115 protein-coding genes, 4 tRNA genes, 1 pseudogene and 1 riboswitch (1 of these 121 only partly in view) are annotated in these 112,438 nt (G+C 70.1%); of the genes and pseudogenes, 85 read left to right on the forward strand and 35 right to left on the reverse strand.

All coding sequences use genetic code 11. The features are described from left to right. The first annotated feature begins 22 nt into the window (after positions 1–22). The 4 genes from ACF08M_RS20710 (at position 23) to ACF08M_RS20725 (ending at position 409) form a co-directional block, all read left to right on the forward strand. A tRNA-Glu gene (locus tag ACF08M_RS20710) sits at positions 23–95 on the forward strand. A 60-nt stretch (positions 96–155) separates the two neighbouring features. Beyond that, positions 156–228, forward strand: a tRNA-Glu gene (locus ACF08M_RS20715). Positions 229–240: 12 nt separating this feature from the next. Beyond that, positions 241–312 (forward strand) — tRNA-Gln (locus tag ACF08M_RS20720). Positions 313–336: 24 nt separating this feature from the next. Further along, positions 337–409, forward strand: a tRNA-Glu gene (locus tag ACF08M_RS20725). A gap of 440 nt (positions 410–849) precedes the next feature. On the opposite strand, the gene ndgR is transcribed toward ACF08M_RS20725, so the two are convergent. Continuing rightward, the gene (gene ndgR, locus ACF08M_RS20730) at positions 850–1,566 is read right to left on the reverse strand and encodes an IclR family transcriptional regulator NdgR (RefSeq protein WP_030928691.1); all 717 of its coding nucleotides are present in this window, start codon (positions 1,564–1,566) and stop codon (positions 850–852) included. A 173-nt stretch (positions 1,567–1,739) separates the two neighbouring features. Here ndgR and leuC point away from each other — a divergent pair, with 173 nt between their 5' ends. The 4 genes from leuC to ACF08M_RS20750 all read left to right on the forward strand — a co-directional run bounded on the left by leuC (position 1,740) and on the right by ACF08M_RS20750 (position 4,889). Then, positions 1,740–3,164, forward strand: coding sequence for a 3-isopropylmalate dehydratase large subunit (gene leuC / locus ACF08M_RS20735; RefSeq protein ID WP_392186715.1), 1,425 nt, complete (start codon positions 1,740–1,742; stop codon positions 3,162–3,164). A 5-nt stretch (positions 3,165–3,169) separates the two neighbouring features. Next, positions 3,170–3,763 (forward strand): 3-isopropylmalate dehydratase small subunit, encoded by a 594-nt coding sequence (leuD, locus tag ACF08M_RS20740; RefSeq protein ID WP_392186716.1) that lies wholly within the window; start codon positions 3,170–3,172, stop codon positions 3,761–3,763. A 104-nt stretch (positions 3,764–3,867) separates the two neighbouring features. Next, on the forward strand, positions 3,868–4,095 hold the full coding sequence (locus ACF08M_RS20745) for a hypothetical protein (protein WP_072487271.1): 228 nt from the start codon (positions 3,868–3,870) through the stop codon (positions 4,093–4,095). Positions 4,096–4,238: 143 nt separating this feature from the next. Then, entirely contained in the window at positions 4,239–4,889 is a 651-nt protein-coding gene (locus ACF08M_RS20750) for an HU family DNA-binding protein (protein ID WP_392186717.1), read from the forward strand. Positions 4,890–4,983: 94 nt separating this feature from the next. On the opposite strand, the gene ACF08M_RS20755 is transcribed toward ACF08M_RS20750, so the two are convergent. Together ACF08M_RS20755 and cofC are read right to left on the reverse strand one after the other, a co-directional pair. Next, positions 4,984–5,187, reverse strand: a complete 204-nt coding sequence (locus ACF08M_RS20755) for a hypothetical protein (RefSeq protein ID WP_392186718.1) — start codon at positions 5,185–5,187, stop codon at positions 4,984–4,986. 22 nt (positions 5,188–5,209) lie between these two features. Then, positions 5,210–5,884 (reverse strand): 2-phospho-L-lactate guanylyltransferase, encoded by a 675-nt coding sequence (gene cofC / locus ACF08M_RS20760; protein WP_392186862.1) that lies wholly within the window; start codon positions 5,882–5,884, stop codon positions 5,210–5,212. A 155-nt stretch (positions 5,885–6,039) separates the two neighbouring features. Between cofC and ACF08M_RS20765 the strand changes: the two genes are divergently transcribed. The 3 genes from ACF08M_RS20765 (at position 6,040) to ACF08M_RS20775 (ending at position 9,062) form a co-directional block, all read left to right on the forward strand. Then, a complete protein-coding gene (locus ACF08M_RS20765) occupies positions 6,040–6,792 on the forward strand; it encodes a lysophospholipid acyltransferase family protein (RefSeq protein WP_392186719.1) in 753 nt (250 codons plus the stop codon). Next, entirely contained in the window at positions 6,789–7,799 is a 1,011-nt protein-coding gene (locus ACF08M_RS20770) for an NAD(P)H-dependent glycerol-3-phosphate dehydrogenase (RefSeq protein WP_392186720.1), read from the forward strand. Before ACF08M_RS20765 ends, ACF08M_RS20770 begins: the two co-directional genes overlap by 4 nt. A gap of 105 nt (positions 7,800–7,904) precedes the next feature. After that, positions 7,905–9,062, forward strand: coding sequence for a D-alanine--D-alanine ligase family protein (locus tag ACF08M_RS20775; protein WP_392186721.1), 1,158 nt, complete (start codon positions 7,905–7,907; stop codon positions 9,060–9,062). 48 nt (positions 9,063–9,110) lie between these two features. On the opposite strand, the gene ACF08M_RS20780 is transcribed toward ACF08M_RS20775, so the two are convergent. Beyond that, entirely contained in the window at positions 9,111–9,599 is a 489-nt protein-coding gene (locus ACF08M_RS20780; protein WP_392186722.1) for a DUF3515 domain-containing protein, read from the reverse strand. Positions 9,600–9,619: 20 nt separating this feature from the next. After that, positions 9,620–9,853: an Lrp/AsnC family transcriptional regulator gene (locus tag ACF08M_RS20785; RefSeq protein ID WP_392186723.1), complete on the reverse strand. Its 234-nt coding sequence runs from the start codon at positions 9,851–9,853 to the stop codon at positions 9,620–9,622. Positions 9,854–10,181: 328 nt separating this feature from the next. Here ACF08M_RS20785 and ACF08M_RS20790 point away from each other — a divergent pair, with 328 nt between their 5' ends. Together ACF08M_RS20790 and thiD are read left to right on the forward strand one after the other, a co-directional pair. Continuing rightward, positions 10,182–11,153 (forward strand): thiamine-phosphate kinase, encoded by a 972-nt coding sequence (locus ACF08M_RS20790; RefSeq protein WP_392186724.1) that lies wholly within the window; start codon positions 10,182–10,184, stop codon positions 11,151–11,153. A 9-nt stretch (positions 11,154–11,162) separates the two neighbouring features. Continuing rightward, entirely contained in the window at positions 11,163–11,969 is an 807-nt protein-coding gene (gene thiD / locus ACF08M_RS20795) for a bifunctional hydroxymethylpyrimidine kinase/phosphomethylpyrimidine kinase (protein WP_392186725.1), read from the forward strand. An 86-nt stretch (positions 11,970–12,055) separates the two neighbouring features. Here thiD and rpmB read toward each other — a convergent pair whose 3' ends face one another. Continuing rightward, on the reverse strand, positions 12,056–12,241 hold the full coding sequence (gene rpmB, locus ACF08M_RS20800; RefSeq protein WP_030928661.1) for a 50S ribosomal protein L28: 186 nt from the start codon (positions 12,239–12,241) through the stop codon (positions 12,056–12,058). A gap of 259 nt (positions 12,242–12,500) precedes the next feature. On the opposite strand from rpmB, the gene ACF08M_RS20805 reads away from it, so the two are divergent. The 9 genes from ACF08M_RS20805 to mutM all read left to right on the forward strand — a co-directional run bounded on the left by ACF08M_RS20805 (position 12,501) and on the right by mutM (position 21,968). Further along, positions 12,501–14,198 carry a DAK2 domain-containing protein gene (locus ACF08M_RS20805; RefSeq protein WP_392186726.1) on the forward strand — a complete coding sequence of 566 codons (1,698 nt, stop codon included), beginning with the start codon at positions 12,501–12,503 and terminating at the stop codon, positions 14,196–14,198. A 312-nt stretch (positions 14,199–14,510) separates the two neighbouring features. Continuing rightward, positions 14,511–16,739 (forward strand): ATP-dependent DNA helicase RecG, encoded by a 2,229-nt coding sequence (gene recG, locus ACF08M_RS20810; RefSeq protein ID WP_392186727.1) that lies wholly within the window; start codon positions 14,511–14,513, stop codon positions 16,737–16,739. A 114-nt stretch (positions 16,740–16,853) separates the two neighbouring features. After that, the gene (gene rsmD, locus ACF08M_RS20815; RefSeq protein WP_392186728.1) at positions 16,854–17,438 is read left to right on the forward strand and encodes a 16S rRNA (guanine(966)-N(2))-methyltransferase RsmD; all 585 of its coding nucleotides are present in this window, start codon (positions 16,854–16,856) and stop codon (positions 17,436–17,438) included. Between the two features lie 26 nt (positions 17,439–17,464). Further along, positions 17,465–17,944, forward strand: coding sequence for a pantetheine-phosphate adenylyltransferase (coaD, locus tag ACF08M_RS20820; protein ID WP_392186863.1), 480 nt, complete (start codon positions 17,465–17,467; stop codon positions 17,942–17,944). Between the two features lie 98 nt (positions 17,945–18,042). Continuing rightward, a complete protein-coding gene (locus ACF08M_RS20825; protein WP_392186729.1) occupies positions 18,043–19,143 on the forward strand; it encodes a cell division initiation protein in 1,101 nt (366 codons plus the stop codon). A 181-nt stretch (positions 19,144–19,324) separates the two neighbouring features. Then, positions 19,325–19,996: a YceD family protein gene (locus tag ACF08M_RS20830; protein WP_392186730.1), complete on the forward strand. Its 672-nt coding sequence runs from the start codon at positions 19,325–19,327 to the stop codon at positions 19,994–19,996. A gap of 2 nt (positions 19,997–19,998) precedes the next feature. Further along, the gene (rpmF, locus tag ACF08M_RS20835) at positions 19,999–20,172 is read left to right on the forward strand and encodes a 50S ribosomal protein L32 (protein ID WP_003965982.1); all 174 of its coding nucleotides are present in this window, start codon (positions 19,999–20,001) and stop codon (positions 20,170–20,172) included. A gap of 19 nt (positions 20,173–20,191) precedes the next feature. Next, complete coding sequence (gene rnc / locus ACF08M_RS20840) at positions 20,192–21,016, forward strand: ribonuclease III (protein ID WP_392186731.1); 825 nt, start codon at positions 20,192–20,194, stop codon at positions 21,014–21,016. An 82-nt stretch (positions 21,017–21,098) separates the two neighbouring features. Continuing rightward, complete coding sequence (gene mutM, locus ACF08M_RS20845; RefSeq protein ID WP_392186732.1) at positions 21,099–21,968, forward strand: bifunctional DNA-formamidopyrimidine glycosylase/DNA-(apurinic or apyrimidinic site) lyase; 870 nt, start codon at positions 21,099–21,101, stop codon at positions 21,966–21,968. A gap of 58 nt (positions 21,969–22,026) precedes the next feature. On the opposite strand, the gene ACF08M_RS20850 is transcribed toward mutM, so the two are convergent. Beyond that, entirely contained in the window at positions 22,027–22,455 is a 429-nt protein-coding gene (locus ACF08M_RS20850) for a winged helix-turn-helix transcriptional regulator (RefSeq protein WP_392186864.1), read from the reverse strand. Positions 22,456–22,840: 385 nt separating this feature from the next. Between ACF08M_RS20850 and ACF08M_RS20855 the strand changes: the two genes are divergently transcribed. Further along, a complete protein-coding gene (locus ACF08M_RS20855; protein WP_392186733.1) occupies positions 22,841–23,329 on the forward strand; it encodes a hypothetical protein in 489 nt (162 codons plus the stop codon). A 1,074-nt stretch (positions 23,330–24,403) separates the two neighbouring features. Here the strand turns inward: ACF08M_RS20855 and ACF08M_RS20860 are convergent. Beyond that, positions 24,404–25,051, reverse strand: coding sequence for an HAD family hydrolase (locus tag ACF08M_RS20860; protein ID WP_392186734.1), 648 nt, complete (start codon positions 25,049–25,051; stop codon positions 24,404–24,406). A gap of 34 nt (positions 25,052–25,085) precedes the next feature. Continuing rightward, entirely contained in the window at positions 25,086–25,949 is an 864-nt protein-coding gene (locus ACF08M_RS20865) for a GntR family transcriptional regulator (RefSeq protein ID WP_392186735.1), read from the reverse strand. A 152-nt stretch (positions 25,950–26,101) separates the two neighbouring features. Here ACF08M_RS20865 and ACF08M_RS20870 point away from each other — a divergent pair, with 152 nt between their 5' ends. The 14 genes from ACF08M_RS20870 to ACF08M_RS20935 all read left to right on the forward strand — a co-directional run bounded on the left by ACF08M_RS20870 (position 26,102) and on the right by ACF08M_RS20935 (position 33,363). Next, the gene (locus ACF08M_RS20870; RefSeq protein WP_392186736.1) at positions 26,102–26,431 is read left to right on the forward strand and encodes a hypothetical protein; all 330 of its coding nucleotides are present in this window, start codon (positions 26,102–26,104) and stop codon (positions 26,429–26,431) included. Positions 26,432–26,433: 2 nt separating this feature from the next. Continuing rightward, the gene (locus ACF08M_RS20875) at positions 26,434–27,792 is read left to right on the forward strand and encodes an FtsK/SpoIIIE domain-containing protein (RefSeq protein ID WP_392186737.1); all 1,359 of its coding nucleotides are present in this window, start codon (positions 26,434–26,436) and stop codon (positions 27,790–27,792) included. 85 nt (positions 27,793–27,877) lie between these two features. Further along, the gene (locus ACF08M_RS20880) at positions 27,878–28,069 is read left to right on the forward strand and encodes a hypothetical protein (protein WP_392186141.1); all 192 of its coding nucleotides are present in this window, start codon (positions 27,878–27,880) and stop codon (positions 28,067–28,069) included. A 79-nt stretch (positions 28,070–28,148) separates the two neighbouring features. Then, on the forward strand, positions 28,149–28,868 hold the full coding sequence (locus ACF08M_RS20885; RefSeq protein WP_392186738.1) for a DUF2637 domain-containing protein: 720 nt from the start codon (positions 28,149–28,151) through the stop codon (positions 28,866–28,868). A gap of 12 nt (positions 28,869–28,880) precedes the next feature. Further along, positions 28,881–29,060: a hypothetical protein gene (locus ACF08M_RS20890; RefSeq protein ID WP_392186739.1), complete on the forward strand. Its 180-nt coding sequence runs from the start codon at positions 28,881–28,883 to the stop codon at positions 29,058–29,060. Positions 29,061–29,065: 5 nt separating this feature from the next. Further along, positions 29,066–29,254: a mobile element transfer protein gene (locus ACF08M_RS20895; protein ID WP_392186740.1), complete on the forward strand. Its 189-nt coding sequence runs from the start codon at positions 29,066–29,068 to the stop codon at positions 29,252–29,254. Positions 29,255–29,265: 11 nt separating this feature from the next. Then, positions 29,266–29,601 carry a SpdD protein gene (locus ACF08M_RS20900; protein ID WP_392186741.1) on the forward strand — a complete coding sequence of 112 codons (336 nt, stop codon included), beginning with the start codon at positions 29,266–29,268 and terminating at the stop codon, positions 29,599–29,601. A 2-nt stretch (positions 29,602–29,603) separates the two neighbouring features. Next, on the forward strand, positions 29,604–29,771 hold the full coding sequence (locus ACF08M_RS20905) for a pRL2-8 (protein ID WP_392186742.1): 168 nt from the start codon (positions 29,604–29,606) through the stop codon (positions 29,769–29,771). A 38-nt stretch (positions 29,772–29,809) separates the two neighbouring features. Further along, positions 29,810–30,046 carry a hypothetical protein gene (locus ACF08M_RS20910; RefSeq protein WP_392186743.1) on the forward strand — a complete coding sequence of 79 codons (237 nt, stop codon included), beginning with the start codon at positions 29,810–29,812 and terminating at the stop codon, positions 30,044–30,046. A gap of 93 nt (positions 30,047–30,139) precedes the next feature. Next, positions 30,140–30,322, forward strand: a complete 183-nt coding sequence (locus tag ACF08M_RS20915) for a hypothetical protein (RefSeq protein WP_392186744.1) — start codon at positions 30,140–30,142, stop codon at positions 30,320–30,322. Between the two features lie 5 nt (positions 30,323–30,327). Beyond that, entirely contained in the window at positions 30,328–30,528 is a 201-nt protein-coding gene (locus ACF08M_RS20920; RefSeq protein ID WP_392186745.1) for a hypothetical protein, read from the forward strand. Then, positions 30,525–31,934, forward strand: a complete 1,410-nt coding sequence (gene repSA, locus ACF08M_RS20925) for a replication initiator protein RepSA (RefSeq protein ID WP_392186746.1) — start codon at positions 30,525–30,527, stop codon at positions 31,932–31,934. The genes ACF08M_RS20920 and repSA overlap by 4 nt, the downstream gene beginning before the upstream one ends. Beyond that, entirely contained in the window at positions 31,931–32,128 is a 198-nt protein-coding gene (locus ACF08M_RS20930; RefSeq protein ID WP_392186747.1) for a helix-turn-helix domain-containing protein, read from the forward strand. Before repSA ends, ACF08M_RS20930 begins: the two co-directional genes overlap by 4 nt. Further along, the gene (locus ACF08M_RS20935) at positions 32,128–33,363 is read left to right on the forward strand and encodes a tyrosine-type recombinase/integrase (protein WP_392186748.1); all 1,236 of its coding nucleotides are present in this window, start codon (positions 32,128–32,130) and stop codon (positions 33,361–33,363) included. Before ACF08M_RS20930 ends, ACF08M_RS20935 begins: the two co-directional genes overlap by 1 nt. A 20-nt stretch (positions 33,364–33,383) precedes the next feature. Here ACF08M_RS20935 and ACF08M_RS20940 read toward each other — a convergent pair whose 3' ends face one another. Beyond that, positions 33,384–34,310: a CAP domain-containing protein gene (locus tag ACF08M_RS20940; protein WP_392186749.1), complete on the reverse strand. Its 927-nt coding sequence runs from the start codon at positions 34,308–34,310 to the stop codon at positions 33,384–33,386. A 145-nt stretch (positions 34,311–34,455) separates the two neighbouring features. Between ACF08M_RS20940 and ACF08M_RS20945 the strand changes: the two genes are divergently transcribed. The 4 genes from ACF08M_RS20945 (at position 34,456) to ACF08M_RS20960 (ending at position 41,104) form a co-directional block, all read left to right on the forward strand. Next, entirely contained in the window at positions 34,456–34,737 is a 282-nt protein-coding gene (locus ACF08M_RS20945; protein ID WP_392186750.1) for an acylphosphatase, read from the forward strand. A 441-nt stretch (positions 34,738–35,178) separates the two neighbouring features. Further along, a complete protein-coding gene (locus ACF08M_RS20950) occupies positions 35,179–35,391 on the forward strand; it encodes a hypothetical protein (protein WP_018551753.1) in 213 nt (70 codons plus the stop codon). A gap of 359 nt (positions 35,392–35,750) precedes the next feature. Then, positions 35,751–39,458, forward strand: coding sequence for an AAA family ATPase (locus tag ACF08M_RS20955; protein WP_392186751.1), 3,708 nt, complete (start codon positions 35,751–35,753; stop codon positions 39,456–39,458). A gap of 227 nt (positions 39,459–39,685) precedes the next feature. Continuing rightward, positions 39,686–41,104, forward strand: coding sequence for a sugar porter family MFS transporter (locus ACF08M_RS20960; RefSeq protein WP_392186752.1), 1,419 nt, complete (start codon positions 39,686–39,688; stop codon positions 41,102–41,104). Between the two features lie 70 nt (positions 41,105–41,174). Here the strand turns inward: ACF08M_RS20960 and ACF08M_RS20965 are convergent, their stop codons facing one another. Together ACF08M_RS20965 and ACF08M_RS20970 are read right to left on the reverse strand one after the other, a co-directional pair. Further along, positions 41,175–42,140, reverse strand: coding sequence for an LLM class flavin-dependent oxidoreductase (locus ACF08M_RS20965; protein ID WP_392186753.1), 966 nt, complete (start codon positions 42,138–42,140; stop codon positions 41,175–41,177). Positions 42,141–42,198: 58 nt separating this feature from the next. Further along, entirely contained in the window at positions 42,199–42,831 is a 633-nt protein-coding gene (locus tag ACF08M_RS20970; protein ID WP_392186754.1) for a cytosine permease, read from the reverse strand. Between the two features lie 108 nt (positions 42,832–42,939). Between ACF08M_RS20970 and ftsY the strand changes: the two genes are divergently transcribed. Continuing rightward, a complete protein-coding gene (ftsY, locus tag ACF08M_RS20975; RefSeq protein ID WP_392186755.1) occupies positions 42,940–44,151 on the forward strand; it encodes a signal recognition particle-docking protein FtsY in 1,212 nt (403 codons plus the stop codon). Between the two features lie 92 nt (positions 44,152–44,243). On the opposite strand, the gene ACF08M_RS20980 is transcribed toward ftsY, so the two are convergent. Continuing rightward, the gene (locus ACF08M_RS20980; RefSeq protein ID WP_392186756.1) at positions 44,244–44,903 is read right to left on the reverse strand and encodes a bifunctional DNA primase/polymerase; all 660 of its coding nucleotides are present in this window, start codon (positions 44,901–44,903) and stop codon (positions 44,244–44,246) included. Positions 44,904–45,329: 426 nt separating this feature from the next. Here ACF08M_RS20980 and ACF08M_RS20985 point away from each other — a divergent pair, with 426 nt between their 5' ends. From ACF08M_RS20985 to ffh, 5 genes are all read left to right on the forward strand, one after another. Continuing rightward, positions 45,330–46,805 (forward strand): hypothetical protein, encoded by a 1,476-nt coding sequence (locus ACF08M_RS20985; protein WP_392186757.1) that lies wholly within the window; start codon positions 45,330–45,332, stop codon positions 46,803–46,805. A gap of 369 nt (positions 46,806–47,174) precedes the next feature. Continuing rightward, positions 47,175–48,533: an ammonium transporter gene (locus ACF08M_RS20990; RefSeq protein WP_392186865.1), complete on the forward strand. Its 1,359-nt coding sequence runs from the start codon at positions 47,175–47,177 to the stop codon at positions 48,531–48,533. Continuing rightward, positions 48,530–48,868, forward strand: a complete 339-nt coding sequence (locus ACF08M_RS20995; protein ID WP_392186758.1) for a P-II family nitrogen regulator — start codon at positions 48,530–48,532, stop codon at positions 48,866–48,868. Before ACF08M_RS20990 ends, ACF08M_RS20995 begins: the two co-directional genes overlap by 4 nt. 123 nt (positions 48,869–48,991) lie before the next feature. Then, positions 48,992–51,448 (forward strand): [protein-PII] uridylyltransferase, encoded by a 2,457-nt coding sequence (locus tag ACF08M_RS21000; protein ID WP_392186759.1) that lies wholly within the window; start codon positions 48,992–48,994, stop codon positions 51,446–51,448. A gap of 132 nt (positions 51,449–51,580) precedes the next feature. Beyond that, positions 51,581–53,131 carry a signal recognition particle protein gene (gene ffh, locus ACF08M_RS21005; protein ID WP_392186760.1) on the forward strand — a complete coding sequence of 517 codons (1,551 nt, stop codon included), beginning with the start codon at positions 51,581–51,583 and terminating at the stop codon, positions 53,129–53,131. Between the two features lie 59 nt (positions 53,132–53,190). Here the strand turns inward: ffh and ACF08M_RS21010 are convergent, their stop codons facing one another. The 8 genes from ACF08M_RS21010 to yhfZ form a co-directional block, all read right to left on the reverse strand. Continuing rightward, positions 53,191–54,432, reverse strand: a complete 1,242-nt coding sequence (locus ACF08M_RS21010) for a phosphopentomutase (RefSeq protein WP_392186761.1) — start codon at positions 54,430–54,432, stop codon at positions 53,191–53,193. A gap of 26 nt (positions 54,433–54,458) precedes the next feature. Further along, entirely contained in the window at positions 54,459–55,622 is a 1,164-nt protein-coding gene (locus ACF08M_RS21015; RefSeq protein ID WP_392186762.1) for an alanine racemase, read from the reverse strand. A gap of 2 nt (positions 55,623–55,624) precedes the next feature. Further along, positions 55,625–56,740, reverse strand: coding sequence for an aminotransferase class V-fold PLP-dependent enzyme (locus ACF08M_RS21020; RefSeq protein ID WP_392186763.1), 1,116 nt, complete (start codon positions 56,738–56,740; stop codon positions 55,625–55,627). A gap of 12 nt (positions 56,741–56,752) precedes the next feature. Beyond that, the gene (locus tag ACF08M_RS21025; protein ID WP_392186764.1) at positions 56,753–57,700 is read right to left on the reverse strand and encodes a phosphotriesterase; all 948 of its coding nucleotides are present in this window, start codon (positions 57,698–57,700) and stop codon (positions 56,753–56,755) included. Positions 57,701–57,735: 35 nt separating this feature from the next. Further along, a complete protein-coding gene (locus ACF08M_RS21030) occupies positions 57,736–59,070 on the reverse strand; it encodes a YhfT family protein (RefSeq protein ID WP_392186765.1) in 1,335 nt (444 codons plus the stop codon). 41 nt (positions 59,071–59,111) lie between these two features. After that, complete coding sequence (locus ACF08M_RS21035) at positions 59,112–59,468, reverse strand: DUF2620 domain-containing protein (protein WP_392186766.1); 357 nt, start codon at positions 59,466–59,468, stop codon at positions 59,112–59,114. 67 nt (positions 59,469–59,535) lie between these two features. Then, entirely contained in the window at positions 59,536–59,922 is a 387-nt protein-coding gene (locus ACF08M_RS21040; protein ID WP_093899101.1) for a PRD domain-containing protein, read from the reverse strand. An 85-nt stretch (positions 59,923–60,007) separates the two neighbouring features. Then, positions 60,008–60,946, reverse strand: a complete 939-nt coding sequence (gene yhfZ, locus ACF08M_RS21045; RefSeq protein ID WP_392186767.1) for a GntR family transcriptional regulator YhfZ — start codon at positions 60,944–60,946, stop codon at positions 60,008–60,010. Positions 60,947–61,110: 164 nt separating this feature from the next. Here yhfZ and ftsH point away from each other — a divergent pair, with 164 nt between their 5' ends. After that, on the forward strand, positions 61,111–63,024 hold the full coding sequence (gene ftsH / locus ACF08M_RS21050) for an ATP-dependent zinc metalloprotease FtsH (protein WP_392186768.1): 1,914 nt from the start codon (positions 61,111–61,113) through the stop codon (positions 63,022–63,024). 30 nt (positions 63,025–63,054) lie between these two features. On the opposite strand, the gene ACF08M_RS21055 is transcribed toward ftsH, so the two are convergent. After that, positions 63,055–63,909 carry a class I SAM-dependent methyltransferase gene (locus ACF08M_RS21055; protein ID WP_392186769.1) on the reverse strand — a complete coding sequence of 285 codons (855 nt, stop codon included), beginning with the start codon at positions 63,907–63,909 and terminating at the stop codon, positions 63,055–63,057. Positions 63,910–64,147: 238 nt separating this feature from the next. On the opposite strand from ACF08M_RS21055, the gene proS reads away from it, so the two are divergent. From proS to ACF08M_RS21155, 20 genes are all read left to right on the forward strand, one after another. Next, a complete protein-coding gene (gene proS, locus ACF08M_RS21060) occupies positions 64,148–65,563 on the forward strand; it encodes a proline--tRNA ligase (RefSeq protein WP_392186770.1) in 1,416 nt (471 codons plus the stop codon). 237 nt (positions 65,564–65,800) lie between these two features. Continuing rightward, positions 65,801–66,394: a hypothetical protein gene (locus ACF08M_RS21065; protein ID WP_072487235.1), complete on the forward strand. Its 594-nt coding sequence runs from the start codon at positions 65,801–65,803 to the stop codon at positions 66,392–66,394. Positions 66,395–66,551: 157 nt separating this feature from the next. Then, positions 66,552–66,995, forward strand: coding sequence for a 30S ribosomal protein S16 (rpsP, locus tag ACF08M_RS21070; RefSeq protein ID WP_392186771.1), 444 nt, complete (start codon positions 66,552–66,554; stop codon positions 66,993–66,995). 2 nt (positions 66,996–66,997) lie between these two features. Continuing rightward, positions 66,998–67,237 (forward strand): RNA-binding protein, encoded by a 240-nt coding sequence (locus ACF08M_RS21075; RefSeq protein WP_005311361.1) that lies wholly within the window; start codon positions 66,998–67,000, stop codon positions 67,235–67,237. A gap of 79 nt (positions 67,238–67,316) precedes the next feature. Then, positions 67,317–67,901, forward strand: a complete 585-nt coding sequence (gene rimM / locus ACF08M_RS21080) for a ribosome maturation factor RimM (RefSeq protein ID WP_392186772.1) — start codon at positions 67,317–67,319, stop codon at positions 67,899–67,901. Next, positions 67,901–68,722 (forward strand): tRNA (guanosine(37)-N1)-methyltransferase TrmD, encoded by an 822-nt coding sequence (trmD, locus tag ACF08M_RS21085; RefSeq protein WP_392186773.1) that lies wholly within the window; start codon positions 67,901–67,903, stop codon positions 68,720–68,722. The genes rimM and trmD overlap by 1 nt, the downstream gene beginning before the upstream one ends. 167 nt (positions 68,723–68,889) lie before the next feature. After that, positions 68,890–69,240, forward strand: coding sequence for a 50S ribosomal protein L19 (rplS, locus tag ACF08M_RS21090; protein ID WP_392186774.1), 351 nt, complete (start codon positions 68,890–68,892; stop codon positions 69,238–69,240). A 45-nt stretch (positions 69,241–69,285) separates the two neighbouring features. Further along, positions 69,286–70,056, forward strand: coding sequence for a signal peptidase I (gene lepB, locus ACF08M_RS21095; protein ID WP_392186775.1), 771 nt, complete (start codon positions 69,286–69,288; stop codon positions 70,054–70,056). Further along, on the forward strand, positions 70,049–71,128 hold the full coding sequence (gene lepB, locus ACF08M_RS21100; RefSeq protein WP_392186776.1) for a signal peptidase I: 1,080 nt from the start codon (positions 70,049–70,051) through the stop codon (positions 71,126–71,128). Before lepB (ACF08M_RS21095) ends, lepB (ACF08M_RS21100) begins: the two co-directional genes overlap by 8 nt. Continuing rightward, on the forward strand, positions 71,028–71,924 hold the full coding sequence (lepB, locus tag ACF08M_RS21105) for a signal peptidase I (protein WP_392186866.1): 897 nt from the start codon (positions 71,028–71,030) through the stop codon (positions 71,922–71,924). Before lepB (ACF08M_RS21100) ends, lepB (ACF08M_RS21105) begins: the two co-directional genes overlap by 101 nt. Positions 71,925–72,087: 163 nt before the next feature. Beyond that, positions 72,088–72,495, forward strand: coding sequence for a hypothetical protein (locus ACF08M_RS21110; RefSeq protein WP_392186777.1), 408 nt, complete (start codon positions 72,088–72,090; stop codon positions 72,493–72,495). A 310-nt stretch (positions 72,496–72,805) separates the two neighbouring features. Next, entirely contained in the window at positions 72,806–73,726 is a 921-nt protein-coding gene (gene lepB / locus ACF08M_RS21115) for a signal peptidase I (protein WP_392186867.1), read from the forward strand. 50 nt (positions 73,727–73,776) lie between these two features. Next, positions 73,777–74,523, forward strand: coding sequence for a signal peptidase I (gene lepB / locus ACF08M_RS21120; RefSeq protein ID WP_392186778.1), 747 nt, complete (start codon positions 73,777–73,779; stop codon positions 74,521–74,523). After that, entirely contained in the window at positions 74,513–75,001 is a 489-nt protein-coding gene (locus tag ACF08M_RS21125) for an NUDIX hydrolase (RefSeq protein WP_392186779.1), read from the forward strand. Before lepB (ACF08M_RS21120) ends, ACF08M_RS21125 begins: the two co-directional genes overlap by 11 nt. A gap of 64 nt (positions 75,002–75,065) precedes the next feature. Further along, a complete protein-coding gene (locus ACF08M_RS21130; protein ID WP_005311352.1) occupies positions 75,066–75,374 on the forward strand; it encodes a DUF2469 domain-containing protein in 309 nt (102 codons plus the stop codon). A gap of 177 nt (positions 75,375–75,551) precedes the next feature. Then, on the forward strand, positions 75,552–75,911 hold the full coding sequence (locus tag ACF08M_RS21135) for a YraN family protein (protein WP_392186780.1): 360 nt from the start codon (positions 75,552–75,554) through the stop codon (positions 75,909–75,911). Continuing rightward, positions 75,911–77,536: a YifB family Mg chelatase-like AAA ATPase gene (locus ACF08M_RS21140; RefSeq protein ID WP_392186781.1), complete on the forward strand. Its 1,626-nt coding sequence runs from the start codon at positions 75,911–75,913 to the stop codon at positions 77,534–77,536. Before ACF08M_RS21135 ends, ACF08M_RS21140 begins: the two co-directional genes overlap by 1 nt. Continuing rightward, entirely contained in the window at positions 77,533–78,825 is a 1,293-nt protein-coding gene (gene dprA / locus ACF08M_RS21145) for a DNA-processing protein DprA (RefSeq protein WP_392186782.1), read from the forward strand. The genes ACF08M_RS21140 and dprA overlap by 4 nt, the downstream gene beginning before the upstream one ends. A 242-nt stretch (positions 78,826–79,067) precedes the next feature. Beyond that, complete coding sequence (gene whiG / locus ACF08M_RS21150; RefSeq protein WP_362209127.1) at positions 79,068–79,904, forward strand: RNA polymerase sigma factor WhiG; 837 nt, start codon at positions 79,068–79,070, stop codon at positions 79,902–79,904. A gap of 118 nt (positions 79,905–80,022) precedes the next feature. After that, positions 80,023–80,589: a TetR/AcrR family transcriptional regulator gene (locus tag ACF08M_RS21155; RefSeq protein WP_392186868.1), complete on the forward strand. Its 567-nt coding sequence runs from the start codon at positions 80,023–80,025 to the stop codon at positions 80,587–80,589. A gap of 215 nt (positions 80,590–80,804) precedes the next feature. Here the strand turns inward: ACF08M_RS21155 and ACF08M_RS21160 are convergent. Next, positions 80,805–81,254 (reverse strand): annotated as a pseudogene (locus ACF08M_RS21160) (peptidoglycan DD-metalloendopeptidase family protein); the annotation flags it as partial. A 277-nt stretch (positions 81,255–81,531) separates the two neighbouring features. Between ACF08M_RS21160 and rpsB the strand changes: the two are divergent. The 10 genes from rpsB (at position 81,532) to ACF08M_RS21210 (ending at position 92,307) form a co-directional block, all read left to right on the forward strand. Beyond that, positions 81,532–82,428: a 30S ribosomal protein S2 gene (gene rpsB, locus ACF08M_RS21165; RefSeq protein ID WP_392186783.1), complete on the forward strand. Its 897-nt coding sequence runs from the start codon at positions 81,532–81,534 to the stop codon at positions 82,426–82,428. Positions 82,429–82,527: 99 nt separating this feature from the next. After that, the gene (tsf, locus tag ACF08M_RS21170; protein ID WP_392186784.1) at positions 82,528–83,382 is read left to right on the forward strand and encodes a translation elongation factor Ts; all 855 of its coding nucleotides are present in this window, start codon (positions 82,528–82,530) and stop codon (positions 83,380–83,382) included. A gap of 160 nt (positions 83,383–83,542) precedes the next feature. Further along, positions 83,543–84,319 carry a UMP kinase gene (gene pyrH, locus ACF08M_RS21175; protein ID WP_392186785.1) on the forward strand — a complete coding sequence of 259 codons (777 nt, stop codon included), beginning with the start codon at positions 83,543–83,545 and terminating at the stop codon, positions 84,317–84,319. A 346-nt stretch (positions 84,320–84,665) separates the two neighbouring features. Next, entirely contained in the window at positions 84,666–85,223 is a 558-nt protein-coding gene (gene frr, locus ACF08M_RS21180; protein ID WP_392186786.1) for a ribosome recycling factor, read from the forward strand. Beyond that, the gene (locus ACF08M_RS21185; RefSeq protein ID WP_392186787.1) at positions 85,223–86,308 is read left to right on the forward strand and encodes a phosphatidate cytidylyltransferase; all 1,086 of its coding nucleotides are present in this window, start codon (positions 85,223–85,225) and stop codon (positions 86,306–86,308) included. Before frr ends, ACF08M_RS21185 begins: the two co-directional genes overlap by 1 nt. Before the next feature lie 104 nt (positions 86,309–86,412). Beyond that, entirely contained in the window at positions 86,413–87,519 is a 1,107-nt protein-coding gene (gene rlmN, locus ACF08M_RS21190; RefSeq protein ID WP_392186788.1) for a 23S rRNA (adenine(2503)-C(2))-methyltransferase RlmN, read from the forward strand. A gap of 41 nt (positions 87,520–87,560) precedes the next feature. After that, a riboswitch (TPP riboswitch) is annotated at positions 87,561–87,677 on the forward strand. Between the two features lie 73 nt (positions 87,678–87,750). Beyond that, the gene (locus tag ACF08M_RS21195) at positions 87,751–88,863 is read left to right on the forward strand and encodes a thiamine ABC transporter substrate binding subunit (protein WP_392186789.1); all 1,113 of its coding nucleotides are present in this window, start codon (positions 87,751–87,753) and stop codon (positions 88,861–88,863) included. 146 nt (positions 88,864–89,009) lie between these two features. Then, on the forward strand, positions 89,010–90,623 hold the full coding sequence (locus ACF08M_RS21200) for an ABC transporter permease (RefSeq protein ID WP_392186869.1): 1,614 nt from the start codon (positions 89,010–89,012) through the stop codon (positions 90,621–90,623). Between the two features lie 2 nt (positions 90,624–90,625). Then, positions 90,626–91,651 (forward strand): ABC transporter ATP-binding protein, encoded by a 1,026-nt coding sequence (locus ACF08M_RS21205; RefSeq protein ID WP_392186790.1) that lies wholly within the window; start codon positions 90,626–90,628, stop codon positions 91,649–91,651. Between the two features lie 203 nt (positions 91,652–91,854). Further along, positions 91,855–92,307 (forward strand): SRPBCC family protein, encoded by a 453-nt coding sequence (locus ACF08M_RS21210; RefSeq protein ID WP_392186791.1) that lies wholly within the window; start codon positions 91,855–91,857, stop codon positions 92,305–92,307. Positions 92,308–92,349: 42 nt separating this feature from the next. Here ACF08M_RS21210 and ACF08M_RS21215 read toward each other — a convergent pair whose 3' ends face one another. From ACF08M_RS21215 to ACF08M_RS21235, 5 genes are all read right to left on the reverse strand, one after another. After that, positions 92,350–93,495 (reverse strand): LOG family protein, encoded by a 1,146-nt coding sequence (locus ACF08M_RS21215; protein ID WP_392186870.1) that lies wholly within the window; start codon positions 93,493–93,495, stop codon positions 92,350–92,352. A 61-nt stretch (positions 93,496–93,556) separates the two neighbouring features. Then, the gene (locus ACF08M_RS21220; RefSeq protein ID WP_392186792.1) at positions 93,557–94,756 is read right to left on the reverse strand and encodes a hypothetical protein; all 1,200 of its coding nucleotides are present in this window, start codon (positions 94,754–94,756) and stop codon (positions 93,557–93,559) included. Next, positions 94,738–95,475 carry an ABC transporter ATP-binding protein gene (locus ACF08M_RS21225; protein ID WP_392186793.1) on the reverse strand — a complete coding sequence of 246 codons (738 nt, stop codon included), beginning with the start codon at positions 95,473–95,475 and terminating at the stop codon, positions 94,738–94,740. Before ACF08M_RS21225 ends, ACF08M_RS21220 begins: the two co-directional genes overlap by 19 nt. Before the next feature lie 278 nt (positions 95,476–95,753). Beyond that, a complete protein-coding gene (locus ACF08M_RS21230; RefSeq protein ID WP_392186794.1) occupies positions 95,754–97,133 on the reverse strand; it encodes an aspartate aminotransferase family protein in 1,380 nt (459 codons plus the stop codon). Further along, complete coding sequence (locus ACF08M_RS21235; protein WP_030928325.1) at positions 97,118–97,609, reverse strand: Lrp/AsnC family transcriptional regulator; 492 nt, start codon at positions 97,607–97,609, stop codon at positions 97,118–97,120. The genes ACF08M_RS21230 and ACF08M_RS21235 overlap by 16 nt, the downstream gene beginning before the upstream one ends. 178 nt (positions 97,610–97,787) lie before the next feature. Here ACF08M_RS21235 and ACF08M_RS21240 point away from each other — a divergent pair, with 178 nt between their 5' ends. Together ACF08M_RS21240 and ACF08M_RS21245 are read left to right on the forward strand one after the other, a co-directional pair. Next, positions 97,788–99,227, forward strand: a complete 1,440-nt coding sequence (locus ACF08M_RS21240) for a gamma-aminobutyraldehyde dehydrogenase (protein WP_392186795.1) — start codon at positions 97,788–97,790, stop codon at positions 99,225–99,227. A 179-nt stretch (positions 99,228–99,406) separates the two neighbouring features. Beyond that, complete coding sequence (locus ACF08M_RS21245) at positions 99,407–100,570, forward strand: extracellular solute-binding protein (RefSeq protein WP_392186871.1); 1,164 nt, start codon at positions 99,407–99,409, stop codon at positions 100,568–100,570. A gap of 146 nt (positions 100,571–100,716) precedes the next feature. Here the strand turns inward: ACF08M_RS21245 and ACF08M_RS21250 are convergent, their stop codons facing one another. The 6 genes from ACF08M_RS21250 to ACF08M_RS21275 all read right to left on the reverse strand — a co-directional run bounded on the left by ACF08M_RS21250 (position 100,717) and on the right by ACF08M_RS21275 (position 106,670). After that, positions 100,717–101,913 carry a serine hydrolase domain-containing protein gene (locus tag ACF08M_RS21250; protein WP_392186796.1) on the reverse strand — a complete coding sequence of 399 codons (1,197 nt, stop codon included), beginning with the start codon at positions 101,911–101,913 and terminating at the stop codon, positions 100,717–100,719. Positions 101,914–101,969: 56 nt separating this feature from the next. Then, the gene (locus ACF08M_RS21255) at positions 101,970–102,716 is read right to left on the reverse strand and encodes a response regulator (RefSeq protein ID WP_392186797.1); all 747 of its coding nucleotides are present in this window, start codon (positions 102,714–102,716) and stop codon (positions 101,970–101,972) included. Beyond that, on the reverse strand, positions 102,713–103,918 hold the full coding sequence (locus ACF08M_RS21260) for a sensor histidine kinase (RefSeq protein WP_392186798.1): 1,206 nt from the start codon (positions 103,916–103,918) through the stop codon (positions 102,713–102,715). Before ACF08M_RS21260 ends, ACF08M_RS21255 begins: the two co-directional genes overlap by 4 nt. Before the next feature lie 13 nt (positions 103,919–103,931). Then, entirely contained in the window at positions 103,932–104,732 is an 801-nt protein-coding gene (locus ACF08M_RS21265; RefSeq protein WP_392186799.1) for an SAM-dependent methyltransferase, read from the reverse strand. A 68-nt stretch (positions 104,733–104,800) separates the two neighbouring features. Then, the gene (locus ACF08M_RS21270) at positions 104,801–105,505 is read right to left on the reverse strand and encodes a glycerophosphodiester phosphodiesterase (RefSeq protein ID WP_392186800.1); all 705 of its coding nucleotides are present in this window, start codon (positions 105,503–105,505) and stop codon (positions 104,801–104,803) included. Between the two features lie 22 nt (positions 105,506–105,527). Next, positions 105,528–106,670 (reverse strand): adenosine deaminase, encoded by a 1,143-nt coding sequence (locus ACF08M_RS21275; protein WP_392186801.1) that lies wholly within the window; start codon positions 106,668–106,670, stop codon positions 105,528–105,530. A 25-nt stretch (positions 106,671–106,695) separates the two neighbouring features. On the opposite strand from ACF08M_RS21275, the gene ACF08M_RS21280 reads away from it, so the two are divergent. Next, positions 106,696–107,406: a DUF4190 domain-containing protein gene (locus ACF08M_RS21280; RefSeq protein ID WP_392186802.1), complete on the forward strand. Its 711-nt coding sequence runs from the start codon at positions 106,696–106,698 to the stop codon at positions 107,404–107,406. 107 nt (positions 107,407–107,513) lie between these two features. Here ACF08M_RS21280 and ACF08M_RS21285 read toward each other — a convergent pair whose 3' ends face one another. After that, entirely contained in the window at positions 107,514–108,053 is a 540-nt protein-coding gene (locus tag ACF08M_RS21285; RefSeq protein WP_392186872.1) for an NADAR family protein, read from the reverse strand. Positions 108,054–108,269: 216 nt separating this feature from the next. Between ACF08M_RS21285 and ACF08M_RS21290 the strand changes: the two genes are divergently transcribed. The 4 genes in view from ACF08M_RS21290 to ACF08M_RS21305 are tightly spaced (at most 55 nt apart) and all read left to right on the forward strand, a layout consistent with a single transcriptional unit that may run on beyond the window. Then, on the forward strand, positions 108,270–109,784 hold the full coding sequence (locus ACF08M_RS21290) for a gamma-aminobutyraldehyde dehydrogenase (protein ID WP_392186803.1): 1,515 nt from the start codon (positions 108,270–108,272) through the stop codon (positions 109,782–109,784). Positions 109,785–109,825: 41 nt separating this feature from the next. After that, a complete protein-coding gene (locus tag ACF08M_RS21295) occupies positions 109,826–111,076 on the forward strand; it encodes a spermidine/putrescine ABC transporter substrate-binding protein (protein ID WP_392186804.1) in 1,251 nt (416 codons plus the stop codon). Positions 111,077–111,131: 55 nt separating this feature from the next. Further along, positions 111,132–112,298 (forward strand): ABC transporter ATP-binding protein, encoded by a 1,167-nt coding sequence (locus ACF08M_RS21300; RefSeq protein ID WP_392186805.1) that lies wholly within the window; start codon positions 111,132–111,134, stop codon positions 112,296–112,298. Continuing rightward, positions 112,295–112,438: the 5' portion of an ABC transporter permease gene (locus ACF08M_RS21305; RefSeq protein WP_392186806.1), read on the forward strand. The gene runs 786 nt beyond the window's last position; only the first 144 of its 930 coding nucleotides appear in the window; the start codon lies at positions 112,295–112,297; its stop codon lies beyond the right edge, outside the window. The genes ACF08M_RS21300 and ACF08M_RS21305 overlap by 4 nt, the downstream gene beginning before the upstream one ends.

Here is a 112,438-nt window from a genome sequence, read left to right on the forward strand (position 1 = left end):
CAGAAATGCACTGTAGTAGCAAGCCCCCGTTGTGTAGCGGCCTAGCACGCTGCCCTCTCACGGCAGTAGCGCCGGTTCGAATCCGGTCGGGGGTACAGATCCTTCCCGCGAGATCATCTGGGTCGCACCCACGCTCTCGATGCAGGATCGCTAGGGCCCCCGTTGTGTAGCGGCCTAGCACGCTGCCCTCTCACGGCAGTAGCGCCGGTTCGAATCCGGTCGGGGGTACTTGCAACACCATGGGCTATGGTGTAATTGGCAACACTACGGTTTCTGGTACCGTCATTCTAGGTTCGAGTCCTGGTAGCCCAGCGCAGAAATGCACTGTAGTAGCAAGCCCCCGTTGTGTAGCGGCCTAGCACGCTGCCCTCTCACGGCAGTAGCGCCGGTTCGAATCCGGTCGGGGGTACAACAGCACGGCAGACAAGGGCCCTTCGCCTCGGTGAAGGGCCCTTGTCGTTGGTACTCGGAGCCCGTGCCGCCAGGTCGACTCCTCCTCCTGGGCCATTCTGCGCAGCGACATCAGCAGCGGCTCGTAGAGCACGGCCGCCGCGACCACCGTCTCCACCTGCTCCGCCTGCGTGGGGTACCTCTCCATCATGTCCAGGTCCTGGACGGCGACTTGGCGCATGAGGCGGGCCTGCCCGGTCGGGTACTTCACGTCGCAGGGGCAGCCGAGGCGGAGGCGGGGGAGCGGAGAGGCCCGCCGGGTCGCGGACCGTCTCGCGCACTGCTCGTCCGCGATGTGAGGTTCTGAGGTGTGACGTTCCGGAGAGTGCGGTTCTGAGAGTGCGGTTCCGGCAGGGGCCGCCACGACGCTGGGGCGGCCAGGAGAGGTGTACGGGGACGTCAGCCGTTGCGCCGCAGGGCCTCGCTCAGCCGCGCCGCCGAGTCGATGACCGCCTGGGCGTGCATCCGGCCCGGGTGCCGGGTCAGCCGCTCGATCGGTCCGGAGACCGAGACGGCGGCGACCACCCGGTTCGAGGGGCCGCGTACCGGTGCCGAGACCGAGGCCACGCCCGGCTCGCGCTCGCCGATCGACTGGGCCCAGCCCCTGCGTCGTACGCCGGAGAGGGCTGTCGCCGTGAAGCGGGCGCCCTGGAGGCCGCGGTGCAGCCGCTCCGGCTCCTCCCAGGCCATCAGGATCTGCGCCGACGAACCGGCCTTCATGGTGAGCGTGGAGCCGACCGGCACGGTGTCCCGCAGGCCGGACAGCCGCTCCGCCGCCGCCACGCAGATCCGCATGTCGCCCTGGCGCCGGTAGAGCTGCGCGCTCTCGCCGGTGATGTCGCGAAGATGCGTGAGCACCGGTCCCGCCGTGGCCAGCAGGCGGTCCTCGCCGGCCGCCGCCGCGAGTTCGGCGAGCCGGGGGCCGAGGATGAAGCGGCCCTGCATGTCCCTCGCCACCATCCGGTGGTGTTCCAGTGCCACGGCCAGTCGATGGGCCGTGGGTCGTGCGAGCCCGGTCGCCGCGACCAGCCCGGCGAGGGTGGCCGGACCGGACTCCAGGGCGCTCAATACCAGAGCCGCCTTGTCGAGAACGCCGACGCCGCTAGAGTTGTCCATACGACGATACTCCCGTCTCACTCTGTGAAACGCAAGTTCAATTTTCGGCGGAAGTTGCGAACCTGTACGGGCGGCCACACAACGGCCCGTAGCCACCGCCCCGCACGGGGGTCCGGGCGGCGGCGCACCAATCTCTAGTTGGGCCGGCGAAGACGCCGGCCGGAGGGAAAGCGATGGGTAGGACACTCGCGGAGAAGGTCTGGGACGACCATGTCGTCCGGCGCGCCGAAGGTGAGCCCGACCTCCTCTTCATCGATCTGCACCTGCTGCACGAGGTGACCAGCCCCCAGGCCTTCGACGGCCTCCGGCAGGCCGGACGCCGGGTGCGGCGCCTCGACCTCACCATCGCCACCGAGGATCACAACACCCCGACCCTCGACATCGACAAGCCGATCGCCGACCCGGTCTCCCGTGCCCAGTTGGAGACCCTGCGCAAGAACTGCGCGGAGTTCGGCGTACGGCTGCACCCGCTGGGCGACGTCGAGCAGGGCGTCGTGCACGTGGTCGGCCCGCAGCTGGGGCTGACCCAGCCCGGCACCACGGTCGTCTGCGGCGACTCCCACACGTCCACGCACGGCGCCTTCGGTGCCCTCGCGTTCGGTATCGGCACCAGCCAGGTCGAGCACGTCCTGGCCACCCAGACCCTGCCGATGGCGCGCCCGAAGACCATGGCGATCACCATCGACGGCGAACTGCCCGACGGCGTCACGGCCAAGGACCTGATCCTGGCGATCATCGCCCGGATCGGTACCGGCGGCGGCCAGGGCTACATCCTCGAATACCGCGGCCCGGCCATCGAGAAGCTCTCGATGGAAGCCCGGATGACCATCTGCAACATGTCGATCGAGGCCGGCGCGCGGGCGGGCATGATCGCCCCGGACGAGACCACCTTCGACTATCTGAAGGGCCGCGACCACGCCCCGCAGGGCGAGGACTGGGACGCCGCCGTCGCGTACTGGAAGACGCTGCGCACCGACGACGACGCGGTCTTCGACGCCGAGGTCGTCATCGACGCCGCCGAGCTGGCGCCGTTCGTCACCTGGGGCACCAACCCCGGCCAGGGCGCGCCCCTGTCGGCCAGCGTCCCCGACCCGGCTTCGTACGAGGACGCCTCGGAGCGCAACGCCGCCGAAAAGGCCCTGGAATACATGGGGTTGACCGCCGGCCAGCCGCTGCGCGACATCAACGTGGACACCGTCTTCGTAGGCTCGTGCACCAACGGCCGGATCGAGGACCTGCGGAACGCGGCCGCGATCCTGGACGGCCGCAAAGTCGCGAGTGGCGTACGGATGCTGGTCGTTCCGGGCTCCGTACGGGTCGCCCTGCAGGCCGTCGAGGAGGGCCTGGACAAGGTCTTCACCGCGGCCGGGGCCGAATGGCGGCACGCGGGCTGCTCGATGTGTCTCGGCATGAACCCCGACCAGCTGGCCCCCGGCGAGCGCTCCGCCTCCACCTCGAACCGCAACTTCGAGGGCCGGCAGGGCAAGGGTGGCCGCACGCACCTGGTCTCCCCGCAGGTCGCCGCCGCCACCGCCGTGCTGGGTCACCTGGCCTCGCCGGCCGACCTGTCCGACGTCCGTACGCCCGCCGGAGTCTGAGAATCATGGAAGCTTTCACCACGCACACCGGCCGGGCCGTCCCGCTGCGCCGCAGCAACGTCGACACCGACCAGATCATTCCCGCGCACTGGCTGAAGAAGGTCACTCGCGACGGCTTCGAGGACGGCCTCTTCGAGGCCTGGCGCAAGGACGAGAGCTTCGTCCTCAACCGCCCCGAGCGCAGCGGCGCCACGGTGCTGGTCGCCGGTCCCGACTTCGGCACCGGATCGTCCCGCGAACACGCCGTGTGGGCGCTGCAGAACTACGGCTTCCAGGCCGTCGTCTCCTCCCGGTTCGCCGACATCTTCCGCGGCAACTCGCTGAAGAACGGGCTGTTGACCGTCGTGCTCGACCAGAAGGTCGTCGACGCGCTCTGGGAGCTGACCGAGGCCGACCCGACGGCCGAGATCACCGTCGACCTGGAGGCCCGCCAGGTCCGTGCGGAGGGCATCACGGCCGACTTCGAGCTCGACGAGAACGCCCGCTGGCGACTGCTGAACGGGCTGGACGACATCAGCCTCACCCTTCAGAACGAAGCGGACATCGCGACTTACGAGGCTGCGAGGCCGGGCTTCAAACCGCGTACAATTAACGCCTGAGCAGCGCGTTTCCAGGACTGCGCCCCCTACCTTCTGGTAGGGGGCGCAGTCGCTTGTTGAGACCCCGTCGGGCGACAACTCGCCCCAGATGGCACAATCGGTGCATGGAACGCGACAGCCAACTCAAGCTTTACGGCCAAGTCGCCGACCGTTTGAAGGAAGCGCACACAAGAGTGCGCGCACTGCAAGTCCCGGAGGGCGTACGGATGGCGCTGTCCCGGAAGCTGCTGGTCATCACGGCCGCGGCTAAGCACGATCTTCCGGATGCGGCAAGGCGTCTGGACCGGTTGATGAAGGACCTCGATGAGGGCCGATTCCCCGAAGGTGACTGACTCTGCGGAACTGTGCAGCGGTCGACTTCGTTGCGGCACTAGGGTGATTAGCCCGTTTCGTGTTTGATTTGCGGTATATATCTGCCTAACGTGCGAAAACGCTTGAACACTTTCGTTCTGGCAATGTCTCCGAAGGGGAAGACGTGAACAAGGCGCAGCTCGTAGAAGCGATTGCCGACAAGGTCGGCGGCCGTCAGCAGGCCGCGGACGCCGTTGACGCGGTGCTCGACGCGATCGTCCGTGCGGTTGTCGCGGGGGACCGTGTCTCGGTCACCGGCTTCGGCTCGTTCGAGAAGGTCGACCGTCCCGCCCGCTACGCCCGCAACCCGCAGACGGGTGAGCGGGTGCGGGTCAAGAAGACCTCGGTTCCCCGATTCCGTGCGGGCCAGGGCTTCAAGGACCTGGTGAGCGGCTCGAAGAAGCTCCCCAAGGGCGAGGTGGCCGTGAAGAAGGCGCCCAAGGGCAGCCTCTCGGGCGGTGTTTCCATCCGCACGACGACCAAGGCGGCCGCCAAGAAGGCCGCCGCGAAGAAGGCCGTGGCGAAGAAGGTCACCGCCAGGAAGGCCACGACCGCGGCGAAGACCGCCGTGGCCAAGAAGACCACCGCGAAGAAGGCCGCCCCCGCCGCCAAGAAGACCACCGCGGCGGCGAAGAAGACGACCGCGGCGGCGAAGAAGGCGACGGCCGCCAAGAAGACCGCGCCCGCCAAGAAGGTCACGGCGAAGAAGGCGCCCGCGAAGAAGACCACGGCGCGCAAGACCACGGCGAAGAAGGCCACTGCACGGAAGAAGTGAGGCCGAGCGGCGCAGGCTGCTCACACGCGCCGGGCCGGGCCCCCCTCGGGGGGCCCGGCCCGCGGGCTGTTGCGGGCCGGGCGTGCGCGGCCGTTCAGAACGTCTGCAGGGTCACCAGGGTGATCCGCAGGTCCGCACCCTCGCCGACGCCCTCGATCCGCACCCGCTGCCCCGGACGCAGCAGCCGCAGCCCGCCCGCCTCGAAGGCCCTGGCGTCGAATTCCACCGGGGTCCCGTCATCGAGGAGCACACTGCCGGTGCGGGTCTCGGGGTCGTACGTGTACGAGGTCGCCTGCATGTACGGCAGCCTATCGGTCCGGTCAGGGGCACACCGGGGCGTCCGCCGCCCAGTGCTCCGACGTGTGCGGGCCGGTGCCCAGGGCCAGCGCCGCTCGCAGATCGTCGCCGGTGTCCACGTCCTGGCGGACCGAATCGATGCCGGTCAGCGTGATTTCTACGGCGCCGGAGTCCAGATGGCGGGCCCGGGAAGGGCCACCGAAAGCCGGGCACAATTCCACTCCCGGTGCAGCCGACAGAAAAGTCGTTCCGAATCCTGCCGCATCGGTGACGAATGTCCGGGGAAATTCGGCGGCGAAATCGAGCACCCGGGCCAATTCCGCGGGGCGCAGCGCGGGCAGATCCGCGTTGAGTGCGGCGAGGGCCGCCCCGGGCCGTTCTGCCCTTACTGTCCGCCCGCCGTGCGCCAGGGCGGCGTTGAGCCCGCAATCCGGTTCGTCGGGCACGATCCGCGCTCCGAGGGCGGTGAGAACCGCCCCGGCCTCCGTGTCGTCCGTGACGACGACCACATCCCCGACCGCCCGGCAGGACAGGGCGGCGGCCACGGTGTCCCGGGCGAACGCGAGGGCGAGCCGCGGGCGCAGTGCGTCGCCCGTCGCGGGCGTGAGCCTGCTCTTGGCCCGCGCCAAGGGCTTCAACGGGACGACCAGGGTCCAAGGACCGGTCGGGTCGGTGTTCGTGGCGATCTCCCCCTCGATGCGCGTCGCCGCTTATTCTCGCCTGCCGGCGCGAGAACCCGGGGGTACGGTCCCGAAAGCGGGGCGTACGGTGTTCTCGACAGAGCAGGGGCCTGGGGCGAGACTTGACCGTCGGTAGCCAGGCAGAGTTCAGGTCCTTAGAGGAAGGTGTCCGAGTGTCCCGCCGCAGAATCGGCTTCTGGTACCGCCTGGCGGCGGTGATCGCAAAACCGCCGCTGGTGGTTCTGTTCAAGCGTGACTGGCGGGGAATGGAAAACATTCCGGACGACGGCGGATTCATCACTGCGGTCAATCACAACTCGTATCTGGACCCGCTTTCCTACGGCCACTTCCAGTACAACACCGGACGTGTGCCGCGGCTTCTCGCGAAAGCCGGCCTCTTCAAGACCCCCTTTATCGGAATGATGCTGCGCGGCACCGGACAGATCCCCGTGTACCGCGAGACGACCAACGCGCTGGACGCCTTCCGGGCCGCCGTCGCCGCCATCGAGCGCGGTGAATGCGTCGCCTTCTACCCGGAGGGCACCCTCACCCGCGACCCCGACATGTGGCCGATGGCCGGCAAGACCGGTGCCGCCCGCGTCGCGTTGATGACGAAGGCGCCGGTCATCCCGGTCGCCCAGTGGGGCGCCAACCTCGCGGTGCCGCCGTACGCCAAGGAGAACAAGCTCCGGCTCTTCCCCCGCAAGACCCTTCAGGTGCAGGCCGGACCGCCCGTCGACCTCTCCCGGTTCTACGACAGGGAGCCGACGCCCGACATCCTGCGCGAGGCGACCGAGGTCATCATGGCCGCGGTGACCGCGCAACTGGAGATCATCCGGGGCGAGAATGCCCCCTCGGAGCCGTACGACCACAGCAAGGCCCGTGCAGAACAGCGGCGCAAGGCCGAAGGAAAGGGACCCAAGTGACGCACCCCGTAAAGGCAGCCGTCTTCGGAACCGGCTCATGGGGTACGGCCTTCGGCGTGGTTCTCGCCGACGCCGGCTGCGAGGTCACCCTCTGGGGCCGCCGCGCCAAAGTCGCCGAGGCCATCAACACGACCCGTACCAACCCGGACTATCTGCCGGGAATTGAACTCCCCGCGTCGGTCCGGGCCACCACCGACGCCGCCGAGGCACTGCACGGCGCCGACTACGCCGTACTCGTGGTGCCCTCGCAGACGCTGCGCGCCAATCTCGCCGACTGGGCGCCGCACCTCGGCTCCGACACCGTCCTCGTCTCGATGATGAAGGGGGTCGAACTCGGCACCGCGAAGCGGATGAGCGAGGTCATCGAGGACGTGACCAAGGTCTCCCCGGACCGCGTCGCCGTCATCACCGGCCCCAACCTGGCCAAGGAGATCGCCGAACGCCGCCCCGCCGCGGCCGTGGTCGCCTGCCAGGACGAGTCCGTGGCCCAGCGCCTCCAGACCGCCTGCCACACCTCGTACTTCCGCCCGTACACCAACACCGACGTCGTCGGCTGCGAACTCGGCGGCGCGGTCAAGAACGTCATCGGCCTCGCCGTCGGCATCGCCGACGGCATGGGCCTCGGCGACAACGCGAAGGGCTCGCTCATCACCCGGGGCCTCGCCGAGACGACCCGGCTCGGCCTCGCCATGGGCGCCGACCCGCTGACCTTCTCCGGACTCGCGGGCCTCGGCGACCTGGTGGCCACCTGCTCCTCGCCGCTCTCGCGCAACCACACCTTCGGCACCAACCTCGGCCGCGGCATGACGCTCCAGGAGACGATCGCGGTCACCAAGCAGACCGCCGAGGGCGTCAAGTCCTGTGAATCGGTGCTCGATCTGGCACGCAGGCACGGCGTCGACATGCCGATCACCGAGACGGTCGTCGGCATCGTCCACGAGGGCAAGCCGCCGATGGTCGCGCTGGGCGAGCTGATGTCGCGCAGCGCGAAGCCCGAGCGGCGCTGACGACAGGCCCGGGGAGCAGGCAGAGCGGTGAACGTTCGCGGTCACCGCTCCAGCGGCCCCGGCCACGCTGACGCGAGGGGTACCAGCAGGTACGCTCAACGCGATATGAGCAGCGAGAACCTCTCCCAGAGCCCGGAGCAGCAGCTCCGCAAGCCGCGTGTGGCCGTCGTGTTCGGCGGCCGCAGCTCCGAACACGGCATCTCGGTCGTCACGGCGGGCGCCGTCCTGAACGCCATCGACCGGACGAAGTACGACGTCCTGCCGATCGGCATCACGACGGAGGGCCGCTGGGCGCTCACCGCCGACGAACCCGAACGCATGGCCATCACGGACCGGACGATGCCGGATGTGGACCGGCTGGCCGAGTCCACCGAGGGCGGCGTGGTGCTCTCCGTCGATCCCGGCAGCCGTGAAGTGGTGTACAGCGAGCCCGGCTCGGTCCCCAAGGCGCTGGGCGAGGTCGATGTCGTCTTCCCCGTGCTGCACGGTCCGTACGGCGAGGACGGCACCCTGCAGGGGCTCCTGGAACTCTCCGGTGTGCCGTACGTCGGCGCGGGGGTGCTCGCCTCGGCGGTCGGCCAGGACAAGGAGTACATGAAGCGGGTCTTCACCTCGTTCGGGCTGCCGGTCGGCCCGTATGTCGTGGTGCGCCCCCGCGAATGGGAGGCGGACCCCTCCGCCGTCCGCAAGCGCATCGTGGACTTCGCCGGCGACCATGGCTGGCCGCTCTTCGTCAAGCCCGCCCGGGCCGGCTCGTCCTTCGGCATCACCAAGGTCGACGACCTCTCCGGTCTCGACGAAGCGATCGAGGAGGCCCGCCGCCACGACCCCAAGTTCCTGGTGGAGTCGCTGCTGCGGGGCCGCGAGATCGAGTGCGGGGTGCTGGAGTTCGAGGACGGTCCGCGCGCCAGCGTGCCCGCCGAGATCCCCCCGGTGACCTCGCACGACTTCTACGACTTCGAGGCCAAGTACATCGACTCGGCCTCCGGGATCGTGCCCGCCCCGCTCACCGAGGAGCAGACGGCCGAGGTCCAGCGGCTGGCGGTCGACGCCTTCGAGGCGGTGTCCTGCGAGGGCCTGGTGCGCGCCGACTTCTTCCTCACCGAGGACGGCGGCTTCGTGATCAACGAGATCAACACCCTGCCGGGCTTCACCCCGATCTCCATGTACCCGCGGATGTGGCAGGAGAGCGGTGTCAGCTACCAGGAGCTGGTGGACCGGCTGATCCAGGCCGCGTTGAACCGGCCGGCCGGCCTGCGCTGAGACGAGTCCCGCGCGTAGGGCGTGCCCTCCGGTCGCGGAGTGCACGCCCTACGGGCTGCTGGGCACCGTCTTCGTGATCGCCGGACCGAACGCGGCCAACGGGCTCGCGTCGTGCGCGTACGCCGTCGAGAGACTCACCTCGATGTACGCCTTGCGATAGGTCGTCGTGAAGCGCGGACCGGCGCCTTCCGGCTGCTCCACCAGCCAGTTGACGCCATCCATTTCGGCCCCCTTCGCCATGGGGTCGTCCATCTTGGCGGGCCGGGGGACACCGCAGCGCAGTACGATCGCTCCGTCCCCCCACTGGGCGGTCAGCTCGGACTTCGGCCCGGTGTCGCCGCGGTCGAGTCCGGCAACGGTCTTCGGCAGCTCCTTGTGCAGTGCGCGGCAGTAGGGTGCGGCTTCCCCGGACGGCGTGGGAACCGTGACCGGCACCGCGGCGTCCGTCGAGGAGCAGCCCGCCGCGGCCAGGAGCAGCGCGGCGACGGACGGACCGAGAAACAGGGGGCGGCGGAACCGGCGGCGCGATGATGTCACCGGCCCAGCGTAGACGGGGACTACAGATGAACGACCGGGCAGGTCAGGGTTCGGGTGATGCCCTCCACTTGCTGGACCTTGGCGACCACCATGCGGCCGAGTTCATCCACCGTGTCGGCCTGGGCGCGCACGATCACGTCGTAGGGGCCGGTGACGTCCTCTGCCTGGATCACTCCCGGAACTGCGGCGATGGTCTCGGCGACGGTCGACGCCTTGCCCACCTCGGTCTGAATAAGGATGTACGCCTGTACCACGGAACCTCCAGGGCGGCCACGAGGATCATGTGGGGGATGGAAAAGGGACGCCACGGTATCGCGTCGCCGCGGGCCGCGGGGAGACCTACGGGGCGGTTGCCGTCCACAGCGTGGCGCGCACACAGCACAGGTTGACGTATCTCTTGACAGTACCGACAGCGGAGACGGCCCGCGACCGCGAGCGCGGCGGAGCGAAAGGGGGACGCACATGGCGAGGGGAACCGGTGCAGACTGCTCCCTGCGGCGGCGGCCGGTCCACGATCCGGACCCCCGGCCGCTGAAGCAGCCCGGACGAATGTCCGGCGCGATAGATGAGAGGTGAGACTCGGTGAAGGGAACCGTGGGCGAGTTGGGGGAGTTCGGGCTCATCAGGGAGCTGACTTCCCGGCTCACCACCACTCCGGCAGTACGGCTCGGCCCCGGCGACGACGCCGCGGTCGTGTCCGCTCCCGACCGCAGGGTCGTGGCCAGTACGGACATCCTGCTGGAGGGACGGCACTTCCGCCGCGACTGGTCGACCGCGTACGACGTCGGCCGCAAGGCCGCCGCCCAGAACCTCGCCGACATCGCCGCCATGGGGGCCGTGCCCACCGCGCTGCTGCTCGGCCTGGTCGTCCCCGGCGAACTCCCGGTCACCTGGGCCGGCGAGCTGATGGACGGCCTCCGCGACGAGTGCCAGGTCGCCGGAGCGGCCGTGGTCGGCGGCGATGTCGTGCGCGGCGAGACGATCACCGTCTCGATCACCGCGCTCGGGGACCTGCGCAACCACGAACCGGTCACCCGGTCCGGCGCCCAGCCCGGCGACGTCGTCGCCGTCACCGGCTGGCTCGGGTGGTCCGCCGCCGGTTATGCCGTGCTCTCCCGCGGCTTCCGCTCGCCCCGCGCCTTTGTGGAGGCCCATCGGCGCCCCGAACCTCCGTACCACGCGGGCCCCGCCGCCGCCGGACTCGGCGCCACCGCGATGACGGACGTGAGCGACGGACTCGTCGCCGACCTCGGGCACATCGCCGAAGCCAGCAAGGTACGGATCGATCTGCGCTCCGGACTCATCGACATCCCCTCGCAGATGTCCGACATCGGTCAGGCCGTCGGCGTCGACCCGCTGCAGTGGGTGCTGACCGGCGGAGAGGACCATGCGATCGTCGCCACCTTCCCGCCGGACGTGAAGCTGCCCGCCCGCTGGAGGGTGATCGGCGAAGTCCTCAACCCCTCGGTGCTGCCGCAGGTGACGGTCGACGGGGCGCCCTGGACCAGCAAGAGCGGCTGGGACCACTTCGGGGACATCGAGGACGCCCAGTAGATTTCGGGTATGCCCCTCTCTGCTGCCGTACCCGCCCGTGTGCTCACCGTCGCCGGATCCGATTCCGGCGGCGGTGCGGGCATCCAGGCCGACCTCAAGACGATGCTGGCGCTCGGCGTGCACGGAATGAGCGTGCTGACCGCCGTCACCGCCCAGAACTCGCTGGGCGTGCAGGGCGCCTGGGAGCTGCCCGTCGAGGCCGTACGCGCCCAGTACCGCAGTGTGGTGGACGACATCGGTGTGCAGGCGGTCAAGACCGGCATGCTGGTGTCGGCCGGCCTCGTGGAGACCGTGGCCGAACTCCTCGCCGGCACTGCCGCCCCGGTCGTCGTGGACCCGGTCGGGATCTCCAAGCACGGCGATCCGCTGCTGGCCGCCGAGGCCCTCGATTCCGTACGGACGAAACTCCTCCCGGTCGCCACGGTCGCCACCCCGAACCTGGACGAGGTGACGCAGCTCACCGGTGTGAGCGTCACGGACGAGACCGGAATGCTCCACGCCGCCACCGAGGTACTGGCCTTCGGGCCGCGCTGGGTCGTCATCAAGGGCGGGCACCTGCCGGGCGAGCCCGTCGATCTGCTGACGGACGGCACCGAGGAGCACTGGCTGCGCGCCCCGAGACACGGCAACCGGCACACCCACGGCACCGGCTGCACGCTCGCCTCGGCGATCGCCTGCGGACTGGCCCTGGGCCAGGACGTACCCACGGCGGTACGAGGTGCGAAGGCCTTCGTCACCGGGGCGATCACAGCGGGCTTCCCGCTGGGCGCCGGGATCGGCCCCGTCGACCACGGCTGGCGGACGCGCACCGGATGAGGGAGCCCCGGAGCGCAGCAAAAAGCCGGTCCATCGCGATGGACCGGCTTTTTGGGCAACCGGAAGGCTGCGCTACGACGGGAACGTCAGCGCGCGACCTTGCCGGCCTTGATGCACGAGGTGCAGACGTTGAGCCGCTTCGGCGTCCGACCGACCACGGCACGCACGCGCTGGATGTTGGGATTCCAGCGACGGGACGTACGGCGGTGCGAGTGCGAAATGTTGTTGCCGAAGCCCGGCCCCTTGCCGCAGACGTCGCAGTTGGCAGCCACGGGTCACTCCAAAGACTTCAGGTGCACTTACAGTGAATTCCGGCGCGCCGGAATCATTTGACTGAAGTGGCGGCACCGGAGAAATGGCCCGATTCTCATCGGGCAACCGAAGCAGCATACAACGGCTGCGTCGGTGGAACGAAACTACCATGGGTTCCGCCGCCCCCCGTCCCGTCCCGGTCCCCGCCGGACCCGGCGCGCGGGGACTACTCTGCGGTGCAGCCGGCCGGCCACGGCCGATTTCGAGGAGGACCGACAGGTGCCGCAGACCGCCGACGAGATGGACGCCGTCGCGGTGCGTACCTGGTGCTCACTGGCCCTGGAGGCACTGGGCCGGGAACGCGAGGCGATCGACGCGATCAACGTGTACCCCGTCGCCGACGGGGACACCGGTACGAACCTCTACCTGACCGTCGAGTCCGCGGCCCAGGCGGTCGAAGCGGTCTTCGCCGCCCACGAGACCGGTACGACCGTGCCCGTCGCCGCCGACGCGGTACGGGCCATGGCGCACGGAGCGCTGATCGGTGCCCGCGGGAACTCCGGCACGATCCTGGCCCAGTTGCTGCGCGGCATGGCCGGGGTGCTGGCCGACGGGCACGACGCGGACCACCTGCGCCGGGCGCTCGCCGTGGCCGCCGCGGCCGCCCGGCAGGCCGTCGCCCACCCCGTCGAGGGCACCGTGCTCACCGTGGCCGCCGCGGCCGCCGAGGCCGCCGGGCGCACAGCGGACGACGCCGGAAGCGCGGCGGTCGCACGGGCGGCGTACGAGGGGGCGCGGACGGCCCTGGAAGCGACTCCCGGGCAACTCGCCGTCCTCGGGCGTGCGGGGGTCGTGGACGCCGGGGGACAGGGCCTGGTCGCGGTGCTCGGGGCGCTGGTCGAAGCGGTCTCCGGGCGGGCCCCCGAGCGTGTGTACGTAGCCGGGGCCGGGTTGTCCGTGTCGTCGCCGTTGTCTGTGTCGTCGTCGGCGGCGGCTGTGTCTTCTGTGTCTTCTGTGCCTTTCGCGGGTTTCGCGGGTTTCGTCCCCGTGCCGGAGGACTGCGCGGCGGGCGGACCGGCCTTCGAGGTCATCTACCTGCTGGAGGCCACGGACGAGGCCGTGGACCGGCTGCGGACCCGGCTCGACGGGCTCGGCGACTCCCTGGTGGTGGTGGGCGGCGACGGGCTGTGGAACGTCCACGTGCATGTCGACGACGCGGGTGCGGCGGTGGAGGCCGGCGTCGAGGCGGGACGGCCGTACCGCATCCGGATCACCCACTTCGGCGCCGACCGGGTGCACCCCCACACCGAGCCCGTGCAGCGGGCGGTCGTCGTGGTGGTTCCCGGCGACGGGCTCCGCGGCCTGTGCAAGGAGGCCGGGGCGACAACGGTGCTGGCGCGCCCGGGGGAGCCGCCCGCCAGCGGCGAACTGGTCGACGCGATCCGCCGGGCGCACGCCCGCGAGGTGGTACTGCTGCCCAACGACGCCGAGTTGCGTCACACCGCGGCCGCCGCCGCCGAACAGGCCCGCGCGGAGGGGGTCAGGGTCGCACTGATCCCGACCCGGGCCGCCGTCCAGGGCATCGCGGCCCTCGCCGTCCACGAACCCGGCCGCAGCTTCGACGAGGACGTGGTGGCGATGACCGCCGCGGCCGGCGCCACCCGCTACGCCGAACTGGCCGTCGCCGAGCGGCAGTCCTGGACCATGGCGGGCATCTGCCAGGCCGGCGACATCCTCGGCCTGATCGACGGCGACGTCGCGGTCATCGGCGAGGACGTGCCGGGAACGGCCCGCAACGTGCTGGACCGCATGCTGGCGGCGGGCGGCGAACTGGTCACCCTGGTCCTCGGCGAGGACGTTCCCGACAGCCTCGCGGACGCGCTGGAGGGGTACGTGCGCGAGGGTTATCTGGCGGTCGACACGGTGGTGTACCGGGGCGGCCACCAGTGTGCTCCGTTGCTGATCGGGGTGGAGTAGGGCGGCACGGCCGCACCCGCCGGGCAGTCCTCGACCGCCGGACGGGCCCGGTTCCGCGTGTGTGTGCCCCGGTCATGAACTCGCTGAAAGCGCCCGGCTGTTCGTCCCGTATGCGCAGCAGCCGCGCGAAGGGCACGAACATCTGGAAGGTGTGCGGCGACCGATCGGCGAGGGACTCGGAGTATCCCGGGGGACGCGACCGCGAGCCGGCCGCGTGGGTCTCGGTCCCAGGCGCGTGGCGACGGCTCCGACCAGGGGATTCTGGTGTTCCGGGTGGTGCCCGCCGGACATCTGTCAGTGGTGTGGTGTGCAATGGATCCCGTGTCTGCGTTCGACGAACCCCTCAAGAAGCTGCTCGGCGGAGCCACCGCGAAGGTGATGGCCGACCACCTCGACCTGCACACGGTCGGTGATCTGCTCCACCACTACCCGCGGCGGTACGAGGAGCGCGGCCGGCTCACGGCGCTGACCGACCTCCCGCTGGACGAGCACGTGACGGTGGTCGCCCAGGTCGCCGACGCCCGCATCATGATGTTCAACAACGGCCGCGGCAAGCGTCTCGAAGTGACGCTCACCGACGGCAGCGGCCGGCTCCAGCTCGTCTTCTTCGGCCATGGCGTGCACAAGCCGCACAAGGAGCTGCTGCCGGGCCGGCGGGCGATGTTCGCGGGCAAGGTCTCCGTCTTCAACCGGAAGATGCAGCTGGCCCACCCCACGTACCAGCTGCTGGACGCCGATTCCATCGACGGGGCCGAGGCCACGGAAGCGGTGGATGCCTTCGCCGGACGGCTGCTGCCGATCTACCCGGCCTGCAAGCAGCTGGACTCGTGGCGGATCGCCAAGGCCGTCGACACCGTGCTGCCCAGCGCCCGGGAGGCCGTCGACCCGCTGCCGCCGAGTCTGCGCGAGGGCCGCGGGTTCACCCCGCTCCCGGAGGCGCTGCTGAAGGTCCACCGCCCGCAGACCAAGGCGGACATCGCCCAGGCCAGGGACCGGCTGAAGTGGGACGAGGCCTTCGTCCTCCAGGTCGCCCTGGCCCGCCGCAGGTACGCGGACACCCAGCTCCCGGCGGTGGCCCGCCGCCCCGGCCCCGGCGGGCTGCTCGACGCCTTCGACGCCAAGCTGCCGTTCACCCTCACCGAAGGACAACGGAAGGTCTCCAAGGAGATCTTCGACGACCTGGCGACCGAGCACCCCATGCACCGGCTCCTCCAGGGCGAGGTCGGTTCCGGGAAGACCATGGTCGCGTTGCGCGCCATGCTCGGCGTCGTCGACGCGGGCGGGCAGGCCGCCATGCTCGCGCCCACCGAAGTGCTCGCCCAGCAGCACCACCGCTCGATCACGGAAATGATGGGGGAACTGGCCGAGGGCGGCATGCTGGGAGGGGCCGAGCAGGGCACGAAGGTGGTGCTGCTCACCGGCTCCATGGGCGTCGCGGCCCGCCGGCAGGCACTGCTCGACCTCGTCACCGGCGAGGCCGGAATCGTGATCGGCACGCACGCGCTGATCGAGGACAAGGTGCAGTTCCACGACCTCGGCCTGGTCGTCGTCGACGAACAGCACCGCTTCGGTGTGGAACAGCGCGACGCCCTGCGGTCCAAGGAGAACTCCCAGGGGGAAAAGAGGCCGCCGCACCTGCTGGTCATGACCGCGACGCCCATTCCCCGTACGGTCGCCATGACCGTCTTCGGCGACCTGGAGACCTCCGTACTGGACCAGCTCCCGGCCGGCCGCTCGCCGATCGCCAGCCATGTCGTACCCGCCAAGGACAAACCGCACTTCCTCAGCCGTGCCTGGGAACGGGTCCGGGAAGAAGTGGAGAGCGGGCACCAGGCGTACGTGGTCTGCCCCCGTATCGGCGACGACGCCGAGGACGAGGCGGCGGGCCGGAAGGCGAAGAAGGCGCCCGAGGACGACGGCGAGAAGCGCCCGCCGCTCGCCGTCCTGGAGATCGCCGAACAGCTCACCAAGGGCCCGCTCTCCGGCCTGCGCATCGAGGTGCTGCACGGCAGGATGAATCCCGACGACAAGGACGACGTGATGCGCCGTTTCGCCGCGGGCCAGGTCGACGTCCTCGTCGCCACCACCGTCATCGAGGTCGGGGTCAACGTCCCCAACGCCACCGCCATGGTGATCATGGACGCCGACCGGTTCGGCGTCTCCCAGCTGCACCAGCTGCGCGGCCGGGTCGGCCGCGGCTCCGCCCCCGGACTCTGTCTGCTGGTCAGCGAGGCCCACGAGGCGAGTCCGGCCCGTGCCCGGCTGTCCGCCGTCGCCGCCACCCTCGACGGCTTCGAGCTGTCCCGGATCGACCTCGAACAGCGCCGCGAGGGCGACGTCCTCGGCCAGGCCCAGTCCGGGGTCCGCTCCTCGCTGCGGATGCTCACCGTCATCGACGACGAGGAGGTCATCGCCGCCGCCCGCGAGGAGGCCGTGGCGGTCGTCGCGGCCGACCCGGAGCTGGAGCACCTGCCCGAGCTGCGGATCGCTTTGGACGCGCTGCTCGACAAGGAGCGCGAACAGTACCTGGACAAGGGCTGACAGGTCCGGCAGGGGTGACGGGCGCACGGGCCCGATCCGCCGCGACGCCATATCGTGGATGCCACGGCCCTGCAGCGCCCTGCGGGCCACCCACGAACCGAGGACCAGACACCCATGACCCGCGTGATCGCCGGCTCGGCCGGCGGACGCCGCCTGGCAGTCCCGCCCGGCACCGGCACCCGCCCCACCTCCGACCGTGCGCGCGAGGGCCTCTTCTCCACCTGGGAAGCCCTCCTGGGCAGCCTCCACGGCACCCGTGTCGCGGACCTGTACGCGGGGTCCGGCGCCGTCGGCCTGGAGGCGCTCTCGCGCGGTGCCGTCCACGCCCTGCTCGTCGAGACCGACCCCAAGGCCGTCCGCACCCTCCGGGACAACGTCCGCACGCTCGGCCTGCCCGGAGCCGAAGTCCGTACCGGCAGAGCCGAACAGGTCGTGACGGGACCGGCGCCCGCGGAGCCGTACGACGTGGTGTTCCTCGACCCGCCGTACGCCGTGACCGACGGCGATCTCGGCGAGATGCTGCTCACACTCCGTGCCCAGGGCTGGCTCACAGGCGATGCACTCGTCACCGTGGAACGCAGCACCAGAGGCGGAGAATTCAACTGGCCCAAGGGATTCGAGCCACTGCGGGCCCGTCGCTACGGCGAGGGAACGCTTTGGTACGGTCGCGCCGCCTCTACGTGCGAAGACGCACGATGACCGGACCGGAGAGCGAGGGAATCAAGTTGCGCCGCGCCGTCTGTCCGGGGTCGTTCGACCCCATCACCAATGGACACCTCGACATCATTGGCCGCGCCTCGAAGCTGTACGACGTCGTACATGTCGCGGTCATGATCAACCAGTCCAAGAAGGGCCTCTTCACGGTCGACGAGCGCATCGACCTGATCCGTCAGGTCACCGCGGACTTCGGCAACGTCCAGGTCGAGGCCTTCCACGGCCTCCTGGTCGAATTCTGCAAGCAGCGCGACATTCCGGCGATCGTGAAGGGCCTGCGGGCCGTCAGCGACTTCGACTACGAGCTCCAGATGGCCCAGATGAACAACGGCCTCTCCGGCGTCGAGACGCTCTTCGTGCCGACCAACCCCACCTACAGCTTCCTGTCGTCCTCCTTGGTCAAGGAGGTCGCCACCTGGGGCGGCGACGTCTCCCACCTGCTGCCCCCGGTGGTCCACCGGGCCCTCATCGAGCGTCTCGCCGAGCGCTGAATCCCTGACGGCCCGTCACCGGGTGTCGGGCGGGCGCCGACTGCCCGTACAGTCGTCCCGTCCGTCTCCAATCGGCTGTAGAGAGTGGCGAGCACACGGTGGACGTGCAGAAGAAGCTCGACGAGATCGTCGAGGTGGTCGGCAGCGCCCGGTCCATGCCCATGTCGGCTTCGTGCGTGGTCAACCGCGCCGAACTGCTCGCGATGCTCGAAGAGGTGCGCGAGGCCCTGCCCGGCTCGCTCGCCCACGCCCAGGAGCTCATCGGCGGCCAGGAGCAGCTGGCCGAGCAGGCCCGCCAGGAGGCCGGGCGGATCATCGAGGCCGCGCACGCCGAGCGCACCTCGCTGATCTCCGGGACCGAGGTCGCCAGACAGTCCCAGGCCGAGGCCGACCGCATCCTCGACGAGGCACGCCGGGAGGCCCAGGAGGTCCGCACCGAGGCCGACGAATACGTCGACAGCAAGCTCGCCAACTTCGAGGTCGTCCTCACCAAGACCATCGGCTCCGTCGACCGGGGCCGCGAGAAGCTCCTCGGCCGCGGCCAGGCCTTCGACGAGCGGGGATACGAGGACCCGGACTTCGCCGAGGCCCCCGAGCGCAGCACCGACCCGGCCACGCTCCAGCGCCGGGCCGACGAATACGTGGACACCAAGCTCGGCGCCTTCGAGGCCGTGCTCGCCAAGACCCTGGAGGCGGTCGGCCGCGGCCGGCAGAAGCTGCACGGCCGGGTCGCCACCGACGAGCTCGGCGCGCACATGGCCGCCCAGGACGCGGCGGGCAACCCGGTGCGCATGAGCGACGAGGACCACTGGGCCGGCCTCGCCGGGCTCGCCACCCCGGAACCGCAGCCGGTGCACCAGCAGGCCCAGCCGCACTTCTCCGCCCAGGACGGGCCGGGCTACGCGGAGACGTACGCGTACCAGGAGCAGCCGCAGCAGGACGCCTACGGATACCAGCAGCAGCCCGACCCGTACGCCGCCTATCAGCAGCAGGGCTACGACCAGAGCCTGGCCCAGGTCCCGGCCCAGGGACAGGCCCAGGTCCCGGCCCAGGGGTACGACGGCTGGCAGCAGCAGAGCGTGCAGCAGCCCCAGCAGGCGCTCCAGCCGCAGGGGGAGGGCGCCCTCGACGAGACCAGTCTGTTCGACACCAGCATGATCGACCTGGACCAGCTCCGCCGGTACGAGCAGGAGCGCTGACGGCCGGGACGGCGGCCGCGGCCCCTCCGGCGGACCGGAGCCGAGCGGGGTCCGTTGGCCCGGATTGGGAGCTGGGCGGCGCGTCCAGTATCCTGGCTCCTCGGTCGCGCGTATGTCCGCGATCCCGGCTGCCCGTTTCGAATCCGAATCCGGGCGGCCCTCCCCGCGATGTGTGATGCACATGATTTTGAAAGCAGGAAAAGCCCTGAACGGCCACCTCGACCACCGAAACCCTCTCGTGTTCGACACGCACGAGCTGGGTCGGCGTCCGGGTGCTCTCCAGCGGCTGACCCGCTCCGTGGACGCACCCGGTTCACCGGCCCTCGGTATCGACGGGGTCATCGGTGTGCCGGAAGGCGCACCCGTGGAGCTGGAGCTCCGTCTCGAATCGGTCATGGAAGGGGTGCTTGTCACAGGCACCGCCCGTGCGTCGGCCGAGGGGGAGTGCGTAAGGTGTCTGGAGCCGCTGCACCAAGAGGTCGCGGCGGACTTCCAGGAGATGTTCTCGTACCCTGACGCCGATGACCGGGGCCGCAGCAGCAAGGCGGAACCGGCCGACGACGCCGAGGACGACGAGGACAGACTCTTCATCGAGGACGGCCTGTTCGACCTCGAACCAGTGCTGCGTGATGCGGTGGTGCTCGCACTGCCGATGCAGCCGGTGTGCCGGGAGTCCTGCGCCGGTCTGTGTTCCGAATGCGGAATCAGGCTGGACGAGAACCCCGGTCACCACCACGATGCCGTCGACATCCGTTGGGCGGCACTGCAAGGACTCGCCGACACCGTTCAGGACGGCGAGAAGGACAACATGGGCGGCGCCGAAGCGGGCGTCGACGAGAAGCAGGAGAAGTAGCCGTGGCTGTTCCGAAGCGGAAGATGTCGCGCAGCAACACGCGCCACCGCCGGTCGCAGTGGAAGGCTGCGGTCCCCACCCTGGTTTCGTGCGAGCGTTGCCAGGAGCCGAAGCTGCAGCACATCGCGTGCCCCAGCTGCGGCACGTACAACAAGCGCCAGGTCCTCGAGGTCTGAGCGGCTGGTGAGAGGCCCGATGTCTGAGTTGTCCAACGCCAAGAAGCAGTCAGACAACGTCAACACAGCCTCGTCCCACACGCTTCTGGAAGGGCGGCTCGGGTATCACCTCGAGTCCGCCCTTCTGGTGCGTGCGCTGACCCATCGTTCGTACGCGTACGAGAACGGCGGTCTGCCGACCAACGAGCGGCTCGAATTCCTCGGGGATTCCGTGCTCGGCCTGGTGGTCACGGACACGCTGTACCGCACCCACCCCGATCTGCCCGAAGGCCAGCTGGCCAAATTGCGGGCCGCGGTGGTCAACTCGCGTGCGCTTGCGGAAGTGGGCCGCGGCCTTGAACTCGGCTCCTTCATCCGGCTCGGCCGCGGTGAAGAGGGCACGGGCGGCAGGGACAAGGCGTCCATCCTCGCCGACACCCTTGAAGCGGTGATCGGCGCGGTCTATCTCGACCAGGGCCTCAGCGCGGCCTCGGAGCTGATCCACCGGCTCTTCGACCCGCTGATCGACAGGTCCTCCAACCTCGGTGCCGGCCTGGACTGGAAGACCAGCCTCCAGGAGCTCACCGCGAGCGAGAGCCTCGGCGTTCCCGAGTACCTCGTCACGGAGACCGGCCCGGACCACGAGAAGACCTTTACTGCTGCTGCTCGCGTCGGTGGTGTCTCGTACGGCACCGGCACCGGCCGTAGCAAAAAGGAAGCGGAGCAGCAGGCGGCGGAGTCCGCCTGGCGCGAGATCAGCGCCGCCGCGGAAGCGCGGGCGGCCGCGGCGAAGGCCGCTGCCGACGGAGGGGCCGCCGACACCCCTGCCGACCCGGCGCCGTCCACGGACGTCGCTCCGGCCTGACCCGGAAATCCCCTCGGTGCCCCGCGCACCGGGGGGATTTCTCTGCCCGGATACCCTGGAAACGTTCCTGAGGAGCCACACCGTGCCCGAGCTGCCCGAGGTCGAAGTCGTACGGCGGGGTCTTGAGCGCTGGGTCACCGGCCGGACCGTCGCAGACGTCGAGGTGCTGCACCCGCGTGCGGTCCGCCGCCATCCCGCGGGCGGTGTGGACTTCGCGGCCCGGCTCGGCGGTGCCCGCTTCGGCCCGGCCATGCGCCGCGGCAAGTACCTCTGGGTGCCGCTGGACGACGCGTCCAGCTCGCTGCTGGGCCATCTCGGCATGAGCGGCCAGCTGCTCGTACAGCCGCAGGACGCCCCCGACGAGAAGCATCTGCGTATCCGGATCCGCTTCGAGGACGCCCTCGGGACCGAGCTGCGCTTCGTCGACCAGCGGACCTTCGGCGGGCTCTCGCTCCACGAGTGCGCCGCCGACAGCACGGACGGGCTGCCCGACACCATCGCGCACATCGCCCGCGATCCCCTGGACCCGGCCTTCGACGACGCGGCGTTCCACGCGGCCCTGCGACTGCGCCGTACGACGGTCAAGCGCGCCCTGCTCGACCAGTCGCTGATCAGCGGGGTCGGCAACATCTACGCGGACGAGGCGCTCTGGCGCGCCAAGCTGCACTACGACCGCCCGACCGCGACCCTGACCCGCCCCAAGTCGGCCGAGCTGCTGGGCCACGTCCGGGACGTGATGACCGCGGCCCTCGACCAGGGCGGCACCAGCTTCGACAGCCTCTACGTCAATGTGAACGGCGAGTCCGGCTACTTCGACCGCTCCCTCGACGCGTACGGGCGAGAGGGAGAGCCCTGCCACCGCTGCGGTACGCCGATGCGCCGCCGGGCGTGGATGAACCGGTCCAGCTATTTCTGCCCGCGCTGCCAGCGACCGCCGCGCACGGTTTCCTAGGCCTTTCGTCCGGGCCGGTCAGGCCGGGCTTGCGGGGCCGGCCCGACCCGGACGAAAGTCACTGGGCCCGGACTCCCGGTCCCGGGTGGGCTCCGTCGTACCGTTCACGGGCCCGGAGCACCTCCGGCATCCGGCCCTCGACGAGCCCGATCAGCGCGAGCAGCCGCTCGGCGACCTGTCGGCCCAGGGGCGTCGGCTCGTAGTCGACGCGGGGCGGATTGGTCGGCTGGGCCTCCCGGTGGACCAGGCCGTCCCGCTCCAGGGCGTGGAGCGTCTGCGAGAGCATCTTCTCGCTCACCCCGTCGACCCGGCGACGGAGCTCGTTGAAGCGGAAGCTGCCGTCGTACAGGGCCCCCAGGGTCAGGCTGCCCCAGCGCCCGGTGACGTGCTCCAGGGTTCCGCGTGAGGGGCACTGTCTGGAGAACACATCGAAGGCGAGCGCGTCCGGACGGTTCTTCTCGTCCGTGGCGACAGCGTACGCCCGCACAGCGCTCACCGCCGGGGTGCGCTTTCCCCGGGTGAGCGGTCGGTCGGCCACTGCTCAGAAGCCGAAGAAGTGACTCGCCGGGTCTTCGAACTGCGGTCATGTGAACGATCAACGCTGTGACCTGCGATTGAGTCGTCATTGGTTGTCAGCGTTGGTCAACCTTGAGCGCCCTTTCACGGCCCGGTGACGGCCCAGGGGCGGCGCTTCGATCGATCGGGCCCCGTCCCGCCCCTGGACGGGGCGGGCTACAGGGCATCCCTCATGTTGGCACCGGGCGACAACGGGTAATTGGGCTAGCAGGACTGGCCGCTCGTGGGGCGACTACGACCGGCGATGCAGTGGTAGATCACGTTCAGTATCGGGGCGTTGCATGGGGGGCAGACAGGTGGACTCGGACACGGTCATTGCTACGGCCGCAACAACCATCGCGCTGGGTTCTCTCTGGGTCAGCTATACGCAGACCAGGGCTACGCGGTTACATAACCGCCAGACCGTAAGACCCTTGCTTGTGATGCGACGCGTTAAGGAGCACGAAGGGCACGAGGCCGGCCTTCTGGTCATCAATGCCGGACTTGGGCCAGCCGTCGTAACAAACTCTGTGGTGCACTTGGACGGAGACCATATCGGCCAATGGCACTATCACACGCAAGAACGTGTCCTAGCGCCGTTGCCTGTGCGGCCCAAGGCTCACTCCCTCCGTCCGGGTGCCGCGGTCCTTGCTGGACAGTCCGCCTTCTTGTTGCATCTCGACGAGTTCAGTGAAAACCAACACGGCTGGTTCTGGGATCTCATCACTCGGCGTCTGGTGATCGAGATTCGATACGAGTCGCTCTACGGTGGTGAGGATTTCAGGGCGACACCTCCACTGTTCTGACGTGGTCGAGGCCGGGAGCCTTCCGCCCGTCGCTACTGTCGCCAACACGCACTTGGAGCGGTTCGAGCTGCCTTTCCCCGTGGCTCCCCGCCCGGTCGGGCACGGAATGGGCACGCGCCGCCTTCATCGCCCACCCCAACCCACCACTCTCCCCAGCTCCCATCCCGTCCGCCTTCGACCCACACACCGTGGAGCGGTCGTGGTTCAGGGCGTCAAGGTGGAGCGCGCCACTGTACGAACGACCTTGACGCCCTGGGCCGCGACTGCTCGGCTTTGCCTGGGTCGAAGGTGGTCGGGATGGGAGCCCACGACGCTCGCCACGCTCCGGCCGGCACTCGCGAACGGCGCCCCGTCCATCCCGGAGTCTGAGCGCCCCCGCCGGAGGCATGTCCTGACCGTTCCCTGCTCTCCCACCTCATCCCACCCGCCCTTTCCGTCTGCTCGATTTCCGGGTTCCGGGCTGGGCGGCGGTGTCGGGTTCGTCCTGGGTGGTGTGGCGGTGCCGTTGCTGTCCGTGAGGGGTGCGGTGTTCCGGTGGGGCCGTGGCGCTGGGGTGGTTTCGGTGGCGGGGTGGTCGTCCTCGGTCCGGCGAGACGGAGGGTGGTGCAAAGCGTGTAGCGGGTAACCCCGTGGCAACTTACTGGTGGCGCGGGGCCGGGGGCCGGGCGGAGCGGGCCGCAGGCAGGAGCGTCGCCCGAGTCCCCGAGCCCGCGCCGGCCCGCGTGGCGGGCCGGTGGGGTGTTATCCGTAGCGGCGGCTGAATGCCGATTGCCCCGCCCGCGCCGGATGTACGAAAGGGCAAGAGCTACCAAGCCTGAGGAAAGGGCCCCGGAGCCCTCGGAGGCCGGGCCGGTGCGCACAGGGTTCCCCGCGGGGCGGTGCTGCTGGCTGTCGCGAACTCCCACTGACAAGGGCTCGTGTCTTTCGCCGTGGGTGCCCTCAAGCCCGATGGTTCCGGATGCAGCGGTCTGCCGCACAGCAAGGAGGAACCCCCCTGCTCTTCCCCCCTCCCCGCCCGAAGGGTGGGGCTTGATGAGGTAGAGAAACCTGTAACAACGCCCTGCCGATCCTCGGCTACGTCATGGTGAGTGCGTCGGCAATGGCCTGCATATCGTTGGTGATGGCGTCGGCTTTCGCCTCGGCGAACAACTCGGCCTTGTGGGGTTTATTGGCGTAACCGATCACTGTTGCTCCGGCTGCGTGAGCGGCCTGGATGTCGGTAAGCGAGTCACCGATCAGTGTGCAGTTCGCAACATCCGCTTGCATTCGTTCGGCCGCAGAGATGAGCGGAAACGGGTTGGGCTTCATCAGGTGAGGCTTCCCAGACGGTCGGCCAACGATCCTGGTGACGTACTTCTCCAACCCGTGAATCTCCAGAAAATGCTGGACGCACTCAGCAGAGTTATTGCTCACCACCGCGACAACCTTCTCTGAGGAATTCGCGGCCTGGAGCGCTTCGACCGCTCCCGGCGTTGGCGGCCCGGCCAATGGAACGGCTTCCACCTCGGCAACCGTAAGGGCCTGCTCGACCTCCTGGCCTAGCTCGGTGTCGGCCTCATAGGCGATACGCAGGACCTCGATCGGGTCGTCGGTTTCGGTGGCCTTTGCGCCCGCGTCTGCGTCCTGGCCTGCGAGCAGCGCGGTGAGCTGCTTGGCGACTTCGGGAGCGGGGAGCCCGGCGAAGACGTCGCACATAGGGCCATCGAAGTCGAAGAAGATCACGCGGGCGTTGGCCAGGACCCCCGGGAGTCGATCATCATGCGTCAAGGTCGAAGTCCCTTCCGATGGTCTCCCAGACGCTGTCGAACCACATACGGGCCTGCTGGACCTGTTGACCTCCGCTGGAGGACTCGCCGTCGTTGATCGAGTGGTGGAAGAGCGTGGTGTCCTTGCCCACGAGGTCATAGATCTCGATCGTCTCGCCCTTGGCGACGACCTTGTTGGGGCGGATCGGGTAGTACCCGAAGAACGCATCCTCGTTGTTGATCACGTACAGCTTGAAGAACTGCGTGCCGCTGTGGACACGGACGTTGATCTGGGTCTCGGCGACGAGCCCGAGGTGTTCCAGTTCGGTGATCGCATCCCGGATGCTGCGGGCGTAGCCGACCATGATGTCGTGCATGCGGTCCCGAAGCCGCTTGTCGTCTGCCCCGTCCGCCATACGCACCGGTGCGGCCTGGGGCACTGACATGTCCGGGACGAGCATCCGCATGGTGATGCTCGACGGCGTCAGCCTGCCGATGCGAATCTTGTCGAGCGGTTCCTGAAGCGCGCCGTGCAGCGTCTCGCTGGAAAAGCCCGCGAAATCGATCGTGACGTGATCCTTCGCGAAAGCCTGCTCAACGTACGGTCGAAGCCCCGCTGGCCGCTCCGTCCGGTTGCGGACGTAGACACCGCTGCCCTTGCGGGAGACCACGAGTCCTTCGTCTTCGAGGTCCCGGAGCGCTCTTTGGATCGTCGCCCGAGCAAACCCATAAAGCTCCGTCAGCTCCTTGTGGGATGGGAGCTTTTCGCCGGGCGCCAGCCGCCTGGTCCGGATCGCCGCTCCGAGGCTGCTGGCTACCTGTTCGTACGGGGCTCGGTCGTCGTCGGGGTCGAGGGGCTCGGGGACAAAGGTCATGAAGTTGATGGTAGGCGAGTTGCCTAGGCAAGGACAGTCAGGGCAGTCATGTTGTTGACATGGCTAGCCACGTCCTCTAACTTCGAGATGTGGCCAACCGGGTTAGCCAAGTTGGTCATCTAGTCGCTTCATGCCATCTCGAAGGAGAGACCATGCCGTCTTTCAAGATCGATGTTTCGACCGCCGTCGTGTTCGTCGCGACGCCTCCGACTCCGAAGCTTGTGAGCAAGCAGACCGGTGAGATTGCGGTGGACCGGGAGACCGGTGCCCAGCTCGCGACGGTGGGTCTGCTGATCTCGGACGAGGGTGAGGGGAACCTCTACCAGGTGACGGTGCCGAGCACGGGTGTCCCGGAGGACCTGACCCCGGGCACGCTGGTGACGGTGATCGGGCTGAAGGCCCGGGACTGGGAGAACACGTTCAACGGCCAGACTCGGCACGGGATCAGCTTCCGCGCGGTGGCCATTACGGCGGGTGCCTGACCATGTCGGATATCACCACGGTGATCGAGGTGGCGGGGGCCTTATCGGCTGCGGGTGGGCTCGGCTATGCGAAGGTTCGCGCGCCTCGCGTGTTCTGGTCGCTGGCAGGGCTGCCGGTCGCCCGGGTCCGCTTCGCGGCCACGTACCACTCGACGATGGATGTGTGTGGGCTGACGGTTCAACCGTCCCGCCTGCGGGCGTTCATGGTCCGCAACGTGGCCCGCCGCCAGGATGTCCAGCCGGTCCCGCCGAAGGTCCGCAAGGTCCGGGGTTCGTCGACCGGGATGCGTGCCACGCTCCGGCTCCCCGCTGGTCTGGAACCCGCGGACGTGGCCGCCGCTTCGGAGCGGCTCCGGCACGCCTGGGGCGTCCACTCCGTCCACGTCGTAGAGACCAAGCCGGGTTTCGTCGAACTGCGCATGACCGGCTACGACGTGCTGCGGCATGTGAAGATGCCGCGCCGACTGCCCCGCAAGCTGGCCTCCGGGCCGTTGGTGGTGCCGGTGGCGTTGCGGGAGGACGGGAGCGCGTTCGTCCGCGACTACACCAAGATCCCGCACGGCCTGACCCTGGGGGCGAATCAGTCGGGCAAGTCGATGTACCAGCGCAACCTGATCGCCGGTCTAGCGAAGCTCCCGGTGGGGCTGGTCGGGATCGACTGCAAGCGCGGTGTCGAACAGCGCGGGTACGCGCCCCGGCTCTCGGCTCTGGCGGTCACCCCGGATGAGGCATCGTCCTTGCTGGAAGCGCTCGTGGGGGAGATGGAAGATCGCTTCGACGTCCTGAGCGATCACAGTGTTTCCGACCTGTGGGACCTCCCCGCAAAGGTGCGGCCGGTGCCGCTGGTGGTCCTGGTGGACGAGGTGGCGGAACTGTTCCTCACCGCCGCGAAGAAGGACGAGGAACGCCGCGACCGGATGGTGATGCACATGATCCGTCTGGCGCAGATGGCCCGTGCAGTCGGCATCTATCTGGAGGTCTGCGGGCAGCGGTTCGGCTCCGAGCTCGGCAAGGGCGCCACCATGCTCCGTGCCCAGCTCACCGGCCGTGTCGTCCACCGGGTCAACGACAAGCAGACCGCCGACATGGGCTTGGGCGACATCGCCCCCGAAGCGGTCTTCGCCGTCACGACGATCCCGCCGGACCGCCCCGGCGTGGCCGTGGCCGGTGACGCCTCCGGCGGCTGGTCCCGCATCCGCACCCCCGAACTGACCGCGGCCGACGCGGTGGCCATCTGCCACGAGCACGCGCACCTCACCCCGGCCGTTCCGGCCCTGGCCCCGTTCCGCCCGGCCGTTCCCGTCACCACGGCCCCGGCCAGTCCTTCGCCGCTGGTCAAACCAAGGCCGGTCACCGAGTAACACCCCACGCTCCCCCGGTCGGCGTGACCGTCTCACGCCAGGTCCCTACCCCGCCCATGCCCGGAACCCGAGAGGAAGCACCGCCATGGCCACCAAGAGGACCACCACCAAGCCCCCGAAGGCTCCCGTACCGGCACAACCGGCCGAGTGCCAGCCCTGCGGCGGGACCGGAAACGTCGCCGTCACGGTGCGCGTCGGCCGCAAGCGCCGCCCGGTCGGCCAGCAAGACGGCCTCTGCCTGAACTGCCTCGGCACTGGTACCGACTCCGAGTCCTGACCTCTCGCCCCGGCGCTGGGCGGTCGACCGAAGCATCCCGCCCGGCCCCGGCTCAACCTCCCCGAAAGGAGGTGACCCCGTGTTCCGCACCATCCGCCTCGACGCTGTGCTCGTCCAGGCTGTCATCGCCGGTGCCTTGTCCTTCTCCCACCTGCACGATCTGGCCCTGGCGGCCGGACAAGACGGCTGGAAGGCATGGGCCTACCCGATCAGCGTGGATCTGCTGCTCGTCGCCGCCTGGCGCCGCATGCGCACCCACGCCGGTAACCGACCCGCCTGGGTCTGGTTCGTGATCGCACTGGCCGCGTCCCTGGGCGCGAACATCGCCACCGCCGGACTCCTCGACCTGGACCACGTTCCGGCCTGGCTCCGCATCCTCGTCGCTGGCTGGCCCGCCCTGGCCTTCCTCGGCGGCACCCTCCTCGCCCACACACCCGCCCCGGCCGATCAGCCGGTCGAACCCGAACCGGCCTCCGAGCAGCCGCCGCTGGCCGCTCTGGAACCGGAACCGGAGCCAGCGCCGGACGTCACGGTGGAACGGGCGCCCGAGCCCGAACCGGCCCCACAACTCCCGCCCGCACCCGAGCCCGCACCCCGCCCGGCGGTAGCCCCGGGCCCCGCCCCCGCTTCCGCTCCGGCTCCGGTCATGGCTGTTCCCCCGGCCCTGCTCGACCACGCCCGGAAGATCGCGGACACCCATCACGCCACGACCGGCAACCCGATCGACTCGGCCGCCCTTCGTGCCCGCCTCAACGTCCCGGCCCCGCTCGCGGACGCCATCACCGCCCAACTCACCTGACAGGAGAACCGCATGCGAACGTCCATCCGCGCCGCGCTCGAACGCTCCGCCGAACTCACCCGTAACAACCGCCTCGTTGACGGCATGAAGCTGGGAGAGGACGCGATCAGCCAGGCCACTGACGACGAGCACCCCGAGATCAACCAGTGGCTCACCGACCACGCCGACGACTTCGTCGGCCGGAACGACTGACGCCCATGCCGCGCCCGAACCGCTTCACCAACGTGATCCGCATAGGCCCCGTACAGGTCGGCACCCACTACGACGGCCGTGGCCGCACCAAGCACACCGCCGCCTGCACCGCCCCCGGCTGCAACTTCTCCGCCGACTACCGCAACCGCTCTGCCGCCGAACTCGCCGCCCGTACCCACCGCTGCAACCCCTGACAGGAGGAGCCGTGTTCACGCCGAAGATCCCGCCCTCGGACACCGCACCCACCCCCGCAACGTCCCTGGTCCAGCCCCTCGCCGGTATCACGCACACTCCGGCCTGCACTTGCCAGCACGCTTCTGTCGCCTCGGCCCCGGTACACCTTCCCGCGGCTTCATCTGCCCCGGCCGCCCGTTTCACTCCGGGCTCGCTGGTCCTCATGGCGGGTGGCGGAACCGCCGTGGTCCTGGTCGTCGGTGCGGTCCTGGTCTCGATGCTCCTGGCCACGGCCATCACCGCCGCCTCGGTCGCCCTGTGCGCGGTGGTCCTCCGCTCCCTCGTCAACGACCAGAAAGGCCGTTGACCTTGCCCAGCCGCGAAGCCCTGAACCCGCCCCGAGGGGAGTGCCGTCAGTGCTGGCAGCACGCCTACGACAGCCGCGCCCAGCACCGGCACTTGGCACCTCGTGAGGACTGCCCGGCCTGCGTTGACCACCGCGACAACGGCCACCCCGCCCACCTGATCGTGCGCTGATCGCTGTAGCGAACTCAACCAGGAAAGGAACCCCAGACATGGGCCTCTTCAGCCGCAAGAGCAACGACACCCCGAGCAACCCCGCTATGACCGAGCTGGGCCGAGAGTTCGCCATCGCCCGCCGCCACGGCGACCGCAAGACCATGCGCCGCATCGGCCGCGAGTACGACGCCACCGCCACCGGCGAGAGGGACGCCGCCTCGTTCCAGGCCGGTCAGGAAGCCTACGACACCCTGCCCCCGATCAAGACCCCGCGCCGCAACCGCCGACGCTAACCGGCCCCCGGGGCGGCTCTCTCGCCAAAGAACCGCCGCCCCGGAAGCCCAACCCCCATCCAGATCCAACAGACCCGAAAGGGAGATCCCATCATGCCCCAGAACACCCTGCCCCGGCCGATCTGCGCCCACTGCGACGGCTTCCCCACCGTCGCCGTCACCACCGGCCAGACCACCCCGGACGGCGACCGCCACACCATCACCGCCGACTGCCCCGCCTGCCGCGGCACCGGCCACACCACCCCCGCCCGCGCCTACACCCGCGTGGGGCGGTGACCGGCATGACCGACCTGACACCCACCCCGGGCCGCCCCGGCCTCCACGTCAGCAAGCCGTCCCCGAACACGCCCGCCACGGGCTCCGCCGTCTGCCACTGCGGCGCCTCGGCCACGGCCACCGGCGATGCCCAGGTCAAGGCCCTGGTTGACGGCTGGACCTCGAACCACGGCCGCGCCCACCACAACGGGGACACACCGCGATGAACACCACCGCCACCGCGGCGGGCCTGGACCCGACCACCCTCGCCGACGTGCTGAGGGTGGCCGGGTCCACCGGCTACGACCGCTGGGAAGAACAGATCCGCCGCACCGGAGGATGCGCCGAGCCCATCCACCTCACCGGCGCCACCAAGACCATCGACCGCGCCACCGGCACCCTCCTGCACCACTACACCACCGACACCGAGCCCGGCGGACGCCTCCGCGTCGCCTGCGGCAACCGCCGCGCCTCCCGCTGCCCCGCCTGCGCCTGGACCTACGCCGGAGACACCTACCACCTCATCCGCGCCGGACTCACCGGCGACCCCGCCAAAGGCACCCCCCACACCATCCGCGAACACCCCCGCGTCTTCGCCACCCTCACCGCCCCCTCCTTCGGCCCCGTCCACAACCGCCCCGGAAACCGGCCCTGCCGCTGCGGCACCCACCACCCCGACAACGCCCCCGAACTCGGCACCGCCCTCGACCCGACCACCTACGACTACGCGGGCGCCGTGCTCTGGAACAACCACGCCTCCGACCTCTGGCGCTACTTCACGATCTACCTCCGCCGCGAGATCGCCCGCCGCGCCGGACTCACCCAGAAAGCCGCCCGCGAACAGTCCCGCCTCTCCTTCGGGAAGGTCGCCGAGTACCAGAAACGCGGGGCGGTCCATTTCCACGCCGTGATCCGCTTCGACGGACCCGACGGACCCGAATCACCACCCCCCGGCTGGGCCACCCTCGACCTACTCACCGACGCCATCCATGCGGCTGCCGCCCGGGTCGAAGTCACCGTGCCGGCCAATCCGCAAGCCGGGTTCGACAGTGACTGGGCCCTGCGCTGGGGCACACAGCTCGACGTCCAGCCCATCGGCGCCTTCGGCAACGGCGAAGATCTCACCGAACAAGCCGTCGCGTCCTACGTCGCCAAATACGCCACCAAAGCCGCCGAGACCACCGGCACCGTCGACCACCGCATCGGCAACAAGGAAGCCCTGATCCTCCTCGACGTCCCCGACCACCCGCGGCGGCTGATCGAAGCGTGCCTGGACCTCCACCACGCGTACCCCGACCGCAAACTTCGCGACTGGGCCCACATGCTCGGCTTCCGCGGCCACTTCTCCACCAAATCCCGCGCCTACTCCACCACCCTCGGCGCCCTCCGACAGGTCCGCGCCGACTACCGCGCCGCCCAGCAACGCGCCGCCCTCGGCCTGCCCGACCCCGACGACCACCCCGAGGCAACCACCCTCACCCTCGCCCACTGGGCCTACGCAGGCCACGGCCACACCCCCGGCGAATCCTGGCTCGCCGCCAATATCCACCGCGACATCCAGCACAACCGCGACGCGGCCCGCGAACACCGCGCCGAACTCGAAGCACTCGACGGAACGGAGGTACTGGCATGAGGCGATCCCTTCCCGAGCGCTACCTGACGCCGGTCGATCTGGCCGATCTCCTCGGCATCCCGGTCGAGACGGTCTACCAGTGGCGTCGCAAAGACACGGGTCCCCGCGGTTTCCGGGTCGGCCGACACCTCCGCTTCGACCCCGAAGACGTACACACCTGGGTCACCTCCCTCATGGACAAGGAAGCCGCCTGATGGCCGGACACATCCAAGACCGCTGGTACAAGACCGAACCTGGACCCGACGGCAAGCCCGTACGCATCAAGACTGACCGCCACGGCATTGGCCTGCGATACCGCGCCCGCTACATCGGCCCCGACGGCACCGAGAAGTCCAAGAGCTTCCCGGATAAGCAGAAGCGCAAGGCTGAGACATGGCTGTCCAACATCGAGGCTGACATGTCCCGTGGCGACTACATCGCGCCCGAGGCAGGCAAGGTCACCTTTGAGCAGTACGCAACGAAGTGGATGACGACGCAGACGACGGACCCCGCGACTCGTGAGTCTGTCGAGATGCGGCTACGACTGCACGTCCTCCCGCACATCGGGAAGCGGCTCATCGGCTCGTTCAACCCGACGCACCTCCGCCTCTGGATGCGGACCCTGGAAGACGCGGGCCTGTCTGCCGCCTATCGGCGCGGGATTTTCGCGCATGTCTCGACGGTATTCACGGCCGCAGTCGAAGACCGTGTTATCCGCGTGAACCCATGCAGCGCACGGTCGGTTAAGGCTCCCCGCCTCGATCCGCGCAAGATCAAGCCGTGGACCGCTGATCGTGTCAAGGCTGTGCGGGCTGAACTGCCTGAGCGGTACCGCGCCCTGGTAGACCCTGCGGCCGGATGCGGCCTTCGTCAGGGTGAGGTGTTCGGTCTCGCCGTCGAGGACGTGGATTTCCTCGGTGGCGTCGTGCATGTGGTCCGGCAAGTGAAGTTGCTCCGCAACCGGCCTGTGTTCGCTCCGCCCAAGGGCGGCAAGGAGCGGGACGTCCCACTGCCTGAGTCCATCGCCTTTGCGTTGGCTGGCCATCTGACACGCTTGCCCGGTGCGGATGTGACCTTGCCCTGGAAGACGTTGGACGGTCCGCCCGTTACCGCGGCACTGATCTTCCGGAGCCCTGAGGGCCTCTCCTTGAACCGCAACCGCTTCAACGATCGCCAGTGGCGTCCTGCCCTACGCGCTGCGGGTGTGACCACGGGGCGGGGCAACGGGATGCACGCGTTGCGGCACTTCTACGCCTCTGTGCTCCTGGACGCGGGGGAGAGCATTAAAGCTCTCAGCGAATATCTGGGCCACCATGACCCTGGCTTCACGTTGCGGACCTACACGCACCTGATGCCGTCGAGCGAGACCCGTACGCGGGCCGCCGTTGATGCCGTCTGGGCCGCCCCGGCTACCAATGACGGCCCTGAGACGGCCCAAGAGGGCTCATAGGTCGCTGACCTGCGGAAATCTCAGAAGCCGAAGTCCTGGGTCCACCAGGGGCCGCCCGCGCCGAAGTGCACGCCGACGCCGAGCGTCTTGTAGTCGCAGTTGAGTATGTTCGCCCGATGGCCCTTGCTGTTCATCCACGAGTCCATCACGGCCTGCGCGTCGGCCTGGCCGCGGGCTATGTTCTCGCCGCCGAGCCCCCGCACACCGGCCTTGGCGGCGCGGTCCCACGGGGTTCGGCCCTCGGGGTCGGTGTGGTCGAAGAAGCCCCGGGCCGCCATGTCGTCGCTGAAGTCCTGAGCGAGCGAGGCCAGTGAGGCGCTGGCCGTCACCGGGCTGCAGCCGGCCTTCGAGCGCTCCTGGTTGACCAGGGCGAGCACGGCCGCCTGGGCGGAGGAGGCCGGGGCCGACGCGGCGGACCTGCGGCCGGCCGGGGCGGAGGAGGGGGCCCTTGGGGTGGCCGGCGACTTCCCGGCCGTGGCCGGGGCGGTGCTCTTCCCGGCTTCCGCCGCGGCGGCCTTCGGCGGCGTCGGCGACGAGGACGGCTCCGCCCGCCCGGCCGGCTCGGACGTCTTCGACGGGGAAGCGGACGACGGGGAACCGGCGGGAGTTCTCGCCCCCGTCGGGCCGCCGGCTCGCTCCGGCGCGTCCGCGCCCGCCGACCGCTCCGGGGCGGATGTGCCGCCCCGGCCCAGCAGGTTCGGAGCCCCCTCGGTGCGCACCTGGTCGGCGGCCGGGCCACCGCCGGTCGAGTGGGTGCCACCGCCGGGCAGCAGCCCCGAGGCAACCGCGACGGCCCCCACGGCCAGGGCGGCGGAGACGCCGATCAGTCCCGTACGGACAGGGGCCCCGGATTGCTTCCCGTGCCGCGTACCCCGGTGCCGGTCCAGGTCCTCCGCCGCGCGGTCCTGAACGGCAGGAGCTTCGGCGGAGCGTCGATGACGTCCCATCTGCTGAGCCCTTCCGACGGCCTGGACGCCGCTCTCGGCGTCTGCATGACTCACCCGATGGGGTGAGGTTATTGCGACGGGACTGTACGCCATGGTCTTCCGGCAGGAAGTGCTCCGAGAGCAATCGGCCGGTTAGCGTTCGGGCATGAACGAAGAAGTACGGCTCACCGCCTGGGTGCGCGGTCGAGTACAGCAAGTAGGTTTCCGCTGGTTCACCAGGGCGAACGCTCTGGAGATCGGCGGCCTCACCGGCTTCGCCGTCAATCTCGACGACGGCAGGGTGCAGGTCGTCGCCGAGGGGCGACGTGAGAATTGCCACCGTCTGCTGGAGTGGCTGCGCTCGGACGACACACCCGGGCGCGTGGACGGAGTCACTGAGATCTGGGACACCCCGCGCGGCGGTTACGACGGCTTCGCGATCCGCTGATCCAGGCCCGGTCCCGGGCCGCCCCGGGGGCTGTGTTCGGACTGTGTTCGATGGGCGGCGCGCGGTGAACGCGACGGGGTGGTCATCCGCGTACACATGAAATGACCTGCGGAATGGCCGGGTGGTTGCCAAGATTCGGTTGGCATGCCAGGCTGCGGCAATAGGGATGATCTCCGCGCCGCCCGAGGGCCTCGCAGGAGAGCCGCGCCGCATGATCGTCGGGCCGCGCACCCCAGGGCTGCCCGCCTCTACAGGGCGTGATCGTGTTGACCGTCAAACTTTTTGGTGAGACGCTGAAATCCCCGCGCACCGCAGCTGTTCGGCAGAGCTGTTTGGCAGCAGAACAGCAGTGAATACAGAGCACTGCCGAGCACCGCGGGTGCGATTCCCTCACGACCCACACCGCATCGGTCGGTCACTCAGTGTGGAGGACCATCCATCATGGCAAAGGCGCTTCTCGGTTACGTCGGCGGTTCCGACCCGCGACTCCTCGCCGAGATGCGACGGCTCCAGCAGCGTGTCCAGGACCTCGAATCCGAGCTCGTACGGATTCAGGACGAGAACGACGCGCTCAATGCCGCCGCCCAGCACCAAGAGTCGCTGCTCGACAGCATCGACATCGACGTACCTCAGGCGGAGCCGGCGCTGACCTGACCGATGGCCCTCGGGGCCGGTCGGACCGTACGCGTCAGTCGTCCGAGATCATCACCTGGATCGTCGGCGGATCATTGAAGGTCACTGCTCTTGATCTGTCACCGTTGTGACATGTCCTTGATCCGTCATGCGCAGCTGCACCAGCAATACCGCACGTAACACCGCACACGATTTACAAGGGGCGCTTCGGCGTCCCTTCTTTCTTTTGCGTCTCTCTCCCGTGCCCGGAATCTTTCGGTCGCACTTCTCCGCTCGGACCCGTGCGTGACCCGCCCCGGACGTACACCTCTTCCCCTACCGTCTGATGTGCCCTGCACCTTCATCAGTGAAACCGAGAGCGAAAGGTAGAGTCCGGCGGCGTGCATCTCAAGGCCCTGACCCTGCGTGGTTTCAAATCGTTCGCCTCCGCCACGACGCTGCGGTTCGAACCCGGTATCACGTGCGTCGTCGGTCCCAACGGGTCCGGCAAATCCAATGTGGTGGATGCGCTCTCCTGGGTCATGGGGGAGCAGGGCGCCAAATCCCTGCGCGGCGGCAAGATGGAAGACGTGATCTTCGCAGGTACCACCGGGCGGCCGCCGCTCGGCCGGGCCGAAGTTTCGCTGACCATCGACAATTCCGACGGCGCACTGCCCATCGAGTACGCCGAAGTGACGATCACTCGGATCATGTTCCGCAATGGCGGCAGCGAATACCAGATCAATGGCGACACCTGCCGGCTCCTGGACATCCAGGAACTGCTCTCGGACTCCGGTATCGGCCGGGAGATGCATGTCATCGTCGGCCAGGGCCAGCTGGACTCGGTACTCCATGCCGATCCGATGGGGCGGCGCGCATTCATCGAGGAAGCCGCGGGCGTGCTCAAGCACCGCAAGCGGAAGGAGAAGGCGCTGCGGAAACTGGACGCGATGGGAGCCAACCTGGCCCGCGTCCAGGACCTGACCGACGAGCTGCGCCGACAGCTCAAACCGCTGGGCCGGCAGGCGGCCGTGGCGCGCCGGGCCGCCGTCATCCAGGCCGATCTGCGCGACGCGAGGCTGCGGCTGCTCGCCGACGATCTGGTGCAGCTGCGCACCGCGCTGCGCAGCGAGATCGCCGACGAAGCGGCGCTCAAGCAGCGTCGGGAGGCGGCCGAGGCGGAGCTCAAGGCGGCGCTGACGCGCGAGGCGGAGCTGGAGGACGAGGTACGGCGGCTGGCGCCGCGGCTCCAGCGGGCTCAGCAGACCTGGTACGAGCTGTCGCAGCTCGCCGAGCGGGTGCGCGGCACGATCTCGCTGGCCGATGCCCGGGTGAAGAGCGCTTCCGCCGTCCCCGACGAGGAGCGGCGCGGTCGTGACCCGGAGGACATGGAACGGGAGGCCGCCCGCATCCGCGAGCAGGAGGCGGAGCTGGCGGCCGCGCTGGCGGCGGCGGAACACGCGTTGGAGGACACCGCCGCCCACCGTGCCGAGCTGGAACGGGAGTTGGCGGCGGAGGAGCGCAGGCTCAAAGACGCCGCCCGCGCCATCGCGGACCGTCGCGAGGGACTCGCCCGGCTGAACGGACAGGTCAACGCGGCCCGCAGTCGGGCCGGTTCGGCACAGGCAGAGATCGACCGGCTGGCCGCTTCCCGGGACGAGGCGCAGGAGCGGGCGGTCGCCGCCCAGGAGGAGTACGAGCAGCTCGAGGCGGAGGTCGAGGGTCTGGACGCCGGCGACGCGGAACTGGGCGCGCGGCACGACGCCGCCAAGCGGGAACTCGCGGAGGCGGAGGAGGCGCTCACCGCGGCCCGGGAGGCCGCCACCGGCGCCGAACGGCAGCGGGCGGCGGTCGCCGCCCGCCATGAAGCGCTGGCCCTCGGCCTGCGTCGGAAGGACGGCACGGGCGCCCTGCTCGGTGCGCGGGACCGCCTTTCGGGCCTGCTCGGTCCGGCCGCCGAACTCCTGACGGTGGAGCCGGGGTACGAGGTGGCGGTGGCGGCGGCCCTGGGCGCGGCGGCGGACGCGGTCGCGGTGACGGACCCGGCCACGGCGGCGGAAGCGATCCGGCTGCTGCGCAAGCAGGACGCGGGGCGGGCGGCGCTGCTGCTGGGCGGGGTGCCCGATGCCGGTGGGGCTGATGAGGCCGATGGTGCTTCGGGAGTTTCCGGAGTTTCAGGTGCTTCAGGTGCCGTGGGTGCCTCGGGTGCCTCGGGTGCCTCGGGTGCCTCAGGCGCCTTTGCCGCCTCTGATGTCTCAGGTGCCCTTGATGCCGGTGGGGACATTGTGGCCGCCGTGCCCGTGGAAGGTCCGCCCGCCGTCGCCGGCTTCGTCCGCGGGCCGGCCGAACTCGTGCACGCCGTACGGAGGCTGGTACAGGACATGGTGGTCGTCGGCACTCTGGAGGACGCCGAGGATCTTGTCTCGGTACGCCCGGAGCTGACAGCCGTCACGGCCGAGGGGGACATCCTCTCGGCCCACTTCGCGCACGGTGGTTCCGGAGGTGCGCCGAGCCTCCTCGAAGTGCAGGCGTCGGTCGACGAGGCCGCCGTCCAGCTGGCGGAACTGGCCGTGCGGTGTGCGGAGCTGACCGAGGGCCAGCGGCTCGCCGGGGAGCGGCGCGGTGTATGTGCCGGGCTGGTCGAGCAGCTGGGGGAGCGGCGCCGGGCCGCCGAGCGGGAGAAGTCCGGGGTGGCCCAGCAATTGGGCCGGCTCGCCGGGCAGGCCCGCGGCGCCGCGGGCGAGGCCGAGCGGATGGCCGCGTCCGCCGCCCGTGCCCAGGAGGCGCTGGAGCGGGCGACGGAGGAGGCCGAGGAGCTGGCCGAGCGGCTGCTCGTCGCCGAGGAGATGCCGGTCGAGGGGGAGCCGGACACCTCCGTGCGCGACCGGCTCGCCGCCGACGGCGCCAACGCCCGCCAGACCGAGATGGAGGCCCGGCTCCAGGTACGTACCCATGAGGAACGGGTCAAGGGGCTCGCGGGCCGGGCCGACTCCCTCGACCGGGGCGCCCGCGCCGAACGCGAGGCCCGCGCCCGTGCCGAGCGGCGCCGCGCCCGGTTGCGGCACGAGGCGGCGGTGGCCTCGGCCGTGGCCTCCGGCGCCCGTCAGCTGCTGGCCCATGTAGAGGTGTCCGTCGTACGGGCCGGGCAGGAACGGGTGGTGGCCGAGGCGGCGAAGGCGGAGCGGGAGCGGGAGCTTGCGGCCGAGCGCAACCAGGGCCGCGAGCTCAAGAGCGAGCTGGACAAGCTCACCGACTCCGTCCACCGGGGCGAGGTCCTCGGTGCCGAGAAGCGGCTGCGGATGGAGCAGCTGGAGGCGAAGGCGCTGGAGGAACTGGGCGTCGAGCCGGCCGGTCTGGCCGCCGAGTACGGCCCCGACCAGCTCGTACCGCCGTCACCGGCCGCCGAGGGCGAGGAACTGCCGGAGGATCCGGAGCACCCGCGCAACCAGCCGAAGCCGTTCGTCAGGGCCGAACAGGAGAAGCGGCTGAAGTCGGCCGAACGGGCGTATCAGCAACTCGGAAAGGTGAATCCGCTCGCGCTGGAGGAGTTCTCGGCGCTGGAGGAGCGGCACAAGTTCCTGTCCGAGCAGCTCGAAGACCTGAAGAAGACCCGGGCCGACCTGATACAGGTCGTCAAGGAGGTCGACGAGCGGGTCGAGCAGGTGTTCACCGAGGCGTACCGGGACACCGCCCGTGAGTTCGAGGGCGTCTTCTCGCGGCTCTTCCCCGGTGGCGAGGGGCGGCTCGTCCTGACCGACCCGGACAACATGCTCGCCACCGGTGTGGACGTCGAGGCCCGGCCGCCCGGCAAGAAGGTCAAGCGGCTCTCACTGCTGTCCGGCGGGGAACGCTCACTCACGGCCGTGGCATTGCTGGTATCGATCTTCAAGGCCCGGCCGAGCCCGTTCTATGTGATGGACGAGGTCGAGGCGGCGCTCGACGACACCAATCTGCAGCGGTTGATCCGGATCATGGAAGAGCTCCAGGAGAGCTCACAGCTGATCGTGATCACGCACCAGAAGCGGACGATGGAGGTCGCGGACGCACTGTACGGCGTATCGATGCAGGGCGACGGGGTCTCCAAGGTCATCAGCCAGCGGCTGCGCTGAGGCTTTGCTCAATCTTCAACACTTCGACGTGCGGTTTTGCGCTTTTCGGTGCATAGCATGCAACATCCGATTATTGACTTCGAAAGGCGAACGCATAGTCTCTGCGGCGTCGTCTTTATCTTCAAATGGTGGCAGTCGTGAACGCATGCGCCACTTGGAGGAGCTCACCCCCCTCAACCGGAGCTCATCCCCACACCTGACGACGCGGCCAGGCATCAGGAGTTCAATTGACCAGCACAGCGCAGGGACCGGCGTCCGGAGCCCGAGGGGCCCACCCGGATCACCTCGGCCATGTCATCTTCATCACGGCGGCCGCGGCGATGGGCGGCTTCCTGTTCGGCTACGACAGCTCCGTCATCAACGGCGCCGTCGAGGCGATCCGCAGCCGGTACGACATCGGTCCGGGAACACTCGCCCAGGTCATCGCCATCGCGCTGATCGGCTGCGCGATCGGCGCGGCCACGGCGGGGCGGATCGCCGACCGTATCGGCCGCATCCGCTGCATGCAGATCGCTTCCGTACTCTTCACCATCAGCGCCGTCGGCTCCGCGCTCCCGTTCGCGCTCTGGGACCTCGCGATGTGGCGCATCATCGGCGGCTTCGCGATCGGCATGGCCTCCGTGATCGGCCCGGCGTACATCGCCGAGGTCTCGCCGCCCGCCTACCGCGGCCGGCTGGGCTCCTTCCAGCAGGCCGCGATCGTCATCGGCATCGCCATCTCCCAGCTGGTCAACTACGGCATTCTGCAACTCGCCGGCGGAGACCAGCGCGGCAGGATCGGCGGGATCGAGGCATGGCAGTGGATGCTCGGTGTGATGGTCGTCCCCGCCGCTCTGTACGGGCTCCTCTCGTTCGCGATCCCCGAGTCGCCGCGGTTCCTGATCTCGGTCGGCAGGAAGGACCGGGCCCGGCGGATCCTGGAGGAGGTCGAGGGCAGGCACGTCGACCTCGATGCCCGGGTGGCCGAGATCGAGACCGCCATGCACCGTGAGCACAAGTCCACGTTCAAGGACCTGCTCGGCGGCCGCCTCGGCTTCCTGCCGATCGTCTGGATCGGTATCGGCCTGTCCGTCTTCCAGCAACTCGTCGGCATCAACGTGGCGTTCTACTACTCGGCGACGCTCTGGCAGTCCGTCGGCATCAACCCGTCCGACTCGTTCCTGTACTCGTTCACCACGTCGATCATCAACATCATCGGTACCGTCATCGCGATGGTGCTGGTGGACCGGGTGGGCCGCAAGCCGCTCGCGCTGGTCGGCTCCACCGGCATGGCCATCGCTCTGGCCTTCGAGGCGTGGGCCTTCTCGGCCCCTCTGGTCGATGGCAAACTGCCCCACACCCAGGGCATCGTGGCGCTCGTCGCGGCCCATGTGTTCGTACTCTTCTTCGCCCTGTCGTGGGGTGTCGTGGTGTGGGTCTTCCTCGGCGAGATGTTCCCGAACCGGATCCGCGCCGCCGCGCTCGGTGTCGCCGCCTCCGCGCAGTGGATCGCCAACTGGGCGATCACCGCGAGCTTCCCGAGCCTGTCCGGCTGGAACCTGTCGGGCACGTACATCATCTACGCGTGCTTCGCCACGCTCTCGATCCCCTTCGTGCTCAAGTTCGTGAAGGAGACCAAGGGCAAGGCGTTGGAGGAGATGGGCTGATCCCCACCGCCCCGGCCGCTCGGCCGCACGACACCCCGGCCCGCGAGCCGGGGCGTCGCGGTGGCCGGGGTCAGCGGGCGACCGCCTCGCAGAACAGCCGCAGACTGCGCCACCCCTCCTCGACGGGCAGCCCGCCGCACAGCGGATGCAGGACCAGGCTGTCCAGTTCCCCGGCGGCCCGGACGCACTCCTGCGGCGTGACGACCCGGTAGACGCCTTCGTTCCGCAACTCCGCCACCGTCGCAGCCGCCGAACGCACGGCCGAGCGGATGTCCTTGGACTGCCAGGAGGCGTACGTACGCGCCTCGTGCAGGAAGTGCTCGCCGTACTCCGCCCACGTCCGGTCGGGGTCCTCGGACACATGCAGCAAGGGCGTCGTGGCGGACGGCATCATGCAGAAGCCGTCCGTCCCGAACTCCGCCCGCCGCTCGTGGTAGTACGTCTCCAGCTCCGGCAGATGCGCGCTCGGGAAGAACGGCAGCCCGAACCGGGCCGCACGCCGCGCCGCCGCCCGCGAACTGCCGCCCACCAGCAGCAGCGGATGCGGCTGGGTGTACGGGCGTGGCGTCACCCGGACCGTACGGCCCCGGTACGAGAACGGCTCCCCGGTCCACGCCCGCAGCAGCGTCTCCAGGAGCTCGTCCTGGAGTCTGCCGCGCCTGCCCCATTCGACGCCCGCCCGTTCGTACTCCTCGGGCCGGTAGCCGATCCCCGCCACCGTGACCAGCCGGCCCGCGCTCAGCAGATCCAGGACCGCGATGTCCTCGGCCAGCCGCAGTGGGTCGTGCAGCGGGCCGATGATCGCCGAGACGGTGACCGCGATCCGGCGGGTGGCGCCGAAGACCGCGCCCGCGAAGACGAGGGGGGAGGGCAGCCAGGAGTTGGCGGCGCCGTGGTGCTCCTCGGTCTGTACGGTGTCGATGCCGTGTTCGTCGGCGTACGCGGCCATCTCCAGCGCGGCGCGGTGGCGGGCCGAGAGCGACTCGGGAGTGGCATCGGGATCGACCAGATTGAACCGGACCACTGTGAAGGCCATGGCACTTGTCCCCTTCGTCGGGCGGACTCGGCGAGGCCGGACAGTAGCTGACGCAGCGTCAGAAGTGTAGGGGTTCGTCGCCCCGGAACCTGCCGCCGCTGCCCCGCCCGCGGGCCGCGGCAGGAGCGCGGACGCGGACGAGGCGTCGACCGTGGCCGCCCGGCCCCGTTCGTGGCGCCCGGCTCGGGTGGCGGCGAACGGGCCGGAGAGCCATTTCGCACGGGTGAAGAGCAGGCCCGCCACCAGGACCCTGCTTCCCGCGAAGGCGGGCAGGGGCGCCATGATCAGGGTGTCGCTGCGCGCGATGCCGAAGCGCGGATCCGGCACGGCGAGCGTGGCGTAGGTGCCGGTGACGGCATTCACCGCCTTCCGGCCCCGGCGGGCGATCCGGATCGGCGCGCCGGGCAGCAGGTTGCCGCGCCGGCCGAGCGGCCCGGGAGGGCGTCATGCCGGGTGCCCCGCTCTGCCTGCCCGTGATCGAGACCACGTCGGCCAGTCCGAAACTGATGACGGGGCCGACGATCGCGACGGCCAGTACCTGTCGGAAGTTCAGCCCGTCGAGGGTGATCGGCCCCGCGCCCATGGTGAGCGGCAGCACGGCCGGATTGGCGTCGGCCCAGGTGGGGAAGAGGGGCCGGATCCGGCCGGTGCGCTCGTTGTCGGGGACGAGGCCCGAGCCGTGGGTCTCCATGGGCAGGGTCGTACCTTTACCTCCAAAGGGTGCATATCGCCCGAGTGGTACGGGGGTGATCCCTCGGGACGGCCCGCGCGGGCGGCCGTGACTGATACTGGGAGCGTTATGGAATTCGTCATCCTTGCTGTAGTCATCGCCCTGGTCGCGGTCGGCGTGATCAGCGGGCTCGTGGTCAGCAGCCGCAAGAAGAAGCAGCTGCCCCCGGCGCCGTCGAGCACGCCGACCATCACTCCTCCCGCCGAGCCCCATGTCGGCGAGGAAGCCGAAGTGCCGCGCGAGGAACCGCGCCGCACCATCGAAGAGGTCGGCGCTCCTTCGGCCGAGGCTCCCGCCGAGGAAGCCCCCGAGGCCGTCGGGCCCCAGGCGCCCGCCGCCCCCGCCGTCGAAGTGCCCGAGCCCACCGCCGGCCGGCTGGTACGGCTGCGCGCCCGGCTCGCCCGCTCGCAGAACTCCCTCGGCAAGGGGCTGCTCACGCTCCTGTCCCGCGACAACCTCGACGAGGACACCTGGGAGGAGATCGAGGACACCCTCCTCACCGCCGATGTCGGCGTCGCGCCCACCCAGGAACTGGTGGAGCGGCTGCGTGAACGCGTCCGTGTCCTCGGCACCCGTACCCCCGAAGGGCTTCGGGCGCTGCTGCGCGAGGAGCTCCTCACCCTGCTCGGCACCGACTTCGACCGCGCGGTCAAGACGGAGAGCGGTGTCGACACCCCCGGTGTCGTGATGGTCGTCGGCGTCAATGGAACCGGCAAGACCACCACCACCGGCAAGCTGGCCCGCGTGCTCGTCGCCGACGGCCGCAGCGTCGTGCTCGGCGCGGCCGACACCTTCCGGGCCGCCGCCGCCGACCAGCTCCAGACCTGGGGCGAGCGGGTCGGCGCCCGGACCGTGCGCGGCCCCGAGGGCGGCGACCCCGCGTCGATCGCCTTCGACGCGGTGAAGGAGGGCATCGCCGAGGGCGCCGATGTCGTCCTCATCGACACCGCGGGACGGCTGCACACCAAGACCGGGCTCATGGACGAGCTCGGCAAGGTCAAGCGGGTCGTCGAGAAGCACGGGCCGCTCGACGAGATCCTGCTCGTCCTCGACGCCACGACCGGACAGAACGGCCTGGTGCAGGCCCGGGTGTTCGCCGAGGTCGTCGACATCACCGGCATCGTGCTCACCAAGCTGGACGGCACCGCCAAGGGCGGCATCGTCGTCGCCGTCCAGCGCGAACTGGGCGTACCGGTGAAGCTGATCGGCCTCGGCGAGGGACCCGACGACCTGGCCCCGTTCGAGTCCGAGGCGTTCGTGGACGCCCTGATCGGAGACTGAACCACCTCACGCGCACGCAGAAGAGCCCGACCGCAGGATGCCCTGCGGTCGGGCTCTTTTCCCGGCTCTCCCTGCCGCGGGCCGACAGGCTCTCAGCCGCGCAGGGGCGTGCGATGGCAGCTGTACGCCAGTGTGCCCAGCAGCAGCCGTGCCTGCGGAGGGGTGGCCGCGGTGTCCAGCACCGGCGGGCGCAGCCACCGGACGGGGCCGAGACCGCCTTCGTCGGACGGCGGAGCGGTGATGTGGCAGCCGGCCCCCAGCGCCCGCAGATCCAGGCCCGCGTCGTCCCAGCCCATCCGGTACAGCAGCTGTGGGAGCTCGGCGGCCGCCCCGGGGGCGACGAAGAACTGCGCCCGCCCGGCCGGTGTCACCGCGACCGGGCCGAGCGGCAGCCCCATCCGTTCCAGGCGGACCAGGGCCCGGCGCCCGGCCGCCTCGGCGACGTCGAGGATGTCGAAGGCGCGGCCCACCGGCAGCAGCATCGAGGCGCCCGGCACCCGGGCCCAGGCGTCCGCCGCCGTGTCGAGTGTGGCGCCCGCGGGGACCTCGGGGGCGAAGTCCAGCGGATGGGCACCGGGGGAGGGGCACCGTGCCTCCCCGCACGAACAGCGGCCGCCCGCTGTTCTCGCTCCTGGCGCGACGGCCCAGCCCCACAGTCCCGTGTACTCGGCCACTGCGGTGCACTCGGCCGCACGGCCGCGACGCCGTGAGCCGGTGCGCATCTCACGGATGCCGCCGATCGTGAAGCCCATGCCTCCTCCAACGGGTCCGACTCACTGGTGGTTACGACGAGGGGCGGAATCGTAGCGCTCCGTAGTCGTCGGAGATCCGTGGTGCGCCCGGCGCGCTCGGGGGCGTGCGACGTGGTCCACGCGCCTTGTCATGCATCGCTGCGCCAACTGTTGATCGCCGAGTGTCAAGTGAATCGCGCCCCGTGGCGCCGGTGTTCATCCGAAGGGGTGGCGAATGGTGGCGTTTCTGCAAGCGCCCTCGCTGGGCGGGTGATCGTAGGATTACCGTCGGTACGCGAACCATGGAAGTATGTGCGCCCATGGGTATGCCCGGGGCAACCCGATTTCCTGTTTCGATCGTGCGCAGCCCCCGTATGGGCAGCATCGGATCGGGGCATTCTGATTTTTGGTTCGCGCGACAGCTTTCAGCGGGATGGGGGCCTTCCAGTGAGTGGCAGCGGCGCAGGCGATTCGAATGCCGGTAAGCGCCCCAACGGGCAATTGAGCTCGTGGTTCGTGCGCAGCGGCTGGTCGAAGGGTGAGCTGGCACGGCAGGTGAACCGCCGGGCACGCCAGATGGGCGCCCACCACATCAGTACCGACACCTCCCGGGTGCGGCGCTGGCTCGACGGCGAGCAGCCGCGTGAGCCGATCCCGCGCATCCTCTCCGAGCTCTTCTCGGAGCGTTTCGGCTCCGTCGTCGCCGTCGAGGACCTCGGACTGCGTTCCGCGCACCAGTCACCGTCCGTGGCCGGCGTCGATCTGCCCTGGGCGGGTCCGCAGACCGTCGCCCTGCTGAGCGAGTTCTCCCGCAGCGACCTCATGCTCGCCCGCCGCGGGTTCCTCGGTTCCTCGCTCGCCCTGGCCGCGGGCCCCGCCCTCATCGAGCCCATGCAGCGCTGGCTGGTGCCCGTCGCCGCCGGCGAAACCACGGAACCGGAATCGGCTGCCGCGGCCCGCCGTCCCTCGCGGCTCTCCGGCCCCGAACTCGACCTGCTGGAGTCCACCACCGCGATGTTCCGCCAGTGGGACGCGCAGTGCGGCGGCGGACTGCGCCGCAAGGCCGTCGTCGGACAACTCCACGAGGTCACCGACCTGCTTCAGGAGCCGCAGCCGGCGGCCACCGCCAAGCGGCTCTTCCGCTGCGCGGCCGAACTGGCGGAGCTGGCCGGCTGGATGAGCTACGACGTCGGCCTCCAGCCCACCGCCCAGAAGTACTTCGTCCTGGCGCTCCACGCGTCGAAAGAGGCCGGCGACAAACCGCTCGGTTCGTATGTTCTGTCCAGCATGAGCCGCCAGATGATCCACCTCGGACGGCCCGACGACGCCCTCGAACTCATCCATCTCGCGCAGTACGGCAGCCGGGACTGCGCCACCCCGCGCACCCAGGCCATGCTGTATGCGCTGGAGGCCCGCGCGTACGCCAACATGGGCCAGCCCAGCAAGTGCAAACGAGCCGTCCGGATGGCCGAGGACACCTTCGACGACATCGGGATCGACGGCGAGCCCGAGCCCGACTGGATCCGGTTCTTCTCGGAGGCGGAGCTCAACGGCGAGAACTCCCACTCCTTCCGCGACCTCGCCTATGTCGCGGGCCGCAGTCCCACGTATGCGACGCTCGCCGAACCTCTGATGGCGAAAGCGGTCCAGCTCTTCGGCGAGGACGACGAGCACCAGCGGTCCTACGCGCTCAACCTGATCGGACTCGCCACCGTCCACCTCCTCCAGCGCGAGCCCGAACAGTCCACGGTGCCGGCCGAGAAGGCGCTGCGCGTCGCCAAGAAGATCCGCTCCGAGCGCGTCAACACCCGGCTCCGCAAGACCGTCGACACCGCGGCCCGCGACTTCGGGGACATTCCCGAAGTCGCCAGGCTCACGGGTCTTCTCACCGAGCAGCTGCCCGAAACCGCCGAAGCGGTCTGAACCGCACCCCCGGCCCCGGCCACGACGACCACCCCGAACAGACCGACTTCGGCTCCCCCATCGCCGGGTCAGCGGGTGGTCGGCGTGGCCGGTTCGCGTTGCCGCTTCCGTACGGGAGAGTCGTCACCGCACCGTATGCGGCCGTGGCCGCAGAGCAGACCCGGCCCCGGGCGCGCCCTCGCAGGTTCATGGCGTCGTAACACACCGGACCTCTTCGTCACCGCCGCGAAACACCGTGCGGCACCGGCGGAAACCGTGCTGGGCGAATCTCGTGGCGCATGACCGGCCCACACCTTTTCCCCAGTGGTCCCGCACGTGGTGCCGCTCATCCCGCCCGTACGCGGCCGCACCGACGACGAGGAGACGCCGATGCCCCCAGGCATCACGACGCTTGCCGCAGACACCCCGACGCTGTCTGCCGCCAACACCGGGTTCATGCTCATCTGCTCCGCCCTGGTGATGCTCATGACCCCGGCCCTGGCCTTCTTCTACGGGGGCATGGTCCGCGTCAAGAGCACCCTCAACATGCTGATGATGAGCTTCATCAGCCTCGGGATCGTCACGCTCCTGTGGGTGCTCTACGGATTCAGCCTCGCCTTCGGCACCGACATCGGATCCGTCCTCGGCTGGAGCTCGGACTACCTCGGCCTCAGCGGAATCGGCCTCACCCAGCTCTGGGACGGCCACACGATCCCCGTCTACGTCTTCGCCGTCTTCCAGCTGATGTTCGCCGTCATCACCCCCGCCCTGATCAGCGGCGCCCTCGCCGACCGGGTGAAGTTCACCTCCTGGGCCCTGTTCATCACGCTCTGGGTAACCGTCGTCTACTTCCCCGTCGCCCACTGGGTCTGGGGCGCGGGCGGCTGGCTGTACGAGCTCGGCGTGATCGATTTCGCCGGTGGTACGGCCGTCCACATCAACGCGGGAGCCGCGGCGCTCGGCGTGATCCTCGTCATCGGCAAGCGCGTCGGCTTCCAGAAGGACCCGATGCGACCGCACAGCCTGCCGCTCGTGATGCTCGGCGCCGGACTGCTCTGGTTCGGCTGGTTCGGCTTCAACGCCGGCTCGTGGCTCGGCAACGACGACGGCGTCGGCGCGGTCATGTTCGTCAACACCCAGGTCGCCACCGCCGCCGCGATGCTCGCCTGGCTCGGGTACGAGAAGCTCCGGCACGGCTCCTTCACCACCCTCGGCGCGGCCTCCGGCGCGGTCGCGGGCCTCGTGGCCATCACACCGTCGGGCGGCGCGGTCAGCCCGCTCGGCGCCATCGCGGTCGGCGCCGTCGCCGGAGTCCTCTGCGCCATGGCCGTCGGACTGAAGTACAGGTTCGGCTACGACGACTCCCTGGACGTCGTCGGCGTCCACCTCGTCGGCGGGGTCGCCGGGTCCCTCCTCGTCGGCCTCTTCGCCACCGGTGGCGTCCAGTCCGACGCCAAGGGCCTCTTCTACGGCGGTGGCTTCGACCAGCTCGGCAAGCAGGCCGTCGGAGTCTTCGCGGTCCTCGCCTACTCTCTCGTCGTCTCCGCGATCCTCGCCCTCCTCCTCGACCGGACGATCGGGATGCGGGTCGACGAGGACGACGAGATCTCCGGCATCGACCGGGTCGAACACGCGGAGACCGCCTACGACTTCAGCGGCGCGGGCGGCGGCGCGGCCCCGCGCACCACGGCCTCCGCGACGGCACCGGGTACGACGGCAGCACCGAAGACCAAGAAGGTGGACGTATGAAGCTCATCACCGCAGTCGTGAAGCCTCACCGGCTCGACGAGATCAAGGAGGCCCTCCAGACCTTCGGCATCCAGGGCCTCACGGTCACGGAAGCCAGCGGATACGGGCGTCAGCGCGGCCACACCGAGGTCTACCGGGGTGCCGAGTACACCGTCGACCTCGTCCCCAAGATCCGCATCGAGATCCTGGTCGAGGACGAGGACTCCGAACAGCTCATCGACGTCGTCGTGAAGGCCGCCCGGACCGGCAAGATCGGTGACGGAAAGGTCTGGAGCGTGCCGGTCGACACGGCGGTGCGCGTACGGACGGGCGAACGCGGCCCGGACGCCCTCTGACCTGCGGTCCCGAAGGCCACCGGCCGAAGACCGACAGTTCCGAAGACCGACAGGTCCGAAGACCGGCAGGTCCGAAGACTGACGGTCCCGAAGACCGGAGGTCCCGAAACGAAAGGCAGCCGGGTGACGAGCACCGAAGTGACCACCGAATCCGACGGCCCGGAGCCCAGCGGCTACGCGGCGGCCCGGCTGCGCCTCCTCCGGGAGAAGGCGCGGTCCGGGCCGCCGCGCCGCGCGGCCCTCGCGGCGCTCACCGACGACTGGCTCACCGCGCTGTTCACCACCGCCGCCGGGCAGACCGGCGTCCGCGGCGCCGCGCTCGTCGCCGTCGGCGGCTACGGACGGGGCGAACTCTCCCCCCGCAGCGACCTCGACCTGCTGCTCCTGCACGACGGCAAGGCCGACGCCGCTGCCGTCGCCTCCCTCGCCGACCGCATCTGGTACCCCGTCTGGGACCTCGGCCTCGCCCTCGACCACTCCGTACGCACCGCCGCCGAAGCCCGCACAACGGCCGGCGAGGACCTCAAGGTCCATCTCGGACTGCTCGACGCCCGCCCCGTCGCCGGAGACCTCGGCCTCGTCGCCGCCCTGCGCACCGCGATCCTCGCCGACTGGCGCAACCAGGCCCCCCAACGCCTCCCCGCCCTCCAAGGACTCTGCCGCGAACGCGCCGAACGCCAGGGCGAGCTCCAGTTCCTCCTCGAACCCGACCTCAAGGAGGCCCGCGGCGGGCTGCGCGACGCCACCGCCCTGCGTGCGGTCGCCGCCTCCTGGGTCGCCGACGCCCCCCGCGAGGGACTCGTCGAAGCCCGCCGCACGCTCCTCGACGCCCGCGACGCCCTCCACCTCACCACCGGCCGGGCCACCGACCGCCTCGGCCTCCAGGAACAGGACCAGGTCGCCGCCGCCCTCGGCCTCCTCGACGCGGACGCCCTGCTCCGCCAGGTGTACGAAGCGGCCCGCACCGTCTCGTACGCCACCGACGTCACCTGGCGCGAAGTCGACCGTGTGCTCCGCGCCCGGTCCGTGCGGCCCCGGCTGCGCGCCATGCTGGGCGGCGGCAGGGCAACCGCCCCGGAACGCACCCCGCTCGCCGACGGCGTCGTCGAGGCCGAGGGCGAAGCCGTCCTCGCCCGCACCGCCCGACCCGAACGCGATCCCGTCCTCGTCCTGCGCGCCGCCGCCGCGGCCGCCCAGTCCGCACTCCCGCTCTCCCGACACGTCGTACGCCACCTCGCCGCGACCGCACGCCCGCTGCCGGTGCCCTGGCCCGCCGAGGCCCGTGAGGAACTCGTCACCCTCCTCGGCGCGGGCGAGGCGACCGTCCCCGTCTGGGAAGCCCTCGAAGCCGAAGGGCTGATCACCCGGCTGCTCCCCGACTGGGAACGCGTCCACTGCCGCCCCCAGCGCAACCCCGTCCACACCTGGACCGTCGACCGCCACCTCGTCGAGACGGCCGTACACGCCTCCTCCCTCACCCGTCGGGTCGGCCGGCCCGACCTCCTCCTCGTCGCCGCGCTCCTGCACGACATCGGCAAGGGCTGGCCCGGCGACCACTGTGCCGCCGGTGAGGTCATCGCCCGCGACATGGCCGCCCGGATCGGCTTCGACCAGCACGACGTGGGTGTCATCGCCACCCTCGTACGCCACCACCTGCTGCTCATCGAGACCGCCACCCGCCGCGACCTCGACGACCCGGCGACCGTCCGCTCCGTCGCCGCCGCCGTCTCCACCCCCGCCACGCTGGAGCTGCTGCACGCCCTCACCGAGGCCGACGCGCTCGCCACCGGGCCCGCGGCATGGTCCACCTGGCGCGCCTCCCTCGTCTGTGACCTCGTCGAACGGGTCGCCGCCGTGCTCGCCGGGCAGGCCCCGGAAGAGCCGGAACCCGCCGCGGCCGACGCCGAACAGGAACGCCTCGTCATCGAGGCCCTGCGGACCGGCGGCCCCGTCCTGGCGCTGCACGCCCAGGCCGGGACCCCGAACGAGCGCGGCGAACCGGAGCCCGTCGGAGTCGAGCTGCTCATCGCCCTGCCCGACCGCCCCGGCGTGCTGCCCGCCGCGGCCGGCGTCCTCGCCCTGCACCGTCTCACCGTGCGCGCGGCCGAACTGCGCGCCGTGAAACTGCCCACCGAACCCGGCACGGGCGAATCCGCCGGTCTGCTGCTCAGCTGGCGGGTCGCGGCCGCGTACGGCTCCCTGCCGCAGGCCACCCGGCTCCGCGCCGATCTCGTACGCGCCCTGGACGGCTCCCTCGACATCCGTGCCCGCCTCGCCGAACGCGAGGCCGCCTACCCGAGACGGCGCGGGGTGAAGGCCCCGCCGCCGAGGGTGACGGTCGCGGCGGCCGCCTCACGGCTGGCAACGGTGATCGAGGTACGGGCCCAGGACGCCCCGGGCCTGCTGCACCGGATCGGCCGGGCGCTGGAACAGAGCGAGGTACGGGTGCGCAGCGCGCATGTGTCGACGCTGGGGGCGAACGCGGTGGACGCGTTCTACGTCACGGATGCGGGCGGTGGGCCGCTGCCCGTGGTTCGGGCCGCGGAGGTGGCCCGCGAGGTCGAGGAGGCGCTGGGCTGAGCCCCGCTGCCGCGCCCACCGGCCCCCGTGCGCCCATGAGAACCGGACGAGGGCTTGGTGTTTTCCGGGGTCCGGATACCCTTGGGGACGAATGACCTGCCCCGCCCCCGACCCTGAGGACCGACGAGCGCCGTGTTCGATACTCTCTCCGACCGCCTTGCCGCGACTTTCAAGAATCTTCGGGGCAAGGGCCGCTTGTCCGAGGCGGACATCGATGCCACGGCCCGCGAGATCCGTATCGCCCTGCTCGAAGCGGATGTCGCGCTGCCCGTCGTCCGCGCCTTCATCGGCAACGTCAAGGAGCGGGCGCGCGGCGTCGAGGTCTCCCAGGCGCTGAATCCCGCCCAGCAGGTCGTCAAGATCGTCAACGAGGAGCTCGTGGGCATCCTCGGCGGCGAGACCCGGCGGCTGCGGTTCGCCAAGAACCCGCCCAGCGTGATCATGCTCGCCGGTCTCCAGGGTGCCGGTAAGACCACCCTCGCCGGAAAGCTCGGCCTCTGGCTCAAGGGCCAGGGCCACTCCCCGCTGCTCGTCGCCTGTGACCTCCAGCGCCCCAACGCCGTGAACCAGCTCAGCGTCGTGGCCGACCGTGCCGGTGTCGCGGTGTACGCGCCGGAGCCGGGCAACGGCGTCGGCGACCCGGTCCAGGTCGCCAAGGACTCGATCGAGCACGCCCGCTCCAAGCAGTACGACGTCGTGATCGTCGACACCGCCGGCCGCCTCGGCATCGACCAGGAGCTGATGCAGCAGGCCGCGGACATCCGCGACGCCGTCAGCCCCGACGAGATCCTCTTCGTCGTCGACGCGATGATCGGCCAGGACGCGGTCAACACCGCCGAGGCCTTCCGCGACGGCGTCGGCTTCGACGGGGTGGTGCTCTCCAAGCTCGACGGTGACGCCCGCGGTGGTGCGGCCCTGTCGATCGCCCATGTCACGGGCAAGCAGATCATGTTCGCGTCGAACGGTGAGAAGCTGGCGGACTTCGACGCCTTCCACCCCGACCGCATGGCGTCCCGCATTCTCGACATGGGTGACCTGCTCACCCTGATCGAGCAGGCGGAGAAGACCTTCAGCCAGGAAGAGGCCGCCAAAATGGCCTCCAAGCTGGCGTCCAGCAAGGGCAAGGACTTCACGCTCGACGACTTCCTGGCCCAGATGGAGCAGGTCCGGAAGATGGGCTCCATCTCCAAGCTGCTCGGGATGCTGCCCGGCATGGGGCAGATCAAGGACCAGATCAACAACATCGACGAGCGCGACGTGGACCGTACCGCCGCGATCATCAAGTCCATGACCCCGAAGGAGCGCGCCGAGCCGACGATCATCAACGGCTCGCGCCGCGCCCGTATCGCCAAGGGCTCCGGCGTCGAGGTCAGCGCCGTGAAGAACCTGGTGGAGCGGTTCTTCGACGCGCGCAAGATGATGTCGAAGATGGCGCAGGGCGGCGGCATGCCGGGGATGCCCGGGATGCCGGGCATGGGCGGCGGTCCCGGTCGGCAGAAGAAGCAGGTCAAGCAGGCCAAGGGCAAGCGCAAGAGCGGCAACCCGATGAAGCGCAAGGCCGAGGAGCAGGCCGCGGCGGCCCGTCGCGAGCAGGCGGCGGCGCAGGGCGGCGCGTTCGGTCTGCCCGCTCAGGACGACAAGAACTTCGAGCTGCCGGACGAGTTCAAGAAGTTCATGGGCTGACCGCCCGACGACATGCGCAGGGGGCGCCCACCAGCGGTGGGCGCCCCCTGCGCATGTTCCTATGCGGCGTGCGGTCCCGGCCGCAGCGCCGTGCCGTTGGCCAGCTCCGCCGGGTCCAGGGACAGCGCAGCGGCCGCGGTGGCGCCCACATCCGCGAGGCTGTCCGCGTCCGGCAGCAGTTCCACGCCGTCCGTGCCGGGCCGGTGGATCAGCACCGGCACGTACTCGCGGGTGTGGTAGGCGTGCCCGATCGTGGGGTCGTTCCCGTGGTCGCCGGTGACGATCAGCCGGTCGCCGGGGCTGTCGAGCAGCGCCACGAGCCCGGCGAGCCCGGAGTCCACCTGCTCCAGGAGGTGTCCGTAGCGCTCGGTGTCCTGCTGGTGCCCCGACAGGTCGGTCTCCTGGACGTTGGCGACGACGAGCGCGTCGCCGGGGGCGCGTACCGCTTCGAGGGTGTGGCAGAGCACGTCGGCGGTCTTCACCGCCGGGTGTCGCCGCGCCGCCTCGCAGGCCAGGATGTCGGCGGCCTTCCCCACCAGGGTGACCGGGATGCCGGCGCGGGCGGCCAGACCGGGGAGCTGGCGTGTGTGGTCGAGCTCGGCGCCCAGGTGCTGGACTTCCAGGCCGCCATTGCGGTAGAAGCCGGTGGCGGGGGTGTCGAGTCCGACGGTTCCCGCATCGCCGGGGCGCACGAACTGCCTCAGCGGGCCGTCCGCGTGGCCGCCGACCGCGATGACCCGGGCGACGGGCGCGACCGCGCGGACGGTACGGGCGACGGCGAGGATTCCGCCGGGGCCGTCGAAGGACAGGTCCTCCAGGCGGCCGGAGGCGTTCCAGTTGATCCCGGGGTCGGCCTCCAGGTTGTCGTGGACGAGGACCGCGCCGTCGACGACGAGGAGCGGCTTGCCGTCCAGCGCTTCGACGCGGTGGCCGGCCGCTTCGAGGGCGGCGGCCACCTCGGCCAGATGGCCGGCGAGCCGGGCCACGGTGACCCGGCTGAAGTCGGCGCCCATCATCGTCTGGTGGCCCGCGAAGGTGTCGGCGCCGGGATAGCCGAGCGCGGCGCGGCCCGCGGCGACGGGCAGACGGGTACGGCGGGCGAGGTCCTGGTGCGGGTGGACCAGGCCGAGACCCAGCGCGCCGAGTACCGGCAGGCGCAGCGGCCGGCCGAGGGCCGTGCGGCAGTGGTCGAGGACGTGTCCGCAGGTGTCGGCGGTGAGATCGCCGGGGCGCAAGGTGCCCGCGTCGGGCATGGCGCCGATGCCGAATCCGTCGATGACGACGATGACGGTCTTGGCCATGGGTGCCTCCTGTTCAGGGGTCGGCTTTACAGGGCCCGTCCCTGGGCGTCGTACAGACCGCGCAGCCCGGGTGTGCCGGAGGCGAGCCCGGAGACGACGGCGACGGTCGAGCGGGTGACGAAGATCTGGGTACGGAAGGCGAGCAGTGCGGTGTCGCCGAGCCGGGCGTCCTGGCTGTCGGCGGGAGCGTCGAGCAGCCGGTAGTAGTCGATGTTCTCGGCGGGTGCGTCCTGTACGCCGAGGCGTGCGCCGGTGCGCGGCAGCAGGGCGCTGCGGATGTGGGACCGGGCGTAGAAGCCGCCGCCGCGGATCGCCGGGCGGCCGTCGTCGAGGGTGTGGGCGATCTCGCTGACGTACACGTACGCGGGCTTCTCGGGCTGCTGCGGGTCGAGAGCGTGCAGCGGGGTGGTGCCGGTGAGGGCGTGGCCGGGTTCGCCGTGGGTGGCGCCGAGTTCGGCGAGCAGCGGGAGGGACGCCATCGAGGTCGCGCTGGGGGCGCTCAGCTTCAGGCACTCGTGTCCCCGGGCGGCCAGAACTTCGCGGGCCTTGAGGGCGAGCGCGAAGTTGGGGGTGGCACGGGGGATGCCGGTCGCAGGGTCGCACAGGACGCAGGGGAAGGCGGTGACGCCCGCGATCCGGATGCCGGGCAGCTGCTCGGCCGCTTCGGCGAACGAGTCGAGGCGGCCGAGCGGAACGCCGCCCTCCTGGCCGGGGTAGACGGTGCCCTCGGCGCCTTCGAGCCGTACGAGAACGTCCTGGACGAAGCCGAGCCGCTGGGCGGTCTCGGACACGGCCCGGGCGTTGGCGAGGTCGAACACGGTGACGGTCCCGGGGCGCCAGGCCAGCATTTCGGGCAGTGCGCGGCGGGGGATCTGGACCAGGTGGCCGAGGTTGCCGGCCCGTGCGCCCGCGGCGTGCAGGGTGCGGGCCTCGGCCGGGTCGATGGCGGCGAACTCGGGGATGTGCCGGGCGACGGCCCTGATCAGCTCGGGGTTGCGGCCCAGCTGTTTGACGACGAACCAGAGGCCGATGCCGACCTGTTCGGCCTCGGCCGCCAGCAGCGCGGCGTTCGTCTCGACGGCGTCGAGGTCCATCACGTAGGTGTCGGGCGGGATCTCGCCACGCCGGTGAAGGGTGGCCGCGGCGTCGACGAGCTCGGGGTTGCGGGTGAGCACGGTGTCGAGAAACACGGTCAGTCGTCCTTCGGGTCGTTCAGCACGGCGAGCGAGCGGCGCAGGACATCGATGACGAGATCCGCGCCCGCCCGCATCGGGTTGATGCGTACGGTCCAGTCGGCCAGCTCGGGGGAGTCGTCCAGGGCGGAGCTGGACATCCGGTAGAAGAGCGGCGCGATCTCATAGCGCGAATTGGAGCCGACGGGATAGGAGGCGGCTCCGAAGCGGGCGGCGACGGCGGGCAGTTCCTTCGCGACCGGGCGGTCGAGGCGGACGAGCAGGCAGCGGTCCTGGGCGTTGGCGATCCGTACCTCGGCGACGCCGTCCACTTCGCCCGCGGCCAGCCGTTCGGCGACCTCGGCGCCGACCCGGGACTGCACGGACCACATGACCGGTACGTGGGTGAGGGCGCGCAGGGCGTCGAGCGCCTGATGGCCCTGGACCTGTCCGCCGCCGGAGTAGTTGTCGCGGCGGATGTGCCCGACCAGATCGCGGGCGCCGACCACGATGCCGACGCCTTCGGGGCCGTGCAGTTTGAACAGGGAGAAGCAGGAGGCGTCGGCGCCGAGCTCCACTCCCGAGGCGGGGGTGCGCATGACGGCGTAGTTGTCGTCGACGAGGGTGCGGACTTCGGCGGCCCGGCAGGCGGAGAGGACCTCCGCGGGGTCGTACGAGTCGGCCAGCCGCTGCCGGGTGTGCTGGACGTAGGCCCATCGGAACCGGCCGGACTCCAGGGCCTCGTGCAGCGCCCGCGCGTCGTTGAAGTCGACCTCGACGGTCCGTACACCGATGCCGCGCAGTGTGACCTCGGTGGTGCGGTAGACGGGGGCCCGGTGGATGAGCAGCGGGTCGCCCGCCCGCACGGCGGCGCCCAGGGCGGCGCGGATCGCGCCGGTGCCCGCGCCCTGGACGAAGGCGGCGTCCTCGGCGCCGAAGAAGTCCGCGAGTACGGCTTCGACGCGGGCGGTGGTGCGGGGGCGGCCGAGACCGGGGACTACGCCGGCGTCCGCGTCGAAGAGCTGGGGGCCCTCGAAGTGCGCGGCGGTGGCCTCCAGGAGCCGGAACTGTCTGGCGATCGCGTCATCCAGTCCCACCGTCGCGAGCGGGAAGGTCTGCGGAAGTACAGGGCTCATGGTCAGAACTCCTCACGCGTGTGCGCCGGTCAGAAAGCGGAGCGGATTACGGCGGGTCATCAGGTCGATCACGTCGTCGTCGACACCGGCCGCACGGACCTCGGGCAGGAAGCTCCGGAAGAGATGCCCGTATCCCCGGCCGCCCTCGTCGAGGAGATAGCCGTGGCGGGAGATGTCGCAGCTGAGCAGCACCCGGTGGGCGTGCCCGGCCTCGACGAGGGCGAGCAGCAGCCGCAGCCGGGTTTCGTCACTCTGGTAGCCGTCCTTGCCGACGGTGTCGAACGCGACGTACGCCCCGCTCGCCGCGAGCTCCTGGTGGACGGCGGGGTCGTCGAGCAGATCCTGGTGGCCGATGCTGATGCGATGGGCCGGCAGGCCCTCTTTGGCCAGCAGCTCCAGCTGGGCGATTCCGCCGCGGCCGAGCTGGGCGTGGGTGGCGACGGAGAGGCCGGTGGCGAGGGCGGCCCGCGCACTGGCGCGCAGCACCTTGGCCTCGGGCGCGGTCGGGGTGTCGCCGTGGCTGCCGATCTCGCCGAGAACACCGGGGCGGATGCCGGTGGCGCCGATACCGCCGTCGATCTCCCGGACGAGCGCGCCGGTGAGCTGCTCGACGCTGCTGCCGTCGATCTCGGGGGTGTGGAAGGGCTCGTAGTACCAGCCGGTCGCGGCTACGACGGCGATCCGCGCGTCCCGGGCGATGCGGGCCAGGGCGCGGACATCGCGGCCCATGCCGCGGCAGGTCAGTTCGACGACGAGGGAGAGACCGAACTCGGCGCGCAGGGCGGCGAGTTCGGCCGTGACCGCCGCGGAGTGGCGGCCCGGGTCGAGGACGGCCGCGCCGTCGCCCCTGTGGTCCAGATCGAGGACGAGGTGCTCATGGGCGAGGGCGGGGCCGGCCACGGAATCGGCTGCGATATCGCCGACGACGGTGCGCAGGACGGGCGGTGCGGGGTGGTTCATCGTGGGGGGTTCCTTCTTCGTGTATGTACCCGGCCTCAGCCCTTGATCGGGGTGAACAGGTCGAGCCAGTACAGGACGTTGAGGAGGATGCCGCCGACGATGACCGCGGCCGGAGCGGCGGCCATCTTCACGACCGGCCGGCCCATCGCCTCGTTCAACAGGTAGAGCCCGCCGACGACGAGGATGCCGAGTCCGCCGCCCATGGCGTTGGCGGCCATCAGCGAGCCGAAGAGGATCGCGAGTTGCAGGGTGTCCCCGATCGAACTGCGCAGGTACTCCGAGGAGTCACGGACGCTGGGGAGCTTGCCGAGGACCTTGCCGATGTACGAGAGGGCCAGGACCTCAGCGGCGAAGACGACGGCGCCGACGACCGCTGCCAGGAACGGGTTCGGCATCAGGTAGCCGATCGGGTACACCAGCGTGAATCCCGCGATGCCGTACGCGCCGGAGGCCAGCGCGGTCGTCGCGATCAGCGGGATGAAGCCGAAGACCCGGTAGAAGTCGACCTGGGCGGCCTCGGAGTACTGCCCCTTGGCGATCAGGAAGCTGGTCGCTTCACCGCCGCCGAATATGTGCATCTGGGCCAGCACACAGACGCCGGCACCGAGCACCATGAACAGCGGGAGGTACCTGCGCAGGCGGGCCGCGCTGGCGCTGAAGAGCGAGGCCATCGGGTCGTCCGCCAGGACGACCTCGGTGACACCCGCGGCCCGGTCGGCCCTGCGCTGCTTCATGTCCTTGGCGACGGCCAGGGCGATCAGCATCAGCACGCCGACGGCCATGGCCAGCGACCCGGCGAACATCTTCGGCCAGACCTTCATGGTCATGACCACCAGAGCGAGTTCCAGGACTCCCGCGATGGAACCCCACTTGCGGCCGAACTGCTTGGTGATGGCGAGCACCGGGAACAGCGCGAAGAGGAAGAGGATCGGCGTCGACATCTGCTGCATGGCGGTGATGAAGTCGACGGGCAGGTCGTGCGCGACGTTGTTGGCGCCGTTCAGTCCGAAGACGACGACCGCGCCCCAGGCGCCGCCGAGGATCGGCGCGAGCCACTTCTTCGGCGCCAGCATGCCGAGGATGTCGGTGGGCAGGAAGACGAGCCACGGGTTGAGCACGCCGGTGGAGAGTGCCATTGGGGCGCCGAGTCCGAAGATGAACCCGGCGGAGAGGCCGAAGGAGACCGCCGTCGTCGCGCTGCGGGTGGTGCGCCCCTGGATGAAGTCCAGCAGGAACGGACGTACGCCGTCGTTGAAGACGGCCAGAGCCATGTGCGAGATGTACGCCGTCAGCGCACAGAGGGCTATCACGGTCAGTTGCTGGGCCAGCGTGAAATCAAGGCTGGTACCGGCGGCGAGTGTGGTGCTCACGGATCACTCCTTCGTGCCCGGGACAGGGAGATGCGGACGGATCAGCCGCGGGCGGCGATGGCGCGCGCCATGAGTGGGGCGATGGCGTCGATCTGGTCCATCGAGAAGCCGAAGACCTTCTTGCCGTCGGCGATCAGGGCGCTGATCGCCTCCTCGGTGGGCACGCTGCGGCCGAAGGTGTGGCACGCGGCGCTGCCCATGAGGCCGACGAGGACGCCGAGGGAGGCACCGGCACCGGTGTGGCACGTACCGAGGTAGTAGTCGGCCTGTCCGGCACGGAGCTTCATCGCGGCGTCCATGTCGCTGGAGGTGGCGACGTCGAGGGAGTCGAGCCCGAGCTTGCCGATGGCCTGGGCGACCTCGACCTTGCCGACTCCACCGGTGAGGATCTTCGTCATGGCTGTCTCTTTTCTCTGTGTCTGTTTCCGCGTGCCGGGACGTGTCCGTTCCGCGCGCCGGGGCCGGTCAGGAAGTGGGGGTGGCCGGTGACTGCTGGGCCAGGACGGCGAGGTGCATGCCGAGGAAGTTGACCTCGGAGTCGGGGAGCGCGGCGCCGAGCTCCCGCTCGGCCCGCGCGGATACGGCGCGGGCGCGTTCGACGGCGTCGGGGTGTCCGGCCAGTTCGGCGGCGACCTGGTCGTCGGTGAGGAACTGTTCGATCGGTTCGCCGTCGAGGAGCCGGGTGAGCGCCATCATCAGATGGCTGGTCAGCATGCCGGCGGTCGCTTCGGTGACAGTGCGGCCGTCGGCTTCGAGGGCGGTCAGCTCGGCGGTGACGAAGTCGGCCACCTCGGGCCGGACCTGACCGCCTTCGCGGAAGAGCTGGATCCGCAGTGCGAGCTGGTCGTCCATGGTGATCCTCCTAAAATCAACAGTAACCAGGATTCTGTATTTTGATCACAGCGTCCCGCGAGATCTACGTCACCCGACCCGTCGGTCAGTACGAGGGCACGCGCTCGCCCCGCAGCACTTCGCTCTGCAGCCGGGTCACCAGGGACAGATCGAGTGAGTCCCGGACCGCGGCGAGGGCCTTCGCCCCGTCGGTCCGGCCGATGACGGCGGCGCGGGAGTTGCGCAGCGACAGCTCCCGGGTGACCTCGTCGCCGAGCGGGAGCACGTCGACGCCGAGCCCGAGCCGGTCCTGCACCTCATCCAGGTTCCAGACGGTGGCGTCGACCTCGTTGCGGGCGAAGAGATCGCGCAGCTGCATGTACGAGACCTCCAGCCACTCGATGTCCTTCCGGTCGGCGAAGACCCGCTCCACGAGCATCCGCAGATCCTCGGATGTGTGGTCGACGGCCACCCGCAGCCCGGGGGAGTCCGGGTCGACGCCGCGCCGCAGCAGCATGCCGTGTGCGCCGACGTAGGTGGCGGGGCCCAGGTCGGCCACCAGCTCCACCGGATGCTCGGCGATCAGCTGGTCGGCCGCGAAGCGGGACAGGACGACGAGGTCGACCTTGCCCTCCAGCAGCGCGGTCGTGCGGGCTCCGGCACCCCGCATGAACGTGATCGCGAACGGGGCGCCCGCTTCCTCGAAGGCGCTGCGCAACCCGGTCGCCAGGCCTTCGTACCTGCGTGAGTACGGGAGCGGCATCGCGGCGAGCAGCGTGCCGAGTCCGGACAGCCGCCAGAGGACGGAGCGGTCCGAGTGGACGAGGAAGGTGCCGAGATGGCCGCGGGCGGTCGTCTCGATCGCCCCGGAATCCTCCAGCAGCTGCAGGGCTGCCTGAACGGTCCCGTTTCCGCAGCCCAGCTCCTCGGCGAAGTCGCGCACGCGGGGCAGGCGGGTGTCCGGCTCATGGTTGAGCAGCAGGACGGCGAGTTGCCGGGCGGCGAGGCCGTTCCGGGTGAGGAAGCGGTCATCGAGGTCGTTCACGAGCCAAACAGTAAACAGGATTCTGGATATTGACAAGGTCCGCGAAAGGTTTCATCCACCGGGCGCCGCTTCCCTCTGCGGGACCACTGGAAGAGCCCACAGGGAGCCATGCGGTGATTTTTCATCTAATGTCGCATTCACTTGCTGTCGGCAGAGGAGCGCGCGTGACCACCCCCGTACCTCCCCGCGACCGACCCGATCAGCCGTGGCGCTCCGAGGGCGCGCCGCCGCCCCCGCCGCAGGGCCGGAAGATGCCGGGAGGCTGGGGCGGACTGCTGCTGACCGCGCTCGCCGTCTACCTGATCGCCAATCTGATGCTGTCCTTCTTCAACGGGGAGGAACAGCGCACGGTCGCGTACACGGAGTTCAGCAAGCAGGTCACCTCGGGCAATGTCTCCAAGATCTACTCCAAGGGCGACGCCATCCAGGGACAGCTCAAGAAGGAGGCGAAGGTCCCGGGGACCGACAAGAAGTACACCAAGTTCGTCACCCAGCGGCCCGCCTTCGCGAACGACAACCTCTGGGCCGAACTGGTCAAGGGCGACGTCGTGGTCACCGCCGAGCCCGTCGTCCAGCAGCGCAGCTTCCTCGCCAACCTGCTGATCTCGCTGGCCCCGATGCTGCTCCTCGTCCTGCTCTGGGTGTTCATCGCCCGGCGGATGGCCAAGGGCATGGGCAGCGGGATGGGCGGCTTCGGGCGCAAGGCCCCGCCCAAGCCCGTCGAGCTGGAGGCCGGCAGGCGCACCACCTTCGAGGACGTGGCCGGGATCGACGAGGTCGAGGGCGAGCTCAACGATGTCGTGGACTTCCTGAAGAACCCGCAGGCGTACCGGAGCATGGGCGCCCGGATGCCCGGGGGAGTGCTCCTCGCGGGACCGCCCGGCACCGGCAAGACACTGCTCGCACGGGCCGTCGCGGGCGAGGCCGGAGTGCCGTTCTTCTCGGCATCGGCCTCCGAGTTCATCGAGATGATCGTCGGCGTCGGCGCGAGCCGGGTGCGGGAACTCTTCGCGGAGGCGCGCAAGGTCGCCCCCGCCATCGTCTTCATCGACGAGATCGACACCATCGGCCGGGCCCGCGGCGGTGGCTCCGGCATGGGCGGGCACGACGAGCGCGAGCAGACGCTCAACCAGATCCTCACCGAGATGGACGGCTTCTCCGGCTCGGAGGGCGTCGTCGTCCTCGCCGCCACCAACCGCGCCGACATCCTCGACCCCGCCCTCACCCGGCCCGGCCGCTTCGACCGGATCGTCCAGGTCAGCCCGCCGGACCGGACCGGCCGGGAGGCGATCCTGGAGATCCACACCCGGCAGATCCCGCTCGCCGACGATGTGAACCTGGCCCAGGTGGCCGGTACGACCCCGGGAATGACCGGTGCCGATCTCGCGAACCTCGCCAATGAGGCCGCGCTGCTCGCGGTCAAGCGCCGGCAGCCCGAGGTCAGCCAGTCCGATCTCTCGGACGCCCTGGAGAAGGTCCAGCTGGGGGCGGAACGCTCGCTGGTCATGTCGGACGAGGAACGCCACCGGACCGCCTACCACGAGAGCGGGCACGCCCTGCTCGGCATGGTCCAGCCGGGTGCCGACCCGGTCCGCAAGGTCACCATCGTGCCGCGCGGCCGGGCCCTGGGCGTCACCCTCTCGACGCCGGATGCCGACAAGTACTCCTACACCGAGGAGTACCTGCGCGGCCGCATCATCGGCGCGCTCGGCGGGATGGCCGCCGAACAGGTGGTCTTCGGCATGGTCACCACCGGCGCCGAGAGCGACCTGGAGCAGGTCACCAACCTGGCCCGCGGCATGGTCGGCCGCTGGGGCATGAGCCAGAAGGTGGGCAGGCTGACGGCGATCCCGGGCGATGCCCAGCAGGCGTACGGGCTCTCCGCGGCCCCCGCGACGCTCGACACGGTGGACGGCGAGATGCGCCGCATTGTCGACGAGTGCTACGAGTCCGCGTGCCGGCTCCTGCGCGAGAACCGGGAGAGGCTGGACTCGCTGGCCGCGGCACTGCTGGAGAACGAGACGCTGGACGAGGCCGCGGCCTACCGTGCGGCGGGTATCCCCCGCCTGGCCAAGTAGCCGACGCGGCCCGCACGGCGCCCGCGGGGTTCAGGTGGTGCACACGAGATAGCGGAAGACGTTCGGCATCCAGATCGTGCCGTCCCGGCGAAGGTGCGGACGGAGGGCCTCCGCGACCTCCCTGGCCACCTGGTCCCGGCCCGTCGCCCGTACCGCGGCGTCGAAGAGCCGCGTCGACAGCAGCCCCCGTACCGCGCTGTCCATGTCCGCGTACTCGAACGGGCACGCCACCCGGCCGGAGCCGTCCGGGTTCAGACCCGACCGGAACGCCACTTCCTCCAGATCGTCCCGCTCCCAGGGCCGCCAGCCGCCGGCGCGCGGCGCCCGGGACTCGTCGGAGCGCCGGCCCGCCACTCGCAGCACCGGCGCCACCGCGCACCGTTCCGGTGGCCCCCACCCGGTCAGGACGACCGTGCTGCCCCGGGCGGCCAGCGGCACGGCGGCCCGCAGCGTGTCCACGAGCCGTTCGCCGTCACCGGACGAGCAGCCGATCGGGGTGAACGCCGTGATCAGGTCGTACGGGGCTTCGTCGGCCGCCGCGGACGGATCTCCGTCGAGGAGCCGGGCGGGTCCGGCCGGGAGTCCGGCATCGGCCCCCGGATCGGGCAGCAACCGGGCCCGCGCGAGTGCCAGCCGTTCGGAATCGCTGTCGACGCCCGTGACGCGCGCCCCGCGCGCGGCCGCGATCAGCAGCGCCAGACCGGAGCCGCAGCCGAGGGAGAGCAGCCGGGTGCCGGTACCCACTTCGAGCCGCTCGTACACCGCTTCGTACAGCGGCGCGAGCATCCGCTCCTGGACCTCGGCCCAGTCCCGGGCACGGGTCCCCGGGTCCCCGGGGGTGGCCGTGTCCGCGTGGCTGTGGTGCCGGACGAGCGTTGGTGTCATGGAAGCGCCCCAATCCGCCGAGAGGTCGGCCGTGTCCGATCGGTCGTGCCCGAGTGGATGCTCCCCCCTGCGCGTCTGCGCCCGTTCCCCCGTATGTCGGAGAACCGCGCATCCGCGCCCGCGCCCAGGGGTCTGATGGCAATGGTCGTGTGGTCCGGTGATGCGCCCGCGGGTACGGCCCGTGGAGGAGGGGCCCGTCGCCCCGTGCGGTGGGTGGTGTCGCCGTACGATGCGCGCCATGGCAAAGGCACCCGTTCTCACGCCCCAGGCCGAGGACTTTCCCCGCTGGTACCAGGATCTGATCAACAAGGCCGAACTCGCGGACAACGGTCCGGTGCGCGGCACCATGGTCATCCGGCCGTACGGATACGGTCTGTGGGAGCGGATGCAGCAGGATATGGATGCCCGGATCAAACAGGCGGGCGCCCGGAACGCCTACTTCCCGCTCTTCATCCCCCAGTCTTACCTGACACGCGAGGCCGAGCACGTCGAGGGCTTCGCGCCGGAGCTCGCGATCGTGACCCGCGCCGGCGGAAAAGAGCTCGAAGAGCCCGTGGTGGTGCGGCCGACGTCCGAAACGATCATCAACGAGTACTTTTCGAAATGGATCCGGAGCCACCGGGATCTGCCGCTGATGATCAACCAGTGGGCCAACGTCGTGCGCTGGGAGATGCGCCCGCGGGTCTTTCTCCGCACGACGGAATTCCTCTGGCAGGAGGGCCACACCGCCCACGCCACGTACGAGGAGGCCCGGGAGTACGCCGCGCACATCCACCGGGAGGTCTACGCGGACTTCATGGTCAACGTCCTGGGCATCGATGTGGTCCTGGGCCGCAAGACCCCGGCCGAGCGCTTCGCGGGGGCCGTCAACACCCTGACGCTCGAAGGAATGATGCGGGACGGCAAGGCCCTGCAACTGGGTACGAGCCACGAGCTCGGCACCAATTTCGCCAGGGCCTTCCACACCGGCTACCTGTCCAGGGAGGGCAGGCGGGAACTCGTCTGGCAGACCTCCTGGGGCGCGTCGACCCGCATGGTCGGCGGTCTGATCATGGCGCACGGCGACGATCACGGCCTCCGGGTGCCGCCGCGCCTCGCCCCCGTCCAGGCCGTCGTCCTCGCGGTCAAGGAGGCAGACGCGGTGCAGGCCGCGGTCCGGTCGATCGGGGAGCGGCTGCGCGCCGGCGGGATCAGGGCCGAGGTCGACGACCGCACCGACGTCCCGTTCGGCCGCCGGGCGGTCGACTGGGAGCTGAAGGGCGTGCCGGTACGGATCGAGGTCGGCCCGCGCGACCTGGAGAACGGCACCGTGATGCTGGCCCGGCGCGTCCCCGGCGGGAAGGAGCCGGTGGCGATCGAGGCCCTGGCCACGCTGCTTCCGGCCGTTCTGGAGGAGGACCAGGCGGCCCTGCTGCGGGAGTCCCGGAGCAGACGCGAGTCGGCCACCACCGAGGTCGCGTCCGTCGAGGAGGCCGTGGAGGCGGCGGCCGCGGGCGGTTGGGCACGCATCGCCTGGTCGGCCCTCGGCCCGGCGGGGGAGGCCCGGCTCGCGGAGCACGGGGTGTCCGTACGGTGCCTGGTCGCCGAGGACGGGTCGGTGCCGGACTCGGACGACGCCCCCGGTACTGTCGCTCTGGTGGCCCGGGCCTACTGACGCCTCACCCGCCTCACCCGCCTCCCCGGCCGACGGACGGCCCGGCGTACAGTTGCCTTCTGCACGTACGGACGTACGGGCTGCTACGTACCACCTTGGTGCGAGCTGTGAGACTTCTCCGCAGATCTGCGCACCCGCCCTCGTCAGGACGCATCAACGGCAACTGACTGGTACGTGCAAATTATTTGGGATGGCCCGGAATCGGAACACCGGGGCACCCGCGCTCGTTGTCACGACGTGAGCACGACACCACCTGTACTTGCCGCAGAGCTGGCACAGGCGTGGGCCGACATTCAGCGGTACCACCCCGAGCTGCCCGATCTAGCCGCGCCCGAGTCCCTGATCGGAGAGTCCTCGTCCGCCTGTGGCGCCGAGCTCTCCTTCGAGCGACTGCTCCACGAGGCAGTCCATGGCATCGCCGCCGCGAGAGGTGTCCGCGACACCTCGCGGGCCGGCCGCTACCACAACCGACGATTCCTCGCGATTGCCGAGGAGTTGGGCCTCGACCACGCCGAGGAGCCCCACCCCAGCAGCGGTTTCTCGCTGGTCGCGCTCAACCCCGAGGCCAAGCGCAGGTACCGCCCGACGATCGAGCGGCTGCAGCGCGCCCTCAAGGCGCACACGGTCGCCACCGCCGCCGACACCAAGCGTTCCTTCCGCGGGCCGGCCGCCCGGCACGGTTCCTCCGGCGGAGGCGTCCGCGTCAAGGCCGTCTGCGACTGCGGACGCAATGTGCGGGTCGTCCCGTCGGTGCTGGCGCAGGCGCCGATCGTCTGCGGTGGCTGCGGAAAGCCGTTCCGCATCCCTGAAGCCGCGGTCGCGGTGGGGTGACCCGGTGCGGTGTGGCACAATGGCAAGCTGTACTCGACAGTCGCACAGGACCCCTCTCTCCTCCGGCTGACGCGTCCATCGGGCACCCGAGTACCGCAACCCCACGTGGCATCTTCGTTGTGCCCAACCACGTCATAGACCAGGAGACACCACTTCCGTGGCAGTCAAGATCAAGCTGAAGCGTCTGGGCAAGATCCGTTCGCCTCACTACCGCATCGTCGTCGCCGACTCCCGTACCCGCCGTGACGGCCGGGCCATCGAGGAGATCGGCCTGTACCACCCGGTGCAGAACCCCTCGCGCATCGAGGTCAACTCGGAGCGTGCGCAGTACTGGCTGTCCGTCGGCGCCCAGCCGACCGAGCCGGTTCTCGCGATCCTGAAGCTCACCGGTGACTGGCAGGCCCACAAGGGTCTTCCGGCCCCCGCGCCGCTGCTGCAGCCGGAGCCCAAGGCTGACAAGCGCGCCCTGTTCGAGGCCCTGGCCAAGGACACCGGCGAGGAGTCCAAGGGCGAGGCCATCACGCAGAAGGCGAAGAAGTCCGACAAGAAGGCGGACGAGGCTGCCGGCGCGGCTGCGTCCGCCGAGTCGACCGAGGCCTGAGCATGCTCGAGGAGGCTCTCGAGCACCTCGTGAAGGGCATCGTCGACAACCCTGACGATGTGCAGGTCGCTTCGCGCAACCTGCGCCGTGGTCGCGTGCTGGAGGTCCGGGTCCACCCCGACGACCTCGGCAAGGTGATCGGCCGCAACGGCCGCACCGCACGCGCGCTGCGCACCGTCGTGGGCGCCATCGGCGGCCGTGGCATCCGCGTCGACCTCGTCGATGTGGATCAGGTTCGCTGACAGAGTTGAACACCGGCACGGGCCGGGGAGGGCCAAGCGCCCGCCCCGGCCCGTCGTCGTATGACAGGAGAGACACAAGGTGCAGTTGGTAGTCGCGCGGATCGGCCGTGCCCATGGGGTCAAGGGCGAGGTCACCGTCGAGGTGCGTACGGACGAGCCGGAGCTGCGGCTCGCGCCCGGGGCCGTACTCGCCACCGAACCGGCCGGCGCCGGACCGCTGACGATCGAGACCGGCCGGGTGCACAGCGGACGGCTGCTGCTGCGCTTCGAGGGCGTACGCGACCGTACGGCTGCCGAGGCCCTGCGCAACACGCTCCTGATCGCCGAGGTCGACCCGGCGGAACTCCCCGAGGACCCCGAGGAGTTCTACGACCACCAGCTCATGGACCTCGATGTGGTCCTCGCCGACGGCACCGAGGTCGGCCGCATCACCGAGATCACACATCTGCCGTCCCAGGACCTCTTCATCGTCGAGCGGCCGGACGGCAGCGAGGTGATGATCCCGTTCGTCGAGGAGATCGTCACCGAGATCGATCTCGACGAGCAGCGCGCGGTGATCACCCCGCCGCCCGGTCTGATCGACGAGAGCCAAGCCGTGATCGACTCCTCGCGCGACGAGGAGAGCGACGGGGGCGAGACGCCCGGGACCGGGAAGGACGTCTGATGCGCCTCGACGTCGTCACGATCTTCCCGGAGTACCTGGAGCCGCTGAACGTCTCCCTCGTCGGCAAGGCCCGCGCGCGCGGGCGCCTCGATGTGCACGTGCACGACCTGCGTGACTGGACGCACGACCGGCACAACACGGTCGACGACACCCCGTACGGCGGTGGCCCCGGCATGGTCATGAAGACCGAGCCGTGGGGCGAGGCCCTGGACGACGCGCTCGCGTCCGGGTACGAGGCAGGGGCGCACTCCCCGGTGCTCGTGGTGCCCACGCCCAGCGGCCGTCCGTTCACCCAGGAGCTCGCCGTCGAGCTCTCCGAGCGGCCGTGGCTGATCTTCACTCCGGCCCGCTACGAGGGCATCGACCGACGGGTGATGGACGAGTACGCGACCCGCGTGCCGGTCGTCGAGGTGTCCATCGGCGACTACGTGCTGGCCGGCGGGGAAGCCGCGGTACTGGTGATCACGGAGGCGGTGGCCCGGCTGCTGCCCGGCGTGCTCGGCAATGCCGAATCTCACCAGGACGACTCGTTCGCCCCCGGCGCGATGGCCAACCTGCTGGAGGGGCCCGTCTACACCAAGCCGCCCGAGTGGCGCGGCAGAGGCGTCCCGGACGTCCTGCTCAGCGGGCACCACGGGAAGATCGCACGCTGGCGGCGGGACGAGGCGTTCCGTCGCACCGCGCTGCACCGGCCCGATCTCATCGAGCGCTGCGAGGCGAGCGCCTTCGACAAGAAGGACCGCGAGATCCTCTCCATCCTCGGCTGGTCACCCGAGCCCGGGGGCCGATTTTGGCGCAGGCCCGAGGCCGTGGAAGAATAGGCCGCTGCTGTACGTCCGACGTGCGCCCCTGCCACAGGGGGAAAGCGACCATTGCGACTCCCATACCCATGGGAGCGGTCACGACGCCCGTCCGGCGCGATCAGCACTTCCATCTCCTCACGAATTCCCGTCGATGACCTGTGGCATCGGCGAAGAAAGCAGACAACATGGCTTCCCTGCTCGATGACGTCAACGCCGCATCGCTGCGCACGGACGTCCCGGCGTTCCGCCCCGGTGACACCGTCAACGTCCACGTGCGAGTGATCGAGGGCAACCGCTCCCGTATCCAGCAGTTCAAGGGCGTGGTCATCCGCCGCCAGGGCGCGGGCGTCAGCGAGACCTTCACGGTCCGCAAGGTCTCCTTCAGCGTCGGCGTCGAGCGCACCTTCCCGGTGCACAGCCCGATCTTCGAGAAGATCGAGCTCATCACCCGCGGTGACGTCCGCCGCGCCAAGCTGTACTACCTCCGTGAGCTGCGCGGCAAGGCCGCGAAGATCAAGGAGAAGCGCGACAACTGAGCTGACTCCCAGGTCCACAGGACAGCCGGTTAAGCTCTGGCCCCGATGGACACGGAAGCCAAGCCCTCGGAGCGCGACCGCTCCTCCGTACCCGCAGCAGGGACGGAGGAGGGGCCGCGCTCCTCGCGTATCCCCGAGCGGCTGACCGCCTCGGTGCCGTGGCGGCGGGCCGCCGTGCTCGGAGCCGTCTGCTCGGTCTTCGCGCTGCTCGTCAGCGCCTTCGTGGTGCAGCCCTTCCTGATCCCCAGCGGCTCGATGGAGTCCACCCTGCGGGTGGGGGACCGGGTGCTGGTGAACAAGCTGGCGTATCGTTTCGGCTCCGAACCGCACCGCGGCGATGTGGTGGTCTTCGACGGCACCGGTTCCTTCGTGCAGGAGCCGCCCCGGGGCAATCCCGTCACTGAACTGCTGCACGGCGTGGCCGCGCACCTGGGCCTGGCGGAGCCCGCCGGGACCGACTATGTGAAGCGGGTGGTGGGCGTGGGGGGCGACCGGGTGGTCTGCTGCGACAAGCGGGGAAGGGTCGAGGTGAACGGCCACCCGGTCGACGAGGACTATCTGTACCCGGGTGATGTGCCGTCCCAGGTGCGCTTCGACATCGTGGTCCCCGACGGCACGCTGTGGATGATGGGCGACCACCGCAGTAATTCCCGTGACTCGCGCGACCACCTGGGAGAGCCGGGCGGTGGCATGGTCCCGGTCGACATGGTGATCGGCAGGGTGGACTGGATCGGCTGGCCGCTGGGCCGGCTGGGCTCGCTGCCGGACAGCGCGGCCTTCTCCGGCGTACGGGTGCCGGGCGGGGCCCATGGGTAACCGGAGCCGGGGGCAGGACGGGGCCGCCGACCCGGAGACACCGCCGTCGGACGGCCCCCGGCCGAGGGCGGGGCGCTCGCTGCCGACCAGGGCGGAGCGGCGCAGACTGGCCCGCAAGGTCAAGCGGCGGCGGCGCCGGTCGGCAGTCCGGGAGATCCCCCTTCTCATCACCGTGGCGCTGCTGATCGCGCTCGTGCTCAAGACCTTCCTGGTGCAGGCCTTCGTGATCCCGTCGGGATCGATGGAGCAGACCATCCGGATCGGTGACCGGGTGCTCGTCGACAAACTGACACCCTGGTTCGGGTCCCGGCCCCAGCGCGGTGACGTGGTCGTCTTCAAGGACCCGGACCACTGGCTGAAGCAGGAGAACGCCGACAAGAAGAACCCGCCCGTCGTCGTCAAGCAGGTGAAGGAGGCGCTGACCTTCATCGGGCTGCTGCCGTCGGACGACGAGCAGGACCTGATCAAGCGGGTGGTCGCGGTCGGCGGCGACACCGTGAAGTGCTGCGACAAGGACGGCCGGATCACCGTCAACGGCGTACCGCTCGACGAGCCCTATCTGAACCCCGGTAATCCGCCCTCCCTCATCAAATTCGAGGTAAAGGTTCCGGCCGGCCGGATCTTCGTGATGGGCGACCACCGGTCGGATTCGGCCGATTCGCGCTACCACCTGGACGAGCCGGGCCACGGCACGGTTTCCGAGGACGAGGTCGTGGGACGTGCTGTGGTCATCGCCTGGCCCTTCGGGCACTGGCGAAAACTGGAGGAACCGGCGACATTCGACTCGGTCCCTGACGCGCGCGCCGGGACGGCCGCTGTTTCGGGCGCGTCGAATAGTGTGTTGTCCAAGGATCCGAACGGAGTGATCCCTCTCCCGACCCCTGCGGAACTCCCGCTCGTTATGGGAGTGGTGGGCCTGCACCGGCTAGGGCGCGGGCGGTGGCACGGAGTAAGGAGTGGATGTGGGGGATTTGGCGGTCGGCGCACGATCCGGACACGAGGAACCCGAGGACCGGCCGGGCAATCCGGAGAATGTCGAGTCGGCCGGGGCGGCGGACCGTGCGGGGAGTGACGGAAACTCTTCGGACGGTGGTGGTGCAGCCCTGAAGAAGCCACGCTCCTTCTGGAAGGAGCTGCCCCTGCTCATCGGCATCGCGCTGGTTCTCGCGCTGCTGATCAAGACGTTTCTGGTGCAGGCGTTCTCGATCCCCTCGGACTCGATGCAGAACACGCTCCAGCGGGGCGACCGGGTGCTGGTTGACAAGCTGACCCCGTGGTTCGGTGCGGAGCCCAAGCGGGGCGAGGTCGTGGTCTTCCACGACCCGGGCGGCTGGCTGGAGACCACCCAGGCGGCCAATCCGAATGTGGTGCAGAAGTTCCTCAGCTTCATCGGACTGATGCCGTCCGCCGAGGAGAAGGACCTGATCAAGCGGGTCATCGCGGTCGGCGGAGACACGGTGGAGTGCAAGGAGGACGGCCCCGTCGTCGTCAATGGCAAGGCCCTGGACGACAAGTCGTACATCTTCCCGGGGAACACGCCCTGCAACGACGAGCCGTTCGGCCCCATCAAGGTGCCCGAGGGCCGGATCTGGGTGATGGGCGACCACCGCCAGAACTCCCGCGACTCCCGTTACCACCAGGAGCTGCCGGGCGGCGGCACGGTTTCCAACGACGAGGTCGTCGGCCGGGCCATCGTCGTGGCATGGCCGATCAACCGCTGGGCGACCCTGCCGGTCCCGGACACCTTCGACCAGCCGGGTTTGAGTGCCGTGGCGGCCGTGGCGCCCGGAGCGATCGGCCTCGCCGGCGCTGTGCCGATCGTGATTTGGCGCAGGCGGGCCGGCCTGGGTTCCGGTCGGCAGAATTGACTGACGGGCTGTCGTGATCTGTTGAGTCGTGTTGATTTGGCAGGATGTCGCCGTGAAGTCGTGATCAAGTAACAGCAAAATTAGGTAGATGTGGAGTTGCTCGCCGGACTGTTGCTTATAGCATCTTGACGACTGTTCAGTACAACTGGTCAAGGGGGAAGATGTGGCACGTATTTCTCGGGTGAAGGTCATGGGCGCTGTTGCCGCGGCCGTCGTAGGCGTGGCAGTTGCGAGCTCTCCGGCTACCGCCGACACGGGGCACTCCTACGGTTACGGCTCCTGCACCCACACGTCCGACGGCTGGTTCATCAGCAATGGGGACACGCTGTACCTCAAGGACACGTGTGCGGACAACTTCTCCGCCGCTCTCAAGGTCGATGTGGCGCCCATCAAGACGGGCGAGGGCTACGACTTCATGGTGTGGAACAGCAACGGCAACGGCACCACGAAGAAAGAAGACAGTCACAATTTCCCGGAGGGCGTGAAGATCTGCATCAAGGCCGGCCTCGGCCACCCGTCCACCGGTGAGATCGGCGGGTTCGCCTCCAGCTGGGTGTGTGGCACGACCTGAGCCCGGTCCCCCGTCTCCGCTGGTCGGAGATGGGCCGGACAGCCCAGGCCGTCCGGTACGCGATAATGGATGCTGGTGCCCGTGACGCGGGTACCAGATGGCACGATGAACCGCCCTCCGGTTGCTCGACGAGCACGCTGAGCAACCGGAGGGCGGTTGCCGGTGGTGGGTGGGCCGGGACGCCAGGCAGTCCGCAGACGACGAGGTGGTCCGACAAGCAGTAGCCCTGGGGAACTCCCGCTCGTTGTTCGGGGCAGTGGGTCTGTGAATGGACAGGGCCCAGAGGGCAGGTGTGGACGCAGAGTGAGGACTGGATGTGAGCGACGTGGCTGCCGGTGCACGACCTGGACATGGAGAGCCCACGAAGAGGCCCGAGCAGCCCGCTGAGTCTGCCTTCGATCCTGCAGGAGAGGCACAGGATCCAGACGCGCTCGCGAATGCCCACACTGCGGACGGGGCTGGCAAGGGAGTAGGGAAGCAGCGTTCCTTCTGGAAGGAGCTGCCCCTGCTCATCGGTATTGCGCTGGTTCTCGCGCTGCTGATCAAGACGTTTCTGGTGCAGGCGTTCTCGATTCCGTCGGACTCGATGCAGGACACGCTGCAGCGTGGCGACCGGGTGCTGGTGGACAAGCTGACACCGTGGTTCGGCGGGGAGCCCGAACGTGGTGAGGTGGTCGTGTTCCATGATCCGGGCAACTGGCTGGACGGGCAGCCGACTCCTGAGCCGAACGTGGTGCAGGAATTCCTCAGTTTCATCGGTCTGATGCCGTCCGCCGAGGAGAAGGACCTGATCAAGCGGACGATTGCGGTCGGCGGCGACACGGTGGAGTGTGCGAAGGGTGGTCCGGTCAAGGTCAACGGGAAGGCGCTCAACGAGCCGTACATCTTCCCAGGTGACACGGCGTGCGACGACATGCCCTTCGGGCCGCTCAAGGTGCCCGAAGGCAAGATCTGGGTGATGGGCGACCACCGGCAGAACTCCTGGGATTCGCGCTATCACACCGAGGATGCGACCAAGGGCTTTGTACCCGTCAAGGACGTCGTGGGGCGGGCCGTAGTGGTGGCGTGGCCGATCAACCGCTGGGCGACGCTGCCGGTCCCGGACACCTTCGACCAGCCGGGTTTGAGTGCCGTGGCGGCCGTGGCGCCCGGTGCGATCGGTATCGCCGGCGCTGTGCCGATTGTGATCCGGCGCAGGCGGAGGCTGATCAGCGGGCGTACCGCCGGGTAGTGTGCCGACTCGGATCAGCGGTTGTCGATCTCCGAGGTGGGGGCGCTGGGATGAGTGCAACAGGACGTACGGGTGACGGCCGCGGTCGGCTCGGCAGCATGCTGTCGGGGCTGGCCGTGGCCGTCGGCTGTGTGCTCTTCCTCGGCGGTTTCGCCTGGGGGGCCGTGGTGTACAGGCCGTACTCCGTGCCGACCGAGTCGATGACACCGACGGTGCACGCCGGCGACCGGGTGCTCGCTCAGCGGATCGACGGCAGCGAGGTGCACCGCGGCGATGTGGTGGTCTTCACGGATCCGGCGTGGGGCGCCATGCCGATGGTGAAGCGGGTCGTCGGGATCGGCGGCGACAAGATCGCCTGCTGCGACAAGGGCCGTCTCACCGTCAACGGCATATCCATTGAAGAACCGTATCTGCACACCAAGGGCCCCGCCTCGGTGAACAACTTCACGGCGGACGTGCCCAAGGGACAGCTCTTCCTGCTCGGTGACGAGCGCGCCTCCTCGCTGGATTCCCGGGTCCATCTGGACGACCCGGGACAGGGCTCCGTGCCGCGAGGCGCGGTGCAGGCCCGGGTGGACGCCATCGCCTGGCCGATGGACGGCATGATCGGGCGGCCGCAGGCCTTCGCAGCCCTCCCGGGCGGGGTGTCGTCGCCCGGGCCGCTGCGGTGGCAGCTCGGTGCGGTGGTGGCCGGCGTGGTGCTCATCCTCGCCGGCGCCGCGTACGGTCCGATCGCGGCCCGGTCCGCGCGACGGGCGCAGAGCGGGCGGGAAAGGGCGACGACCGGTGGACACTGAGAAGCGGAAGGTCGCCCGGGTGGTGCTTCTGGACCCCGACGACCGCATTCTTCTGATACACGGGTTCGAACCGGAGGACCCCGGGAGCACCTGGTGGTTCACCCCGGGCGGAGGTCTGGAGGGCGAGGAGACCCGGGAACAGGCCGCGCTTCGCGAACTCGCCGAGGAGACCGGGATCACCGATGTCGAGCTGGGACCGCTGCTCTGGCAACGGATGTGCTCGTTCCCGTTCGACGGGCGCCGCTGGGACCAGGACGAGTGGTACTTCCTGGCGCGTACGACACAGACCGACACCGATACCAGTGGGCTGACCGGGCTGGAGCAGCGCAGCGTCGCGGGTCTGAGGTGGTGGACCTCCGCCGAACTGTCGGCGGCGCGTGAGACGGTGTACCCGACCAGGCTCGCCGAGCTGCTGCGCACGCTGCTCGACGAGGGTCCTCCGCGTACGCCACTGGTTCTGGCCCCCGAAATCGCCTAAGCGTCCAGGGGCGCCGGGGTCTGGCGCACAATGGGGGCACGCACGGCTGAAGGGGAACATGCCAATGAGCGCCGAGGACCTCGAAAAGTACGAGACCGAGATGGAGCTGAAGCTCTACCGGGAGTACCGAGATGTCGTCGGTCTGTTCAAATACGTGATCGAGACCGAACGGCGCTTCTACCTCACCAACGACTACGAGATGCAGGTGCACTCGGTTCAGGGCGAGGTGTTTTTCGAAGTATCCATGGCGGACGCCTGGGTCTGGGACATGTACCGGCCCGCGCGCTTCGTCAAGCAGGTACGGGTATTGACGTTCAAGGACGTCAACATCGAGGAGCTCAACAAGAGCGATCTTGAACTTCCGGGCAGCTGAGCCTGCCCGTCGAGGGGATACCAGGGGAATTGGTTCCCACTCCAGGGACTGATTCTCGCCTCGGGGGATTGATTCCCTCCTTCGGGTGGCCGGGTTGTCCACAATCCCGGAGTTGTCCACCAAGATCCACGAGCCGGGACCGAACGCGTCAGAGTCGGTCCCGGAGGTGGTGCCGATATGAACGCACGGGGGGCACTCGGGCGGTACGGCGAGGATCTGGCGGCGCGGCTGCTGACCGATGCCGGCATGTCCGTACTGGAACGGAACTGGCGCTGTCGTGCCGGTGAGATCGACATCGTCGCGATGGACGCCGACGCACTCGTGGTCTGTGAGGTGAAGACCCGCAGAGCGGGTGCCTTCGAACATCCGATGGCGGCCGTCACCCCGGTCAAGGCGGAGCGGCTGCGGCGACTGGCCGGGATCTGGCTCCACCGGCACGGCGGCCCGCCGTCCGGCGGGGTCCGGATCGACCTGGTCGGCGTGGTGCTGCCCCGACGAGGGGCACCCGTTGTCGAGCATGCGCGCGGGGTGGCCTGATGGGGTTCGCACGGGCGTGTTCGGTGGCGCTCGTCGGCGTCGAGGGTGTGGTGGTGGAGGTCCAGGCGGATCTGGAGGCGGGGGTGGCCGCGTTCACCCTGGTGGGGCTGCCGGACAAGAGCCTGGTGGAGAGCCGGGACCGGGTCAGGGCCGCGGTCGTGAACTCCGGGGCCGAGTGGCCGCAGAAGAAGCTCACGGTGGGTCTGTCGCCGGCTTCGGTGCCGAAGGGCGGCTCCGGTTTCGATCTGGCGGTCGCCTGCGCGGTGCTGGGAGCGGCCGAGCGGATCGATCCGGCGTCCATCGCCGACGTGGTGATGATCGGTGAGCTCGGGCTGGACGGCCGGGTACGGCCGGTGCGCGGGGTGCTGCCCGCCGTGCTCGCCGCGGCGGAGGCCGGATACCGCCAGGTCGTCGTGCCCGAGCAGACCGCGGGGGAGGCGGCGCTGGTTCCCGGGGTCTCGGTTCTCGGGGTGCGGAGCCTGCGGCAGTTGATCGCGGTGCTCTGTGACGATCCGGTGCCGGACGAGCGGCAGCCCGATGACGACGGGCGCCCCGACGCCCTGCTGTCCGGGCTGATGGTGCCCGGCGCGGGCATCGGCACGGGGCTCGCCCGGGGGTCCGGGCAGGGGGACGGCAACCCGCCGGACCTCGCGGATGTGGCGGGACAGCGGCGGCCCCGCAAGGCGCTGGAGGTGGCCGCGGCGGGTGGTCACCACCTCCTGCTCTCCGGGCCGCCCGGAGCCGGCAAGACCATGCTGGCCGAGCGGCTGCCGGCGATCCTGCCGACGCTCACCAGGAAGGAGTCTCTGGAAGTCACCGCGGTGCACTCCGTGGCCGGCATTCTGCCGCCCGGGGAACCGCTGGTCACCCGCGCGCCGTACTGCGCACCGCACCACTCGGCGACGATGCAGTCACTGGTCGGCGGGGGCAATGGGCTGCCGCGGCCCGGCGCGGTATCCCTTGCGCACAGGGGAATTCTCTTTCTCGACGAGGCGCCGGAGTTCTCCATGCGGGCGCTGGACGCCCTGCGTCAGCCGCTGGAGTCGGGGCATGTGGTGGTGGCCCGCAGCGCCGGGGTGGTGCGGCTGCCCGCCAGATTTCTGATGGTGCTGGCCGCCAACCCCTGTCCGTGCGGCCGGCACACGCTCAGCGGAGCCGGTTGCGAGTGCCCGCCGTCGACGGTCAGGCGCTATCAGGCGAGACTCTCCGGGCCGCTGCTCGACCGGGTGGATCTGCGGGTGTGCGTCGATCCCGTCGGACGCGCGGACCTGCTGGGGCAGGGCGGCAGGGGCGAGTCGACGGCCTCCGTCGCGGCCCGCGTCCAGGAGGCCAGGGCACGGGCCGCGAAGCGGTTGGCCGGCACCGCGTGGACCACCAACAGCGAGGTGCCCGGCCATGAGCTGCGGACCCGGCTGGTCGCGGCACCGGGAGCGCTCATGGCGGCCGAACGGGACATGGAACGCGGCATGCTCACCGCTCGGGGCCTGGACCGGGTGCTCAGGGTGGCCTGGACGGTCGCCGATCTGCGCGGCGCCGACCGTCCGGAGGCGTCCGACATCGCGGCGGCGCTGGAACTGCGGACCGGGATTCCACGGGGCGCCCCGACGAAGGCCGGGGTGTCATGACACCGCGGGCGGACCACGACCCGGGGCAGCGGCCGCGGCGTCCACCGGGGTGGGACCCGGAACGCGGTGCAGGGACCGGCCCGGAACCGGAACCGGAACCGGAGGCGGAGGCGGAGGCGGGGCCGGGGGTGGCGGTGAGCGACCGGGAACGTCTGGCGCGGGCCGCGCTGACCCGTGTCCTGGAACCGGGGGACGAGCGCGGGGGCCGATGGCTGCGCGAGCTCGGTGCCGTCGAACTGATGCGGCGGATCACCACCAGGGACGGCGCCGCGGCGCAACTGAGCGGCATGACTCCGAAACGTCTCGCCGGATACCGGCTGCGGGCCGTGGACCCGGAGCCCGAGCGGGACCTGGCGGCGGTCGCCGCGCTCGGCGGACGGTTCGTCTGTCCGGGCGAGCGCGAGTGGCCCAGCCAGCTCGACGACCTGGGGGACGCCAGGCCGACCGGCCTGTGGGTGCGGGGGCCGCGCGATCTGCGGCTCTGGGCGCTGCGCTCGGTCGCCGTGGTCGGGGCCCGCGCCTGCACGCCGTACGGGGCCCACATGGCGGCCAGCCTCGGCGCGGGGCTCGCCGAGCTGGGATGGGTGGTCGTGTCGGGAGCGGCGTTCGGGGTGGACGGGGCGGCGCATCGCGGTGCGCTCGCCGTCGGCGGGGCGACGATGGCGGTCCTGGCCTGCGGGGTGGACGTCGCCTATCCCCGGGGGCATGCCGAGCTGATCGGGCGCATGGCGGAACAGGGTCTCGTCATCGGCGAATTACCACCGTCCGATCATCCGACCCGCAGCAGATTCATTCTCCGGAACCGCGTCATCGCCGCGTTGACGCGCGGGACCGTCGTGGTCGAGGCCGAGTACCGCAGCGGTTCGCTGGTCACCGCGCGCGACGCGCAGCGGCTCGGCCGCTTCACGATGGGCGTGCCCGGACCCGCCACCAGTGGGTTGTCGGCAGGAGTCCATGAACTCCTGCGCGGGGAGGGCGTTCTGGTGACGGACGCCGCGGAGGTCGCCGAACTCGTGGGGGACATCGGCGAGCTCGCTCCGGCCAGGCGCGGCCCCGTACACCCCAGAGACCTGCTGGACGCGGTCTCCGCCAGGATCCTCGACGCGCTGCCGTCCCGCGGCGCCGTCGGCGGGCGTGATGTGGCCCGTGCGGCGGGAACGAGCGTCGACGAAGCACTCGGCAGACTGTACGAACTGCACTCACTGGGGTTCGTCGAACGCGATGGCGATGGATGGCAGTTGACGCCGCGGCGTATATGCAATGGCGACGCGCGGCGAGGCGGTACTTGACCTGGAGCATTCGGGTGAAAAGGTGATGCCGATGACCTCGGCGGATCCTTCAGTGACGCCTCCGGGGCCGGCGCGCACGGCGACGGCCCCGGGCTCCAGTCATGTTCGACCGGCCGGAATCGCACAGTGCCGATCCATCGTCCTGCGCGGACCGCGACGCCTTGGTCACGCTACGCTCACAAGGATCCCGACTCAGACACAAGTCCCCCGGCACTCCACAGCAGAACGGCTCAAGGCACCACATGCCCCAGCACACCTCCGGGTCTGACCGCGCGGCAGTACCACCGGCTGCGCGTGGCACTGTGCGTCCCCCCGCCCCCTCCTCGCTCGACGAGTTGTGGCGTTCATACAAGTCCACGGGCGACGAGCGGCTGCGGGAGCAGCTGATCCTGCACTACTCGCCGCTGGTGAAGTACGTTGCGGGCCGGGTGAGTGTGGGCCTGCCGTCCAACGTGGAGCAGGCGGACTTCGTCTCCTCGGGGGTCTTCGGGCTGATCGACGCGATCGAGAAGTTCGACATCGAGCGCGCGATCAAATTCGAGACATACGCGATCACCCGCATCCGGGGCGCGATGATCGACGAACTCCGGGCGCTGGACTGGATCCCGCGTTCGGTGCGCCAGAAGGCACGGGCCGTGGAACGCGCCTATGCCACGCTGGAGGCGCAGCTGCGGCGAACCCCCTCCGAGCCGGAGGTCGCTGCGGAAATGGGTATCGCGCTGGAGGAACTGCACGCGGTTTTCAGCCAGTTGTCGCTGGCGAACGTGGTCGCGCTGGAGGAGTTGCTGCATGTCGGCGGCGAGGGCGGCGACCGGCTGAGCCTGATGGACACGCTCGAGGACACCGCCGCCGACGATCCGGTGGAGGTCGCCGAGGGCCGTGAGCTCAGACGGCTGCTCGCCCGGGCGATCAATACCCTTCCGGAGCGCGAGAAGACAGTTGTCACGCTCTACTACTACGAGGGCCTCACCCTCGCCGAGATCGGCAACGTGCTCGGAGTCACCGAGAGCCGGGTCAGTCAGATCCACACCAAATCGGTGCTGCAACTGCGGGCGAAACTGGCCGACGCCGGGCGCTGAGACCACCGGGCGGCCACCACGGACCGTGGTCGCTTCGGCCACCGATCAGGGCCGTACTCGCCCTCCCGAACACCGGTCGCCGTAGAGTGGACGGGTGCCCAGGATTCGAGCGGCCTCGGTGGCCGAGCACCGGACCATGCAGCGCGGCGCCCTCCTGGACGCCGCCCGCTCCCTGCTGTCCGAGGGTGGTACGGAAGCGTTGACCTTCCCTGCCCTCGCCGAACGCACGGGCCTCGCCAGGTCCTCCGTGTACGAGTACTTCCGCTCCCGTGCGGCCGTCGTCGAAGAGCTCTGCGCCGTCGATTTCCCCGTCTGGGCGGCCGAGGTCGAGAGTGCGATGGAGCAGGCCGCCACGCCGGAGGCGAAGATCGAGGCCTACGTACGGCGGCAGCTCGATCTCGTCGGGGACCGCCGCCACCGGGCGGTCGTCGCGATCTCGGCGAGCGAGCTGGACGCGGGCGCCCGCGAGAAGATCAGGGCCGCGCACGGCGGGCTGATCGCCATGATCGTCGAGGCGCTCGGCGGCCTCGGCCATGAACAGCCGAGGCTGGCGGCGATGTTGCTGCAGGGTTCGGTGGACGCCGCCGTTCGGCGTATCGAACTCGGTGTGGCGGAGGAGCCGGGCGTGATCGCGGACACCGCCGTCGCCATGGTCCTGCGAGGCGTGCGGGGCGTACGGGACTGACGTCGGGGCCGCACCGCGGCGACGACGAGCAGAACGCCGGGGGCGGCGAGTCCGTCCCCGGCCCCCTCGGCCGACGGCCGTGGCTCCGGCACACCGAACACCGGCAGCAGCCGGGACGGCCCCCGTCGCAGCAGCTCGGGCGGCAGCAGCGACAGCGGATCCAGATACGCGTCACCGCGCCGCAGCCCCCAGTGCAGACAGCCCGACGCGCAGTGGAAGGGCCCCGCCCCCACGATCGCCACGACCTGTCCCGCCACCACCTCCTCGTCCTTCGCGACCAGCGCCCGCACCGGTTCGTACGTGGTCCGCAGCGGCGGATCACCGGTCTGGGACACCTCGATCGCCACCACCCCGCGTCCCGCCACGCGCCCTGCGAACGAGACCCGGCCCGAGGCCGCGGCGAGCACCGCCGTACCCGGCTCCGTGGCGAGATCCACCCCGCGGTGACCGCGCCCGTAAGGGCCGGCCGGCGGCTCCCAGCCCCGTACGACCGCAGGCCGCCCCGCAAGCGGCCACACGGCTGCGGGCAGGGATCCCGCTGCCGCGGCAGCGGCCGGCGTGCCGCACAGCGCCGCGAGGAGGGCGGTCACCGCCACGAGCGCGGCCTCGCGGAACCGGAGTCGGTGCAGGTGGAGGGAGACGGTCGGATCAGGTGTGCATCGCATGGCGCAACGGTCCCGCGCCGCGCGGATTCGCGGGGATCATGAACCGGATCTGTGGACTACCGACCGGTTGTGGACAACGCCGTCACCCGGCGCCCGGCCCGTCCCGTACACTTCCTATGGCGATCCGGGTCACCGGGTCGACTTCGCACGCCCCGCCACCTCCCTCTCTGCGGACGGTGGCCGCGCTCCTCGGTCCCTCGTGGCACGGCGCGTCGGGGCGTCAGGCGCGACAGCAATCCTGCTGTCGCGGCAACCGAGCACCTCAAGGAGTACGGCCATGGCCGTCGTCACGATGCGGGAGCTGCTGGAAAGCGGCGTCCACTTCGGTCACCAGACCCGTCGCTGGAACCCGAAGATGAAGCGCTTCATCTTCACCGAGCGCAACGGCATCTACATCATCGACCTGCTCCAGTCGCTGTCGTACATCGACCGCGCCTACGAGTTCGTCAAGGAGACCGTCGCCCACGGCGGCTCCATCATGTTCGTGGGTACCAAGAAGCAGGCCCAGGAGGCCATCGCCGAGCAGGCGACGCGCGTCGGCATGCCGTACGTCAACCAGCGTTGGCTCGGTGGCATGCTCACCAACTTCTCCACCGTCTACAAGCGCCTTCAGCGTCTGAAGGAGCTCGAGCTCATCGACTTCGAGGACGTGGCCGCCTCCGGCCTCACCAAGAAGGAGCTCCTGGTCCTCTCCCGCGAGAAGGCCAAGCTGGAGAAGACCCTCGGTGGTATCCGCGAGATGCAGAAGGTGCCGAGCGCCGTCTGGATCGTCGACACCAAGAAGGAGCACATCGCCGTCGGTGAGGCGCGTAAGCTCCACATCCCGGTCGTCGCGATCCTCGACACCAACTGCGACCCCGACGAGGTCGACTACAAGATTCCGGGCAACGACGACGCGATCCGCTCCGTCACCCTGCTCACCCGCGTGATCGCCGACGCCGTCGCCGAGGGCCTCATCGCCCGTTCCGGTGCCGCGACCGGTGACTCGAAGCCGGGTGAGAAGGCGGCCGGCGAGCCGCTCGCCGAGTGGGAGCGCGACCTGCTCGAGGGCGACAAGAAGGCCGACGCCGAGGTGCAGACCTCCGCCGAGACCGAGAAGGTCGCCGACGCCGCCGAGAAGCCGGCCGAGGCCCCTGCCGCCGAGGCCCCGGCCGCGGACGCCGAGCAGGCCTGACACCCGTCACGGCTGATGACGGCGGGGGCCGGTGTGACAAGCACCGCCCCCGCCGTTCACCCGTAGATCTTTCAGACTTCGAGAGAGAAACACAGACTCATGGCGAACTACACCGCCGCTGACGTCAAGAAGCTCCGCGAGCTGACCGGCGCCGGCATGATGGACTGCAAGAAGGCGCTCGACGAGGCCGACGGCAACGTCGACAAGGCCGTCGAGGAGCTCCGTATCAAGGGCCAGAAGGGCGTCGCCAAGCGCGAGGGCCGTTCTGCCGAGAACGGTGCCGTCGTCTCCCTCATCTCCGAGGACAAGACCTCCGGCGTTCTGCTCGAGCTGAAGTGCGAGACGGACTTCGTCGCCAAGGGCGAGAAGTTCCAGACCGTCGCCAACACGCTCGCCGCCCACGTCGCCGCGACCTCTCCGGCCGACCTGGCCGCGCTGCTCGCCTCCGAGATCGAGGCCGGCAAGACCGTCCAGGCGTACGTCGACGAGGCCAACGCCAATCTCGGCGAGAAGATCGTCCTGGACCGCTTCGCGCAGTTCACCGGCGGTTACGTGGCTGCATACATGCACCGCACGATGCCCGACCTCCCGCCGCAGGTCGGCGTCCTGGTCGATCTCGACAAGGGGACCGCCTCGGACGAGGCGGCTGCAGAGGTCGCCAAGGACGTCGCGCAGCACATCGCCGCCTTCGCCCCGAAGTACCTCAACCGCGACGAGGTCCCGGCCGAGACGGTCGAGAACGAGCGCCGTGTCGCCGAGGCCACCTCTCGCGAGGAGGGCAAGCCCGAGGCTGCCCTTCCGAAGATCGTCGAGGGTCGCGTCAACGGCTTCTTCAAGGACGTCGTCGCCCTGGAGCAGGCGTTCGCCAAGGACAACAAGAAGTCCGTCCAGAAGGTTCTGGACGAGGCCGGTGTCACCCTGAAGCGCTTCTCGCGCATCAAGGTCGGCATCTGAGTCCGTCCGCGAACAACGGTGGGCCCCGGACAGGGTCCAGTGCAGTCGTCGGCCGCACACATGCCGTACGACCGCAGATCTGACGAGGAGGCCATTGCCGCTGAGGGACACCAGACCCACCGGCAATGGCCTTCTTCGTATGTGCACGAGGAGAATCTCCATGAACAAGGGCGCGGACGCCGCAAAAGGTGACCACAAGCTCGATGACGGCAAGGTGCCCGGACGCTTCATGCTGAAGCTGTCCGGAGAGGCGTTTGCCGGCGGCGGGGGTCTCGGTGTCGACCCCGACGTCGTACACGCCATCGCCCGGGAAATCGCGGCAGTCGTCCGCGACGGCGCGCAAATCGCGGTCGTCATCGGCGGCGGCAACTTCTTCCGCGGTGCCGAGCTCCAGCAGCGCGGTATGGACCGGGCCCGGTCCGACTACATGGGCATGCTCGGCACGGTCATGAACTGCCTGGCGCTCCAGGACTTCCTGGAGAAGGAGGGCATCGACTCCCGCGTCCAGACCGCCATCACCATGGGGCAGGTCGCGGAGCCTTACATCCCGCTGCGCGCCGTGCGCCACCTGGAGAAGGGCCGCGTCGTCATCTTCGGCGCCGGCATGGGGATGCCGTACTTCTCCACCGACACCACCGCCGCCCAGCGCGCCCTGGAGATCGGTGCGCAGGGTCTGCTCATGGGCAAGAACGGAGTGGACGGGGTCTACGACTCAGACCCGAAGACCAACCCCGACGCGGTGAAGTTCGACGCTCTTGAGTACAGCGAGGTGCTCGCCCGCGATCTCAAGGTCGCCGACGCCACCGCCATCACGCTCTGCCGTGACAACCAGCTGCCGATCCTCGTCTTCGAGCTGACCGCCACGGGCAATATCGCCCGCGCGGTCAAGGGTGAGAAGATCGGCACGCTCGTGAGCGACCACGGCACCCGGGCCTGAGAGCCTGTCGGGTGACCTCTGATCGGGCGGCCACGCCCTGGCACGCACGCTTCCCGCGTTGCCGAAATGCCCAAGTAGCTCCGCTACGAGGACATCCCGGCGCCTTGGAATCGCACGCACCAGACCGCGTCCGCTACCCGATCGAAGGTCACCCGACAGGCTCTGAGAACCGGAGGGCCTTCCCGGGAAGCCACGGGAGGGCCCGGGGCCTGCGGGGAACACCCCGGGACAGGACCCGAAGGATGGACAACGGCCTGCCGGTCGGACACCGTGCAGGTGAGGACGCGACCCAGGACCCGTCGGGCCCGAGCACGCCGGGCCCACTCAAGACACGCAGGAGCACGTGGTGATCGAAGAAACCCTCCTTGAGGCCGAGGAGAAGATGGAGAAGGCCGTCGTCGTCGCGAAGGAGGACTTCGCCGCGATCCGTACCGGCCGTGCCCACCCGGCGATGTTCAACAAGATCGTCGCCGACTACTACGGCGCGCTGACCCCGATCAACCAGCTCGCCTCGTTCTCGGTGCCCGAGCCGCGCATGGCTGTCGTGACGCCGTTCGACAAGAGCGCGCTGCGCAACATCGAGCAGGCCATCCGCGACTCGGACCTCGGGGTCAACCCGAGCAACGACGGCAATATCATCCGGGTGACCTTCCCGGAGCTCACCGAAGAGCGTCGCCGCGACTACATCAAGGTCGCGAAGGCGAAGGCGGAGGACTCGAAGATCTCCATCCGGGCCGTGCGCCGCAAGGCCAAGGAGACGCTCGACAAGCTGGTCAAGGACAAGGAGACCGGCGAGGACGAGGTGCGTCGCGCCGAGAAGGAGCTCGACGACACCACCGCGAAGTACGTCGCGCAGGTCGACGAGCTGCTCAAGCACAAGGAAGCCGAGCTGCTCGAAGTCTGATGGACGACTCTTCCTGGGGCGCCCCGCAGGGAGCCGGCCACTGGGGTCCGCCCGAGATGCAGGCCGCTCCGGCGGGTCCTGCATACGATGTGCATGACGCCCAGCAGACTCGGCCCATGCCCATCGTGCCGGACGCCCCCGACGCAGGTAGAGACGCTGACGACCGTGATGAACGGGACCGGGGGGCCGCACGCCTGAACGGCGGCCCCCTGTTCCGCGACGAGAAGCCGCAGGAGCCCATGTCCACCGCGCCACCGCCCCCGCAGAAGAAACGTGCGGGCCGTGATCTGCGAGCCGCCATAGGGGTCGGTGTGGGGCTCGGTGCCGTCATCGTCGCCTCGCTGTTCATCGTGAAGGCCGTCTTCGTCGGTGTGATTGCCGTCGCCGTCGTCGTGGGCCTGTGGGAGCTCACCTCGCGGCTGGAGGAGCGCAAGGGCATCAAGGCGCCGCTCGTCCCGCTGGCGGTCGGCGGCGCCGCGATGGTCGTGGCCGGATACTGGCGGGGCGCCGAGGGTGCCTGGGTGGCGATGGCGCTGACGGCGCTCGCGGTGCTCGTCTGGCGGATGACCCAGCCTCCGGAGGGCTACCTCAAGGACGTCACGGCCGGCGTGTTCGCCGCGTTCTACGTGCCGTTCCTGGCCACTTTCGTTGCCATGCTCCTGACCGCGGACGACGGACCGCAGCGGGTGCTCACCTTCCTGCTGCTGACGGTGGTCAGCGACACCGGTGCGTACGCCGTCGGCTGGCGTTTCGGGAAGCACAAGCTCGCGCCGCGCATCAGCCCCGGGAAGACCCGCGAGGGCCTGTTCGGGGCCATCGCCTTCGCGATGGTCGCCGGTGCGCTGTGCATGCAGTTGCTGATCGACGACGGTTCCTGGTGGCAGGGGCTGCTGCTGGGGCTCGCGGTCGCGGCCAGTGCCACTCTCGGTGACCTGGGCGAGTCGATGATCAAGCGGGACCTCGGCATCAAGGACATGGGCACGCTCCTGCCGGGGCACGGCGGGATCATGGACCGGCTGGACTCGCTGCTGCCGACCGCCCCGGTGGTCTGGCTGCTGCTGGTGCTCTTCGTGGGATCCGGCTGATCCTCCGGACGGTTCACCGCCCTGACCTGGGCATGTACGAGTGAGGGTCTGTTGTCCACAGGGCGGCGGGCCCTCGCTCCTTTGTCTGCGACACTGGATGAACCATGCCTAAGCCCGGAGAACTCACTTTCGTCGCGCCCCGCGGAGCCAAGAAGCCGCCGCGGCACCTCGCCGACCTCACGCCCGCCGAGCGCAAGGAAGCCGTCGTCGCGATCGGCGAGAAGCCGTTCCGCGCCCAGCAGCTCTCGCAGCACTACTTCGCGCGGTACGCGCACGACCCGGCCGAGTGGACCAACATCCCGGCCGCTTCGCGGGAGAAGCTCGCCGAGGCGATGTTCCCCGACCTGATGTCCGTGGTGCGCCACATCAGCTGCGACGACGACACCACCCGCAAGACACTGTGGAAGCTGCATGACGGGACGCTCGTCGAATCCGTCCTGATGCGCTACCCGGAGCGGGTGACGATGTGCATCTCGTCGCAGGCGGGGTGCGGGATGAACTGCCCGTTCTGCGCGACGGGGCAGGCTGGTCTCGACCGCAATCTGTCGACCGCCGAGATCGTCCACCAGATCGTGGACGGCATGCGGGCGCTGCGCGACGGGGAGGTCCCGGGAGGCCCGGCGCGCCTCTCCAACATCGTCTTCATGGGCATGGGCGAGCCGCTCGCCAACTACAAGCGGGTGGTCGGCGCGATTCGTCGGCTGACCGACCCGGAGCCGGAGGGGCTGGGGCTTTCGCAGCGCGGGATCACGGTCTCCACCGTGGGCCTGGTGCCCGCGATGCTGCGCTTCGCCGACGAGGGCTTCAAGTGCCGCCTCGCCGTCTCGCTGCATGCACCGGATGATGAGCTGCGCGACACGCTCGTTCCCGTGAACACGCGGTGGAAGGTGCGCGAAGTGCTGGACGCCGCGTGGGAGTACGCGGAGAAGTCCGGCCGCCGCATCTCCATCGAGTACGCACTGATCCGGGACATCAACGACCAGGCGTGGCGCGGTGATCTGCTCGGCCGGCTCCTCAAGGGCAAGCGGGTGCACGTCAATCTGATCCCGCTGAACCCGACGCCCGGCTCCAAGTGGACGGCCTCGCGGCCCGAGGACGAGAAGGCCTTCGTCGAGGCGATCGCCGCACACGGGGTGCCGGTGACCGTGCGGGATACCCGAGGTCAGGAGATCGACGGAGCCTGCGGGCAGCTGGCGGCAGCCGAGCGCTGAGGCCGGAACGGCCCGTGTAACCTGGGCCTGAAATCAACTTCATATTCCGACAGGGGAGCGCCACAGCGCTGAGAGTGCGGCACCGAGGACAGGTCGGCCGCAGACCCTCTGAACCTCGCCCGGGTCATTCCGGGTAGGAAGTTCGGTCATCAACTCATGCTGTTGCGCCCTGCCCGCATACCGCGGGCGGGGCCGCGTCTCTTCCTGGCCAAAACCCAGGAGGAATCCACAATGAGCACCACGCGCAGAACCACGCAGCTCGCGACGACGGCTGTTGCCGCCGCACTCGGCGTCACGGCACTGGCCGGATGCGGGAGTTCCGATACATCGGACTCCGGTTCGGGCGGCACGAAGAGCTCCGGTTCGAAGACCGTGACACTCGTCAGCCATGACTCCTTCAACGTCTCCAAGGACGTGCTGAAGGAGTTCACCGAGCAGACCGGCTACACCGTCAAGGTGCTGAAGAGCGGCGACGCGGGTGTCGCGCTCAACCAGGAGATCCTGACCAAGGGCTCACCGCGCGGCGATGTGTTCTTCGGTGTCGACAACACCCTGCTTTCCCGCGCCCTCGACAGCGGTCTCTTCACGCCGTACAAGGCGAAGGGTATCGACCAGGTGGCGGCCGATACCCAACTCGACGCAGCCGAGCACCGGGTCACCCCGATCGACACCGGTGACATCTGTGTCAACTACGACAAGAAATACTTCGCCGAGAAGAAGCTCGCGCCGCCGCGGTCCTTCGACGACCTGGCGAAGCCCGCGTACCGGAACCTTCTCGTCACCGAGAACGCCCAGACCTCCTCGCCCGGTCTCGGCTTCCTCCTCGGCACCGTCGCCACCTACGGCGAGAACGGCTACCAGGACTACTGGAAGAAGCTGAAGAACAACGGCGTCAAGGTCGTCGACGGCTGGGAGCAGGCGTACAACGAGGAGTTCTCCGGTTCCGCGGGCGGCAAGAAGGCAAAGGCCGACCGGCCGCTCGTCGTGTCGTACGCCTCCAGCCCGCCCGTCGAGGTGCTCTACGCGAAGCCGCAGCCGGCCGAGGCACCGACCGGGGTCGCCACCGGGACCTGCTTCCGCCAGATCGAGTTCGCGGGCCTGCTGAACGGTGCGAAGAACGAGGCGGGCGGCAAGGCCCTGCTGGACTTCCTGATCAGCAAGAAGTTCCAGGAGGACATGCCGCTCAACATGTTCGTGAACCCGGTCACCGAGGGCGCGAAACTGCCGGAGCTCTTCACGAAGTTCGGCGCGACGGCCGACCGGCCGGCGACCGTCGCCCCCGACAAGATCTCCAAGAACCGTGACCAGTGGGTCCAGTCGTGGTCCTCGCTCGTAGTGAAGTAGCGAAGACTCCCGTACGCGGAACGGACGCGGGCGGGAAGGGCACGCCCGAGGAGGGGCCGTGGGGTGAGGAGCCGCGCGGCCGCTCCGGGCGGGTGGACCGCGCGCGTGAGCAGTCGCGGCGCGGGGGCGCGGTGCGGCTCGGCCTGATGGCCGTGCCCGTCGCGTTCTTCGCGCTGTTCTTCGCCTACCCCGTCACCGCGATCGTCGGCCGCGGGCTGAAGGCGGACGGTGTCTGGCAGTTCGGCCGGGTCGCGGAGGTGCTGACCCGGCCGGACATCCGCGACGTCCTCTGGTTCACCACCTGGCAGGCGCTCGCCTCGACGGCGCTGACCCTGCTGATCGCGCTGCCCGGTGCCTATGTCTTCGCCCGCTTCGACTTCCCCGGCAAGCAACTGCTGCGGGCGGTCGTCACCGTGCCGTTCGTCCTGCCGACCGTCGTCGTCGGTACGGCCTTCCTGGCGCTGCTGGGACGCGGCGGGTTCCTCGACGAACTCTGGGGCGTACGCCTCGACACCACCGTCTGGGCGATTCTGCTCGCCCATGTCTTCTTCAACTACGCGGTGGTCGTACGGACCGTGGGCGGGCTGTGGTCACAACTCGACCCACGGCAGGAGGAAGCCGCACGGGTGCTGGGCGCCGGGCGGTTCGCCGCCTGGCGGCGGGTCACCCTGCCGGCCCTCGCACCCGCCGTGGCAGCCGCCGCGTTGATGGTCTTCCTCTTCACCTTCACCTCCTTCGGGGTCGTACAGATCCTCGGCGGTCCGGGGTACTCCACGCTGGAGGTGGAGATCTACCGGCAGACGGCCCAGCTGCTCGCCCTGCCGACCGCCGCCGTGCTGACGCTGGTGCAGTTCGCCGCGGTCGGCGCGATCCTCGCCGTGCACGCGTGGACCGTACGGCGCCGGGAGACCGCGCTGAAACTGGTCGACCCGGCGCAGACCGCCCGCCGGCCGCGCGGCGCCGGACAGTGGGCGCTGCTCTGCGGGGTGCTGCTGACGGTACTGGTGCTGATCCTGCTGCCGCTCGGGGTGCTGGTGGAGCGCTCGCTGGACACACCCGGCGGGCATGGCTTCGACTACTACCGCGCCCTGCGGTCCGTGGACGCGGGCGGCGGTACGTTCCTGGTCGCGCCGTTCGAAGCGATCTGGAACTCAACTCAGTACGCACTGGTCGCGACGGTCATCGCGCTGGTCGTCGGCGGGCTCGCCGCCGCGGCGCTGACCCGGCGCGCCGGGCGGCTCGTGCGCGGATTCGACGCGTTGCTGATGCTGCCGCTCGGGGTGTCCGCGGTCACCGTGGGCTTCGGTTTCCTGATCACCCTGGACAAGCCGCCGCTGGATCTGCGGAGTTCATGGATTCTGGTGCCCCTCGCCCAGGCGCTGGTCGGTGTGCCCTTCGTCGTACGGACCATGCTGCCGGTCCTGCGGGCGGTGGACGGCCGGCTGAGGGAGGCGGCCGCAGTGCTCGGCGCGTCACCTCTGCGGGCCTGGCGGGAGGTCGATCTGCCGCTGGTGCGACGGGCACTGCTGGTCGCGGCCGGCTTCGCGTTCGCCGTGTCGCTCGGCGAGTTCGGCGCGACGGTTTTCATCGCGCGGCCCGACCGCCCGACGCTGCCGGTCGCCGTGGCCCGGCTGCTGGGGCGGGCCGGGGAGCTCAACTACGGCCAGGCGATGGCCCTCAGCACCCTTCTGATGGTGGTCTGCGCGGTCTCGCTGCTGCTGCTCGAACGTATTCGCACGGACCGGTCCGGGGAGTTCTAGAGATGCTGACACTGGAATCGGCCACGGTCCGCTTCGGCGAGCGCGCCGCGCTCGACCGGGTGGACCTGGAGGTCGCCGAGCACGAGATCGTGTGCGTGCTGGGGCCGAGCGGCAGCGGCAAGTCGACCCTGCTGCGGGTGATCGCCGGACTGCACCCGCCGGACGGCGGCCGGGTGCTGCTGGACGGCGCCGACCAGGCGGGAGTGCCCGTTCACCGGCGCGGTCTCGGTCTGATGTTCCAGGACCACCAGCTGTTCCCGCACCGGGACGTCGGCGCCAACGTCGCCTTCGGGCTGCGGATGCGGGGGATGCCGCGGCGCGATCAGGAGAGCAGGGTCGGTGAACTCCTCGACCTGGTGGGCCTGCCCGGCGCCGGACGGCGGGCCGTCGCCGCGCTGTCCGGCGGTGAGCAGCAGCGTGTCGCCCTCGCGCGGGCGCTCGCCCCGCGCCCCAAGCTGCTGATGCTGGACGAACCGCTCGGCCAGCTCGACCGCGGCCTGCGTGAGCGGCTCGTCGTCGAACTGCGCACGCTCTTCGGACGGTTGGGTACGACGGTGCTCGCCGTCACCCACGACCAGGGCGAGGCGTTCGCCCTCGCCGACCGGGTGGTGGTGATGCGCGACGGGCGGATCGCCCAGGTGGGAACCCCGATGGAGGTCTGGCAGCGGCCCGCCTCCGCCTTCGTCGCCCGGTTCCTCGGCTTCGACAACGTGGTGGAGGCGACGGTGACCGGCACGGCCGCCGACACGGTGTGGGGCGAGGTGCCGGTGCCCGCGGGCTCGCCGCAGGGGGCGTGCGATCTGCTGGTGCGCCCGGCCGGGGTCCGGATCGGCGCTCCGGACGGCGGGCTGCGCTGCGTGGTGGGGACGCGTACGTTCCGGGGCAACCATGTCGCCGTGCAGCTGATGCCCGAGAACGGTCCGGTGCTGGAGGCGGAGTGTCCGTTGCGGGAGGCCCCCGAGGAGGGTGCGACGGTCGGGGTCGGCTTCGACGCGGCGGAGACCGTCGTCCTGCCCGCCGTCTTCTGATTGGACTCGCGCGTCCGGCGAGAGCGCGGAGCGTTCACCGGACCGGCCGAGCCGGGTGCGGTGCTCCCGCCCGCCGTTTCCGGCCGTCCGGGACTGCCGGGCGGTCCGGACCGGTGAATCGCGGCAGGTCGGCAGGGTGGTGTCCGTGCAAGCTGGTGAGGACATGCGGACGATCCGGAACGACTCCGGGAAGGACGGGAACCATGACCGGTTCAGCACGCGAGGGCATCGACATCACCCGTATCCTCGACGCCCCGCGGGAACGCGTCTTCGAGGCGTGGACGATCCCCGAGCACTTCGCCGCCTGGTACGGCGGGGACGCCGAGGTTCCGCTCGACCGGGTGTCGATGGACGTCAGGCCGGGCGGCGCCTGGAGCCTGGTCATCGTGGTGCCGGGCACCGAGATGCCGTTCCACGGGGTCTACCGCGAGGTGGTTGCGCCCGAGCGGCTGGTGTTCACGCTGAAGGACGCCACCGCGCCCGCCGGCATCGAGGGCGAGACCGTCACCGTCACCTTCACCGACCGCGGTGCGAAGACCACCGAAATGGTCTTCAGGCAGCGCGGTGGCAACCTCACGGGCGAGCAGTACGCGGCGGCCGAGGACGGCTGGGAGGCCTTCTTCGACGCGCTGGTGGCCCGCCTCGCATCCCTCTGAACCCGTCGCGGCCCCACCCGGCCGGCCGGTGACCGGCCCCGGCTACCCGTCCGCCGACAACTGGGCGAGCGCCTCGGGTGCCTCGGCCACCGTGTCGACGAGCGCGATACGGGACTCCATCGTCCGGCCGCCGGCCAGCGCGCGCAGCAACGGCCACGCGGGCAGCTCCCGCGTCCAATGGGCGCGGCCGACCAGCACCATCGGGGCCGGACCGCCGCGCGAGCCGTAGTAGTTCGGCGTCGCGTTGTCGAAGATCTCCTGTACGGTGCCGGCCGCGCCGGGCAGGAAGATCACGCCCGCCGTGGAGCGGGCGAGCAGCCCGTCCTCGCGCAGGGCGTTGGCGAAGTACTTGGCGATGTGGGCGGCGAAAGGGTTCGGCGGCTCGTGTCCGTAGAACCAGGTGGGAATCGACACCGAGCCGCCGCCGCCCGGCCAGCGTTCCCGCACGGTGAAGGCGGTCAGCGCCCACTCGGTGACCGATGGAATGAACGAGGGGGTCGCGGCCAGAATCCCGCAGGCCCTGTCCAGCATCGGGTCCGGGTGCGGCGCCGCGTACGCCCCGAGGTTCGCGGCCTCCATGGCGCCCGGCCCGCCGCCGGTCGCCACGGTCAGGCCGCTCCGGGTCAGGGCCCGGCCCAGCCGGGCCGCCGCCGCGTACTCCGCGCTGCCGCGCGCCGTGGTGTGGCCGCCCATCACCCCGACGACGCGGGCGCCGATGAGGTGTTCGTCCAGGGCGTCGGAGACCGCGTCGTCATGGAGCGCGCGCAGCATCGACGCGAAGGCGTCGCCGCTCGCCCGGGTCTCCTGGAACCAGCGGTACGCGCGGGCATCGGGCGTCGCCGCATAGCCGCCGTCCGTCAGCCCTTCGTAGAGCGCGCCGGGGGAATAGAGCAGGCCCCGGTACGGATCGAAGGGCAGCCCCGGTACCGGCGGGAAGACGATCGCACCGTCCGCCCGTACCTTCGCCGCCGCTCCGGGCGCCATCCGGCAGCCGAGGAAGACCGTGCCGGCTGTATCGGCGGCCAGCAGTGCGGCGCTCCGGTCCGACAGGTCGACGGACTGGACCCGGTGTCCGGCCAGCGTTCCGGCGGAAACAGCAGCGTCGAAGGCGGCGAGCGACTCGATCTCGGGGCCGGACGAGCCCACCGGGTCCGGCGGGCCGGATACGGGGCTGCTGTCGTCCGGAATGTCCACGGTGTCATGCTACGTAGCGGCCGAGGTGCGCGGGCGCCGCCGGGACGCGGTGCCCTCAGGCCGTCAGCGGCAGTGCCGCAAGCTGGGCGATCAGCCAGGTCAGCGGGGCGAAGACGACCAGCAGCGCGGCGGCGCGCAGCGCCGTCGCCGCCCGCAGCGCCGAGGCCGGGGCGCCGAGCCTCAGCAGCACCTGCGCCGTCCGGGCGCGGTCCTGCCTCGCCTCCAGCGCCGAGGTCAGCAGCGTCGCAGCCGTGCAGCCGAGGACGAGCACCGCGCCCAGTGCCGTGAGCGGGCCGAAGGGGCGCGGCCCCGTCCCGTACAGCGCGTAGGCGGAGGTCACCGCGGAGAGCACCGCGCAGATCACACCGAGCGGCCCGCCGATCCGGCGTGCCTCGTCCATCAGCACCCGGCCGGCCAGCAGCCGTACGGCGCCGGGGCGCACCGACTGCAGCAGCCGCCCGCTCAGATACGCCAGGCCGGGGCCGGCCATGGCCAGGCCGATCGCCGTCAGCGTCCATCCCGCCACCACTCCGACCGGGGTGGTGGCGAGCCTGCCGGGCAGGGGCAGCAGGCTGTGCCCGTCGCTGCGCCTCACGTACGCCTCGACGGCGAGGCCGACCGCAGCCAGCGCCACCCCCCACGGCAGCCCGGTCGGGGGCGTCGCGGGCACGGGCGGCAGGTCGTCCGGCAGTGCGTCCGCGAAGGTGTCGTCCTCGGCCGCCGCGGGGACCCGGGCCGTCGAGACGGGCCGGGCGCGCAGCGCCAGCGTGCTCGCCGTCGCCGCGGACACCGGGACCAGGGTCAGCAGCACGAGCACCGCAGCGAGCGGCAGCGGGGCGCCCGCGTCGAGCAGCCCGGCAGCGGCCCCGTCGAACGGCAGCCCGGACAGATCCCCGCGCAGATGGAGGAAGAGCAGCAGCGCCACCACCGACCCGAGGGTGCAGGAGACGGCGGTGGAGACCGCGGCGAGCACCGTGAGTTTCACCGGCCCGAGGCCCATGGCGGACAGCCCGGAACGCGGCCGGGTGCTCGGGTCCGTACGGGCCACCGCGACCGCGAACTGCACGGCGGCGGCGAACGGGACCAGGCACCACAGCAGTCGCAGCACGGCCCCGGTGGAGTGCGCCGGGTGCCCCGAGGCGTAGCCCAGGGAGCACAGCAGCAGGAAGCCGACCCCGGCGGACGCGGCCGCGACCAGCAGCCGCCGCATCAGGACCAGCGGATGGGAACCCCGGGCTAGACGGAGAGCGAGCATGCCGAGCGGCCCTCCGCATCGGATACGGAGGGCAGGGCGACGGTGGCGACGCGGCGGCCGTCCAGCAGCGGGACCGTACGGTCGGCGAGGGCGGCTACCTCCGCGTCATGGGTGGCCAGGACGACCGTGATGCCGTGCGAACGGGCCGCACTGGTGAGTGTGCGCAGCACATGCGTCCGGTCGGTGCGGTGAAGGGTCGCGGTCGGCTCGTCGGCGAAGATCACCGCGGGGGAGGCGGCCAGCGCGCGGGCCACAGCGATCCGCTGGCGCTGTCCCTGGAGCAGCGTATGCGGTCGTTTCCTGGCGCAGGTGCCGATGTCGAGCCGCTCCAGCCAGTCCAGGGCGGCCTTCTTCGCCTCCCGGTGGGAGGCGCCGCGCAGCAGCAGCGGAAGGGCCACGTTCTCCCAGGTGTTCAGTTCCGGCACGAGCTGGGGCTCGGGGGCGATCCAGCCGAACCTGTCGCGGCGAAGCCGTTCGCGCAGCCGGGGCCCCATGGTGTGGACGGGGACGCTGTTGAACCACACTTCGCCCTGCTGGGGCACCAGTTGACCGGACAGACAGTGCAGCAGGGTCGTCTTGCCGCTGCCCCGGGGGCCGGTCACGGCAAGGATCTCGCTGTCACGGACGCCCACCGAGACACCGCCGAGCGCGGGTGAGCCGTTGTGGGAGTGCTGCAGGGAACGTGCCCAGATCACGTCGTTGTCCGGCGGGGCCACCATGGCGTACACCTCGGTTCAGATCGTCATTCCCGTCCCCCGTACGGGGGAACGAAGAGGGGGCCGGTCGGTCACTCGGCACCGTAGGGATTCGAACCGCGGTGTGGGCACAGCACACGGCCCGGATGCGCCCCTTCCCACTCGAATGGGCGCATCCGGGCCGTGTGGACCGTATGGAATGACGGCTGGAAGCCGGTCAAACGGTGGTCAAGCGGTGGTCAAGCCGCAGGGTCGACCGACCGGCCGGCCGGTCCGTGGCCGGCCGACCGGTCGGACCACTGTCAGAGCTTGGTCCACGCCTCGGTGAGGACGGTCCGCAGAATGCCCTCGATCTCGTCGAACGTCGACTGGTCGGAGACCAGCGGCGGCGCGAGCTGGACGACCGGGTCGCCGCGGTCGTCGGCCCGGCAGTACAGGCCGTTGTCGTACAGTGCCTTGGAGAGGAACCCGTACAGGACGCGCTCGGTCTCCTCGTCGGTGAAGGTCTCCTTGGTGGCCTTGTCCTTCACCAGCTCGATGCCGTAGAAGAAGCCGTTGCCGCGGACGTCGCCGACGATCGGCAGGTCGAGCAGCTTCTGCAGCGTCGTGAAGAACGCGTTCTCGTTGTCCAGGACGTGCTGGTTGAGGCCCTCGCGCTCGAAGATGTCGAGGTTGGCGAGGCCCACCGCCGCGGAGACCGGGTGGCCACCGAAGGTGTAGCCGTGCAGGAAGGTGTTGTCGCCCTCGTAGAACGGCGCGGCGACACGGTCCGAGACGATGCAGGCACCGATCGGGGAGTAGCCCGAGGTCATGCCCTTGGCGCAGGTGATCATGTCCGGCACGTAGCCGAACTTGTCGCAGGCGAACATCGTGCCGAGACGGCCGAAGGCGCAGATGACCTCGTCGGAGACGAGCAGCACGTCGTACTTGTCGCAGATCTCGCGCACGCGCTGGAAGTAACCGGGCGGCGGCGGGAAGCAGCCACCGGCGTTCTGCACCGGCTCCAGGAAGACCGCGGCGACGGTGTCCGGGCCCTCGAAGAGGATCTCCTGCTCGATCTGGTCGGCGGCCCAGCGGCCGAAGGCCTCCGGGTCGTCGCCGTGGATCGGGGCACGGTAGATGTTGGTGTTCGGCACCTTGTGCGCGCCGGGGACCAGCGGCTCGAAGGGGGCCTTCAGGCCCGGCAGACCGGTGATCGACAGGGCGCCCTGCGGGGTGCCGTGGTAGGCGACCGCACGCGAGATGACCTTGTACTTGGTCGGCTTGCCCTGGAGCTTGAAGTACTGCTTGGCCAGCTTCCAGGCGGTCTCGACGGCCTCGCCGCCGCCGGTGGTGAAGAAGACCTTGTTGAGGTCGCCCGGCGCGTAGTCGGCGAGACGCTCGGCCAGCTCGACGGCCTTCGGGTGGGCGTAGGACCACACCGGGAAGAAGGCCAGCTCCTGGCCCTGCTTGTACGCCGCCTCGGCGAGCTCGTGACGGCCATGACCGGCGTTGACCACGAACAGGCCGGACAGGCCGTCGAGGTAGCGCTTGCCCTGGTCGTCGTAGATGTAGGTGCCCTCGCCACGCACGATGGTGGGAACGGGCGCGTTCTCGTAGTCCGACATGCGGGTGAAGTGCATCCACAGGTGGTCGTACGCGGTTCGGCTGAGGTCCTTGCTCACGGCTATCGGGTTCCCCACATATAGGTCTGCTTCTTGAGCTTCAGGTACACAAAGCTCTCGGTGGAGCGCACGCCGGGGATGGCCCGGATGCGTTTGTTGATCGTTTCCAGCAGGTGGTCGTCGTCCTCGCAGACGATCTCCACCATCAGGTCGAAGGAGCCCGCGGTCATCACCACGTACTCGCACTCGGCCATGGCCGACAGCGCCTCGGCGACGGGATCGAGGTCGCCTTCGACATTGATGCCGACCATCGCCTGCCGCCGGAATCCCACGGTGAGCGGGTCCGTGACGGCGACGATCTGCATCACGCCCTGATCGAGCAGCTTCTGGACACGCTGTCGCACGGCCGCCTCGGAGAGGCCGACGGCCTTGCCGATCGCGGCGTACGGACGACGCCCGTCCTCCTGGAGCTGCTCGATGATTGCGAGGGACACGGCATCGACCGCTGGGGACGATCCGTTCCCTGTCCTGGAGTCTGCGCTGCGACTGGCCACGCCCCCACTCTGCACTGGGACTCGTCTGTCTGGCAACCCCAAATCAATGAAATTCGTTGTCTGAGGGTCTTGATCTCACTGAATCCGAAGTTCACGGCGGGTGGGCATGTCGAAAGCGACACCTGAGCGACTAGGCTGGTCATCTCATCCACTGGACGTGTCGACAGGAGGGGTGGTTGTGACCACCGAGGTGCGCCGTCTGCGCAACTACATCAACGGAGAGTTCCGGGACGCCGCTGACGGGCGGACCATCGACGTGGTCAACCCGGCGACGGAAGAGGTCTACGCGAGCTCGCCGCTCTCCGGCCAGGCCGATGTCGATGCCGCGATGGAGGCCGCCGCGGCCGCCTTCCCCGCCTGGCGCGACGCCACGCCCGCCGAGCGCCAGAAGGCTCTGCTGAAGATCGCGGACGCCTTCGAGGAGCGCGCCGAGGACCTCATCGCCGCGGAGTCGGAGAACACGGGCAAGCCGATCGAGCTGACCCGCACCGAAGAGATCCCGCCGATGGTGGACCAGATCCGCTTCTTCGCGGGCGCCGCGCGGATGCTCGAAGGCCGCTCGGCCGGCGAGTACATGGAGGGCCTCACCTCCATCATCCGGCGTGAGCCGGTCGGCGTCTGCGCGCAGGTCGCACCGTGGAACTACCCGATGATGATGGCCGTCTGGAAGTTCGCCCCGGCGCTGGCCGCGGGCAACACCGTCGTCATCAAGCCGTCCGACACCACCCCGGCGTCGACCGTGCTGATGGCCGAGATCATCGGCCAGATCCTCCCCAAGGGTGTCTTCAACGTCATCTGCGGCGACCGCGACACCGGCCGCGCGATGGTCGAGCACCCGACCCCGGCGATGGCCTCCATCACCGGTTCGGTACGGGCCGGCATGCAGGTCGCCGAGTCCGCCGCCAAGGACGTCAAGCGGGTCCACCTGGAGCTCGGCGGCAAGGCCCCGGTCGTCGTGTTCGAGGACACCGACATCGCCAAGGCCGTCGAGGGCATCTCCGTCGCGGGCTTCTTCAACGCGGGCCAGGACTGTACGGCCGCGACCCGCGTCCTGGTCCACGAGTCCATCCACGACGAGTTCGTCACCGCCCTCGCCAAGGCCGCAGCCGACACGAAGACCGGACAGCCGGACGACGAGGACGTGCTGTACGGCCCGCTCAACAACGCCAATCAGCTGAAGCAGGTCAGCGGCTTCATCGAGCGGCTCCCCGCCCACGCCAAGGTCGAGGCCGGCGGCCACCGGGTCGGCGAGAAGGGCTACTTCTACGCCCCGACCGTCGTGTCCGGGCTCAAGCAGGACGACGAGATCATCCAGAACGAGGTCTTCGGCCCGGTCATCACCGTCCAGAAGTTCACGGACGAGGCCCAGGCCGTCGCGTACGCCAACGGCGTCGAGTACGCCCTGGCCTCCTCGGTGTGGACCAAGGACCACTCCCGCGCCATGCGGATGTCCAGGAGCCTCGACTTCGGCTGCGTGTGGATCAACACCCACATTCCGCTCGTCGCCGAGATGCCGCACGGCGGGTTCAAGAAGTCCGGCTACGGCAAGGACCTCTCCGCGTACGGCTTCGAGGACTACACCCGCATCAAGCACGTCATGACCTCGCTCGACGGCTGACGCTCCGTCCGCCGGCACGTACGGCCCCGGGCCCGGTCCCGGGGCCGTACGCATGCCGGGACAGGGACGGCATCGACAGGGTGTGCGGACGGAGCGGGTGCCGCTGGACGGTTGGTCCATTGCCCGCGCCGGCCTGCGACCGGCATCCTGCGCGGGTGCGAGCAACCCCGAAGAACCCCATGTCCCGCCGGTCCCTGCTGCGTGCCTTCGGGGCCACAGCGGCCGGTGTCACGCTGGCCGGCTGCGGAGTGCCCGCCGCCTATGTGCAGCCCGGTGACCGCGCCGGACGCGACACCTCCGCGAGCGACCACTCCCTGCACTTCGCGAACTGGCCCCTCTACATCGACACCGACGACAAGAACACGTCGAAGCGGCCCACCCTCGACGCGTTCGCCCGGCGCACCGGGATCTCGGTCACGTACACCGAGGAGATCAACGACAACGACGAGTTCTTCGGGAAGATCAGCCCCGCACTGATGAACCATCAGGAGACCGGGCGGGACCTGATCGTCATCAGCGACTGGATGGCCGCCCGGTTCGTACGGCTCGGCTGGGTGCAGGAGATGGACCGGGCCAAGCAGCCCAACATCGCCAAGTACCTGGATCCGCAGCTGCGTTCGCCCGCCTTCGACAAGGGCCGGACGCACAGCGTGCCCTGGCAGTCCGGGATCACCGGCATCGCGTACAACCGCAAGAAGCTGGGCCGCGAGATCAAGCACCTGAGCGACCTGTGGGCGAACGACCTGCGCGGCAAGGTGACGCTGCTGTCCGGGCTCGACGAATCCTTCGCCCTCCTGATGCAGGGCAACGGCGTCGACGTCACCCGCTGGAAGCCGGACGACTTCTACCAGGTGTGCGACCAGGTGGAGAAGCTGGTGAGGACGAAGCACATCCGCCGCTTCACCGGAAACGACTACATCAAGGACCTGTCGACCGGCGATGTGCTCGCCTGCCAGGCCTACTCCGGCGACGTCATCCAGCTCCAGGCCGACAATCCGGAGATCGAGTTCGTGGTTCCCGAGGAGGGCGCGGAGCTCTGGGCGGAGTCACTCATGATCCCCAACCTCGCCCGTCACAAGCGCAATGCGGAGAAGCTCGTCGACTACTACTACGAGCCGGAGGTGGCCGCGGAGCTGGCGACCTGGGTCAACTACGTCTGCCCCGTCCCGGCCGCCCGCGATGTGCTGGCCTCCGCCAAGGACGAGGAGACCGCCGCGCTCGCCGAGGACCCGCTGATCTTCCCCGACGACGTGATGCGCCGGCGGCTGGCGATCGCCCGCGACATCACCTCCGAGGAGCGCACCGAGTTCGCCAAGAAATGGAACTCCGTCGTCGGGCTGTGAGCCGGACCGGAGCGGCGTGAAGAGCGGGTGGACGCTGTCGTTCGGGGTCTTCGGGGTGATCCCGCCGCTCCTCGTGCGCCGCATGATCAAGCGGCTGGAGGCGCTGCCGCGGCCACCGGGCCCGGTGGCCCTGGCCGGGGTCCGCATCACCCGGCCGGCGGGGCGCCGAAGGCGGCCACCACTATGTTCATCGCCGTGGGGTTCATGCCTTCTCCCTTCGCGTCCGTCGAGTTGACGCTGTAGACGAGGGTCCGGGAGAGATCACGGGTGGCCGCGACGGCCGTGTTGTAGCCCCAGCGGCCACCCGTCTTGCCCCAGACCTCGCGCCCGCCCAGCCTCGTCACCGACAGACCCGCGCTGTACACGGCCGGGCCGCCCGTGCCGTACTCGCGCACCGATGCCCTGGGCAGCGTGAACATCTCCTCCAGCAGCGGCCCGCGCACCACCTGCCCGCGGAACAGGGCACGGGTGAAACGCTCCAGGTCGGCGGTGGTGGAGATCAGGTCGCCCGCCGCCCAGGCGTCCGTCGCCCCCCACACCGTCACATCGCGCAGTTCGCCGGCCGCGCCGAAGAGCTGGTAGCCGCGGTTGTGCGGCCCGCGGATCGCCGGGTCGGCGCCGGGGAAATACGTGTTTTTCAGCCGCAGGGGCTCCAGGACACGGCGCGAGACCTGCGAGGCGTACGAGTCACCCGTGATCCGCTCGATCAGCAGCCCCGCCACGGTGTAGCCGATGTTGCCGTAGTGCTGCTGGGTGCCGGGGACGAAGTCCGGCTTCCGGGAGGTGGCTTCGCGCACGGTCTGCACCGGGTCGTGCAGATCGAAGCGGTGCGCGTACCAGTCGTCCAGGTCGCCGCCGGAGTCGGTGGACGGGATGCCGCTCGTGTGGTTCAGCAACTGGCGCACCGTGACGTCCTCGTACGCCGTCGGGACCAGATCCGGCAGATAGCGCCGCGCCGGGCGGTCCAGGCCGAGCCTGCCCTCCGCGGCCAGCTGCAGCACGACGGCCGCCGTGAAGACCTTGGTCACCGAACCGGCACGGAAGCGGCCGTCCGGGTCCGCCGGCCGCCCGGTTACCAGGTCGTGGGCGCCGGCACTGCCCCGCCAGTCGCCCCCGGTGCCCGAGATCCGCACCAGCGCGGCCGTGGCGTCGTCCTTCGGGAGCCCGGCGAGGGCGGCCCGCAGCGCCTCGGCGTCCGGGGTTTGCCCGGTGGCCTCCCGGAGCGGGGAGTGGCCTGCGGCCGTCGGCGTACCGGCCGCCGCCAGGGCCGGTGGGACAGGGCCCGCGGCGATGCCGAGGACCAGCGCGGCCGCGACGGCGGTGCGGGACGTGCGGGCGTTCATGTCAGGTGCCTCCTGGGCGTGGAATCCTCAACTGCTGACGGACTCCATCCTGTTGATCAGCCCGCCGGGGCGGATCCCCCGGCCGGGGGTTTGCCGGAGGGAGGCCCGTTCCCCCGCGCGGGGGAGCCGAAGGCCGGACCTCCCTCCGGAGAGGGAGTCACGACACCGCACTCGTACGCGCAGATCACCGCCTGGATCCGGTCGCGCAGCCCCAGCTTGGACAGCACATTGCCGACATGGGTCTTCACCGTGTGCTCGCTGACGACCAGCGCCGCCGCGATCTCCGCGTTCGACAGCCCGCGGGCCAGGTGCAGCAGCGTCTCGTACTCCCGGGCGGTCAGTACGTCCAGGCGCGCCGACGGCGCCGCGCCCGTGGCGGGAGGGCGCGAGGTGTACTCGGAGATCAGCCGGCGCGCCACTGAAGGAGCCAGCAGTGAGTCCCCGGCCGCCACCACCCGTACCGCGTGCACCAGGTCGTCGCGGCGGACGTCCTTGAGCAGGAAACCGCTCGCGCCCGCGTGCAGTGCCTCGAAGACGTACTCGTCGGAGTCGAAGGTGGTCAGCATGACCGTACGGCAGCCGGTTTTGGCGCTGATGGTGCGGCAGGCCTCGATGCCGTCCGTGCCGGGCATCCGGATGTCGAGCAGCGCCACCTCGGGGGCCAGCCGCCGCACCGCTTCGACCGCAGCCCGGCCGTCGCCCGCCTCGGCCACCACCTCGATGCCCGGCTGCGCGTCCAGGATCATCGCGAACCCGCTGCGCACCAGCTCCTGGTCGTCGGCCACCACCACACGGATCGTCAACTTCCCACCTCAGTCCTGTGCTCCCCCTTCGGCCGGGCACACGGGATCGTCGCCCGGACCCGGAACCCCCGCCCGTTCGGACCGGGGCCGGTACTGGCCGTCCCACCGTGCGCGGCGGCGCGCTCCCGGATGCCGACCAGCCCCAGCCCGGAGCCGCCCCCGGGCCCCCGTCCGTCGTCGGTGACGGTGAGGGTCAGCACCTCGGGTCCGTGCTCCAGGAGGACCCGGACCGTCGGCGCTTCCGCGTGCTTGACCACGTTCGTCAGGGCCTCCTGCACGATCCGGTAGACGGTCGCCTCGACCGCCAGGCCCGGTGCGCCGGGGCTGCCCGTGACCTCGTACGAGACCGCTGGGCCGCTGCCGCTCACCCGCTCCACGAGACCCGGGAGTCCGCTCAGCGCGGGCTGGGGTTCGCGGGGCGCATCCGGCGAAGTCTCCGTCTCGCGCAGCACGCCGAGCATCCGACGAAGCTGCGCCATCGCGTCCCTGCCCGCCTCCGAGATCGCGTCGAAGGCCGCCTCGGCACGCTCCGGGGCCGTGCGGACCGCCACCGGTCCTGCCTCCGCCTGCACGATCATCAGGCTCACCGCATGGGAGAGGATGTCGTGCATCTCCCGGGCGATCCGGGCCCGTTCGCGGGCCGCCGCCTGTTCGGCCTCGATCCGGTGCGTCAGCTCCAGCTGACGCGCCCGGTCCTCCACCGCGCGCAGATACGCCCTGCGCGTCACTGTGAACCGGCCGAAGGCGTAGGCCGCCGCGAAGACGAACAGGGAGAAGAACAGCTCCCGCATGTCGTCGCTGCCGAGTCCGACCGAGACCGGCACCGCCACCGCCATGAGCACCGCGATCCCGATCCGCTTCGGCGGCGAGGAGAGCTCCGCCACCGTGTAGAACGCCACGAGACCGGTGTACGGGAGCGGCTGCCCCGGCCCGTCGACGGTGAACGTGTACAGGGCGCCCCCCGCCAGTACCGCGAGGAGGACCGCGACCGGCGCCCGGCGGCGGGCCACCAGCGGCAGCACCATCAGGGTGGTCAGCCCGTACGACGTCCACGTCGCCTCCGGCAGCTCCGGGGCCCGCGGCACGACGAACGGCATGGTCATGGCGGCCTGGACCAGCAGAGCGATGAGCACGTCCGTGCCGAGGGGACCGACCCCCGGGGCGCGTCCGGGCACTCCCGCCGTGATGCCGCGTATGCGCATCGGACCGGTGCCGTCAGGGCTTCCGCGCCACCGCGCCGAACTGGGCGACCTCCACCGCGCCCGGCTCGGCGCGCCAGCGCGCGCAGGACACGATGCCCGGCTCCACCAGGTCGAGCCCCGTCAGGAACGAGGTGAAGTCGGCCCGGCTGCGCGCGGTGATCGGCGGGGTGGCGTTCTCGTTCCAGAACCGCATCGCCGCCTCGTTGCCCTCGCCGCCCAGCTCCAGCGTGGGATGGGTCAGCACCAGATGGCTGCCGGACGGCATCGCGTCCATCAGGGTGCGCACGATGTGCCGGGCCTCACCGGTGTCGAGGACGAAGTTGAGGATGCCGAGCAGCATGACCGCGACCGGCTTCCCCAGGTCCAGTGTCGGCTCGACGGCCCGCAGGATCTTCTCCGGGTGGTGGGCGTCCGCGTCGATGTACTCGGTCGCGCCCTCCGGTGAGCTGGTGAGCAGTGCCCGGGCGTGCGCCAGGACGATCGGGTCGTTGTCGACGTACACGACACGGGAATCGGGCGCCGTGTGCTGGGCCACCTCGTGGGTGTTGTCGGCGGTGGGCAGGCCGGTGCCGATGTCCAGGAACTGGCCGATCCCGACGTCACCGGCCAGATACCGGACCGCTCGCCCCAGGAACGCCCGGTCGGCGCGCGCCACTTCGCCGATGCTCGGGTACATGCCGGTGACCTGGTCGCCGACCGCGCGGTCCACCGGATAGTTGTCCTTGCCGCCGAGCCAGTAGTTCCAGACCCGCGCGTTGTGGGCGATGTCGGCTCGGATGCGGTCGGCGCTGGGGGTGGTGCGGGGATCGGTCACGTCTCTGCTCCTCTTGATCCGGGCCTGCCGTCGTGGCGGATGCGGCGCTGTCCATGATGCAGGACCGATCAAGCAGAGGCGGTGGGGGAGGAGTTGCCGAGGATGTCGCGCAGGATGTCGACCCGGTTGGTGGTGATCGAGTCCACGCCCTGCCGGACCAGGCGGCGCATGGTGCGCCTGGTGTCTGCGGTCCAGGCGGAGACAAGCACCCCGTCCCGGTGGAGCCGGTCCGTCAGCTCCCGGTCCACCAGGCCGAACCGGTAGTTCAGCCACCGCGGCCGCACCGCGTCGAGCAGTGCCGGGCGCGGCGGCGCGAGCGTCGTCCGGGTCAGCGCGATCTCCGCGGACGGGTCGGCGGCACGCACCCGCAGCATGGCCTCCGAGCCCGCGCAGTAGTACACCCGCTCACCCGCACCGCACTCGCGCACCACACCGACGGTCTCGCGTACCGAAGCATCGGTGGAACCGGGCAGATCGACCATGAAGCGGTGGCTCCCGGCGGCGAGCAGCGCGTCGCGCAGGGTGGGTACACCGCCCGCGGTCAGCCCGGTGAGCTCCTCGTGGGTCAGCCGGTCCAGACGCAGGTCGTGGCCCCACAGCCGCTTCAGCGTGGCGTCGTGCAGCAGGACCGGTACGCCGTCGCGGGTGACCCGCACATCGATCTCGACCGCGTCCGCCCCCCGGTCGAGGGCGGAGCGGATCGAGGAGAGCGTGTTCTCACGGACCCGGTACGGATCGCCGCGGTGGGCGACGGCGGTGACAGTGGTGGCCATGGGGCCATTGTCACCGCCGGGGTCAGCGGCCCGTGCGGGCCAGCCAGTTCGTCGTGTAGGTGTCGATCTCGGCGGCGAGCGCCCGCTTGCCGGCCGCGTCGAGGTACGAGGCGTCGACCGCGTTCTTCGCCAGCGCGGCGAGGCCCCGCTCGTCCAGGTCGAGGAGGCGGGCAGCCACCGTGTACTCGTTGTTGAGGTCCGTGCCGAACATCGGCGGGTCGTCGCTGTTGATGGTGACCAGGACGCCCGCCCGCACCATTTCCCTGACCGGGTGCTTCTCGATGTCCGCCACCGCGCGGGTCGCGATGTTCGACGTCGGGCAGACCTCCAGCGGGATGCGGTGCTCGGCGAGGTGGGCCAGCAGCTCCGGGTCCTGGGCGGAGCTGGTGCCGTGGCCGATGCGCTCCGCGCGCAGATGGGTCAGCGCGTCCCAGACGGTCTGCGGCCCGGTGGTCTCCCCGGCGTGCGGCACGGAGTGCAGGCCCTCGGCGATCGCCCGGTCGAAGTAGGGCTTGAACTGCGGGCGCTCCACACCGACCTCCGGACCGCCGAGCCCGAACGAGACGAGCCCCTCGGGCCGCAGGTCCACGGCGAGCCGGGTGGTCTCCTCGGCCGCTTCGAGCCCGGCCTCGCCGGGAATGTCGAAGCACCAGCGCAGGACGACCCCGAGCTCGGCCTCGGCGGCCTTGCGGGCGTCCTCTATCGCCTCCATGAACCCCTGCTCCGGGATGCCGCGCCGGGTCGAGCTGAACGGGGTGACGGTCAGCTCCGCGTAACGGATGTTCTGCCGGGCCATGTCACGGGCGACCTCGAACGTCAGCAGCCGGACGTCCTCCGGGGTGCGGATCAGGTCAACGACGGAGAGGTACACGTCGATGAAGTGACCGAAGTCGGTGAAGGTGAAGTAGTCGGCCAGGGCCTCGGGGTCGGTGGGGACCTTCGAGTCGGGGTGGTGCGCGGCCAGTTCCGCGACGATACGGGGCGAGGCGGATCCGACATGGTGGACATGCAGCTCCGCCTTGGGCAGCCCCGCGACGAAGGGGTGCAGATCGGGCATCGGGCTCTCCGGGGCGTGGGGCGGTCGGGGTGCCGGGCGCGGTCGGCCGGGCAGGGGACGGGGATCATCGTAGGCCGGACCCTGCTGTGCGGGGCTTGGCCGTAGCATGACGGGACCACGATGGGGGAGGCCCATGTCAGACAACACAGAGCAGCCCGCGGGCGGGCCCGCGCCGAGTGATCCGTGGGCTCCGCCGGACAACAGGGTGCCGCTGGACAAGCCGGCCGGCGGCCCCCGACCGCCTGCTGTGCACGATCAGCCGACGGTGACCTCGATGCCGGGTGTCGAACCCGGCCCCGCACCCGTCACGGGACCGGGATTCGGCGCGGGGGCACCGACCGGGCCGGTGCCCGGCCCGGTCTCCGGCATCGGCCCGGGGGAGGTACCGCCGCCGCCCGTCGCACCGAACGGACCGGGCCAGTCGTTCCCGCCGCCCGCGGGGCAGTACGGCTACCCGGCCGCACCGGCCCCGCAGTACGGCGGCTACCCGGGGTACCCCGGCTACGGCCAGACGCCCTGGGGCGGGCCGGCGCCCGCGAACGGCCTCGGTATCGCCGCGATGGTGCTGGGCATCATCGCGGTCGCGGGGTTCTGCTTCTGGGGCCTGGGGGTCGTTCTCGGTGTCCTGGCGCTGATCTTCGGCATCATCGGCCGCGGCCGGGCCGGGCGGAACGAGGCGACCAACGGCGGCATGGCGCTCGCCGGAATCATCCTCGGATCGATCGGCATCGTCATCAGCGGGGCGTTTCTCGCGCTCATGATCTGGGGCGTGGCGAGCGGCGAATTCGAGGAGGACGGCACGACCGGCGACCAGACCGTCTACGAGGAGCCCTACGCGTCGTAGCCCGTCGGTGCCCGGCACCGGACCCTCGTCATGACGACAGCAGTCTCCGCCCGATGGCCGGGCGGTCCGGAACCCGGACCGCCCGGCCATCGGGCGTCCGGGCCGTCTCATGGCCTGCGCAGCTCCGCCCGCGCGTCCATCAGTGCGAACCCCAGCAGATTCAGCCCCCGCCAAGTCGCCGGATTCTCCGCCCGCGGGTCGTCCGCGGCCAGCCCGATGCCCCAGACCCGGTCCATGGGGCTCGCCTCCACCAGGACCCGGTTTTCGGTGTTCAGCAGGAATTCCCGCAGCTGAGGGTGGTGGCGGAACTTGTGGACGCTGCCGGCCACCACCAGTGCGTACCGCTCGCGCTCCCATACCGCCTCGTCGAACCCGTGGACCAGCCGGCCCACCTTCTTCGCCTGGGCCGGACTCTTCGCCGACACCGCCCGGGTCTCCGCCTCGGTGTCGCCGAACAGCCTCGCCTTCGCGGCCATCATCCAGTGTTCGGCCGATGCGTACGTCACGCCGTCGACCATGAAGGGCGACGGCCACCACTGACTGAGACAGCTCGCACCGATGCGGCCGTCGGGCCGGGGGCGGTGACCCCAGAAGTGCAGGTACTTCACCTTCTCGCCGCGCGCGGACCGCGCCAGGAGCTCGTCCATGTGTTCCATGACACGCGAGTCTGGCATCCGCCACGGACACTCCGTACGGGGAATTCCGCACGGACGCGACACATGGTCGAAGGAATCCGTTGCGTAACCAAAAGGCAACAACGGAATCACTTGTTGGGGTCCATTCCCTCTGTCAGGATCGGCAGTCAATTCGAGCAGAGACTACGCCGCCCCCGTACTCCGGGGAACGCGGCGGAGGAGAGCGTCATGGGCAACGGCATCCAGGTGCGGGACCGCTTCGCGGACGGCGCACAGTACATCGGCGGACAGCTGCGGTCCGGTACATCGGGGCGTGACCACGAGGTGGTGAACCCGGCGACGGGCGAGACCGTCTACCGCTACGAACTGGCGGGCACCGTCGACGTCGACGCGGCCGTCGCCGCCGCACGCGAGGCGTTCCCCGGCTGGTCGGGGGCGACTCCGGCCGAGCGGGCCGAGGCGATGCACCGCTTCGCGGCCGTCCTCGCCGAGCAGGCCGACGACTTCGCGTACGTCGAGTCCCTCCAGTGCGGCAAGCCGATCAAGCTCTCCACCGAGTTCGACGTGCCCGGCACCGTCGACAACACCTCCTTCTTCGCGGGCGCCGCCCGCCACCTGGAGGGCAAGTCGGCGGCCGAGTACGACGGCGACCACACCTCGTACGTACGCCGTGAGGCGATCGGCGTCATCGGCTCCATCGCGCCCTGGAACTACCCGCTCCAGATGGCCGCCTGGAAGGTCCTCCCGGCCATCGCCGCGGGCAACACCATCGTCCTGAAGCCCGCCGAGATCACCCCGCTCACCTCGCTGATGTTCGCCCAGGCGGCCACCGAGGCAGGCATCCCGGACGGGGTGATCAACATCGTCACCGGCGCGGGCAAGGACGCGGGGGAGCACCTCGTGGGCCACCCGGACGTCGTCATGACCTCCTTCACCGGCTCCACCGCCGTCGGCAAGCGGGTCGCGGAGATCGCCACCTCCACCGTCAAGCGCCTCCACCTCGAACTCGGCGGCAAGGCACCCTTCGTCGTCTTCGACGACGCCGACCTCGAAGCCGCGATCCACGGCGCGGTCGCCGGAGCGCTCATCAACACCGGCCAGGACTGCACCGCCGCCACCCGCGCCTACGTCCAGCGCCCCCTCTACGACGCCTTCGTGCAGGGCGTCGCCGAACTGATGGAAACCGTCCGGCTCGGCGACCCCTTCGACCCGGCCACCGACCTCGGCCCGCTGATCAGCCACGCCCAGCGGGACCGGGTCGCCGGATTCGTCGAGCGCGCCCGCGCGTATGCCACCGTGGTCACCGGCGGCGAGGCACCCGGCGGCGAACTGGCGGCCGGGGCCTACTACCGGCCGACCCTGGTCGCCGGTGCCGCCCAGGACAGCGAGATCGTCCAGTCGGAGATCTTCGGCCCGGTCCTGGTCGTGCTGCCCTTCGACACCGACGACGAGGGCATCGGCCTCGCCAACGACACCCCGTACGGGCTCGCCGCCTCCGCCTGGAGCCGCGACCTGTACCGGGCGAACCGCGCCACCCGCGACATCAAGGCGGGCTGCGTCTGGGTCAACGACCACATTCCGATCATCAGCGAGATGCCGCACGGCGGATACAAGGCCAGCGGCTTCGGCAAGGACATGTCCTCGTACTCCTTCGAGGAGTACACGCAGATCAAGCACGTCATGTACGACAACACCGCGGTCGCCCGCAAGGACTGGCACCGCACGATCTTCGGGGACCGATAACCCGGCCGCCCCGGCCGCACCCACCCGAAAGGGCAACCCGCATGGAGCTGTACGAGCCCGAGCGCCTCTCCGCGGCCCAGCTGGCCGCGATGCGACGCAGCCTGACCAGCGGCCGGGGCGCGCTGACCCGCCGTTCGCTACTCCGTGCCTGGGGCCTGGGCGCGCTCGCGATCGGCGGGCTGGGGACGCTGAGTGCCTGCGGCATCCCGGCGGCGAAGCGGGAAGGGGACGCCGCGGCGGCCTCGGACGACCACTCGGCCCGGGAGAAGCAGCTCAACTTCTCCAACTGGACCGAGTACATGGACGTCACCGACGACGGCAAGCACCGTCCGACGCTGGAGGCGTTCACGGAGCGCACCGGGATCAAGGTCAAGTACACCGAGGACATCAACGACAACGTCGAGTTCTTCGGCAAGATCAAGCCGCAGCTCGCGGCCGGCCAGGACACCGGCCGCGACCTCATCTGCGTCACCGACTGGCTGGCCGCCCGCATCGTCCGCCTCGGCTGGGCGCAGAAGCTCGACCCGTCGCATCTGCCGCACGCCTACGCCAACCTCTCGGCCCAGTTCCGTACCCCGGACTGGGACCCCGGCCGCGCCCACTCGTACCCGTGGTCGGGCATCCCGGCCGTCATCGCCTACAACTCCAAGGCGACCGGCGGCCGCAAGGTCGATTCCGTCAGTCAGCTGCTCGACGACCCGAAGCTCAAGGGGCGGGTCAGTTTCCTCTCGGAGATGCGCGACTCCGTCGGTATGACCCTGCTCGACATGGGCAAGAACCCCGGCACCTTCACCGACGCCGACTACGACGCGGCGATCGGACGGCTCCAGAAGGGCGTCGACAAGAACCAGATCAGGCGCTTCACCGGCAACGACTACACGGCCGACCTCGACAAGGGCGACATCGCAGCCTGCGTCGCCTGGGCCGGCGACATCATCCAGCTCCAGGCCGGAAACCCGGACATCAAGTACGCCATCCCGGCCGCCGGTTACGTCATATCCAGCGACAACCTGCTCGTCCCGGTGAAGGCGCGGCACAAGACCAACGCGGAGAAGCTCATCGACTACTACTACGAGCCGGCGGTCGCCGCCGAACTCGCCGCGTACATCAACTTCGTCTGTCCGGTCGACGGAGTCCGCGACGAACTGGCGAAGATCGACCAGGCGATGGCCGACAACGTCCTGATCCTTCCGGACGAGGAGATGGCGGCCCGGTCGCACGCCTTCCGTTCCCTGACGGCCGAGGAAGAGACGGCGTACGAAGAGAAGTTCGCCAAGCTCATCGGCGCCTGACCGCCGCGCGTTCCCCTTTCCCCGATCTCCCCTGACACCACTGGGACTGCGATCCATGACACAGCAGCAGACTGGCGGCGACATCCGCCTCACCGGGATCAGCAAGACGTACGGCTCCTTCGCCGCCGTCAAGCCGCTCGATCTGACCGTCCCGCAGGGCTCGTTCTTCGCGCTGCTCGGCGCGTCCGGCTGCGGCAAGACCACCACCCTGCGGATGATCGCGGGCCTGGAGGAGGCGACCACCGGCACCATCTCCCTCGGCGGCCGCGACATCACCGGCCTGCCCCCGTACAAGCGGCCCGTCAACACGGTCTTCCAGAGCTACGCGCTCTTCCCGCACCTCGACATCACCGAGAACGTCGCCTTCGGTCTGCGCCGGCGCGGCATCAAGTCGGTGAAGAAGCAGGTCGACGAGATGCTGGAGCTCGTACAGCTCGGCGATTTCGCGAAACGCAAACCGCACCAGCTCTCCGGCGGCCAGCAGCAGCGCGTCGCCGTCGCCCGCGCCCTGATCAACCACCCGCAGGTGCTCCTGCTCGACGAGCCGCTCGGCGCCCTCGACCTCAAGCTGCGCCGACAGATGCAGCTGGAGCTCAAGCGCATCCAGACCGAGGTCGGCATCACCTTCATCCACGTCACCCACGACCAGGAGGAGGCCATGACCATGGCCGACACCGTCGCGGTGATGAACGGGGGCCGGGTCGAACAACTCGGCGCCCCCGCCGATCTGTACGAGAACCCGAGGACGACCTTCGTCGCCAACTTCCTCGGCACCTCCAACCTCATCGAGGCCGAGATCGTCTCCGCGGGCACCGACATCGTCGTCGCGGCCGGTGACGGGAAGCTGCGGCTGCCCGCCGACCGGTGTGCGGCCCCGGCCACGAACGGCGGCAAGCTGCTGCTCGGGGTACGCCCGGAGAAGATCTCACTCGCGCACGCCGACGACGCGGACGCCATAGCCGACGGCCGCAACCGGGTCACCGGCCGGATCGTCGACTCCAGCTTCATCGGAGTCTCCACCCAGTACGTGGTGGAGAGCCCGGCGGGCAAGGCACTTCAGGTCTACGAGCAGAACGTGGAGAGGCGCGCGGGACTCGCGGCCGGTGCCGAGGTCGTCCTGCACTGGAATCCGGCGCACACCTTCGGCTTGGACGCCGCCCAGTCCATGCTTGCGGGGACGATGGGCGACGCCGGTGTGGAGACGGTGGAGGACGCGGCGTGAGCGTCACCAAGGAGGCGCCACCGGCGCCCGTCACGGCGGAGCTCAAGGTACGCAAGGCCTCCACCCGTAAGCGCCTCGTCCCGTACTGGCTGCTGCTCCCCGGCATTCTGTGGCTCGTCGTCTTCTTCGCGCTGCCGCTG

Origin of the sequence: Streptomyces sp. NPDC015032 (assembly GCF_043080425.1) — a bacterium.
Lineage (GTDB): Bacteria > Actinomycetota > Actinomycetes > Streptomycetales > Streptomycetaceae > Streptomyces.

What these genes read in the sequence shown, in the direction of transcription:
- ndgR (WP_030928691.1), bottom strand. Translation starts at nt 1,566, where the DNA reads ATGGACAACTCTAGCGGCGTCGGCGTTCTCGACAAGGCGGCTCTGGTA.
- leuC (WP_392186715.1), top strand. Translation starts at nt 1,740, where the DNA reads ATGGGTAGGACACTCGCGGAGAAGGTCTGGGACGACCATGTCGTCCGG.
- leuD (WP_392186716.1), top strand. Translation starts at nt 3,170, where the DNA reads ATGGAAGCTTTCACCACGCACACCGGCCGGGCCGTCCCGCTGCGCCGC.
- ACF08M_RS20745 (WP_072487271.1), top strand. Translation starts at nt 3,868, where the DNA reads ATGGAACGCGACAGCCAACTCAAGCTTTACGGCCAAGTCGCCGACCGT.
- ACF08M_RS20755 (WP_392186718.1), bottom strand. Translation starts at nt 5,187, where the DNA reads ATGCAGGCGACCTCGTACACGTACGACCCCGAGACCCGCACCGGCAGT.
- ACF08M_RS20775 (WP_392186721.1), top strand. Translation starts at nt 7,905, where the DNA reads ATGAGCAGCGAGAACCTCTCCCAGAGCCCGGAGCAGCAGCTCCGCAAG.
- thiD (WP_392186725.1), top strand. Translation starts at nt 11,163, where the DNA reads ATGCCCCTCTCTGCTGCCGTACCCGCCCGTGTGCTCACCGTCGCCGGA.
- recG (WP_392186727.1), top strand. Translation starts at nt 14,511, where the DNA reads ATGGATCCCGTGTCTGCGTTCGACGAACCCCTCAAGAAGCTGCTCGGC.
- rsmD (WP_392186728.1), top strand. Translation starts at nt 16,854, where the DNA reads ATGACCCGCGTGATCGCCGGCTCGGCCGGCGGACGCCGCCTGGCAGTC.
- ACF08M_RS20830 (WP_392186730.1), top strand. Translation starts at nt 19,325, where the DNA reads ATGATTTTGAAAGCAGGAAAAGCCCTGAACGGCCACCTCGACCACCGA.
- rnc (WP_392186731.1), top strand. Translation starts at nt 20,192, where the DNA reads ATGTCTGAGTTGTCCAACGCCAAGAAGCAGTCAGACAACGTCAACACA.
- ACF08M_RS20865 (WP_392186735.1), bottom strand. Translation starts at nt 25,949, where the DNA reads ATGACCTTTGTCCCCGAGCCCCTCGACCCCGACGACGACCGAGCCCCG.
- ACF08M_RS20870 (WP_392186736.1), top strand. Translation starts at nt 26,102, where the DNA reads ATGCCGTCTTTCAAGATCGATGTTTCGACCGCCGTCGTGTTCGTCGCG.
- ACF08M_RS20875 (WP_392186737.1), top strand. Translation starts at nt 26,434, where the DNA reads ATGTCGGATATCACCACGGTGATCGAGGTGGCGGGGGCCTTATCGGCT.
- ACF08M_RS20880 (WP_392186141.1), top strand. Translation starts at nt 27,878, where the DNA reads ATGGCCACCAAGAGGACCACCACCAAGCCCCCGAAGGCTCCCGTACCG.
- ACF08M_RS20890 (WP_392186739.1), top strand. Translation starts at nt 28,881, where the DNA reads ATGCGAACGTCCATCCGCGCCGCGCTCGAACGCTCCGCCGAACTCACC.
- ACF08M_RS20895 (WP_392186740.1), top strand. Translation starts at nt 29,066, where the DNA reads ATGCCGCGCCCGAACCGCTTCACCAACGTGATCCGCATAGGCCCCGTA.
- ACF08M_RS20910 (WP_392186743.1), top strand. Translation starts at nt 29,810, where the DNA reads ATGGGCCTCTTCAGCCGCAAGAGCAACGACACCCCGAGCAACCCCGCT.
- ACF08M_RS20915 (WP_392186744.1), top strand. Translation starts at nt 30,140, where the DNA reads ATGCCCCAGAACACCCTGCCCCGGCCGATCTGCGCCCACTGCGACGGC.
- ACF08M_RS20920 (WP_392186745.1), top strand. Translation starts at nt 30,328, where the DNA reads ATGACCGACCTGACACCCACCCCGGGCCGCCCCGGCCTCCACGTCAGC.
- repSA (WP_392186746.1), top strand. Translation starts at nt 30,525, where the DNA reads ATGAACACCACCGCCACCGCGGCGGGCCTGGACCCGACCACCCTCGCC.
- ACF08M_RS20930 (WP_392186747.1), top strand. Translation starts at nt 31,931, where the DNA reads ATGAGGCGATCCCTTCCCGAGCGCTACCTGACGCCGGTCGATCTGGCC.
- ACF08M_RS20935 (WP_392186748.1), top strand. Translation starts at nt 32,128, where the DNA reads ATGGCCGGACACATCCAAGACCGCTGGTACAAGACCGAACCTGGACCC.
- ACF08M_RS20940 (WP_392186749.1), bottom strand. Translation starts at nt 34,310, where the DNA reads ATGGGACGTCATCGACGCTCCGCCGAAGCTCCTGCCGTTCAGGACCGC.
- ACF08M_RS20945 (WP_392186750.1), top strand. Translation starts at nt 34,456, where the DNA reads ATGAACGAAGAAGTACGGCTCACCGCCTGGGTGCGCGGTCGAGTACAG.
- ACF08M_RS20950 (WP_018551753.1), top strand. Translation starts at nt 35,179, where the DNA reads ATGGCAAAGGCGCTTCTCGGTTACGTCGGCGGTTCCGACCCGCGACTC.
- ACF08M_RS20965 (WP_392186753.1), bottom strand. Translation starts at nt 42,140, where the DNA reads ATGGCCTTCACAGTGGTCCGGTTCAATCTGGTCGATCCCGATGCCACT.
- ACF08M_RS20970 (WP_392186754.1), bottom strand. Translation starts at nt 42,831, where the DNA reads ATGGAGACCCACGGCTCGGGCCTCGTCCCCGACAACGAGCGCACCGGC.
- ftsY (WP_392186755.1), top strand. Translation starts at nt 42,940, where the DNA reads ATGGAATTCGTCATCCTTGCTGTAGTCATCGCCCTGGTCGCGGTCGGC.
- ACF08M_RS20980 (WP_392186756.1), bottom strand. Translation starts at nt 44,903, where the DNA reads ATGGGCTTCACGATCGGCGGCATCCGTGAGATGCGCACCGGCTCACGG.
- ACF08M_RS20990 (WP_392186865.1), top strand. Translation starts at nt 47,175, where the DNA reads ATGCCCCCAGGCATCACGACGCTTGCCGCAGACACCCCGACGCTGTCT.
- ACF08M_RS20995 (WP_392186758.1), top strand. Translation starts at nt 48,530, where the DNA reads ATGAAGCTCATCACCGCAGTCGTGAAGCCTCACCGGCTCGACGAGATC.
- ACF08M_RS21010 (WP_392186761.1), bottom strand. Translation starts at nt 54,432, where the DNA reads ATGGCCAAGACCGTCATCGTCGTCATCGACGGATTCGGCATCGGCGCC.
- ACF08M_RS21020 (WP_392186763.1), bottom strand. Translation starts at nt 56,740, where the DNA reads ATGAGCCCTGTACTTCCGCAGACCTTCCCGCTCGCGACGGTGGGACTG.
- ACF08M_RS21025 (WP_392186764.1), bottom strand. Translation starts at nt 57,700, where the DNA reads ATGAACCACCCCGCACCGCCCGTCCTGCGCACCGTCGTCGGCGATATC.
- ACF08M_RS21035 (WP_392186766.1), bottom strand. Translation starts at nt 59,468, where the DNA reads ATGACGAAGATCCTCACCGGTGGAGTCGGCAAGGTCGAGGTCGCCCAG.
- ACF08M_RS21040 (WP_093899101.1), bottom strand. Translation starts at nt 59,922, where the DNA reads ATGGACGACCAGCTCGCACTGCGGATCCAGCTCTTCCGCGAAGGCGGT.
- ACF08M_RS21055 (WP_392186769.1), bottom strand. Translation starts at nt 63,909, where the DNA reads ATGACACCAACGCTCGTCCGGCACCACAGCCACGCGGACACGGCCACC.
- proS (WP_392186770.1), top strand. Translation starts at nt 64,148, where the DNA reads ATGGCAAAGGCACCCGTTCTCACGCCCCAGGCCGAGGACTTTCCCCGC.
- ACF08M_RS21075 (WP_005311361.1), top strand. Translation starts at nt 66,998, where the DNA reads ATGCTCGAGGAGGCTCTCGAGCACCTCGTGAAGGGCATCGTCGACAAC.
- trmD (WP_392186773.1), top strand. Translation starts at nt 67,901, where the DNA reads ATGCGCCTCGACGTCGTCACGATCTTCCCGGAGTACCTGGAGCCGCTG.
- rplS (WP_392186774.1), top strand. Translation starts at nt 68,890, where the DNA reads ATGGCTTCCCTGCTCGATGACGTCAACGCCGCATCGCTGCGCACGGAC.
- lepB (WP_392186775.1), top strand. Translation starts at nt 69,286, where the DNA reads ATGGACACGGAAGCCAAGCCCTCGGAGCGCGACCGCTCCTCCGTACCC.
- lepB (WP_392186776.1), top strand. Translation starts at nt 70,049, where the DNA reads ATGGGTAACCGGAGCCGGGGGCAGGACGGGGCCGCCGACCCGGAGACA.
- lepB (WP_392186778.1), top strand. Translation starts at nt 73,777, where the DNA reads ATGAGTGCAACAGGACGTACGGGTGACGGCCGCGGTCGGCTCGGCAGC.
- ACF08M_RS21130 (WP_005311352.1), top strand. Translation starts at nt 75,066, where the DNA reads ATGAGCGCCGAGGACCTCGAAAAGTACGAGACCGAGATGGAGCTGAAG.
- ACF08M_RS21135 (WP_392186780.1), top strand. Translation starts at nt 75,552, where the DNA reads ATGAACGCACGGGGGGCACTCGGGCGGTACGGCGAGGATCTGGCGGCG.
- ACF08M_RS21140 (WP_392186781.1), top strand. Translation starts at nt 75,911, where the DNA reads ATGGGGTTCGCACGGGCGTGTTCGGTGGCGCTCGTCGGCGTCGAGGGT.
- dprA (WP_392186782.1), top strand. Translation starts at nt 77,533, where the DNA reads ATGACACCGCGGGCGGACCACGACCCGGGGCAGCGGCCGCGGCGTCCA.
- whiG (WP_362209127.1), top strand. Translation starts at nt 79,068, where the DNA reads ATGCCCCAGCACACCTCCGGGTCTGACCGCGCGGCAGTACCACCGGCT.
- rpsB (WP_392186783.1), top strand. Translation starts at nt 81,532, where the DNA reads ATGGCCGTCGTCACGATGCGGGAGCTGCTGGAAAGCGGCGTCCACTTC.
- tsf (WP_392186784.1), top strand. Translation starts at nt 82,528, where the DNA reads ATGGCGAACTACACCGCCGCTGACGTCAAGAAGCTCCGCGAGCTGACC.
- pyrH (WP_392186785.1), top strand. Translation starts at nt 83,543, where the DNA reads ATGAACAAGGGCGCGGACGCCGCAAAAGGTGACCACAAGCTCGATGAC.
- ACF08M_RS21185 (WP_392186787.1), top strand. Translation starts at nt 85,223, where the DNA reads ATGGACGACTCTTCCTGGGGCGCCCCGCAGGGAGCCGGCCACTGGGGT.
- rlmN (WP_392186788.1), top strand. Translation starts at nt 86,413, where the DNA reads ATGCCTAAGCCCGGAGAACTCACTTTCGTCGCGCCCCGCGGAGCCAAG.
- ACF08M_RS21195 (WP_392186789.1), top strand. Translation starts at nt 87,751, where the DNA reads ATGAGCACCACGCGCAGAACCACGCAGCTCGCGACGACGGCTGTTGCC.
- ACF08M_RS21200 (WP_392186869.1), top strand. Translation starts at nt 89,010, where the DNA reads ATGGCCGTGCCCGTCGCGTTCTTCGCGCTGTTCTTCGCCTACCCCGTC.
- ACF08M_RS21205 (WP_392186790.1), top strand. Translation starts at nt 90,626, where the DNA reads ATGCTGACACTGGAATCGGCCACGGTCCGCTTCGGCGAGCGCGCCGCG.
- ACF08M_RS21210 (WP_392186791.1), top strand. Translation starts at nt 91,855, where the DNA reads ATGACCGGTTCAGCACGCGAGGGCATCGACATCACCCGTATCCTCGAC.
- ACF08M_RS21220 (WP_392186792.1), bottom strand. Translation starts at nt 94,756, where the DNA reads ATGCTCGCTCTCCGTCTAGCCCGGGGTTCCCATCCGCTGGTCCTGATG.
- ACF08M_RS21225 (WP_392186793.1), bottom strand. Translation starts at nt 95,475, where the DNA reads ATGGTGGCCCCGCCGGACAACGACGTGATCTGGGCACGTTCCCTGCAG.
- ACF08M_RS21245 (WP_392186871.1), top strand. Translation starts at nt 99,407, where the DNA reads ATGTCCCGCCGGTCCCTGCTGCGTGCCTTCGGGGCCACAGCGGCCGGT.
- ACF08M_RS21250 (WP_392186796.1), bottom strand. Translation starts at nt 101,913, where the DNA reads ATGAACGCCCGCACGTCCCGCACCGCCGTCGCGGCCGCGCTGGTCCTC.
- ACF08M_RS21260 (WP_392186798.1), bottom strand. Translation starts at nt 103,918, where the DNA reads ATGCGCATACGCGGCATCACGGCGGGAGTGCCCGGACGCGCCCCGGGG.
- ACF08M_RS21270 (WP_392186800.1), bottom strand. Translation starts at nt 105,505, where the DNA reads ATGGCCACCACTGTCACCGCCGTCGCCCACCGCGGCGATCCGTACCGG.
- ACF08M_RS21275 (WP_392186801.1), bottom strand. Translation starts at nt 106,670, where the DNA reads ATGCTACGGCCAAGCCCCGCACAGCAGGGTCCGGCCTACGATGATCCC.
- ACF08M_RS21280 (WP_392186802.1), top strand. Translation starts at nt 106,696, where the DNA reads ATGTCAGACAACACAGAGCAGCCCGCGGGCGGGCCCGCGCCGAGTGAT.
- ACF08M_RS21285 (WP_392186872.1), bottom strand. Translation starts at nt 108,053, where the DNA reads ATGGACGAGCTCCTGGCGCGGTCCGCGCGCGGCGAGAAGGTGAAGTAC.
- ACF08M_RS21290 (WP_392186803.1), top strand. Translation starts at nt 108,270, where the DNA reads ATGGGCAACGGCATCCAGGTGCGGGACCGCTTCGCGGACGGCGCACAG.
- ACF08M_RS21295 (WP_392186804.1), top strand. Translation starts at nt 109,826, where the DNA reads ATGGAGCTGTACGAGCCCGAGCGCCTCTCCGCGGCCCAGCTGGCCGCG.
- ACF08M_RS21300 (WP_392186805.1), top strand. Translation starts at nt 111,132, where the DNA reads ATGACACAGCAGCAGACTGGCGGCGACATCCGCCTCACCGGGATCAGC.